This window comes from Leptospira vanthielii serovar Holland str. Waz Holland = ATCC 700522, assembly GCF_000332455.1.
GTDB classification, from domain to species: domain Bacteria; phylum Spirochaetota; class Leptospiria; order Leptospirales; family Leptospiraceae; genus Leptospira_A; species Leptospira_A vanthielii.
This window is the reverse complement of sequence record NZ_AOGY02000039.1, coordinates 1-115,343: the sequence shown is the minus strand read 5'-3', so window position 1 is coordinate 115,343 and position 115,343 is coordinate 1. Positions and strand designations below refer to the sequence as shown.

Below are 115,343 nucleotides of genomic sequence, written 5' to 3'. Positions count from 1 at the left end.
CAGGTTATTATCGGCATTAATCTTTCGGTATTGGTCTGTAATATCAATGACTGAATTGTCTGAGATTCTACTATTTGACGGGTTCATAGTCTCTTCTGGGTAATGGGTTTGGCGATCTTGCTTTTTGCGATTTGAAGAGAAGAATATTTTGTTCACAAATTCTCTGCTTTTGTCGTCTATCGAATATAGAATTATGGCTGTTATAAGCAGTAGAACAATAAGTATCATTTATTGATATAATATCTATCCAGTTGCTTTTTCGCGAACAAGTCAAATACCTCCGATTAATACTTAGAAGTAAAAACTGGGTGGGTTCAAACAGTTTTAATATTTTGTCTTATTTATTAAAGAAACGCATGTCAAAAGCTTTTCTCGGCCTAGTTTAACTCCATGATCAGATAAAGAATCTTACTCTAACTTAAAGTTATTGTAAAGAAAAATTCAATAAAAGTTTGCGTTTGTTGCCAAAATTTGCAAAGGAAGAGAGGTTAATTTAATTGGGTATCTTTTCAGCTAATTTTCGTTCGGTTAAAACTGTTAACAGGTGAAGGAATCATCTGTTAACATAATTTTCCCGATCAGCTGTTTTCCACTTTTTTTTGGAACTTGAGGATATTGTCCCTGATCTCTTCTTCTTTTTGGTGGAGTTCTTTTAAAAACTCAGTATCCAAAATCATTTCTGGTTTTTTGATGAATTTGCTTTCATCATAGTTATCAATTTCGTGTAACAGATCTTCAATGTTGGATTCTACTTTGACAAGACTTTGGATGGATTCCACGACCTTTTTGTTTACAAATAGAATTTCTTTGAAACGTAAGATGTAGTGTTGGAATCTGTTCTCGCGGATCATGGATTGGCGTTGCATTTCACGCACCACTTCTCGTTCTTTGAGAACTTCTTTTTTTTCTACCAAGATTTGGTTTTTAAAAATACGAATTAGATTTTCTGTTTCTAATTTATAATTTTCAAAACTACTGTTGTGGTTGTTTTGTAAGTCGTCTAGTTGTTTGCGAAAATCTTTTTCTCGTAAACGATCTTGTTCTTTGCGTAATTTGTCAGATGTTTGTAGCGCGTTTTTGACACGTGTTTCTATAACAGCATCTAACATGGCTTTGTGCAGTTTGTCCAATCGTAAGGTCACTGCCATTGCATATAGAATGCGTTTCATAAAAACTCCTTATTATTAATTTAGACGAATAATAAAGAGAGAAAGGTCATCATGGGGTTCTGCTTCGCCCACAAATTCACTTACTTTTTGTAAAATTGCTTGTCTGACTACTTCTGGTGGATCATTGATATGAGATAGAATCACAGACTCTAACCTTTCTTCCGAAAATAGTTCTTCTTTCAAATTCATGGCTTCTGTCACACCATCTGTGTATAAAACCAATAAGTCCCCAGGGAGGTAACTCACCGTATGTTCGGAAAATTCACAATTTCCAATTCCCATCGGTTGGCCTTTTCCAGAAAGGTGTTGGATTTTATGATGTTTTTTACGATAGATAATTTGCATATTATGACCTGCGGAAGAATAGGTTAATTCTTTTTTGGTCATATTGATCCGTACAAGCATAGCGGTGACAAACATAAGGAAACCTGATTTGTCTTGTAAGATTTTATTTGCATTGAAGAGAGCTTCGCTAGTAGAAGTGGTTTTCGAAACTTCTTGTTGTAGAACTGTTTTCGAAAATTCCATAAAAAGTGCCGCAGGAGTTCCTTTTCCAGAAACATCGGCAATGATCACAGAAACTTCATCTTTTCCATGAACTACCATATCATAGAAGTCTCCACCAATTTCCCGTGATGCTTGGTAGTAGGTATCAAACTCTAATAGTGAGTATTGTTTTGGAATGATGGGAAGTGAGTGTTTTTGAATCATAGCTGCCACTTGCATGTCGCGGTCTATGTTTTTTAAACGTTCACTTTGTATCTTAACTTGTAAGGCAGTATAAGCTTCCCCAACTTGGTTGGTCAGGGTTCGTAAAATGCGAATGTCCATTTCATCAAACCGAGTGCGAGATGTTTTGTCCGATACAACAAGGGAACCAAGCCATTCCTTGTTTTTTAGAATGGGGAAAATGATGAGACTGTGTTGGAAAAGCCCCTTGTGAGTGAGTTGGATTCCTTGGGGTGAGTTTGCTGAAATGATTTTGAATCCTTTGAACATCCAATCGGCTTTATCAGCATAGAGTAAAACTTCTACATCTTCATCATGGATTTGGTCTGAAAAACCTTTGGATTTGGATCTGGGAAGGCCCTTCTTTTCAATTTTTTCGAAGTTGAGACAAACCCGATCCACTTGTAAAACTTCGGATATGGTTTTGACCGCAAGGTCCATAAATTCGTCAGAACTTTGGATGTTAGCAAGAGCTTGGGAAATTTGAAATAGGCAATTGAGTTCGTTGGCACGTAAGTTCAAGTTGTCTATCAGAAGCCTGTTCTTTACAGCAATGGCTGCTAAATTAGATAGATACCTTAAAATTTTGATATCGGTATGATTGAAATCACGGTTATCCAAAGAGTTTACGGCTTCGAGTACACCTTGTACTTCACCTTGGACAATCATCGGAACACAAAGTAGGTTCCTTGTGACATACCCCACTTTTTGGTCAATGGCTTTGAATATCCTCGGATCGTTGGCCGCATCGTTGACAATTTCTGGTTTGAGAGTTTCTAAAACCATCCCGGCAATCCCTTTTCCCCTAGGAACTGTTAGGTGGGCAAGGGATTCTTCTTTTAGGCCACTAGTTGTGTTAAACACTAACTGATCATTTTCTTTGTCATATAACAGAAGGGAGGATCCTTCTGTTTGAAGGACATCGCGGGTGATACCCATGATTTCGCTGAGTAGTGTTTCCAAATCTTCGTGAGAATTGATTCGGCTTGTAATGTCTGAAATCAGACTTAATGTCAGTAGTTTAGTAGGCATCCGAATCTATCCTTGTTCGATCAAACTTCCAATCCCTTGGTTCGTCAATATTTCAATTAAGACGGAATGGGCAACTCTTCCGTCAATGATGTGGGCTCGTTTGACTCCAGAGTCAATCGCTCCCAAACAACACTCTACTTTAGGTATCATGCCACCAGAGATCTGTCCAGTTTTTATATATCCGTGAATGTCAGCTTTTTTTAGACCCGTTACTAATTGGCCGTCAATCAGGATACCTGGTGTGTCTGTGAGTAAAATGAGTTTGTCTGCATGGAGTGCTTGTGCAATCGCACCAGCCATTGTATCGGCATTGATATTGAGTGTTTGGCCTTCTTTAGACATAGCAACAGGAGAGATGATGGGAATAAAACCTTCACGTTGTAAGGTGAGCAAAATATTGGGATCCACTTCTGCAATTTCTCCCACAAGGCCCAAATCGATTTTTTGAACTTTACCGTCTTCCCCTTCGACTTCCATCAGATACTTTTCTGCAATCGCAAGCCCCCCATCTTTACCCGATAGACCAACCGGTTTTCCGCCTTTCTCTTGGATAAGAGAAACAATCTGTTTATTTACTTTTCCAGTAAGAACCATCTCCACCACTTCCATTGTGGGTTCATCTGTGACCCTATGGCCACGAATGAACTGCGTGTTTAGGTTGAGCGACTTGATAAGAGCGTTGATTTCGGGCCCACCACCGTGAACCACAACAGGATTGATCCCTAGGTATTTGAGGAGTACAATATCTTCAGCAAAAGATGCTTTTAATTCTTCTTCCACCATGGCAGCCCCGCCATACTTGATGACAATGGTTTTCCCCGAATAATTGATCAAATAGGGAAGAGCTTCCAAGATATGATTGATTTTTTCAGAATGGTGGTTCATAAAAGACCTCATTTATGATAATGAAATTTAAAGCCGCCGCAGTGCAAGTCACAAGTACAGCAAGAGTCTCAAATAACCTAACTAAGTGTAGGCAACTTGTGGAAGAGGCGGCAAGTGCCGGTGCCAAAGTCATAGGCCTACCCGAAAATTTTTCTTTTATGGGTTCGGAAGCAGAGAAAAAAAATCTCCTTGGCCAAATCGAAGAGGAGACCACTGCCTTTCTGAAAGAGACGGCAAAAGACTTAAGGATCTATCTTTTGGGTGGAGGGTTTCCCACTAAGGCCCCTACGGGGAAAGTATTCAACACTGCCGTTATTGTAAACCCCAGTGGCGAAGAAGTATTTCGTTATCACAAAGCCCATCTTTTTAATGCGGTGGTAGGGGATGGATTCAACTATAGCGAATCCAATTCCACAGAAAGTGGGGGAAAGGTTCCTGAGGTCATCCAAACAGAATATGGAAAGATCTCTTCAGCAATTTGTTATGACATTCGATTTCCGGAATTGTTTCGCGCTCTTTCTGAGAAGGGGGTGGAGTTATGTTTTTTGCCGGCAGCCTTTACTGTTCCCACGGGAGAAGCACATTGGCATGTGTTACTACGTGCTCGTGCGATTGAAAATTTTATGTATGTTTTAGCACCGGGCCAAACAGGAACTCATGACCCTCATGGGAATCGTAAAACCTTTGGTCATTCTCTTATCATTTCTCCTTGGGGAGAAATTTTGGATGAAATCGACAATGAAGAAGGATTTGTCATCGCAGATATCGATTTACAAAAGTTAAGCGATATTCGAAACCAACTTCCAAGCCTAAACCATCGTTTGTTCTAAGGTTTATCCCATTGGGTTCAGATTTTCTGAAGTCCCAATAGAAATTAGTTTAAAAAAACGATTTTTTGGTCGTAGAAGTTTTTTTCATCAGGATAAAGTCTTTCATTACTTTTTCTGCTGCTTTTTGTTTTTCCATGTGTACAAAGTGTCCACATTCAGAAAATAACACTGCCTTCACATGAGGAGTTGTTCTTTCTAATTCCATTACATCCTTTCCTGGAATGATAGGATCTTCTTCTCCACGCATGATGAGGGTCGGAACCCTATTCCCAAACACAATGGGCCTGATGTCGGTGCGATCTAACATCTCAAGGATCATAAGGATTTGCCTCGGGTTCAAACATTCAAATTGTGGGTTGTATTCTTTTAGGAACTGTTTGATGTCTTCTCTTGCATGAAATGCAGTGGAATCGTAAACACCATAGGAAAATCCAATTTGTAAGGCTTTGGGGAGGGACTTCCCAATTTTAAATCCAAAGTCAAAAAAACTACCTAAGTTGGCACGAAGTCCCACCACACCGATTTTTAAAATCCCAGGAACGGGACCGTGGACGTAAGGGGCAATGGAGATCACTTGTTTGATCCTTTGGGGGAATAGGGAAGCAATGGCAAGGACCGCCATCCCACCAGTGGAATGGCCAACGAGTGTGATGTCCTTTTCTCCCGCAGAAGCCCAAATCCCTTGCGCTTGTGTTTCTAAAAAATCTTGAAGGGTGAGTCCTTTTTTTTGATCAAAGATTTCTGCCGGATAATGACCTACTAAGTCGAGTTCAATCACATCTCCTAGTTCACGAAAAAAAGGAATGTTAAGACCCCAATACCCTGCCGCAGAACACCAACCACCGATGAGAACAATGGTCTCTTTGGATTTTGGATTTAACGATTTATGTTTAACGTAAGTGAGTCTGTGATTTTTCCAGTTATAAATTTGTCTCTCTGACATAAAATTCCTCTAATCTTCAATGATGCGGGGGAAAGACCCCAAAATTTTTGTTACCACTTCATAATTGATGGTACCCGTCCATGCCGCATGGTCATCCGCTGAGATGATTTCATTTCCTGACTTCCCGATAATGACTACATCATCACCAATAGATGCATCTGGGATATGTGTGATATCAATCATTGTCATATTCATACAAATCCGACCCAAAATTTTTGCACGTTCGCCGCGAACTAACATATACCCATGGTTGGAAAGTTTCCGGTCCAATCCCTCATAGTATCCGACGGGAACAACTGCCAATTTCGTATCGTGAGTGGTTTTATATGTGGACCCGTAACCAATAAAACTTCCTTGGTTTAGGTTTTGGATGTGTTGGATTTGTGTTTTCCATGTAAGTGCTGGTTTTAACATCCCCACATCTTTTTTCATAAGAGAGAGAGAAAGTTTAGTTTCTAAACTCGGCCAAAGTCCATAAAGAGAAATGCCCACACGAACCAAATCCATCCTTGCCTCCGAAAATAACATCGCAGAGGCAGAAGAAGCACAGTGACAAACTAGGTCGATAAACCCGTGTTTGGCGAATGTGTCGATGGTATCTTGGAACCTACTAAGTTGTAACATCGAATAACTATGTTCTGTAAAATCTTCCGTACTTGCAAAGTGGGTGGCAATCCCAGAGAGAGGGAGTTTTTTTTCAAAAATTTCTTTGGCAAGAACTTCGGCATTATTTGTTGGGATTCCAAGCCGAGACATTCCCGTATCCACTTTCAAATGGATTTTGGGAGTGGGGGAAAGTTTGCTTAAAATTTCGATTTCTTCCACGCGAGAAACCATGACCCAAAAGTTTCCATCAGCGAGAGATTCCTTTCTTTCTTTTAGGTTGGGAATGCTCCCCATAATGAGAACCGTTGCTTTAGAAAAAACCTTACGAATGGATAGGGCCTCTTCTAAAGAATTGACACCCAAATAATCCGCACCGGCATCAAGAGCGATGGAGGCGGTAGCAAGAAGTCCGTGCCCATAGGCATTGGATTTGATAATGGCTGTAAACTTGGTTTTGGGTCCAATCAGCTTGCGAAAAAGGGCGATATTGTGACTAAACGCCGACCGAGAGAGGTAAATCCGTGAAGAGAGCACGGTTCCATTTTTTTTTACTTTTCTCTTCTGTCGCTTCAGATATTTCTATTTTTGCATGTCTCTTAATCACTCCGAACTTCCTTCGTTTCCACCCTTTGCAAACTGGAAAGGGATCTCCCAGTACTTTCCTGTCCAGTCTGATTCCGTTTGGTTGAACTATTGCGGAACTACACCCGTCTCCACCTATGCCATTGAGATGATGAACCTCTACTTTCAGGAATATGCCAGGTACGGAATTTTTGCTCCCAGTTTTGCCGAACCTGTGATCAAAGCCGCCATCCGAGGATATATCGCAGAAATATTGGTTTGCGACCCTTCTGAGATTGGGATTGTACATAACACGAGTGAGGGGATCAATCTTTATTCGCACAGCATCCAGATTCCTAAAGGAAAACGGATTTTAGTTTTGGAAAACGAATACCCAAGTAATGTGTATCCTTGGGAACATTGGAAAGAAAAAGGGGTGGGACTTGAATTTATTCCTGTAGGAAAAACTCCCGAAGACTTTCTTCTCAATCTAAAACGGGAATTAGAAAAAGGGGATGTGTTTATCCTTAGCCTATCGCCTGTTCATTGGTGTACGGGTGTAGTTTTTGATATGGAAGCCGTTTCTAAACTTTGTGAAACCCATCACACCAAACTTGTGATTGATGGAAGCCAAGCCGTAGGGCATATTGCACTCGATTTTGGAAAGATTAAAGTGGCATTTTGTGCCTTTGCCGCCTGGAAGTGGTTACTTGGTCCCTTAGGGCTTGGGGTTGTGTATTTATCTAAAGAAGAATCCAAAGGGTTTCAACTTATTTTTAAAGGCCAATCCAGTGTGGTCAACGATTCTAGTTATTTTCCTTATCGAAATGAATGGAAACCTGCCGCCGACCAATTTGAACAAAGTACAATCAACTTCAATGATTGGATTTATTTTTATGCATCACTCAAAATGTTGTCTACTCTCGGATTTTCACGAGTGAGAGAACGAATTTATGAAATCGCAGATCTTTTTAAACAAACACTCCATGACCTTGGATTTACTTTGGAATCGGATGCTTTTCCCACCGTCACAACAGGAATCCTTGCCATCACGGGCCATAAAGATCCTTCCAAATTCCAGCCAGAACGCATCCAATCTTTTTTAAAACAAAAAGGAATCACCACGGCTGTTCGTTTGGGTCGGTTACGGATGGCACCCCACATTGCCATCGAAGAAGAACATGTGGCCCGAGTGAAAGACGCCTTAAACGAATACTTGAATCAAAGTTAGGTGAAAAGTAAATCCATCAAATATGTTTATCAAAATTTCTAAACAGATAGTGAATGCGTTTCCTCTGGTTCTAATACTTATCGCAATCATTGGATTTTTATATCCAGAAAAGATCATTTGGTTCAAAGGCCCTTGGATTACCTATAGTCTTGGTGCCATTATGCTTGGGATGGGACTTACACTGGAGGCAGAAGATTTCCTTCGGATCTTGAAACAACCAAAACCCATTCTTATTGGAACGGTTTTGCAATACACCATTATGCCAATGTTAGGTTACTCGCTTGGGTATTTGTTCCAACTGCCGGAAGCTTATGCCGTGGGACTCATCCTTGTTTCTTGTTGCCCTGGTGGTACGGCATCCAATGTCATTGCCTTTTTATCCAAAGCAGATGTTCCTCTAAGTGTCACTTTAACTTCTGTCTCTACGATCCTTGGAATCCTTATGACACCTTTTCTTGTGGGCCTTCTCATTGGAAGTCGATTGGAGATTGACCGTTTGGGTCTTGTGATCACTACCTTTCAGGTGATTTTAGTCCCTGTGGCTCTGGGTTTATTTTTAAAGTCGCTATTCCCCAAACTTACAAAAGAGATACAAGATTTCTTTCCTGTTCTCTCGGTTTTACTCATTGCGATGATTGTGGCTTCGATTATTGCCAGTGGAAAGGAAACCATCCTAAAGTCGGACTTTCGCATCTTTTTTGCAGTGATTCTTTTGCACCTGGGAGGGTTTGGACTAGGGGGGATCTTCAGCCTGTATCTTACCAAAAACCCAAAAACGGCAAAAACCATTTCGATTGAGGTAGGGATGCAAAATTCCGGGCTCGGAGCGGTTCTCGCGAGGACTCATTTTCTGGATCCGAGCACCGCCATTCCTAGTGCTTTATCGAGTTTGACACATTCGCTCTTAGGAAGTTTATTTGCGACCTATTTCAGAAAGGAACCGAAAAAACCCGCTATTGTCGATTGACTATATATGGGGTCGGTACGTCATGGCATAAATTATGAGAGAAATCATAAAACTAACCTGTGTCCCATGTGCGATACCTGGGCGGTCAAATTACTTCCAGACTAAAAATAAGAAGACTAAGTCGGAAAAACTTGTGACGAAAAAATATTGCAAATTTTGCAAATCACATACTGATCACAAGGAATCCAAAGTCTAAGGGATAAGATGCCTAAACCAGCTGCAAAATCTTCAGAAAAGGGAGTCGACAAAAAGTTTATCGAAGAGGTGCGTGAGCTCCTCCAAGAGAAAAAAGAGTCGCTTCTCATCAAACTCAATCAATGGGAAGACACCAGTTCTCTTTCTGGATTGAAGGAGATGGGGGATATTGCGGATATCGCATCCGAACTCAATTCAGAAGCTTTGTCTTCTGTTTTGACTGAAAACGAAATTGAAACTCTACGTGAGATCGAACTTGCGTTAGAAAAGATTGAAAACGGAACCTATGGGATCTGCGAAGGAACTAAGAAAAAAATTCCAATCGCAAGGCTCAAGGCGCTTCCGTGGACAAGATTTACTGTAGAATTTGCAGAACAAATGGCGAAGAGCCGAAATCGTGCTGGTTACCGCATGGATTCTTTGTCTGCCTATCCTGCGACCGGAATGGATGTGGATTCTCTAGATTAAGAGAATCCTTTATTCTTTTTCTCTAACCCACCCCGAATTCTCCCGATTCTTTTAAATTTACAATTGATTCACTACGCCACGCTCTAAACTCTTTCTATCGTGAGTTTTTTAGGCCGCCTACGTTCGTTACCTATTTCAGATATCCTTTTCTTTTTCTTTTGTACTTTCTCTGTTTGGAACCTCCATCGGTATGTGGAGCCAGTACCGGCTCAATCCTTCTATCCATCCTTTTTTCTGCAATTTGCCTTTGGATTTTTTCCGCAAATCTATCAGAGGAAGTGGGGAAGGATATTCACAGCCCTTGGGGTTTTTACTTTCCTTCGGCTTCCCTATTTGTCTGGACAGCCTATGGTGGGTTCTTACCAGCTCGTAGGATTGTTTTTTGGCGCCATCCTTGGGATTTGGAGCCGGGAGGTCATCCTAGTCCTTCTAGGCAGGAATGAAACCTCTCTTCCCAAACAATCGGAACAAATTCTAACCGATTGGATGATCCGTAACCCCACGGGAAAATCCATCCAACCCATTTGGTATTCTACATATTTTGGTTTTGTTCTTTTTCTTTTTATTTTGACCGTGCTTTGTTTTTTCCAATACCAAGGACTTGGGTTGGTTACAGGACTTGGGATCCAAGAGTATTTGTATTTTCCCTCTCTTTCTTCCAGAGAAGCTATGGGTCTTTCTTGTAAGATCCTTGTTCCTACTTCCTTCGTAATTCTATATTTATTTTCCGAAGAAAGGTCTATGCCTACACCGTCTAAGGATAGTTTGTCGGAGCAGATTCGGTTCGGAATTTTTTTAGGACTTGGAATCAATTTACTGGTAATGACGATCCAATCCCTTTGGAGTTTGGATTTTTTTTCCGAAGGGACTTTAGAAAGTGTAAGGGCGGGTCGTAGTACGGGCCTTCTACAAGACTCAGGTTCTGCTTCTTGGATTTTACCCGTTCTTTCGTTATTATGGATTACTAAACTCATAACCAACTGGCGTAAATCCAAAGAAAGATTCAGTTTGGTTCTTGCAATTTTTTCTTTTCTTTTTGTGACTTGGCTTGGACTCAAACAAGGAAAAGCCTTTTGGGTGGTGTGGACCATTTCCAATGCCATTGGTATCATTCATATAACAACTGATTTGTGGATCATATCGATCACGAAAAAAAGAATCACAAGGGTTGTATTGTATTTACTCATTCCAGTCCTTGGGTTTCTCACTTTATATGGACTAAGTTTTTTACAAAAGGATTGGGGACTGGTTGAGTTATCCAGAAGAACCATGACCGCATTTCCCGTTTGGAAATCAGACCCATATTTAGCACTCAAACGAATGGATTTAGTTCGAGCAGAACTACTGACCATCTGTATGGAAGGAATCAAAAACAATCTTTGGCTAGGAAATGGAATTGGATCTTTTCCACTTGCTATGCTTGATCCTTTTCGTATTGGATCCAAAACATCTAGCGAACTGATTGACTTTCCACCTAACTCCTATCTTTGGTTGGTACATGACTTAGGGATTTTTGGTGCGGTTGTCTTTTTGTTTTATATCGGAGTGTTTTTGTGGGAGAGGGGGCTTTGGAAACAGGCATCATTACTCCTCATTCCACTTTTTTTTGGAGTTCAGTTTCAAAACTCGGATGGGGCTTTTCTTTGTTTTTATCTAATCCTTCTCGGAGAAAAGGGGACTGGATACTCACAGTCTTTTGATAAATTCAGGAAGACAATTTGGTTTTCCCCCTTACTCCTGATCCTTTCTGTGGGTTTACCTTTGAACTATGCACTCTTTTATTCGCAAAGGTTTTGGGATTTTGGAATTGGATCGGAGTATCGCAAAACCCAATTAAAAGAATACCAAACGGCAGTTACTCTTCCCCCAAGACCACCTAACTATGAATATGAATTTCACGGGAAAGTTTGGGAATGGAAACTTTCGGAATTTGGTTCTGCGAGGTCAGGTCGAATCTTTTTAGAAACCACAAATAAAAGCCCAGTGGTAGAATTACTATTTTTGAATTCTGATCGAACGACCATAAAACAAGAGTTATTTTCTGAAGTCGGGCAAGGTTATGTTTGGTCTGGAGAATGTCCAAAGGGGGCAACCTATATTCGACTGAAGTCTAGATCCAAATTAGAATTTCGATTGCCCAGGTCTGGGTTTGATGGAAACAACCGAATCCAGTTTTAAAGTTTTATACCAATCTTCGAATGTATAAATCCTTTGTAATTTTGGCGACGGTTTTACCGTCTTCGCCCAAAACTTCTGTTTCATAGGTTCGAATGGTTTTTTTCTCTTTTTTTAAGAGTTCTTTTAAATCTTCAAATTCACTATTTGGAATATGGAAGGTGGCAGTGACTGTACCTTCTCCGGGTTTGACAAAATCAATTTTTGCCCCTTTGTCCCAAACCATATAATCTTTTCCCAAATTCATCATCAGTAAAAACATAAAAAAAGGATCACACATAGAATAAAGGGATCCTCCAAAATGTGTCCCCACATAATTCGTGTTTGATAATATAAGTGGCATAGTCACTACCATCGTGTTTGGATCCACAAGTTTTGGCAGGATGTTGGCACCTTCATAGGGTTTGAACATACGAAAGGCTTGTTCGAATCCATAAGTTTGTTCTAAAAAGTGCCATAAGGGGTTAACTTTGTACTCAAGAAGAATATCTCTGTGTCTCATAAACACAAGAATTGAAAGTATAGAATGACCGGTCTACTATTTCTTGTGATTGAAAAGAGAGAAATCAAAAAAATCAAAATTCAGAGATACCTAAAATTTCATCCGTCTGGCTAGAAATTTCCCGTAATTGTCCTTTCATCTTAAAAGTGAGTTGTAAGATCCCTTGTTGCTCTTCACGAATTTCCTCACATTCCTTGTGGATTGATTCTGACAGACCTTTAATGTCTTCTAAATTTGTATGTATGGTTACAATTTCACCATACACTTCACCTGATGTATCCCTTACTCTTTCTGCAACATCATCCAGTGTTTTTGCTTTCGAAAGGATGGCCCCACCTCTTGATTTCAATTCTTGAATGGATTGAATCACTTCAGCAATGGTGCCGTGGACAATATGAATTTCATCCGCTATGAATTGAAAGGCGCTTCCAGATTCAATTCCCAATTTTTCCGCTTTCCCGTAATCATTCACGTTTTCTTTGAGTATCTTTGTGATTTGTCTAGCGTTGTTTGCAGTCATTGTAGATAATTTCCCAATTTCATCCGCTATGACAGTGAATCCCTTTCCTTCTGAACCAGAGTGAGTTGCTTCGATAGCAGCATTGATTGCGAGAAGGTTTGTTTCTTTTGAAACTCCATTGATTAAATCAATAAGTTTCAAAATGTTTCCTGAAGATTCACTAAACTTTTTAATGGTTTTATTTGTATCACCTACCTTAATTCGTCCGTCCTGACTTAAAAAAACTAAATTCTCCATAGTATCATTTCTACTTTGAATCTCTGCGATGACAATATTCACAATATCAAACATAATATCGATTTCTTCTGAAGTTTTCCCCACTGCCTCCATAAGTTTTACTTCTTCTGTTGCCAGTTGTGATACAATTTGATAAACGCGGTCAATGTCCAAACCCGCAATATGAATTTTTCCATTTAGATCTGCGATATGTTCACTGATTTCGTCCATTCGTTTGTTGAGGGAAGAACAGTGTTGTAATAAGGAATCTGAATATTCATGGATATCAATCCCTAATTCAGAGAGGAAAAGAACGGGATCAGCCGTTTGGGATTTTGACTCTATCCATAGTTTTAGGATTCTGCGTTTTTTATTGAGTAAAAAAAGGTAAAGGATTGTTAAGATTGCTGCTCCGAGAGCAATCAAGATAGGAAATGGAGTAGGGATTCTACCAATGAAGGATTGCAGAATGATAGTGATAGTCAATACAACTAGGATTGTTACTAAAAAGTTTTCTAAACGAATGAGTTGAGGATAAACCTCGTATTTTTCATTGAGTACTTCATACTTATTTCTATTATTTCCCATTGTGTTATCAAAAATCGCTTTTATATATATTTTTTTAGAGAAAAAACATTAATTCTCCATCTAAACTATTAGACTATGGAATATATAAAAAAAGAACTAGAAGAAAACTCTGAACTGGTCAAACTTTTGCGCAAGCAAGTGCGTGGTGTAGAAGATGTAACTGGTTTCGTTAAAGTGACAACGAACTTAATCGCACAAATAGAAACTTTGTATGCAGAAAAGGAACTATTGTTTGAAAAAACAAATACAAAATCTATGGAAGAAGTAATTTTTCTCCTTCAGGGAATGGAAGAACAATTAAACTCCCTATATTCAGAACATGAGACGTAAAAAAAAACAATTCGAATTGGAACGAAGCTTATGGACAAAGTAATAGACGCAAAATTTTCTAATAAATTGGGAACGTTAACACAGGCAGAGGCGGATGCAGCTGCCTTCGGAATCGTGAAGGTGGATGGAAATGGAAAAATCCTATTGTATAACAAATATGAATCAGAACTTTCAAATTTACCTAACGATACAGTGATTGGTAAAAATTTCTTCACTGAGGTTGCCATTTGTGCAAACAACAGAATTTTTTATGGAAAATTTAAAGAGGGTATGGTCACAAAAAACTTAGATACGGCTTTTAATTACGTATTCACATATAGAATGAAACCTACCAATGTTCTGATCCATTTGTATTATGATAAAACATCTGATACCAATTGGATATTTGTGAAATTGAGGTAGTGGAGTGTCATTTGAGTAAGTAAAGTTTTTCTCGAATATATTCTTCTATCCCAGAAAGACTTGCGAAGTAACTGGTTTGTTTGTCTTCCTCTGGAATTTTGTGTTCTATTTTCTTTTCTAATTTCAAAATCAAATCTATATATTGAATGGATTCCATCCCATAATCATATACTAAATGTTTATTTGGTTCTGGTTGTATCCCAAGGATAGATTCTAAAATTTCTAAAACACTTACATGATGAGAATGATTTGGTTTAGGCGTTTTTATATCTGACTTTTGATTTTGAATTGTTTGGTATTCATCATTACAAAGTTTGGTGATAGTGGGATAGTCTGGTTTTCCATTTGGTAATGTTGGCATGGTAACATTGGTTAAAATCACCCTTGGTACATGGCTATCTGGCAATTCCCGTCTCAAAATCTGTAAAATTTCCGATGCAGGTAAAGTTCCCGTAGAAAAAAGGCCGATGGATTGTCCAAATCCATCAAAGATGGGAACACATACAAATTCTCCTTTTAAGGAGAGTCCAAGGATTTCTGATTCAATCCGATCCAGAGAAACTCTTTTTCCATTATGTTTGATGATTCTGTCTTTTCTGCCAAAAAGATACCATCCAAACTCAGACCAATTCCCTAAATCTCCCGTAGAATAATAAGAATTAGGTGGTAATGTTTCTTTGGCCCAACCTTTTTCTCCCAATAGGAAGGACTGATGGGAAAGAAAAGGACTTTGGATTTGGAGTTCCGTTTCTTCTAATCCTTCTTCGGACCGAAATTTTGTTTCTAATCCTGGAAGAATTTGGAACCTGTTTTGTCTGAGTGGATCTCTATATCCAATCCCTCCAGTTTCTGTAGACCCATAGATTTCGAGAACAGAAATCCCCCCTCGGTCTCGCAGAACACGCGATAAAGGAACTGGAAATTTCATCCCTGAAACCACGGCAGATTCAGGAAGTGGTCTACTTTGTGTTAACGCCGATTGTAACTTAGGAGCCGAGGTGATCCAGAGTTTTCCATTGTCTGAAGATGAGTTGTACTCGATAGGAACACCCAATCGTTTGGGTAATAAAAATCCCCAGAGTAATCCATAAAGATGACAGAGGGGGACTTGCAGATGGACTTTTTCGGACTTTGTATAAAGTGATCGGATTTCAGGATTACTGACCCAATAGGAAATTTCCTGTTCTATCTCGTTCCATTCTTTCCATACTATTTTGGGAAGGCCGGTGGATCCAGAAGTGACAAGACAAAATGACTTGGGTGAAGTCATTGAGGGGAGAGGGAACGTAGTTAAATGTTTTTCGAGTTTGGTTCCTTTCCAAAGTGGATCCACGAGGATAGGATTTTGAGATTCTAAATCGGATTCAAAACTCCCTGAAAGAAAGTAATCGTTGTTTGCAAATCGGAGAATAGAGGCCATAAAACAAAAAATCCTCCCCCCAAAGAATGAAGGAAGGATTTCTTGTAAAGGTAGGTTTATATTTAAGCTGCTTGTTGTTTTTCCAAACGTTTTTTCATAAGGAACCCGAGGGCAGCTCCCACAACGATCAAACTTGCTGAAACTTCAAAAGCGTTTTTGCGAACAGCTTTAAGAAGGTAGGCAGAAAAACCATTGTCAGCGTAAAAATCACTCACTCGAACTACATAGGACGGACGGTTCGGCGCTGGAATTTGGTCTACATGTAAATACCAGTCCTTATGAGCCACACCATTCGAGTGCATCCAAGAATTAAAGAAGATGTAACCAGAAGTGGAAGGTTTACGAATGTCATCACCTTCTGTTGGGTGGTTAAAAACTCCTGGAACAATGATGGCCCAAGGGAAACCATTTTTGTCGATAAAGGAATCCTTTCCCTTACTGTCTTTATAGTAACCTGGACGATAAATTTGTCTGAACACACCATCAGTCTTTTGGTTGATGGCAAGGAAGTAGTTCAAATGTCCACCAACTAGGTTTTTGGTTTCATTCAAATCCACTGGCTCTTCAAATGTAATCGTAACTTGTGCAGTTACACCGCGAACAAAGTCATTGATCGTAAAATTAGATCCTGCTTTAGGAGCATTTTTGCTTCCGAAAAGTGTTTTGTCAGAACTTGGAAGGATTAACACTCCTCGTTTGAGTTGCGCTGCATTTAAAGTCCCGCCAGTGCAGTCCCCAACAACATTTGCAGTGTATTTCGATGCAGCAGCACAACCATTCCATGGATTTCCATTTCCGTCTACATAACTTACTTGTACTGTAGCATTTGTGGGAACATCCAAAGAAAGTCTGAGTTCATGATTATATCCTGCACCTTTGGCAACATGCGTATAAGTTCCACGAATCACCTTCACTTTGTTTGTTGGAGTTTTGTCCATCTCTGTGCTGAATATTGTCGAGTGGTCGTTTAAGTCTGCATCGCCTGCAGATGGATACATATCTTCGAAAGCAATCGTGTATCGACCAGAACGTGCTGTAGTTGCAAGACTTGGATCCTCTGGGAATTCATCATAAGCATTCGCAATCCCATCACAATCAGAATCAACTGCTTGCACACAACCGTTCACAGGTTGGAAATTGGTTGTGTCTACATTGACAACGGGAGCCACAACGACAGTTCCTTCCGATCCAGAACCAGTAGAGGGTTGTTGCACTGGAGCTGATCCTGTAATCTCTACCACTTCACCTGTAGTCGGATTCACACCGATGATACTCACTTCTACTGCGGTAACAGTTGGTGGAACACTAATCGGAATGGTAACGGATCCATTGGAATCGGTAGTTCCTGTTCCCACTACATTCGGTTCTCCTGTAGTTGTCGTTTCCGTAACGGTCACTGGTGCGTTGGCCACAGGTCCTGATTCGTTTTCTACAACGACAGTTACAGGAACAGTAATGTTTGTTTCAAAGTTAAAGTTGCCATCATTGGTTTGGTCTACCACTACAACTGTGGTTTCGTTATTGACTGTTGTCGGTGCTGGCGTTGAAGCAACCGGTGCTGTGGGTGCTGTCACTTCGGTTCCCGGTGTGGTAGATGTTTGGTCTCCACTTGAACCGCCAGTGGTTTCTGTTGGGGTCGTAATTTGGGTTGGATCTGTTGTTTCTAATCCAACAACTGTAAAAGTACCGTCACCGGTATTTGCGGCTGCCGCTTTGGTCTCCGTAGAAGAACCGTCACCGAGCCCCAAAAAAGGGAGAAGTAATAATCCCTTCTTTTTATTGGAACAGTCCAAAATTAAAAGCGGAATTGATAAAAGCACTAACCATCGTTTCATATTGAGATTTCCTACCTGCATAGGGAATTAAACGACAAAAAAGTAAAAAAATCAACGTTCATTTTACGGAATTTAGGGAAATCCATTGGATTCCTTGGGGGAAGTACGAAGAGAGCTGAAAAAAAGAATCAAAACTTAAACAAATCAGACATAAATCTGATTTGTTTCCCGCTAACTTTAGTTTGTTGCTACGTGAGCCACGGCATTCCCAAAAACAAAGTTTTGAAACCGAACCTCTCGATATCCCAACTCTTTTAAGATATTTGCCAATGTTTCTTGGTCAGGATAAACCTTAGAAGAATGAGGGAGATAATCAAACATCTCATTTTCCTTTCCATAGAGTAAATACCCGAATATAGGAACAATTTTGAAAAAATAAAAGTCAGCAAAGAATTTAAGAAATTTTGGCCGCACACGTCCTACATCCAAATTGACAAAAACCCCACCTTTCTTTAACACTCGTTTGATTTCTAATAGGCACTTTTTTAAGTCAGAAACATTACGAAGACCAAATCCCATAGTCACAATATCAAAACTACCATCCGAAAATTGGCTGAGATCCATCGCATCCCCGATGAGAAGTTGGACTCTCGGGTTTTTTGGGATTTTGTGGATGGCAAAGGACAACATCTTTTCGGAAAAATCTAGGCCTACAATTCGTTCCAGTTGCGGTTCCTTCCAGAGCCGAAAGGTTATGTCCCCCGTTCCACAACAAAGATCTAGAGCAGATTTGGCTTCTGGGACAGATTTTTTGGCCTCTCTCACCACCCAATCTTTCCAGACCCGATGCAGGAAAAAACTATTCCAATCGTTGAATCTGTCATAAGCTTTGGCGATTCCATCAAAATTGGTTCTTACATATTCGGGTTTCTTTTCTTGGGATGGCAGTTGGTATTGGTTCATAGAGGTCGATACATCCATGAATTGGACATTTTCAATTCCCGCAATTTTGATTTTTATTCTTCTTTTTTGTTTTTCGCTTACCTCGTTTTATTTTTTCTTTCGAATGATCTTGGGCCTAAGGAAATTGGAAAATCGGAATTTCCGTTCAGAGGTATTTCCCAAAGAACCAACGGAAGCAGAGTTGGAATTGTTTTTTTCCCCATTGGAAAGAACCATACGTTGGTTACCAACCATAGCTTCCCTTTCGATGCTTCTTGGACTTTTAGGTACTGTCATTGGAATTAACTCTGCTTTTGGTGCCATGGAAGCACAAGGGAAGGTCAGCTTAGAGGTACTCGCTGGTGGAATTAAAGATGCGTTGAATACGACAATTGTTGGCCTTCTGGTAGCAATTCCTTCTTTGTATTTTCACCGATTTGCTGAAAACAAAATTCGATACATTTCGGAACTTATGGTAAAGGATTTTTCTTAAACCCCATGAAACTCCGTAAATCAAATTCGGATTCATCAATTGATATCAGTAGTCTCATCGATGTATTGTTTATATTATTAATTTTTTTGATGTTAGCCGTTAGGTTTACAGAAACAACATCAACTTTGCAATTAGACCTACCCAAAACAAAAACGGATTCTATTGGGGAAGAATCTCCCAAGTTCAAAATTCAAATCAATCATTTAGGTTTAGTTTTTTTTGATGGGAAAGAAACATCCAAAGATTCACTAACACTCGCCATTCCAATGAATGAGGGTGGGAAATCTTCCATCGTTTTGGAGGTAGATAAGAGAGCCGTGTTTGAATCTTTTGTTTTTGTAACGGACTTATTAAAGTCGAAAGGATATCAAAAAGTAAACATCGTCACTCTAAAGGATTAGAGGACTGGACCAAATCGATTAGAAATTTATACTTTTTGTTTTTTACTTTTTGTTCTAAGATGTTTTTTCCTTTATCTTCTGTTTTGATTGTATTTAGGACACCGATGAGTTGACCAAAGTTTTGAATTCGAATCAATTGCAAAATTTCTCGTTTGAGTTCTGGGGCCGATGTGTTTAAAAAAGTTTGTACAAATTCCTCTTCAGATTCTTCCAGTTTTGTTGTCCCTCCAAGTTCCTTTGTATGTATGGGACCAATTTTTGATTTTTGAACCAACTCGCCTGGAATGATTTCTAATCTAGTTAAGGGAATTTCAAACCAGAACTCGGATCCTTCTCCAATGGTACTTTTTACATAGATCGAACCTCCTAAAAATTCAACTAACTGATGACAGATGGAAAGTCCGAGGCCAGTCCCTTCTTTGTAGGAACTGCCTTGTTCTGTTTGTTGGAATGCTTCAAAAATTGAATGCAACTGGTCATTCGGAATTCCAATTCCTGAATCTTTTACAATGAATTTTACTGTATCGAAAGAATGTTCCGGGGTACGTTGGATTTGAATTTCTAAACTGACAGAACCTTGGTTTGTAAATTTTAAAGCATTTCCAAGTAAATTAACAAGTATTTGGCGTATTTTTTGTAAATCTGCTTCGTAGTAACAGGATTCAATCACAGTTGGATTTAGAAGTTCGAAACTAATTGATTTTTCAGAAAACCGATAGGAAAACATGGAGAATAAAGTATCCCAAAGTTGAACGAGCGAAAATCGTTCTTTGGATTCTGTCATTTTCCCTGCTTCAATTTTCGATAGATCCAAAATATCATTAATCATTCCGAGTAAATGGACTCCATTTTCATAAAGAGAATTCACATAACCTTTTAAGTGGTTCGGAAGGTTTGGATCCTTTTCTAAAATTTGAGAAAACCCAATCACCGCATGAAGAGGGGTTCTTAGTTCATGTGTGATTTTTGAAAAGAAAACGGATTTAGAACGATTCGCTTTGATGGCGGCTTCCACGGCTTTTTGTAATCGTGTGTTTTGTAGTTGGATTTTTTGCGAATATTCGTTTAATTTATCTTCTGCTAGTTTGCGGTCGGTGATATCAAATACGGTCGATTTACTAATCACAAAATTTCCTTTTTTGTCGTAGGTGGCTGTTGAGTTTAGGCTTACAAAAAAAGTAGATTTATCTTTCCTGATAAATTCCAATTCTACACCAGTTAGGTCTTCATTTTCAGCGTTGAGTTGGTCAGGAAACATCATAAGACAAAAACCTTTGGTCCCGAGTTTGATGATCTTCTGATCTCGGATTAGAAACATATTGTGGTGCCCTGCCATTGAGTAGGAGAGTAGGTTTTCCTCCGCTTTATAGCGGATATAAATGGCACTAATAAAATGCGTACTAATCAGTGGTGTAAGAGTACTGTGGATCCAATATAAACTTTCACTTGGTGATAAAAAAGATTTATCCATGGTTTTGAAAGTAATGATAGCCATAAGAGAGACCATAGCTGCTGCAATTCCGTGTCCAGTCACGTCCCCAAATAAAATATCTAAATCTCCAGAAGGTAACAGATCGTAGGTGATAAGATCTCCTCCGACCAAGTCCATTGGTTTGTAGGAAGTGTAAATTTGATAAAGTGGAGAAGGTGGGAATTGGAATGTTACTAAATTTTCTTGGTTTGCCTTTGCTAGTTCCAAATCTTTTTGAATGGCTTGCAAAAGATCGATTCTTTCTTTTTCGAGAGTTTTGATTTTGATATGGGTTCGAATTCTTGCTAAAATTTCTGTTTCTTGGAAAGGTTTTGTAATGTAATCTACAGCCCCTGTTTCCAATCCTTTGACAATGTCACTGGTTTCATTCAGTGCCGATAAAAAAAGAATTGGGGTGTTTTTGGAACGATCCATAGTAAGTAATCGTTTGGCGACATCAAGTCCACTGATCCCAGGCAACAAAATGTCGAGTAGGATTAAGTCAAAATCGAGTGCTTCTGCTAGTTCTAAGGCATATTCGCCGTCATAGGCCACTGCGACTTCATATCCTTGGTTTAGCAAAATATGAGTGATAATTTCAATATTGGTTTCGTTATCGTCGACAACCAAAATCTTTGCAGCTTGTTTTGTGTGCACAATTCATGAAGGATTCGGTGCAAAAAACATTTGGCAAGAGATTTTTAATTTAGTTTGATTCTATAAGATAGAGAAATGAAAAAGATCATCCACATCGACATGGACGCGTTTTATGCATCAGTGGAACAAAGAGACTTCCCCGAGATGCGAGGGAAACCTGTTGTGGTTGGCGGATCTCCGCATTCTAGAGGAGTGGTTTGTGCTGCCAGTTATGAGGCGAGAAAATTTGGAGTTCGTTCTGCCATTCCTTGTTTTCAGGCTTATAAACTTTGTCCAGATGCGATCTTTACACCACCAAGGTTTGAAGTGTATAAAACAGTTTCTAAAGAAATTAGGTCCATCTTTTTGGAATACACCGATTTAGTGGAACCTTTATCCTTAGATGAAGCTTACTTAGATGTCACAATTAATAAATTAGAAATCCCTCTTGCCAGTACAATCGCAAGAGAAATTAGGAAAAAGATATTTGAGCGCACAGGTCTCACTTGTTCTGCGGGAGTGGCTCAAAATAAATTTTTAGCAAAAATGGCTTCTGAAAAAAATAAACCTAACGGATTATATGTGGTTCTCCCCGGGGAAGAAGAAAATTTTTTGGATGATTTACCATTATACAGCTTTCACGGGATTGGGAAAAAAACTTATGAAAGACTCTCTCTTTTGGGATTTACTAAGGGATCGGAACTAAGGAAAGCAGAGGAAACATTTTTAATTCAGGAATTTGGAAAGATGGGAGCTGTTTTTTATCGAATGGCAAGGGGAGTTGATGATAGGGATGTAATCCCTTTTCGTGATCCCAAATCCATCGGTGTGGAAACTACTTTTACCCATGATTCGGAAGACTTTTCGTATTTGATTCTCACTTTGGAGACCTTATCAAATGAATTAGAATTAAGGATGAGCCGTAAAAACAAACAAGGCAAAACGCTCACTTTGAAAACCAAATTCGAAGATTTCACTGTGAAACAAAAATCTATTTCTTCCGAATCTGTTTTCTACTTGGCAGACAACCTTTTCCAACAATCCTCGAATTTGTTGGCAACTGTCTGGAAGGAAAACACCGATCCAGTCAAAAAAATTCGACTTTTAGGAATTTCTGTTACCAACTTTATTTCAGATGCAATCAATCAGGACCAGCCTTCACTCTTCGGTTAAACTATGTTAGACAACGACAACGATTTAGAATCTCTCGGACCTTTACAAGTACTTCGAGTCCAAGGCGACCCGGATGCACCTACGGTAGTATTATTTCACGGTTATGGTGCTAGTGCATTTGATCTATATCCCATCCATGAAGTTTTAGTTACAGATCAAAAATTTAACTGGGTGTTTCCTCATGGCCACCTAAGTATCCCTCTTATGCCAGGGTATTCAGGTCGTGCATGGTTCCCGATTGATATGGCAGCGTTGGAAGAAGCCATTCGGAAAAATGATTTCAGAAATTTTGCCGACAAAGATCCCGAAGGAATGGATGTCGCTCGCCAAGCAGCATACTTAATGTTAGACGCCATTGGCGTTCCATGGAACCAGCTAATATTAGGTGGGTTTTCGCAAGGTGCGATGCTTGCCACAGACCTAACTCTTAGAAAAGAGGAAATCTCCAAGGGCCTTATGATCCTTTCAGGGGCACTGGTCAATGAATCACTTTGGAAAGAGTTAGCACCTAAAAAATCCAATCTACGGTTTTTCCAATCTCATGGTGAATTTGATCCTATCCTTGGTTATGCGAACGCAAAAAAACTGGAGAAGTTACTTCGGAACTCAGGCCTTCTTGGTGAATTCATCGCTTTTAACGGAGGCCATGAAATTCCGGCACCTGTCATCCAAGGGGTCAGTCGTTATTTGAATAGTTTGTCTTAAAAATTCTCGTTGGCAAACCAATTTGGATCAGTCTAAGTCAGTGGATGGTCATTATGAAACAGTTTCTCATTACCTTTCTTTGTTTTGGTTTATGGCAAGGGGTCTCTGCCCAAGGGTTTGATCACAAACATTTGGTTTGGGACTCACTTCTGAAAAAATATGTAAAGAATGGCCTTGTTTCTTATAAGGGAATCCAATCGGAAGAGGGTAACTTTCGCCAATATCTAGAATCTCTTTCCAAAGTTTCTGAGGTCCAGTACCAGGGATTCACAGAAAAAGAAAAACAAAGTTTTCTCATCAACGCCTACAATGCTTTTACCATTAAATTGATTTTGGATCACTATCCGGTGGAAAGTATCACTGAAATCGGCTCACCTTTTTCGAAAATCAACTTAGCTCGCGGGATTCCTTGGAAAAAGGAATTCTTTTCCCTGCTTGGAAAACCAAGGCATCTAGATTGGATTGAACATGAAAAGTTACGAAAGGACTTTAATGAACCAAGAATCCATTTTGCTATTGTTTGTGCATCCATCGGTTGTCCTCATATAGTTTCGGAAGCCTACACACCGAATGTTTTAGAGAAACAACTCCAAGCAGCCAAAATTGGTTTCTTAAAAAATCAGAAAAAAAATTCTTACGATAAAACAACGAACACTTTATACTTAAGTAAAATTTTTAATTGGTTCCAAACGGATTTCACAAAAAAAACAACCCTCATCCAATTTGTACAAGAAGGATTTGGAGACCCAATCAAACCGGATGCCAAAATTGTTTATAATGAATATAGTTGGGATTTAAACGAATTGAAATAGAATACAGGGGAACGGAAGGTAAGGTGGTTTTAAGGTGCCAATTCCAATTCGTAAGTAATCTTTGCTGTTTTTTCCAGTGTTTTGGCAACAGAACAATATTTTTCTAAACTGAGGTCAATCGCTCGTTTCACCTGTTCTTCTTTAAAGTCACCTTGTACTTTAAATTTCATATGAATGTTTTTAAAGAGATTGGCTTCTTCGACTTTTTCGCGATCCGCATCCACTTCCACAGAGTAATCTTTCACTTCGATTCTGTGTTTGTTTAGAATCATGAGAACATCAATACTACTGCAACCGGCAAGTCCCATAATCAAAAGTTCCATAGGCCTTGGTCCGGAATTTTTACCACCGATTTCAGGGGATGCGTCGATATGAATGGAGTTTCCGGATTCGTTCCGAGCTTCCAAAACGTAAGGGGATTCAATTCGATTCAGTTTGATGTTCATAAATTTTTAAATACAAAAGTACGAAGCGGGCCAAAGACCCGCTTTTAAATACTACTTATTTGGTTGTGGAGTGTAACGTAAATAAGGTTTGATGGTGCGAAATCCTTTTGGAAATTTTTTCTTTGCATCTTCATCAGAAACGGATGGAACGATGATTGTATCTTCTCCGTCTTTCCAGTTGGCAGGAGTTGCTACGCTAAACTGAGAAGTAAGTTGTAAAGAGTCAATCACACGTAAAAGTTCGTCAAAGTTTCTTCCCGTGGAGGCAGGGTAGGTGAGAGTTAATTTCACTTTTTTATCTGGCCCTACAACAAATACCGAACGAACTGTAGTTGTTTCACTAGCATTGGGGTGAATCATATCATAAAGATTTGATACTTTACGATCGGCATCGGCAATGATAGGATAGGTGACTATGGTTCCTTGTGTTTCGTTGATATCAGAGATCCAACCTTTGTGGCTGTCCACTGGGTCAACAGAAAGTGCGATCACTTTCACATTGCGTTTTTCGAACTCTGGTTTGATTTTTGCTACATATCCAAGTTCCGTTGTACAAACTGGTGTGTAGTCTTTCGGGTGAGAAAACAAAATCCCCCAACCTTGTCCTAAATATTCATGAAAGTCAATTTTGCCTTCAGAGGTTTCCGCTTGGAAATTGGGTGCTTCATCGCCTAAACGTAGTGCCATGATTTGTCTCCTATAAGATCAGTTGTTCCCAATTTAGAATCCTTGTCTAAAAATGCAAGATTTTGTTATACTTTATTGGATGAAATTTCCATTTTATTGAAATAATTCGCAGATTTCTTACTTTTTTGTCCTGGTAAAAGCTCCATCCCAATCCGGCTCCGGCGGAGTCTCGAGGTAGTACTGGCAACGTTCCCAAAGGAGTTTGCAGGCTTCGTCGCCGTTTGTAGTGAGGAGGGTGTAGAACTTTTTCCCCGCTTCCTCGAACTTACGGTTCAAATAAGAGAAAAGGGCATTTTCGTAGGCTTCGACAAATTTATGATCCGCTTCCGTTTCATCCCCTTTTTTGGCACGAACTTCAAAAAGGGTGACTGGTTTGGTTTTACCTTTCACGCGAACAATATCTAATTTCCGAGTGAAAAAATCCGCTTTGACTTCATCATGAACAAACTCAGAAACCAAAATACAAACACCGTAATCTTTTCCTGCTGCCTCAAGCCTGGCCGCAAGATTCACTGTATCTCCCATCATCGTATAAGAGGCTAGGGCGTCCGTTCCCATAAACCCAACCTTCGCATAACCCATGTTTAGTCCAATTCGGAACTTCATCGTATGGGCTTCTGGAATGTATTTATTGTTTGTTATCCATTCTTTTTTCAGAACTTCTAGTTTGTCCCGCATTTCGACACTGGCAGAAACTGCTTTGAGGCAATGGTTTTCTACATCGAGTGGTGCATTAAAAATTCCAACGATGGCATCCCCAATGTATTTATCCAAAACTCCATCGTGGTGTTTAAGAATGATGGTCATTGCCGATAAGTATTCGTTCAGTAGGTTTGCGAGTTCCTTTGAATTAAGTTTTTCAGAAATAGCACTAAAACCTGCAATATCAGAAAAGAAAGCAGTGATGATTTTTTCACTCCCTTGTTTTAGTTTTTCTAAATCTTTGAGAGCTTCGCCTACCACAACGGGATCTACCATACTTCCGAGAACACCTCGCATTTTTTCCCGTTCTTCTAATCCAGACACCATCTGGTTCAGTGCCACAGTTAGATTTCCAAATTCGTCATTTCCCCCATCATCAAAATGGACATGAAGATTTCCCTGGCCTACATCTTCTGCACTACTAATGATTTTTCTGATTTTTTGAACCACCACACCGGAGATAAATATAGCAAATAGGATCGCCACCAAACAGATCGTAATGGCTGTGAATACAATTTGGTTTCTGTTGTCTTTGATGGCTCGGATCCCATCGGTTCTATCCACAAGGGTTCGAATGAGTCCTGAAAAATTATCACGTAATACCAAGTTTGGAACATTTTCTGATTCCAAAAGATGGGTTCCATCCAACTTCCACATAATTTCTTCTGATTCACTTCGGGAGTGGCCAAAACTTCCATCAGGGAAAAGTTTTTTTAACTCTTTTGTGGGAGTTTCTTGTTCAGCAGTAACAATCCATTTTCGAATGGCCTTCCAGCGGTTCCTTTGGGTTTCTCTGGATTCCGGATCTTGGTAATACCGTTCGTATTCGGTGGGATCGGTTTTGAATTTCATTAAAATCCAATCTTCCAAGGCCACATCACGTAAACTTCTTAAGGATTCAATTTTTTCCCAATTTTCCTCTGGAATGGGGTAGTTTGTGGTCACCGCATCAAAAATCTGATCTCTCGCCTCAATGAGTTCCTTATAGGATTTATAAAAACTAGTAAAAAGTTTGTCCTTTGCTGGCGGAATCGGTGGTTTTGCATTTTTTAAATACTGGATGCGTTCTCTTAATTTGGGAATGAGTTCCGAAAGTTCGTTTGTGATTCGGTAGTCCTCTTTGATGACTTCCCGGTAGTCACCTAATTTTGATTGTACGCTCACCAAGTGGAAAGCTCGCTTAGTGGAGTTTTGGTGCCGAAAAAGTGGGGAATGTAATGCCTGAATTTCTCTGTCTTCCCATTCATAGACATATTGTTTTGCATCTTCGTCTAACGCAGAAATTACATCTGACAAACGTTGGAAAGACTCCACCAAACTTTCTTCCATTTGGTCAAACTGATCGATTTTTGCCAGTGGAGAGGTATTGTCTATGATTTGTGTATCAAAAGAAGCAAGTGAAGTTTCTCCTGGAATCATTGCTGAAAGAGGGAAGGTTTGGATTCGAAAGAGTTGGGTGTCTAGACCTAGTTCTTCGAGTTTGCGTTTTTTGGAATCAGCATAGAACTTTGCGATGAAGAGGTCTAGTTGTGATTTATGATTTCGTATTTCTTTTTTTAGATTTTTAAGATTGGTTTCCCAATTTAGTTTGGCTTCTGGGTCTTCCGGAGGTGTTTGTTTTTGGGTCTCTAAATACTTTTCTTCGTTGCGAACATAAGAAGAAGCAAGACCTTCCAAAGTGTTCCATTCCCTTTCACTAATATTTCTACCGGCTGCTTCCTTTAGTTGGTGGCGGATCTCTCGTTCCAAAACATCCACATCATCTTTGGTTAGATACACGGAAAAAAATGTATCTACCTTCTTGACTACCTTGGATGTTCCTAAAGATCCAAACAGATTGGTTTGAAATCCAAACACAGAAACCGTCTTTTTTTTGGTGACTACTTTGGCAGTGCGGTATTTTTTTAATTCTTCTCTTTGTCTTTCTATCCTTGATTTGAATTCTTCAATTCGGATTAAGTTTTGCGATATATTCTCAATCTCCATTACCAAACTAGCGATAAAATTTTTGGAGACGGCGGCTTGTTTTTCATAACTTTCCGAAAGGATGGCTGTTTGTTGGCGAACGGTAATGATGGAAAGTAAAAGAATTGTTAAGGCAATTAGGGTGCCTGTAAACCAAGCAAGTTTAGCTCTAATTCCTTCGGAAAGGATTTTCCAGACGGAGATGAACCCGGATTGGATCATTTTAAAGAATTCCATAGGCATAGATGAAACATGAGACTCTCAGTTTCCAAGGCAAGATATTTTGTATTTCATGTATTACTTTGTTAGGCGAAAAATGGGAAGAACCCAGTGTAAGTTTGTTCTTTCAATTTTGCTTGCTATTTTTCAATTCGTTCGTATTGTTTTTTTAACAAATGTCCATCAATCGATTTGATTTACTCGCCATCGGGGGCGGTCCTGCCGCACAAAAAGCTGCTATCCAAGCAAGCAAAATGGGAAAAAAAGCAGCCATCATAGAAAAAGACCCTTACCTGGGTGGTGGTTGTGTCCACTATGGAACCATCCCTTCGAAATCCTTACAAGAAACGAGTCGGTTCTATCGGAACTTAAAGTTGTCCAAACTTCACGGATTACAATCCCCACAAACAGCAACACTAACATTACAAGAACTTATGTTTCGTGCCTCTACTGTCATTGAAAAGGAAGAGGATGTCACCCGCGAACAAATGATCCAAAACCGTGTCACCACACTTACCGGTTGGGGGCAAATTGTGGACGCCAACCATGTAGAGGTCACAGACTCTGCGGGAAGAAAAAAAGTCTACGAAACTGAAAACATATTAATTGCAACCGGGAGTAGTCCTCGTAGGCCCACAAACGAAAACATCCCCTTTGAAGATGGATTGATTTACGATAGTGATGGACTCTTTGCGATGAAAAAGATGCCTACATCCTTGGCTGTGGTAGGTGCCGGAATCATTGGATCGGAATACGCAACGATCTTTGCACATATCGGAGTGCAAGTTCATCTATTCGATTCACAAAGTCGGATTCTTGGTTTTTTAGATGAGGATATTTCGAATGAAATGACTGGCATCATGCAACAATCAGGGATTTCGATCCACGTAGATTCTTCCATCACAAAATATCACAAACTACCGAACGACGAAGGGTTTGAACTCACAACTAACAGAGGTGAAGTGATTCGGGTCAATCAGGTGTTAATCTCTCGTGGGCGTTTAGGAAATGTAGACAATTTAGGTTTGGAATCTGTGGGTATAACACCCAATGACAGAAAACAAATTTTAGTAAACGAACACTATCAAACAAATATTTCGAATATTTACGCCTGTGGGGATGTCATCGGATTTCCTAGTTTGGCCTCTGTTTCCATGTACCAAGGAGCTTATGTCGCAAAACATATGTTTGGTCATTCATCTGCCCCTGTAGACGCCGAAGAGTTTCCTATCGGAATCTATACCTTACCAGAAATTGCAACCATTGGACCGACAGAAGAAGCATTAAAATCCCGTGGAGTCAATTATGGAGTGGGGATGGCTCGTTTTGATACCATCACCCGCGCCCAAATCAGTGGAGACCAAGTCGGACTTCTAAAAATTCTCTTTGATAAACAATCTCGGCGAGTTCTTGGAGTTCATATCATTTCGGACAAAGCAACGGAGCTCATTGCTCTTGGTCAATGTGTGGTCAATCTCAAGGCTCCCATTGAGTATTTCACCGAGCACATATTCAACTACCCGACCATGATCGGGGCCTATAAGAATGCTGCTAATGACGCCCTTTTACGTGAAAAATAATCTGGATTCCTTGAGAATCTGACCTGTCCCGGTTGTTTACTTTTACAGAGAGGAACGGGATTTTACTTGTCAGAGACTCGGTTTTACCAACACATACAAGATTGTGTCAGACAAAGCTGTCTCTATGAGTCAAATTTATGAAAGAAGCCATAAGCGTATTTATGACTTCCTTTACAAGTACACTCAAAACGCGGATACGGCAATGGATTTGATGCAAGACAGCTTTTTAAGTTTCCATAAGCACTACGGCGAAGCCGGTCTCTCAGAAGAGAAGTCTGTGATGGTTTTGTACACCATTGCCCGCAATTTATCTATCAATTATGCTAAAAAGTTTTCTACAACAAGAGAGATTGTCTCTGATGAGATCGAGTTTCATAGTCACAATCCAAAACTTGAAACCAGGGCAGAATACCAAGATTTAGAAGATAGGCTCTATTCCTTTTTAGGGGAGTTGTCGGAAGAAGAACGTTCTGCTTTGTTACTCAAGAATGTGGAAGGATTTCAGCTCGTGCAGATCGCTGAGGTTTTGGGAGTTTCGGTTTCTACCGCTTCTCGTCTGGTCATTCGGGCCACAGAGAAGGTGTTAGCCATTGCTAAGAGAGAAAATCTGGTACCGGATTAGTATAATGAACGAATTTGATAAGCAACATACAATCGCTAAATGGGAAGAACTCCTACGTAAACCCGCAAAGGTTACAGAGTCCAGAGAATTCCCTTCTTGGGAGGTTGTATCTAAACGAAACATCCAGTTCGAATACAATCCAAACCAAGTTTCTGGATCCAATGTTGTTTCTTTTTTCCGTAAACCTATGGGCCTTGCCCTTGTTGGTGGATCGGCTCTGTCGCTTGCTGCGGCTTTATTTTTTGTTTTTTTCTTAAACCCATCCCAGACAAAAAACTCCGAACTTACAATGGCTTCTTCGGCGAATAAAACGGCACAGACGGTTTCTCCATTGAAGGTTTTAGTTTCTTCTGTGAAAGGAAAGGTTTCAGTCCTACCGCAAGGGAGTTCTAACCCTGTCCCTCTGGTGAAAAAATACCAAGTGGCATCGGGGGATGTGATTATTACAGAGGGGTCTTCTCAAATCGATTTGGATTTTGAAACTGGTTCTTGGATGCGAATTACTCCTAATTCAGAAGTGGTTATGGACGTGATTGAAAAAACTAATGAGGCTCAATCACAAAAGTTCTCTGTAAAAAAAGGGAAGTTGTTTGCATCTGTCTCCAAACTTTCTAAGGACAGTCAGTTTGTTGTCCAGGCAGGTGAGCATCTTACGCAGGTTAGAGGGACTGTTTTCAGTGTTCAATTTGATGGAAAATCCGAAATGGTGGCAGTACATGAAGGTTCCGTTGCTGTTGATGATCTTATTTTAACTTCGAAACAACAAACGATTGTAAAACTAGGAGAACCAGTACCAGTAGCCGCTTCCCCTGTAAATCCTAAAGAAGATAAGGAACTCAAAGCATTCCAAACTCAAACCATTCTGGCGCGTGAGACTATGCTATATGAAGAACATGCTAGATTAGAACTTGTTCGATTGGAAGATGGAACGGAATACCGAGGAGTGATCCTTGGACAGTCGGAAACACATCTTCACTTCCAGGGATTGGAAGGTCTTATCGAAATCCCAATCCAGAAGATTCTAGAAACAGAAAAAATCCGTTAATCCCTATAAGTTTTTGACAATTTTGTCTTTTTCTGAGAGGCTCATCTCCAACACCCTAGGGGAATACCTTAAAGGAAGCCATGCCGCAAAATCACAAAAAAACCTTTCGTTTCCACTATCTCATCGATAAGGAATTCCAGTTAAAGTTTTTAGCTCATTATTCTCTTTTGTTTATATCTGGGGTTCTTGTAACTTTGGGTTTTTTATACTGGTTGAACCAAGCTAAGTATGATGGTGGTGCAGTATTTCGTCTTCGCCAAGATGCACAAACCGTGTATTGGAAAGTAGAAAATGAAGATGCGGCTCCGAATGAAGCGAAGGACAAATTTGTTCCGAGAGAAATCTACCTCCCAAACTATGACCACCAATTGAATATGTATACCATCCAATTTGATGCGGTGGTTACACTTTCCATCTTGTATTTACTTTTGATCACAGTATTTTCAGTCTTTAAATCTCATAAGATGGCGGGCCCTGTTTTTAGCATCAAACGCTCTTTGCAAAGGATGGCTTCGGGGGAACCCATTGAAACGATCCGAATTCGGAAAGGAGATGAGTTCCAAGAACTTGTGGAAGTGCTGAATGAAGTGATTCAAAAACGAGTGAGCGGGTATGAGGAGGTCAGATAGGTAACAAAAGAGACAACTCACATGGGTAACACCTACATTGTGTATCGGAGGACAATCCGATGCCTTGGAAGGAAACCAAAGTGATAGAAGAAAGAATCAAGTTCATAGCAGCTGTTAAAAGTGGTCAGTGGTGTTTTGCCGATCTTTGCCGAGACTTTAATATATCGAGAAAGACTGGCTATAAATATCTAAAGAATTATGAGTCGGAAGGTATCGACGGACTCAAAGATAAATCTAGAAAAAGAATCACTCAGTCCAATGAAACTCCTGAGAAAATCGTTCACCTAATTGTATCTTTACGTGAAGACCATCCATCTTGGGGTCCCAAAAAACTCCGTCCCATACTCAAAGCAAAGTTTCATCGCATGAAACAGATTCCAAGTGAAACTACAATTGGAAACATTCTTCGCAAAAAAGGCCTAGTCAAACCTAAGAAAAAAAGACCAAGAGTTCCACAGTCTCTATTCCTTTTTCCAATGTAGTCGCTCCCAATGATGTATGGTGTGTTGATTTTAAAGGCCATTTTACAGTAGGAAATGGCAATCGCTGCGATCCACTAACAATTACAGATGCATATAGTCGCTACCTTCTAGCATGTGAAACGTCACTGTATAATAAAACGAATGCAGAGCAAACAAAAGCGGTATTTGAAAGGGTTTTTAAAGAATATGGACTACCACAGGCAATCAAATCAGATAATGGATCACCTTTTGCAAGTAAGGCCATTGGCGGCTTAACTAGTCTTTCTATATGGTGGTTGAAATTAGGGATCCGACCGGAACGCATTGAACCAGGGAAACCATCTCAGAACGGTCGTCATGAGAGAATGCACAGAACACTCAAAGAAGAAACTGCATTACCCCAAGATCTAGTTTGGATGCACAACAGACCGCCTTTGATTCATTCCGTGAAGAATTTAATAAGGTAAGACCACATGAAGCTTTGGGTTTTCTGACACCTGCAAAAGTTTATAAATCTTCGAAAAGGACATTCCCAAAAAAGATTCTAGAGGTAGCTTATCCCACACATATTGTTACCGATAAAGTCCATGAAAGTGGTTTTGCGCAGTACGGGCCCCATCGAGTGTTCTTTGGGAATCCTTTCATTGGAGAGGTAGTTGGCTTTGAAGAGATATCTGATCGGCATTGTCGTCTTTACTTTGCGGATGCAATTCTTGGAATTTTGGATTTGTATACGAGTAAAGTGTTGAAATACCAGAGGCTATTGTATAGAATTGACTAGTAAAAGTGTAACCCATGTGAGTGATCTAAAGTGTTACCGATGTGCCTTTTCATACAGAGCGATAGTTCGAGAAAGTAGACATAACAAAACTATGTCGCATGGCCCCAAAATAGCCCCCGCCCTGAATTGGGTGGTGGCGGTGGGCTCGTGGGCTTTCCCGAAACCACGCCTAACATAAAACCACCGATCCCGCAACCGCGATCCCCAAATCTCAAACTTTTTATCGCAATTTGTTCATGTTTTGGATTTTGGTTCACCTGAGCTTATGATGCTCACTTCGAATACTTTTACTTTTGAAGCATTATTTTGATTTGGGATACTATCTATTATGAAGCAATATGCAACGCGACTTGCATCTTGATTTTTCTACTCGAAAGTGTAATTCGAGAATCAACTAAAATCTATTCCAAATATTCCAGAGTAAAAAAAGATTCCAAGCTATTTTCTTTTTTCCCAAACTTGTTCTGCAGCTCGTCTCATTTCTTCAACACGTTGTCTTTCTAAGAATGGATTCTTTATATCAGAATTTACTTCCCGTCTCCATTTCGGCAATGTATGAACGATACCTTTTTTCCGTCTTACTTTTACCTTCTCAATAGGATTTCGAATTGGGGCTGCTAGTTTAACGAATTCATTTTGCCAAGTGTTGATTTTGTTCTTTAGCTCGAATACATTTAGTATTTCAAATGCTTTCTTAAGTGAAGATTTGATGCCTTTTGAAATATCTTTTCTTTCTAATAATCTTCGAAAAGGGGACATCGGCTCATCATGCTTTCGAATGGATTTGGATCCTATCCTGTGTTTTTCTTTAAGAATCATAACGGGAAGAAAGAAGTTATTATAGATATTTAGATCCATGTAAAGGCATCTAACAATATCTGCATGTTCTTGTTTATCAAGTCTAAGATAACCTGTATTTCTTCTTACCACACTATAGTTTTTTTGTTCGATATGTGGGTTATCATTCTTTTTATAGGGTCTTCCTCGAGTGAATTCGATTCCGTTTTTTCTTGTAAATGAAAGAATTGTTTCATTTATAAATTCAGCGCCATTGTCGGAGTGAATGCCAAGCAAAGGAAAAGGTAAAGAATTTCGCAACTTGATCAGTGCCTTAAGCATTTGGAATTTTGTTTTGTCTTTTACCAAGATGCAAACTGTCCAACCTGTGCAGACATCCGTTGCCGAAAGTGTTGAATAAAAACCTCCGAAAGTATTGCCTCCGTTATGGGCGACTAAATCGATCTGAACAAAACCCGGAAGTGAATTTTTCCATTCGCCGAATGTTTTGATAGGAATTCTATCGATAAGGTATTTGGGTTGCTTGGTCGTAGAAGTTCCTTTCCGTCCGAGTTTCTTTCGTGCAGGTTTTAGAAGTCGATCTACAGTTGCTGAACTAATCGAAAGAAGGCTTTTTTTGTATTACTATCAATTCTGAAGACTTTGAACTGTTCTAGCTTTGCCAATGTATCAGGGATAGCTTTGACCAGGCGTTTTGCGCAGATTCGATCCAGAATTTCCCAAATCTTTTCCAGGTAAAATTTTACATTATCATCATAGACCGTTTTCCGTTTCTTTCTAGACCAAAGTTTGACAACATTGTCTTTCTTCTTTCGAAGTACTGTGCGTGCATAGGACCGATTGTATCCAGTGGCTTCGACAAACTGATCAAGAATCAGACTTTTTTCTTTTTTTGAAGCCCAAAGGTACTTCTCTTTGAACACTTGAACCATCATAGAACGTACCTTCAACGAATGCTTCATGGACATCACCTGTACACGAGTAAACGTTTCCTTTAATAGGATTTGGAGTAGATTTTAGATGATGCAATGACTTGTGTTTCGAGTAGATTATTACGTGATGCAACTTGTTACTTCCCATAATTGATCTTATGTCGCATTAGTGGCTCCAGTTTTTTGTATGGAAAGGCACATCGGTAACACATTAGATCACTCACATGGGTTACACTTTTACTGTTCCACACAAACCAGTTTCCAACTGTTGTTGGCACATCCGGCATTACCCACTGCTAGAAAAGTTCCTATGGTTTTATTAAGGTGATTCCCATTGGAAACATTGGCTATCAAGTCCTGAAATTTTAGCATTCAGAACGGCATAAGAATTAGAGACAAACATCTTACAATGGTCTCTGTTTGCACAGCTTGAGCTTGTATTTGCATTTAAAGCGACTAACATTGTCCCCATTAACATAGCATTGTTCTCTTTGCTCTTGGAGCAAGAAACTCCAGAAACCATGACGCTTAAAAAAAAGACGCGAAATGAAACCCAAAAACGGATTTTCTAAGTAAACTTTTCATTTTCATAACGTAAAAAAATTGAGACAAATTGTAAATACGCAAGATAATTTCAGGGAAAACCCAAGGAATCTTTAGAACATTCCTTCTTTGTATACAGAGATTTCCGCTACAATCGATAGATTTGGAAACTACAAAACTTAAAATTGATAACGATGCCAAAATGATCCTTATTTTGGCCCGCAGATCTTTTTCTTAATGTCTTCACGAAGAAAAGAATGGGAGGAGGATTGATAGTAAAATCAGGAACGCACTGTTTTAGACAGCACGGAGTTCAAATTGAAAATCAGTTTTTTCGTTTGGATTGGGGTGAATGGTTGTGTTTTTTTACTGAACTTGTGAGTTAACAAAACTAAGGCTTCGTATTGTACTTTTGAATCATTCCATTCCTTTCTATGTATTTAATTTTCTTAGAAGCTTTTGTTTTTTTCTCCAAGGTGGCAAGCCCTGGATCGTTTTTCAATACAAGAAGATAAGTTCTATCATGAATGATAAGAGAATCTAATTTGATGATACCAAATTCGTGAAATAAAGAGCGTAATTCTTCGATGGCCACACCCTCTTCTGCAGAAAAGATATATTCTCCTTCCTTGAACATAGGGCTTTGTTCTTGTAAAGGTCTCATATTCAATTTTTGCTTTGTTTCACCAAACAAGGTGCAGCCTGTGGTTAAGGCTGCGACCAAGATACTAAATCGAATGGTTTTATTGTAAAACAGCGGTGACACCCGTCACTTGTTTGAGGTGTTTGAGAGAGGCATTGGCATTGATGGCCTTCCCGTATTGAGTAGTTCCAGTTAATGCTGTCTCAGTGACTCCACCTTCAATCAGTTTTGTGATAACATCCGAATAAGTAAAACTTGGATTGTAGGAACGAATGAGTGCGGCAACACCTGCTGCATTCGGAGTAGCCATAGAAGTTCCATTCAAGTTAGTATAGGCCGTAGTTGAAGGAGCCCAAGCCGTTAGAAACACATCCCCGACTAACCCACCTTGGTAAGCACCAGAAGTATCAGTTACCAATCGGTACCCTACCGTACAATTGGTTCCAGCCCCTCCGATGCAATTTGTGAGGATTTTAGTATCAGCAGAATTACTGACAAAAGCAGTTCCGCCATTCCTACAAAGCTGCGATTGGTATTGATTTGGAAAGGCAATATTCCCGTCAAACATAGTGAGAGTTGTACCAGCTACCGGATTGCTCGCAGTGGCAGAATACTTAGCTTGGATATAATCATAACATGTAGTGGAATTTTGTCTTTCTCCAACACTAACTATAAAGTGGGAAAGAGACACATTGGTAGCCCCCGCTGGAATTGTAAAATTTTTATAAACAATACTTTCTGTATTTAACGCCATTGTCGTCATCGTATTTACAGAACTATCGAACAAAACATTTGCTAAAGTACAATCAGCCGATACAAGCATCTTGTAATTTGACAGAGTACAAGTGGAGGATGCCCAAGCAGTTCCTACTGTGGAATAAGTCCAATCTGAGTAACTGGTAGAATTTTCATTGTAGGATACTTCGGTTCCATAACCACTATAGATATTGGTTCCTGGGGCACCGAAGTCTGCTGCACGACTAGTGAGTGTTCCATTCGAATCATAATTTGAAAAATTTGCTAATGCATGCTTTTGGTCGAGTGCAGATATACAAATAACATTTGCATTAGTATTTTCACAAGGGTAAGCGGCTCCGTCAGTATTTAGATTTTTCCCATCGTTTCCTGCTGCAACCACTACCAAAACATCATTGGTGCGAGCAAATTCAATCGCTGAATCGATGGCAGAGCTAAAACTAGACCCACCTAAACTCATATTGATGACCTTGGCACCGTTACGAACGGCAAAATAAATTCCGTTGGCGATATTATCGTTTGTTCCTCCACCAAGTCCTAAAACGCGGACTGCCATAATCTTTGCAGACTGGCACACTCCTGATATTCCAATGTTGTTGTTCCCGACAGCTCCGATTGTCATTGCGACATGAGTTCCATGTCCTTCTTCATCACGAGGGTTATTATCACCACTTGCAAAATCGTAACCGTGATTAGGACAACCACCTCCAATTGCTACTCCGTTCTGGTTTACACATCCACCAGAACCATCCCACATATTGCCTACCAAATCCTGGTGTGTGTAAGTAACGCCTGTATCAAGTACAGCGACAATGGTATTATTGCAACTAGTAGTAACATCCCAAGCACCGAGGACATTCATATCTTTCCCTGAAGTTCCCGGATTACTAGAGTTAGCTGTATAACTAGGAGAAGCTACCGTCTGGCCAATATTACTAAGTCCCCAAAGTCTTGCAAACTCAGGATCATTTGGTGCAGATGCTTGTTTGTAATATAAATACCTAGGTTCTACAGATTCAACATTAGGATCTTTTTTAATCCTAGCTAAACCTTCTTCCATTGTTTCAGAACCAAATAACCTTGCTGTGGCAAAATGTCCTTTTAAGTTGAGAACACCTGTGTTAGAGGCCGCCAACTTAGAAGTTTGGTGTACCAACTCTGAGTCTGGAACTTGTTTTTTAAAAGTAATGACTACTTCTCCTGGGAGGTAGGGAAGTTTCTGTCCAGCTTTAGACTTAGCTCGAAGTGCATCCAAATCTAGTTTGGTTTGATCTAAGTTAAAAACGGGTTCGGAAATTAGAATGTTTGTCGCAACTAACATTGTTGCTACGATCAAAAGTTTCGAAATTGATTTTTTATTAAAATTCATGTGATTAATTCCTTTCCTATGTGCTCGGAACATTTACTGCAGAAGTTTGGGCGGAAGGACTCCCTCCGATGGTGTTGTATTTTCCGTAAGAATAAACTTTGAAATACCAATCCCCGAATGTTGGTACAGAGATTACTTTGGAAACAGGTGTCGTACCACCTGAATTGGGAACATCCGCACAAAAGATAGTTGTTCCATTGTGAACGGCTGTAAATCCAGAAGTCTTGCTATAACAAACTTTATAACCACCATCCGTATCATTGACAGCTTTTTCATTCGTTCCTGTCCAACTAACCAATACATCTGCACCTGTTTTTCCCGTTCCGGAAACGTTTAAGTCAGCACTAGATGCAGTCCCATTAGTTCCATTCGTTGTAGCAACTCTTACAACTGCTGCTCTGGCACCCGTTGTCGACGGTGCAAACTGAATGGTAAATGTTCCAGAAGCACCAGCAGCGAGAGTAGTACCACCACTAAAAGCGCTGATTGTGAAATCCCCTGTATGGCCACTTGGTTTGGAAAGAGTAATGCCAGTCATAGTTGCTGTTCCAGTATTGCTGATCGTTACTGTTTTTGTACTAGAAGTTAAAGTGGGCCAAACCACACCAAAGGTGGGAATGGATCCTCCCGAAGTAAAACTACTCGAATTATGTGAAATCGCAATCGTTGGTACAGGTTTTGGTGTAGCAGTGCCTGTAACGGTGAATAAAAAACTCAAACTACTATTATAAGCAACTGCTATATTCGATGATTTGGCTTCTGCGGTTCCTGTCGGTGAAAACTGTATTGTGAAAGTAGCTGTGTCATTTGCTGCAATGGAAGTTGGAAATCCAGCCAGGTTTAAAACAAATTGGCCAATCGGGGAAGCGGTAACAGCAGGTGGACCATCTAGGTTTGCAGTAGCACTCCCAGTATTTCGCACAGTAAATGTCACTGCATTACCAGAAGAGTCGATTTCTACTGACCCCATTCCATAACTGCCATTCGCTGCAATTTGTGTAGCACCCACAGAGACCGCCAAACGAGGAGCTGCCGCTCCACCCGTTCCCGTTAAATTCAACTGAAACGAACCTACAGCCGCATCACTCGACTGAATTTTGATCGTGGCTGTTTTTGCACCTTCTGTTGTGGGTTTAAAAGTCAAGGTAAAAGTAACCGATGCCCCTGCCGGCAAATTGGAGGAAGTTGGTTGTGTTACGGTAAACAAAGAGGCATCTGTTCCAGATAATGCCACAATGTTTGGTGAACCAGGAAGTGTGATCGCAGCAGTCCCTGTATTTTTGATTGTCACAGTTCCTGTTTTGCCATCGGCAGTATTGATTGGTTCAGCACCTAAATCAAGGGTGGATCCACTTTCTCGGCTAACTCCATTGTATTGAATTTCTAATTTGGGAGCCGGAACGTCGCCACCTCCTCCGCCAAGTCCTAAAAGAGCAAATGCCGCCCCGCCGCCGCCCCCACCACCGCCTGGACAACCAATTGTAAGATAGATTCTAAAGTTTAACGCAACACTTCCTTTATTTTTTCCGCGGGAGTTTTCCAGCCAAGCGTTTTTCTTGGACGCTCATTTAAAAGCTTTTGGACTCTTTTCAGTTCTTTTCTTGATATATCATTAAAGTCAGTTTTTTTAGGAAAGAAATCTCTTATTAGCATATTCGTATTTTCACAAGTCCCCCTTTCCCAAGGACTTCCCGGATGACAAAAATATACTTTCATTTGAGTATCTTTTGTAAATAGCTTATGGTTACTCATTTCTTTACCTTGATCATAAGTTATCGAAAGTCTAAGCTCTGTTGGCATTTTTTTTAGTTCCTTGGCAAAACTTTTTCTGACGGTCTCAGCATCTGTGCTTGTTAAAGGAACCAGTATAACATTTCTAGTAGTTCTCTCTACAATTGTACCAATTGCACTTTTGTGATTCTTTCCAATTATCAAATCACCTTCCCAATGTCCTGGAATTGATCTTTTTTCAACTGATTTTGGTCGTTCTTCAATGCTTATCATGTCTGGTATTTTACCTCTATTATCAGTATTTTTCGACTTTTTGTAGGGTTTCATCTTTCGGCGTAGATAGCTTTGCAATTCCTTATAGTTCGCCTCTCGGTAAAAGATAGATATAAGTATAAATAGTTTGATGGGAAACTGGTTCTGTAATTCCGCTTGGCAGATTTTCTTTTAAAGACATCTCTATTTGCTCTGGTGACCATTTAAGTTCTAATTTAGATTTTATAAATTTTCGTAAATTTGGATGTTTTTGCAACTTTATTTTACCAGAATTTCTGGAACTTTCATTCTTCTGTGAAATGATTTGAGCATTTGATACTGAATAATTAATGAAAGAATTTCTTGAATAACCTTTAGATAATTCTCTGGAAATGCTTGAAGGACTTCGATTCAGTATCTTAGCTATACTTCTAATACTTTCCTCTTTAAATCGCATCTCAGCAATTACTTCCCTTTCTTTCAAATTAATTCTTGTATAATGATTCATTTATTAACACCTTATTCATTAGATTATCGGTGTTGCGTTAAAAATTTGATTCTACCTAAATAAAGAGAGGAAGGCTAAGAATATTAGAAAATTCAGTTTTTGATTCATGGATAAACAACGCATATTTTTTTACCTATAATTTTCTAAGATGAATTTCTTTCAATCGTACCTTCTCTGTATTACGTAGGTAAAACCGCTGAAAATGTTTTGTTAGGGGTTTTAGAACGTTAATTCTGGTTTGTTCGATTTTTTTTATGTTTCTTAGAACCAAATAGGTGATAGGCTTACCTCTCTTCAAATTTAAATTCTATCCCTCATCCTCATAGAGAGGGTTTACTACACCATTTTTAGGGATTTCCTTACGATGACAAATGTCATCTTCTCACTCCAAATGCCTGTAAGACGAGAGAGAAGGGATGGTTTTGTCCAGAATTTCACTATGATCGAGGTCGTATTCCCAGTATTTGGTGAGGTAACTTTGCCAATCCTAAGGAACTATTTTCTGAAATACAAACTCCCCCTCCTTGTAATTCATCTGGGAATTTTGTCTTAGGTGTTAGAGGCCAAAAGAAAGATTATTTCAACTGAGCGAGTGGAAGCGGGTATATATGTAACGATCGTTTTGTGCTTTCCGGCGGGATCTTTTCTTTGATCAGACCAAAAAAACATACAATGTGGATTAAAATGAAAAAATAGAAGTAAAACTCAAACGGTAACTTTTGTGAAACTTCCTGATTGCATTTTCTTTAGAACCATGTTAAAGTTAAGTATGGTATACTACTTAATTCTCACAACCATTCCCGTAGCCATTGTTTCGGCTTTTTTTATCCATTGGTTTACACTACAGGAAGAACCAAACCCGCTGAAACGTTTAGAACATTCGCGTGGAATTTATTTGGGATTTTCCTTTCAAATTCTGCTTTTTGCTTGGTTATTATTCCAATTGGGCCATACAAGATTCTCTTATCCTTTGTATGCCATTGGATTTTCTTTTTTAGGGGATTGGTTTAATTTACAATTCCCTATTGCCAAAAAACAAATGAAAGATCCAGTCCTTGGGGGAATTTTTAGTTTTGCCATTGCACAAGTTTTCTTTTTGTTATCCTTTTGGAAGTTAACGAATTGGAACGAGTTGTATATCGGTGTTTTACCTTATGCGATCACGGGAGCTTTGTTAGTTCTTCCTGCCCTAATCTTTTTTTTCCGAGTGTATAACCCACAAAGGTCCAAATGGGTAATGGCTTCGGCCTTTGTATATGGACTCATTCTCTGCTTTTTTGTTTCTTTATGTTTCAACGCCTATCTCGCTTTTGGTGGAGTTTGGATTTATTTAGCCATTGGAGCCGGATTTTTTCTACTCTCTGATGCCGTGATGGGAGAAACTACGATCAATGGAACAAGGCACCCCAAATGGGAATTTCAAGTTCCTTGGGTCACTTACCTAATCGCACAAAGTTTTTTACTCGTAGGTTTCTTTTTAGTGTCTCATACAAGGAATTTGGTTTAGTTTAATCCTAAGAATTTCTATCGACTAGTATCGGTGAATCATTGTTTGGTGAGACAAGTTTAGACTGCTCCCAGGCAATGATCATTCGTTTTCGATTGGGATCCCACCGATACCCACCAAACAGGCCTGAGGTTTGGATCACACGATGGCAAGGAATGAGGTAAGCAATGGGATTTTTTCCTATGGCAGTCCCCACTGCTCTTTGTGCCGATGTTTGTCCAATGGATTCGGCAATATCTCCATAAGTACAAAGTTTCCCTAGTGGGATTTTTAATAATGACTTCCATACTTTCATTTGGAATTCCGTTCCATAAACATACAAAGGAATCGGTGTTTTTGGAATTACAAATCTTTGGAAGTAATCTTTTAACTTTTCGTGTTCTAAAGATTCTCCTTCCTTCCATACAGCATTCGGAAATTCATTTTTAATTTCTAAAATTTCTTTCTCAGAAGAATCTACAAACTGCAGCGACTGGATTCCACGCTCAGAAGATACAAGTAAAATCTTTCCAAAAGGAGAGGGAAATACTTCGTATTGCAGAATAAGCCCCTCTCCTCCCCGTTTGTATTCTCCTGGGGTCATCGCTTCTAACTTCACAAAAAGATCATGCAATCGCCCTGTACCAGACAACCCTAAAGAGTATGTTGTATCCAAAAGAGTTGATTCTTTTAACAATCGTTTGGCGTGAGTGATTGTGACAAACTGTAAAAATTCTTTGGGGGAAACTCCTGCCCAGGTCCGAAATACCTTTTGGAAATGGAAGGGACTGAGAGAAACCCGTTCTGCCAACTGGTCCAAATTGGGTTGGTCTTCAAAATGCTCCAATACATATTCGATAGAGTCTTTTATGATTTCGTAGTGTTTGTGATTTGCATCCACAGGGAGATCCTACTGGATTTTATGTTTACTGAAAACCCGATTCTTGCGATTTCTAGAAAATTAAATACAAATTGTTTGATTTTTTTTCCTAAACCCCCACCCTCTTCTATAAGAAGAAAAAGTGTCACATCCTTTGGATCCATTCCCAATACTTACCGCCTTACAATCCATAGTCGATTCCATCCAAACCAGTCCAGTTACCATTTTGGATTCACCCCCAGGAACGGGAAAAACAACGGCCCTCCCAACAGAACTCTTAAAAAAGGGCGTTTCTTTTGGGAAAAAAATCTGTATTTTAGAACCGAGACGAATTGCGGCCAAAAACGCTGCCAAACGAATTAGCCAAACTCTACTTGAAGAAGTGGGAGAAACAGTAGGATACCGAGTCCGGTTCGATACCAAAGTAGGCAAAAACACTCAAATTGAATTTGTTACCGATGGAATTTTAACAAAAATTTTACTCGCTGATCCTGAACTTAAAGATTATGGTCTGATTGTCTTTGATGAATTTCACGAAAGACGAATGGATTCAGATTTGTGTTTTGCTTTGGCACGGAGAACCCAAGAAGTTTTTCGCAATGATCTGAAACTACTCATCATGTCCGCAACCCTAGAGGGACAAAATTTTGAATCCATTGGAATTCATTCCAAACCCATCCGAGTCAGTGCAGAAACACATCCCTTGGAAATTTTCCACATGGGAGATTCCAATAAAAATACAAACCAAAGATTACTCGACCTTATCCCTAAGGCCGTTGAACAAACAGAAGGTGATATCCTTGTTTTTTTATCTGGGAAAAAAGAAATCCGCGACTTAAGAAATGGATTAGAATCCATCCCGCAAATCAAATCGAATGCAGTGGTTATGGGTTTATTTGGGGATATGGATTTGGCAGACCAAGAAAGAATTTTTTTACCTTCCCCACAAGGCAAAAAGAAAATCATTCTTTCGACTAACATTGCAGAATCTTCTGTTACCATCCCTGGAGTCCGTGTTGTTTTTGATTCAGGTTACCAAAAACAAGCTCTCTTCGATTCTGAGTCCGGAGTTTCACATTTAATCAAAACACGAATCAGTTTGAGTAGCGCCAAACAACGTGCCGGGCGGGCTGCACGGGAAGGAAAAGGTTTGGTGTACCGCCTTTGGTCAAAGGAAGAAGAAACATCATTTTTGGATCGAACAAAACCAGAAATTCTCGAAGGGGATATTGATCGATTGGTTTTGGAAGTGAAGTCTTGGGGAGAAGAAATCCAACAATTACCATTTTTAGACCCACCAAATAAAGGTTCGGTGATACGAAGCATCCAACGTTTGCAACTGCTCGGATGTTTGGACGACAAAACGAATCTTACCAATCTCGGGAAAGAGTGTCTGCGGTATCCCCTCCCCATCCGATTGGGAAAAATTTTATCCATCCTACCGAAAGATAAAGAAAATCTTATCGCCGACATTGTTTCGTTAGTGGGGAAAGAAAATTCTGGAACAGAAGCAAAAACCTTCCCCGAAGAAATTTTTCCCTCACAATTTTCTTATGAGTTGCGTGCCGTTTATGAGCAAATTTTGCGTATTTACAGGGAAAAAACGGATTTTTCGACGATTCTTGCAGGGAAAGATCGTCTCTTTTATCTAACATCTGGTTTCCCGGATCGGATTGCAAAAGCAAAGATTCTCAATGGGAAAGATTTTAAACTTTCGAACGGGAAATTAGGAATTCTCAATACAACTTCCATCCAAATTCCAGAATTTATAATCGTATTCGATACCTTTTCCTTCGGCCAAGATCTTTATATTACCCATTTCCTTCCCATTGATGAAGGATTCATTGAGAAATATTTTTCGCAGATCATTACAAAAAAGGTTGTTTCCGAAAAAAGAACCAACCAACGCGGGGAATCATTTCTTATTGTTAAAGAAGAATTGAGTTTAGGAGATTTGATTTTAGATTCCAAAGAAACTAAATCACCCAACCCGACTGTACTCAGTTTGGCGCTCGAGGAATACTTAGCCAAATCTCCTTGGGAAGAAGAATGGAAAAAGGATTCAGATCTAAAAAGTTTTTACAACCGAGTGAAGTTTTTAGAACGTCATGGAGTTTTAGATACAAATACAGATCTGAATCATTTGAAACAAAATTCGAAAGAATGGTTATTTCCTTTTATCAATCTAGATTCTGGAAAACTATCGTTAGACAAACTCCCCTTTTTCGAAGCATTCAAAGCTTATGTAGGTTATGAGAAAATGAATCTAATTGATTCCCAGGCACCCGTATCCATCCAAGTTCCTTCTGGTTCACGGATTCACTTAACTTATGATGGCGTAGAACCCGAGTTACATGTCAAATTACAAGAGTTATTTGGTCTAAAATTTCTACCAAAACTAGCCAATGGGAAGGCGAGTATTCTAATCCACCTACTTTCTCCCGCACGAAGGCCTGTGCAAATTACAAAGGATTTAGAAAGTTTTTGGAACCATGGATATCATGAGGTAAAAAAAGAATTAAAGGGAAGATATCCGAGGCATCCTTGGCCCGATAAACCCTGGGAAGCAGTCCCTACAAAACATTTGAATTACACCAAACGTTCGTAAGTGGAGACCCATCCTTTTTTATTCACAAAAAATTTAATCTTACAATTGGGACAGAGGTAATCGCCCGCAAGTTTCCATCGAAGGAGAGTTTGGCATTCGGGGCAATGGACAGTTTTTTCTTCTGATTGCGGAGTGAGTTCGTTTGCGGGAGTTTCACTTACAATTTGCGATTCTAAAAAATGAATACAATCCGATTCCGCCTGATAAAAAGAAAGAAGTTGCGAATTTTCCTCGGATACGGAAATTCTAAGGCCAAACCCTGCCACTTTTGAGCCTGTTTCTTGACAACGCTCAGAAATCTTTCTGATAAACTCCCAGCCGACTTCCGTAACTTCTTCGACTTCTGAAAAATCAAGGCAAAAAAGAGAGGGGGAATGAGTTTCCTCCTTCAGTTTTAAATAGAGTTCGGAGCCAATTTCCGCAGAAAATGTTCCCGCTAAGCGGAAAAGAAGTGATTTCAAACAGGTTTTTCCTCTTTTCTATTCTTCGGAAGAGATTCTGTATTTACAAGGAATTTTGTTCCAAATACCCTTATTTATCAGATATGAAATCGATTCCGAGACGATATTGGGTTTTTCCTGTAGACATACTCTTTATGTTCTTGTCGTATTTTCTCGCACACCTTGTGCGATTTGAGAATATACGATTTTTAGATAGTTACCCAGACTTTTGGGTCTGTGCCACTATTGTAGTTTTATCACGGAGTTTGGTTTTTTTATTTTCTGGGATTTACAGATCCCTCTGGTCGTATGCTTCCTTACACGATCTGTTATCAATCATCAAAGCAACCGTCCTTTCGTCTCTTGTCTCAACTCTTGCCCTTCTTTTTTATAATCGTTTTTACCAACTCTCTCGGATGGTGCCAATTTTAGATACTCTCATCTTACTTGGTTTTTTATGTTTACGCAGTTTGAGTTGGAGGATGTTAAGAGAACAAATTTTTAGTTCCGAAAAATCCAAACGGGGAACTCCCGTAATCCTTGTAGGTGCAGGAAAACTTGGGAGTTCTTTCCTAACAGAAATTAGGCGAAACGTTGATTTAGACTACCAACCGATAGGTTTTTTGGACGACAATCTATCTAAAAAAGGTGGATACATCCAAGGTGTACCCATCCTTGGATCAACAGATGACATTGGTAAAATTTTAGTTCAATATGGTGTCAAAAAAGTGATCATGACCGTCCCCCAACCTGATGGACGTGTGGTGAGTAAACTCAAAAAAGAATGTGAAGGAGCTGGGGTGGATTTTAAAATCCTTCCTACTTTTGGCGAGTATCTGTCTGCAAAACCAAATATCACACAACTTCGTGAAGTACAAGTAGAAGACCTTTTGGGCAGGCCTACTGTTGACTTAGAAATTGAATCCATTCGGTCTTATTTAGAGAAACGAGTGATCCTTGTTACAGGAGCTGGTGGTTCTATTGGTTCAGAAATCTGTCGACAAGTGGCACTTTTTAAACCAAGTGTTCTTGTCATACTCGATGCCGCAGAAACCCCGTTATACGAAATTGATTATGAACTCAGAAAAAGTTTTGCAGATCTGAACATTGACATTCGTCCTGTGATTGCTGATGTAAAAAACCTATCCCGAATTTCTGCAATTTTTGAAGAACATCGCCCCTCTGTTGTTTTCCATTCCGCTGCTTACAAACATGTTCCTATGATGGAGATCAATCCTTCAGAGGCTGTTTTAAACAACGTGATGGGAACAAAGAATGTAGCAGACGTTTGCCGGCTCATTGGGGTGGATCGTTTTGTATTAATATCCACTGACAAAGCAGTGAATCCCGTAAATGTAATGGGAGCATCAAAACGTGCCGCAGAAATTTACTTACAACATATTTCGCAAAACTCTAGGACAAAGTTCATTACTGTTCGATTTGGGAATGTGTTAGGTTCCAATGGAAGTGTGATCCCACGTTTCCGTGAACAAATCAAACGAGGGGGACCTGTGACTGTGACTCATCCTGACGTCATTCGGTATTTTATGACCATCCCCGAGGCCACACAACTAGTGTTACAAGCTGGAAGTATGGGCGAACACGGTGAAATTTTTCTTTTGGATATGGGAGAGCCGGTCAAAATCCTTTCTCTTGCAGAGGAGATGATTCGTCTTTCTGGATACACTCCGCACAAAGACATAACCATTGAGTTTTCGGGTCTTCGTCCCGGAGAAAAGTTATACGAAGAACTTCTCTTAAACCAAGAAGGGATTAAAAAAACGCATCATCCGAAAATTCGAATTGCGGCTCCTTTGGAAAACTACAATCTACTCCTCTTCCAGAATAAATTGAACCGGCTGTTCTCTCTTGCCAAGGCCAATAAAAATAGAGAAATCTTCGGGGCTTTCAAAGATATTATCCCAGAGTATAAAATCCACGACGAGTATATCGAGTGGGAAACATCACATGGTAAAAGGAATTTATGAGCGAAAAACTCACGCAGGAAGAAATCACAACATTACGTGAGTTTAAAAGAGATTTATTTAATCTTTATTGGGAACGATTTGGTGTATTCTATATTCACGTAATGCCACATCCAAAACTAGAAATTGGGAAACGTGGGTTACTCAATGCAGAAAAAGAATCTGGCATTGTACTCGTGTTTGGTGACAAAGCAGTCAAAGTATTGGATAGTAAACCTGATTATTTATTTGCAGAACTTCAGTTTGGTTCCGCGTGGGAACCTACTATGATCCCTTGGGATGCCGTATTTCGTATTTACGATAAGTTTCAAAACTCGGCGACTCAACTTCGTTTTCTACAAGTAGAAGTGGCTCCCAATGCAGAAGAAGTGAGTTCCAAACCCAAGGTGACTAAACCGGAAATAACAGGAGATGGAAACGTGATTCGAGTTGATTTTGGAGGGAAACGAAACGAATGAATTTTTTTACCATCACTCGAGGAGATCTCGATGGTTTTTTTGGCCTCATGGTAGACAACCTCATCCAACTTTTGGTTCTTTCTGCTCTTTGTATAGGGGTTTGCGGTTTCCCACTCCTCTTCGTTACTTCCGTTGTTTTACCTGGGGCAGCCGTGTCCTTACTTGTAGGGAATGTATTTTATGCATGGCAAGCTTGGAAACTAGGGCAAAAAACTCATCGAACAGATGTTACAGCTATTCCTTATGGAATCAATACGGTTTCTCTTTTTGCCTTTGTATTTTTTGTTATGTTCCCCACCTACCAAGCCACAGGTGACTATGTAGCGGCATGGAAAGCAGGACTTCTCGTATCTTTTGTGTCCGGATGTATTGAGGTAATCGGTTCTTTTGTTGCCGCAAAAATCCGCAAATACACACCCAGAGCTGCTTTACTTTCTGCTTTAGCAGGAATTGCCATCACCTTTATTTCTATGGATTTTTTACTTCGCACTTTTGAAAGACCAATCATCGCTTTTATTCCGCTAGGTGTCATTCTATTGCAGTATTTTGGGAAGGTTCGTTTTCCTTTTGGAATTCCTGGTGGGTTACTTTCTGTTATTTTTGGAATATTATTATCTTATTTGTCTTCCTTTTGGGGAGATCCCATTTACAAACCAGGAGCCATCGAAAGTGGGTTAGAAACATTGGGGATTTATTTTCCAAAACTTTCCCTAAGTCCCCTCCTCGATACATTAACCTACGCCAATATAAAAGCCTACTTTTCGGTAATCCTTCCCATGGGAATTTTTAACGTGATTGGTTCTCTCCAAAACATTGAATCGGCAGAAGCATCGGGCGATAGTTTTGATACCAAAACTTCCTTACTTGTTAATGGCCTTGGCACTCTCGCAGGTACTGTTTTTGGTTCACCCTTTCCAACGACAATCTACATCGGACATCCAGGTTGGAAGGCACTCGGAGCTAAACATAGTTATTCGGTGCTTTCGGGAATTTTTATGACTCTCGTGAGTTTATTTGGACTTATGGGCCTTATCCAAGCTTTAATTCCAGTGGAAGCGGGAATGGCAATCGTTCTTTGGATTGGAATTGTGATTACAAGCCAAGCCTTCCAAGCCATCCCCAAACACCATTCTCCTGCGGTTGTGGTCGGACTTTTGCCTGCTTTTGCAGGTTGGGCAGTCCTTATCATCCAAAATGTTTTTATTTTCTTAGATGGGAAATTACAATCCACTTTGCAAGAGTTAGGTGTAAAGCAGATCGTCCATTTTTCCTTATCAGACATCCCACCTCATTTAAGTTTTCTTCCTTATGCTCTGAGTGGAGTGCTCGCTTTGTCTCAAGGGTTTCTTATCACTTCGATGGTTTGGTCGGCGATGGTAGTTTTTATTTTAGAAAGAGAATGGAATAAAGCTGCCCTTTGGGCATTTATTGCAGCGGTCCTTTCTGCGATTGGTTGGATTCATGCTTACGAATTACAAGGAAATGCAATACTCAATCGGTTCACGGAACTTGCCAGTTGGGATTTCCCTATTGCTTATTTTTCCCTGACAGCCTTGTTTCTATTGATACAGTTTCTCAATAGTTCAAAAGAAAATCCCGACAAATTAGGACATTAATTTTGCTTGTAATCCTCGCTCTAACAAGTACATTTCTAGTCTAATGAATAGGTTCCACTAAGAACCTTAAGGAGAATAATTTCCTATGACTTGGATCAAACGAATCGGTTTTTTCCTGTTAACCAATATTTTGATTATGACTACCATCTCTATCGTGACCACATTACTTGGTTCGATGGGATTTAGTATCCGTGCCTATGGTTTGGATTTAACGCAACTCATTGTATTCTGTTTAATGTGGGGTATGGCGGGATCTTTCATTTCCCTATTACTTTCTAAGATGATGGCGAAGTGGACGATGGGTGTCAAAGTCATCGATCCGAAACAAGCTTCAGCTCCAGAAATGGATGTCTATCGCCGCGTACAATCACTCGCACAAAGAGCGCACCTTCCTATGCCGGAAGTAGGCATTTACGAATCTCCCGAAGTGAACGCATTTGCAACCGGACCAAGTAAGTCTAGTGCGCTTGTGGCTGTATCTACGGGACTGCTCAACCGTATGAATGCACAAGAATTGGAAGGAGTACTCGCTCACGAATTGTCACACGTTGCCAATGGCGACATGGTCACACTCACGCTCATTCAAGGTGTTGTGAACTCTTTTGCCATGTTCTTCTCTCGTATCATTGCCTACATCGCATCGAATGCGGTAAAAGAAGAAATGGCACATATCGTAAGAATTGTTGTCACAATTGCTCTAGACATTGCATTCTCGATTCTTGGATCGATTGCTGTGGCTTACTTCTCACGCAAACGTGAGTTTCGTGCTGATGCCGGTGGTGCCAAACTTGCGGGTAGAGAGTCTATGATTTCTGCATTGGAATCACTTCGACAAATGGTAGAGATGCCAGAAGATCCGAGAGGAGAGGCCTTGGCTTCTCTTAAAATATCTTCCAACAAAGGGGGATTTCTTTCCCTATTTGCGACTCACCCTGCATTAGAAGAAAGGATTCTTGCGCTCAAACAAATGAGATAGGATTTCCAACTACTAAAGATTGGGAAAAAAAGGTCGGCGTTGTGCCGGCCTTTTTTTATTGCAAAGGCCTAGTCTTCTTTGGTTTCATCCTAATATGTCCATTGTTAAATCTAAGATTCGTACCATTCCCGATTACCCAAAACCAGGGATTCTCTTTCGCGATATTACTTCCCTTCTCATTGATCCAGAAGGATTCCAACTGACAATTGGAATGTTTGTAGAACGATACCAAAATGCTAAATTGAATAAAATTGCTGCCATCGACGCCAGAGGATTCATTCCCGGTGCAGCTCTCGCTTTCCAATTGGGTGTAGGCTTTGTTCCCATCCGCAAAAAAGGAAAACTACCAGGGGAAACCATTTCTGAATCTTATGCATTGGAGTACGGTGTGGATCACGTGGAAATCCATACAGATGCCATAAGTCCCGGCGAAAGAGTTTTGATTATGGACGATTTGATTGCGACTGGCGGAACTTTGGAAGCATCAATTAAGTTGGTGCAAAGCCTAAAAGGTGTAGTTCACGAATGTTCCACAATCATCAACTTACCAGATTTAGGTGGAGCAAAACGAATCAAAGATACTTATGGAATTGATGTATTTTCTATTTGCGAATTTGAAGGACATTAAAATAAAAGTATAGTTTTTACCGAAAAACAAAGAGTTTTGGTTAGGTTACGGATTTCCAGTCATTACTCTTTGTTTTGTCCACGCGTATACTCACCTCGTTTCCGAGAAAATTCCACCGAACCACAAATAATTTTTTCAAAATATGAATCCCACGCCCACTTGTAACTAATTTCCGATCCGATTCAATCGGACTTGGAACGAGCCTTGGATTAAAACCTTTTCCACTATCAATTACATAAACATCAATGTATTTACGAGATTCAAACACGTGTACGGTGATGATGTCGTCTTCCCTTTTGCCTCCATGTTCTAAGGCATTGTCCAAAGTTTCATCCACAAGAATCTGAAACCAAAAACTATCCATAATTTTACGCCAGTTTCTTGAATCATAAAGACTCCAAAGTTTTTCTTTGATGAGTCGTGAGTGAGATCTTGTTGCAAGAACTTGGTCTTCAAAAATCTTAGTGGACCTCTCGAAGATAACTGAAAATGGATGAGTTAAATAATTTTCTGTGAAGGAATAGTGGAATAAAAACACAATAAAACAAGAGAGAAATAGTAGATTCAAAAAGAGAAAAAAGTGTAGGAAATATTTGGTTGTTAAGGGTATTACATTTGGGAAAAAACAAAGAGATCCAAAAAATATACAAGTAACAAAGGAAGTGAAATAAATATATTCCATAAATTTCTGGATGGCAGGAAAGTTATATCTAAGTTTTGCTATGATGAGGTATGCAAAAGCTAAAAAAGCTAACACGTAATAAGTGTTATAGTAGTATTTCAATAGAATTAAACTAGTATTTGGATATACTTCGTTCAGTAGTCCCAAATCCACAAATAACAACATAATCCCCATTCCTAAAACAAAGGAACAAATGACAACGAGCCTTGGAAAATTTCGAAAGAAGGTTGGGAATTGTAATCCAAAGTATAGGAGAATAAAAGATAAAAAAACTAAATAGGTAGCTATAGTGTGGGGTTGGCTTAGGATTTTATTTTCTAAGAACAAACTGTTGGAAAGTATTGTCAAATCTCCGATACAGAAAAAAGCCGCAAGGATAGAAAAACTTGTTTTCATTCTTGTACGCGGATTCTTTCTAAATGAAACAATGCCGGCAATCAATGAAAAAAAGGCGGTAACTCCGAATATGATGGATTCAAACAAACTCATGCAAAAACAAAAAAAAATTCTCTCCTCCCCATCTCACTTTGCGAGTACTATTTTATTTTTTACGAGTTTATTCCTAAGCCCTCTTCACCCCGAAGATTTCCGACAATCCATTGACGAAATTAAGAAATCTGTAGTCCAAATCCGTGTGTTTTCGCAAGCAAAAGACCCCTTCTCTCCCTGGATCTCTTCTGGAATTTCCGCCTCTACAGGTTCGGGATTTTTGATCTCAAAAAACCGTATCCTCACCAATGCCCATGTTGTGTCCAACGCCAAGTTCATGGAGACACAAAGGAACAACCAAACCGAATGGTATGAATTGAAGGTTTTGTTTATTGCGCATGATTGTGATTTGGCGCTTTTAGAAGTTTCAGATCCAGATTTTTATAATGATAGCAACTATTTAGAACTCGGGAATTTGCCGGAACTTGCGAGCCCAGTTGATATTGTTGGGTATCCCATTGGCGGGAGTAAAATCTCTGTTAGCCGAGGAATTGTTTCCCGAATTGAACAGTCAACCTATGCCCATTCGCAAATTGATAGTCATTTAGTAGTTCAAGTCGATGCCGCCATCAATCCAGGAAACTCTGGAGGGCCCGCACTCCAAAATGGGAAGGTGGTTGGTGTTGCTTTCCAAGCTTCTACAAAAGGGGAAAATATTGGTTACATCATTCCCACAGCGGTGATTCAACATTTTCTAAAGGATATTGAAGATGGAATTTATCATGGTTACGTCGAGTTAGGTATTCAAACACAACCCTCTTTTTCTGAATCCCACAGGCAATTTTATGGAATTCCCAATCAGGAAGAAGGGGTCTTTGTCACGAAGGTATTGAAAGCAGGTTCCGCTGATGGTTATCTGAAACCAGGGGATTATTTAACAGCCATTGATGGACGTAACATTGGTAGGAATGGAAATCTACTCGAATCCAATTCCATAGACTTTTTGGAAGTTGTGGACAATAAATTTGCAGGAGAAGAGATCCGGTTTGATCTCATCCGAGATAAGAAAAAAATAAACGTAAAATTTCCTGCTAAAAAAATGCCTCAAATGGAAAACCAAAGAGCAAGGTATGGAATCAATTACGACTATCTTGTGTTTGGTGGTTTGGTGTTTCAAACCGTTAACCGAGATTTACTCGAAGCCTGGAGTAAAAACGGGCAAACACAAGGTGGGAGTTTACTCGTTTATCGGTTCTATGACGCTACAACTCTTTCCGATGCCAATTCCGAAGATGTAGTTTTGTATCGTAAATTACCCCACCCTATCAACTCCAATTCTGATTTTTATTTGAATATGGTAGTAGAATCTTTGAATGGAATAAAGGTAAAAAATTTAAGCCACTTAAAAGAACTCATACAATCCTCCAAAGAAAAGACCATACAAATCCAATTTTATGGAATCCAATTGCCTATGGTTTTGGACCGAGAAGAGTCAGAACGTGCTGACCTTGAAATCAAAAAAACCTACCATCTAACAGGAAATTAATATTATGTTGTTTTTGAATCATAAAAATAGATCCACCTTTGTTCTTCTTTTATTTCTAACAGGACCTCTATTTGGAAAATCCAATCCCGTAGCAATGACGGATGCCTCCATCCTCCAAGTAAAGGTAACCGTTCAGTATCCTCACTTCATCCAACCTTGGAGATTTAAAACACCTGAGATTCGCCAATCGACAGGGATTTATATTGGAGATAATAGAATTTTAATACCAGCCCAAGCTGTTTATTTTTACACAAGTATTGAAATCAAAAAACCAGATGCCCTCAAGGTATACACTGCAGAATTAGAACGATTAGACCCAGACTTAGGACTCGCTATTTTAAAATTCAATGATCCTAGTGCTTCTAAAGATTTAAAAACAGTCTCTTTTCCGAACGACGTTTTTTTACCCGGTACAGGTCTTGTTATGGAAAGCAAAGACCAAAGGAATTTAGAAGAAAAAAAAATCAGAATGATTCGTTTGGATATGGATTCCTATTCTAGCGGTTATATGGAACTCCCCTATATTGAAATTCAATCCGAAGAAAAATTAGATGGAGTCGGAGAATTGATTGTGGATGCCACTGCAAGAATCCCCCAAGGCATTTTATATCAATTCAAAGAAAACAATTCAGGGAGAGTCATTCCTTCTTTTTCTATCAAACACTTTATAGAAGGAAAAAATTTCCCATTTAAAGGATTCCGTTTCAAACCATTGATAGACACTGCTACAAGAAACCACTATGGACTAAGAAAAGATGATTTAGGAGTACTCGTGGCTGAGATTTATCCGGGTTCTTCTGCCGATGGAGTTTTACAATTAGAGGACGTACTACTCGAAGTTTCCAATTTCAAAATAGATCCAAAAGGTTACTTCGATCACCCTAAATTTGGGAAACTTAATGTTTCGTATTTGTTTCATAATACCAATGATGCAGATTCTCATTTCGGAAAAAAAATCAAACTGAAAGTTTTTCGAAATAAAAAACCTGTGACTCTTGAACTAGACTTAAAACCATTACCGGAGTCTGCCATCCGCATCCCTCATGGAAATTCCAGATTTCAAACTCCCAAGTATTTAATGTTAGCGGGAATGATTTTCCAAGAACTATCTGAACAGTATTTAACGGAACATGGAAACCAGTGGCGGAATCGAGTTAGTAAAGAACTTCTTTATCTAAACGACTTTTATCGTATCAAACGGAATCCTAATGAAGGGAAAGTGGTTTTTTTATCACAGGTTTTACCACTCTCGGGAAATAAAGCTTATCATACAGCCCACCAAATGATTTTAAAAACAATGAATGGAGCACAAATTCAATCTTTAGACCAATTACAAAATCTGGTCAAAGAGTCTGATTCAGCATACATTCGTTTTGTGACAACGGACGGATTCGAAATGATTTTCAAAAAAGAAGAGATCCAAAAATTAAATACAGAAGCAAAACAAAGTTTCCAAATTCAAAAGGATTCTAATTTTTAGAATCCAATTAATCCCACTTGGTAACTCAATTGTTTAGAAATGAGTAGAACCTTTACAAGAAACAGAACGAGAATAAAGAGTGTAAACAATATATACTCTTGTTTTCGAATGTTTTTGTCTTCGTTTAGTAATAACAATAGAACTGGAATGGATAAAGTAAACATTCGGGATACGTTTTCATAAACAGACCAAAAATGGTAATACCCCGCAGTTCCTACCATAAACATAATCAGTAAAAAAGAGATTCGAAATTCCCAACCTTTCTTCATTTTGCCAGTGAATGGCAAAAACAATCCAAGAAAAAATAAAATGACAAGTGGGAATCTTGAGAATAAACGAGCCAAGTCTTTCCAATTCGTACCACTACCGAGTAACCTCCAAATGGACTCCATATAAGAAATAAGGCCCTCGAATGGTAAAATAAAGTCTGTTAGTCGACCAGGTCTCCAATTAGGGAAACGATATGCCAAATACAGATGCCAACAAACAGGGATAATAAGGACTGAACCAACAACGATGATTCGTTTCCAATCCTTACGGAAAAGTGCTGCAAGGCCTAAGGGAAATAACAAAAACAAAGCAGGTTCTTTAGTTAAGATGGCTAAACTGGAAAGGATTATAAAAGGAAAGTAGTTTTTCTTTACGTAGTAATAATAGGCTATGATGAGAATCGAAACCATCACAGTATCGCTTACAAGTACAAAATAACTTCCCAAAGCAAAAGGACTTAAGAGATATAAAATGACGTAGGGTTTTGTTTCTTCATTTAGTAAATTACGCAAATAGAAATAGGAAAGAAGAGTTAGGCCAATATTCCAGAAATACATTCCAAATATGGCAGCTGTTTTTCCCAAAAAACCAAATAATGCAATTAACAGAGGATAACCGATTCTTGGAGCTCGGTAAGATTCATCAAATCCTTTTGGCCAATTGAGATTAAATTCAGAAAGGGGTCTCGAAAAGTAATAAAAAATTTGGCCATCATAACCTGCACCCAAATCTCCTGCCTCTCCTTTGAACAAAATGGCTTTTTCAGGTGTTTCTGTTTGGTTTTGTATAGCGAATTCATAACCAAAATTCACCATAGAACTGGGATTCCATTCATACTTTTTCCAATACCCTAAAGTAGAAACACCCCAAATCAGAAAAAAAGATAAAACGGTAAGCCACTGTTTTGAATTAAAGAATAAAAAAATTGGAAGTAAACGTTTTTGTATCATCATTGTAACTCCAGGATTACGGATTTGATTTTGAAATTATCGTCTCTAAAGATGCAGAGAAAATAGAATTATAATAATAAGCACCTTCGTAAGTTAGATGATGAGGATCAAAAAAGTATCGAACATCGCTTACAGCTTCCGTATGATCGATAAAAGTTTGGCCTCGTGCCTCCAAGTGAGATTTTAAGTGTGAGACCCAATCCTTTCTCCATTGTGATTTTTTATAAAAATCAAATTCAATAGGATTCTCAGGACTTAAAACTAAAACAAAAGGGATTTTATGTTGGTAAAAATAGTCAGAGATAGTAAGGATACGATTGAATTCTAACCAAGGTTCGAAGGTGATGGAATTCACATTTTTTTTGGCTTCTCGAACAAAATGCAATCTCCAAAGTTCATTTCTTGTTCCTGCATCTCTGATCATTCGTTCAAAGTAATCTGCCTTAAAATCCGGAACAGTCATTGTCACCAAACGAGTGTCATCCCAATAACTACCGCGAGAGTAAGACCTGTTTTCCAAAGTTGTATTTCTACAGAAAAAATGAGACAAACGAATACCAACAGACTCATCCTTACCATAACGAATCAGATTTACTTCTTTTGCCGAAGCTAATTCGGACAATACTTGGATTTGGACCACCGACCAGTCCATTGAATTCTGACCCAAAGAACTCCAATCCAAATCGTTCCAACCTGAATGCAAAAATGTTCTTTCTGATTCTTGAATTAGTTTTTGATTTGAGAAAGAATTTAAATTTGTAAAAAAACGAAACCTTAATTTTGTGTTTGGTTTCTGGAAAAAAATAGATTCCTTGGATTTTTTTTCAGTACAGACAATAGTTGCCGTTTCCTTTGTCCATCCCTTAGACCAAATCCCTTCTTTTGGTATCTCTCCTTGGTAAAGGTGGTATTTTCTCCCACTTCGAAAATGGTTATCTATATAAACTTCGATAGGATCCCAAAAAAAAACTCGAAACCGACTCACATAAAATAATGATTTAGTTGCGAGTTTGGAAATTGTTTTTCTAGGTAACTCGGTCCAATGGTCTTCTAAATATGCTCTTGGATAGATCGTTTTTGCAGGATACCGTTCCCCAAATTCTTTTACCCATTTGTCTTCGTTGAATTGGAATTTCCCAAAATTAGGTTTTTGGTATTCCCATTGCAAATCAGCAAAGTTATGTATATAAACAACTAAGTTTGGATGCGCATTCAAAAGATTTTCTTTATAATAATAAAGATCTGTTGGTGCCATGGCAACATGGGAAAAAAATGAATACTTTGTTTTAGAATCTTTTTTGTGATTGAGTTCGTCTGGTAAAACCGAATACAAAGCAACGGAACTTCCAGTTATAATGCTTCTATGTTTGTCTTTTGAAGATTGTAATTCTTTTGTCTTATGAATAAAGTTATACCAAGGAGAGGAATCCCATTCCGTTTCATTCGGAAACATAAAAAATAGTTCAAAAAAAAGAAGCCGATCTAAAACAAAAATTCCACCTAATAAACTACAGGTGACAACAAAAACCTTCCATTTCAAGCTGAAACGGGATTTGTTTATGGGTATTGTGGGATCAGTTTCCATTTTCGTAACAAAAGTTTTTTGGCAAATTGAATGGCCAGTTTCAACACCTTACGATTGAAGCTACTATTCGAAAAAATATAACGTATGGGTAACTCTTTAATGGAGCCCTCGCCCTTTGCTACAATCGAAAGGGCTTCCATGTGAAAATCAAAGGCAACTGATTCCAAAGGATAGGCTGCAATTTTTTGAAACATAGGTTTCGAATACCGTCTGTACCCACTGGTGCAGTCTCGTAAATTTGCCCCAAAAAGATTGAACACTCCTTTTGAGAGACAATAGTTCATCACCTTGGCGGCAAACCAGGAAATGAACTTACGATAGATCGGGACATTCACTGTAGATGTTCTGGAACCAATAACCAAGTCACAATTTGGAAAAGATTGAAATTCTTTTAGATAACCTGCGTCATGTGACAAACCTGCATCCATTGTGATGACCCAGTCATATCCTTTCTCCACAGCATACTTCATTCCATCTTGGATTCCTTTTGGAATATGAGTGTTTTTTTCATGCCGAATGATATGAAGTCGTTCCCCAAATTCTTTTTGTAGATTGGCCAGTATGGTCGGTGTGGCATCTTTACTGGCATCATCTGTTACAGAAACATCTGCATACACAATGGCCCCTCGAACCACTTCTTCAATGGTTGAGGCTTCATTATAAGCAGGAATGACGACCAGTGTTTTGTTTGACATTCTACTTCCCTGCGATATTGAATACGTCTTTGTTCGCTTCAATCCATTTGAGAAGTCGGGTTACACCCTCTTTCGGTAGGATTTTTGGATTGAATCCGAATTTTTTTGCTTCTTTGATATCACAGATAAAATAACGCATGTCACCCGGTCTTTCTACTTCAAAAAGAATTTCTTGTTTTTTGCCAAGAATTTCACCAATCAGATGGATACATTCTAAAAGAGAAATTTTATGAGGACTCGCACCACCAATGTTGTACACACCAGGGATTGGATTCTTAAAAAATTCTAAATAGGATTTGGCACCATCTTCAGCGTGTAAGATGTCTCTTGTCTGTTTTCCAGTGCCAAATATACGGAGAGGGAGACCAAACACAGAACGAATAGCAAAGTTTGCCACCCAACCATGATCTTCACCACCAAACTGACGTTCTCCGTAGATTCCAGTAAATCGGAAACTAGCTGCTTTTACACCATACATATCTGTATAAGAACGTACATAGTGTTCAGCACTCATTTTGGAAGCATGTAGTGGGGAAATTTGGCCTACCATAGTTGGCTGTTCTACAGAAATTTCTACGGGTTGTCTTTCATAAGAAGTTTTACCTTCTGTCAAACTATCGTTGATGGAGTTTCCATAAACATGAATCGAAGATGTGTTCACAACAGGAATTTTATGTTTACGAGCCGCTTCCATCACATTAAAAGTTCCGATGACGTTCGTCGAAAAATCCAATTCCGGATCTTCCCAGGAAATAGTCATCGCAGGTTGTGCTGCCGTATGAACGATATAATCACAATCAGCGGAACGATCCATTAAATGTTCTAAGTTGCGAATGTCACCTTTCACCATAGTGACACCAATTGATTTCAAATAATTCCAGTTATAATCACGAGTTGCATCCGAACCATATCCAGTCCGTTTTAATTCATATTTGGTCATGTTATCAAAACTAACAACATCCCAACCTTCTTTACGAAATAATTCACAAACATGGGATCCTAAAAATCCGCATCCGCCTGTTACCAATACTTTATTCGCCATCGCGATCTTCTCCTAGGTAAAACTTTTTAGATAAAATCAATTTCATTATATGGAATGAATCTGAAATCATATCACGTAACCGGTATTCCACTTGTCCTACCGGCTTAAAATAAGAAACCGGAATTTCAATACAACGCATATGAGACCTAACGATATCAATCATAAGTTCTACAATAAACTTACGATCTTCCACAACCAATTGTGGTTTTACTCGTTCATAAGACTCTCGCCAAACAGAAAAAAACTGACAATCCACATCGGTGAATCGTGGTTCTTGTCCCCACCAAAATACCTCAACCAATTTTCCCATTAGTAAATTTACTAAACGATAAAGTGGTTTGAGGTTCGATCCTTGTTCGATCATCTGTCTTGTGGTGCGAGTACCAATCACCATATCAGAATCTTTCATGTATTCGAGTAACTTAGGGAAGTCTTTGGACCTAAAAGATCCATCAGGGGAAACCACAACAATGATATCACCTGTTGCGTATTCAATACCCCTTCTCACTTGTTCTCCCAGTCTTGTGGAATCTCCATCACCAGGGAAAGTGTAAGTTTTTACCTTTTCTTTTTTACTGAGGGCCAAAGTTTCATCGGTAGATTCATTATCGATGACTATGATTTCGTTAAATTTATCTTTAAAGTCCACAATCACATCTGTGATGGATCTTTCGTTATTGTTAGTTGGGATCACCAAACTTGTTTTAAACTTATGAAATAAATCATTTCTTACTTCATAAACCGCATGATAATAATCCTGCATCGAGTTAATGTTGAAATATTCACAACTAAGCATAGTTGCATACACTCCACCCTTGGACTCTTTTGCCATCTTATCGATAACGTCTGTTATCTCTATAACGCCTGACTTTGTAGAAACGGGGGTTTTTTTAAAAAACTCAAAATACTCTGGTGTAAAAAAATAACTTCCCAATCCTAAAAGTTCATTGGGTGGGTTTTCTGGTTTTTCAACTAAATTTAGTATTTTATCATTTTCTAATACAACGGAATAATTTTTCCGAATCCTTGAAAGTAAGGACGTTTTTACAATCCCAATGGAAGCCGCCATTTGAGGATGTTTTTTAAAAACCTTTAAAAAAATATCATGATCTGTTCGGTAATAAAATTCATCACCGAGAATGGTGAGAAAAGGTTCGTGGATGGTTTTTTCCAGGCTTGCTACATCGGAAGCCAAACCTTTCTCTGTCCAATCCACAGGTTCAATCACCACTTTAGGGATAACCAAACGAATATGATCAATCTCTGCGATGATTTGTTCTTTGAGATGACCGACCAAAACATAGACCTTTTCAATCCCAAAGGTCTTTACCATAAGTTCCACATTGCGGTGGAGGATGGACTTTCCTTCGATGACGAAGAGAGGTTTTGGAATGAAACTGGTTCGGGGATATGCTCGGGTTCCTTTTCCGGCAGCCGCAATGACCCCAATTCTGATCTTTTTCAATGTAAAAGGAAAGTCCCTGAAACGAACCCGTGGGTCAATTAGAAAAGGTTCGTTTCCATCGGTAGAATTGTAGGCCTTCCTGGGTTTGGTATCCTTGGAATGGTTCCCACCTGCGCTTAGAAGGATTCCAGGCCCATTCAGGGTTCCTTGCTCCCAGTCCATTCAAATGAAAGCCCCAAATGCCTTCTGTAGTCATCTGGGGTGCTTCAAACCGTACCGCGACCGGATTTCCTACAACCTGTTCCAAAACGTAAGGCAAAACAACTTCTTTCCGAGTTCCCAGTAAGGATTCCGAAATGACAAACAAACCCGATTCCTGAATTCCCAATCGAAACTGTAAATGGTCACAATCAAATCTACGGAGAAGTGCCATTTTTTTACCCCAAGTATCTGTGGCACGGATTTGACAAGCTTCTGGAGTGAGAAGGAAGTTTTGGCCTTCTTTTGTAATTTTTCCTATAAATAAGACTTCTTCCCAACCACGGGAATTTTGGAAACGGAGTTCTTGGGCGTTATAAAAAGACTTTCCCTTTTCCGTAAAAATTTCTATCCCTAATATTAGGTATCCATTCTCCGTTGGTAACTGCTCTGAAAAATAAAGTCCATCCAACGACTTTGTTTGGATTGGAATCGTCCAAAAGAATATCAGGGCCACAAGACCCGCTGTTAGGAATTTATGCATTTAAAACGACTGATCCTTATTCCTATCATCTTCATAACATCATTCACGTCGTATTGCAATCCGCTAAATTCCCAAAAAGAAAAAAATGACGATCTTATCCTTCTCCTCGGATTGTACTCATTACTCGGTGGTAGTTGTATGAATGGGCCCGATCTTTGGGCTAGAGATTTAGTCTCACAAAGTAGTGTCTGTGTTCCCGTGGATTTAGTCAGTTCTGGAACCAATGTTGAAGTGTATAAAGAAAGATCTTTATCCGTTAACTACGACTTAGTAAAGTTTGCTCGCGATTTTGATACAACCACTTATCCCAAACTCATAGCAACATTTGGTACACCTAGTGATGTTGATGCCGATGGTAAGGTAAAAATCCTCGTGATGGACATTAGGGATGGAGCAACGGCAAACAGTGCTTATGTGGCTGGATACTACGACCCCATTAATTTTTTTCCCGACAATTTTTTGTCCCGCGTTCGATCCAATTATGCAGAAGTTTTGTATATGGATGGAAAAGAACTGATAGCAGCACTTACTCGCGATCCAAATGCGTTTGCTTCCACCGCAGCTCACGAATTCCAACACTTACTTCGATTCCCAAGAATGCGTGCCGTAAATCATAACGATGAAATTTGGATCAATGAAGGAACAAGTGAAGTCGCAAGCGACATTGCAGGGTATGGACCACAAAACAGCCGTATGGATTGTTATTCGGGTGTGACCGACTCTCGTTGTTTAGATGGCATTAACGGAGTATCCCTTCTCGACTGGGACAATAGCAGTTCCGATATCTTAAAACAATATTCATTTGCTTATGTATTTATGCGTTACTTGTATGATAGTTCCGGAACTACAGAAGCAGAAAAACAAAACTTTTTTAAGACTACTGTGATTGGTTCAGGTGGAACTCGGGCAAATACAACAGGAAATCTAATTAGTTTATTTCGATCCGCTCCAAATTTTAATTCCACCCTACTTGGCTCTCAAAATTCAGAGGTATTCTTTCGAATGTATGCCCTACTTGTAACACAAAGTTTTGGACTTACGAACAATCTGTCTTCCGTAGAATACGTAAATGCCGATGGTGCCGCAGCCACTCCAGTCGATTTATCTTCTGCTTCTGGAAATTATCTTTTGGCAAATAGCCCTTCTCTCTTAAGGATCATTGCAAATCCAGTTTTACCGACAGTCAGTCGCTCATCAATCAAACAAGGCTCTACAAACTTTTACAATACAGCAACTCCAACCGTTCCAGGGAGCACGAGAAAGAATTATGGACGAGTGGCGGCTGGAAGTACAAAGGGGGTCTTCTTTTGGGCAGATTCTCCTGCGGGACTCAATGTTAGTGTTAAGTATGTACAGACAAACGAAGAAGGAACCACACCTACAATTCCCAAAAAACCTCGGTCCCTCAAATCAGTAATCGAAGAAACTCCAACAACTGGACCAACACCCATTTGTGGGATTGAGTTTACAAATGATTCGGCTCGTACTTTCGAAAGTATTCCAATAGAATAGATCGCATCAAACTACGATAACAATCCTTTGCTACGTGACCACCATCGGCGAACGCATTGCACGTGTAAGACGGGTCTTTTTTTAATTTTAAAAGTGGGAAATTATACTTACCCGTAAGTTCATCAATTTCTTTCTCCCAAGATTTCACCAAAACTTCTTTTTCCATCAAAGTTTCAAAGTCTGGCGAGGAAAGAGGCCATACTACAATCGTTTTTATTTTTTCTGTATGCAAACGGTTCAAAATTTTTTCGTAAAAACCAAACTGCATCTGACTACGAACATAAGATGCGAATAACCAATCCAAAGTTCTGTGGCTTGTCATTTGTAAGGAATTGGAATCCTTTTCCATATAATTATCTACAGGAGACAATCCATTTCCATTGTGAGATAAAATATAATCATAAGTATCCTTATGCATGACAAAGGCATTCTCTAAAAACGGGTTTTTGTAGTTCCTCCACATTTGGTCGATATAAGGTTTATAAGTTCCTACAGCGAAAAGTTTACGGCCAAGAAAAAAAGAAACATGATCCTTCCCAAACAAACTAAAATTAGAAATTACATAAGATAGATCAAAACTATAGGTAAGGTTAGAACTTTTGAATACCGAATTTTGGTTAAATTGGTTAGGATCGGTTTCCATAATCACCAAATCTGGTTTGATGCCCGCATCCAATACCTTTGTCAATTGAAAGTCGTAATAGGCAGGAGTAGTCACAGCAGAAGAAAGATTATAAATCTCCCAATCGGGATAAAAAGAAACTAATTCATCATGATCAAAATAGAGAAGGCGCGAGGATCCCAAAATTAACATGATTTTTTTTGTTTTGGGAGAATGGACTCCTGGTTTTTCAGAGACCAACTTTTTTAGAAAATCTGATTTTGCCTTATAGTTAACCGCCGTTAAATCGATTTTGGTAATTGTCTGGATATAGGGGATTCGAAATATAGAATCGACTAAAAACAAAAATAATAAAAGGATTACCGGGTAAAAAAGAAACCGTGCCTTGAGCATATCTGAAAGGAGAAAGGAAATGGATTTAATTGTAAAGCGAATTGAGGTGGCTCCCCCGAGGTTTCGTTCGAGGGAGTCAAAAGTTTAAGCGACTTGGGTGCGAGCGAGTTTGCGTTTCTTTTTTAGACTTACAAACCAATCATCCGAAGTTCGGACATGGCTTACTAATTTTTTTACGTATTCCCGGTTTTCCGGGTTCAAAATCTCACGAGCTTCTTGAATGATTTCTTCCACAGTCTTCACATGAAAGGTAAAATAACTAGTAAAGAGTTCATAGTACTCTCTGTCCGTATTCTCCCAGTCCTTTGACTGAATGTCACTGTAAAACTCAGATAACTGTGGTATGTCGATCTCAGGTGTCGCATCAAAATGATTGTTCATCATTGCGATACGGTCTGTTATATCAGTTAATTTCTGGAAATACGTTTCCAATTCGGGATATTCCATCTTCCAACCCTCCTTAACAACCCTTACTTTTACCAGGATTTTAGAAAGGCCCTAGAGATCAAGTCTTTTTAAAAAATTTTGTGATATCTGGATTTTGTTTTAGAAAGTCTTTTAAGTGAATCGCCTGTCCATCCCATGCTTCTTTTGCCCCATCAATCCACACATCGGAACCATCCCCATCAGGAAATCCTCCATTAACAATGGTTAGTTTTGACTGGTTTGGTCCCATAGATTCGAATAATAATTGCAAATAAATTGTACCAGTGGGATCTGCAGGATGGTCTTTCCACTCCATAACCAACTCTTTTAATGGTTCGATTTTTTTATAGATCCCATGAGTGGTAAAATCACCTTCGAGTCCCAATTTCCAGGTCCATGAAAAATCACCACCAACCTTTGGTCTTCCTTTCACCTCATCCGCCAACCAATGGACTAACACTTCATAGACGGTAACACCCGACCACAATTTTTCTATTGGTTCATCAAAGGTAAATACAGACTTCGTTTCTCTCATAGACAGAGTAGTAAAGATTTGGGTTTTCTTTGGCAAGATGTTTTTTGGATAGGAAACTACCAGTCAGACTTCCAAACCGGTAGTTTCCGACTGATCCAATTTAGATATTTAGATTGTTTGGCCTAACATATACAGACTGGATGACACTGATATTTCTCATCTGGAAAGCAGCCGCACAATAAGCTAAATAGTATCTCCACTTTCTAATAAAAGTTTCACTGTAACCTTGGTTTTTTACCTCTGACAGATTTTCTTCAAATGCCTTTAACCAAACCCGTAAAGTCTTCGCATAACTAAAGCCCATATCTTCTAAATGAAAAAGATACATATCTCCTGTCCGATTGATGGCTTGGTTCATCCGCCCAACGGAAGGCAAAAGAGAACCAGGGAAAATATGTTTCTGAATGAAATCAATTCCATTTTTAAAGGATGTAAATCTTGAATCAGGACAAGTGATGACTTGGAAAGCCATAATTCCCTCTCTTGTCAGAAGGTTTTGGCATTTCTGAAAGAAGGTTTCATAATATGCATCCCCTACTGCCTCTAACATCTCTACAGAAACAATCTTAGTAAACTGTCCCTCAATTTGGCGATAGTCTTGAATCCGAATTTCTATTTTGTCAGAAAGTCCTTCTTTCTGAATCCTTTCCTTAGCATAAACATATTGTTCTTCGGAAAGAGTGACTGTAGTGACTCGACATCCATACTTTTTTGCCGCATGGATCGATAAAAACCCCCAACCACTTCCAATTTCCAAAAGATGGTCGGCTGGATTCAGTTTTAACTTTTGGCAAAGTTTATCTACCTTCTTAGTTTGAGCCTCTTCTAGTGTCTCTTCCAAAGATTCAAAATAAGCAGAACTATAAGTCATCGTTGGATCTAAAAACAATTTATAAAACTTGTTCCCTAAATCATAATGTTCTACGATATTTTTTTTACTCCCTGTTAAGGTGTTCTTTCGCAGAAAATGTAGGAATTTGTTACCTAAATTAAACAAATCCAAGTGAAATAGTTTTTTCTTCGCACCCGAAAGGTTAGGACTATCATCCACATTGAATATAAACCATGAAATCACATTTTCGATGGAGTCGGTGTCCCAATCTCCCGTTAAATAAGATTCTGAAAATCCAATGTCACCGTATAACACTGATTTCTTGAAAAAAACTGGATTTTTTACATGAACAAGTGCTGAATGAAATTTTGAATCTACTGAAGAATTGGGATCTCCAATAATCACTTGTTCTCCATCAGGGAGGATCATTCGAAGGGATCCTCTCTTCATGGAACTCATTGCTTTAAAAAATATTTTCCTATAAATAGGGAATTGTTCAACGGTAGACTTGTTCTTTAATTCGGTAAAAAGTTCTGAATCAATCGTGTCTTGTAAGAGGGACTGGTTCTGTAATTTTTCCAAGGGTAACTCCTGTTTGTTTCTCTAAGTTTTGGTTTTTCTGAATGTACGGAATTTTTTTGATCCATAACTTGAAAGCTTGCCAATGAATCAATGTTATTATTTTGACGGTGACGAATGGAAATTGGGCAAAAAGTTTTAATAAGTATTTTGAATGAAATGGAATTTTTTTTCCAAGAAAGGAAGTAGTAAGTATTCGTTTCCCATTTTCAAAAGAGTCGACACCAATCTGTAATTGTTCTTTTGGTACATTCAATCGAAACTCAAATTCGGAATCTATCGGAATGAAAGGAGAGACATAAAAATTCTTTTGTTCTCGGATGTACACCTCAGGATTTGCAATCGTACCTTTGGCCTGTTTAAAATAACCAACATAAGGTTTGATCTCTCCAAAGGTATTCCCCACTTCTGCAATCGAAACAAGTGGTTCACCAGAACTGTCATAACAAAAGTAAAAGCTTACCGGGTTGAACACATATCCGAGTACCCGCAGGTTGGTTAATAGAAATATCTTTCCAATGTTTGAGACCCCCGATGCTGTAAGAAAGGCCTTTATGTTTTCATAAACGTTCTCTTTTCCAAACTGGATATGGTCTTTGTCATAAAAGGAAAAAAGGTTCCAGCGGTTTCTAGAAAACCAAACGCTTTTGTGGGACAACTGGTCTATTTCCGATAAATCCAAATAAAAATTAAAAATCCTATATTGAAATTTGTTAGGTGTGGGTGCGGTTCGCATGTGGAACACATCCGCTTCATACATACAAGAGTTTAAGTCCATGGATCCCTTTTTAGAATGCTCCGAGAGGCATTTACGGCAGATAAAAATCCATCTTCATGGAACCCATACCGAAAGTAAGCCCCAGCGTAGTAGATTGGCCCTGATTCGTTTAACTCGGGCAGACGATTTTGACCAAGAGATGCTTCTACAGAAAATAGTGGGTGTTCATAATCAATTTTTTTAATGATTTTGTCTTTTGCCACCCTACCTGGATCATTGATTGTCACAAAATAATTTCTTTTTTTGGAAACATTTTGCAATCGGTTCATCCAATAGATAGTATATGGTTCCTGTTTTCCACTAGTCCCTTCGACAATTTTGTAATTCCAACTCGACCAACAGGATGGGATTTTTGGCATATCGCTGGCATCGGTATGAAGTGTTGCTGTATTATTTTGGTAACGGTAGAGAGGGAGTAACTCACTCTCTAATTTTGTCGGATTTCCTAACAATTTCGCAGAAATATGGCCGTGAGTCGCAAGTAAAACTTTATCAAAGATCTCTTTTTTTCCTTCACCAAACACAAGTTCCACCTTGCCATCAGCTGCCCGGTTCACTTGTTTCACTGGAGTGTTCAGACGAAAACGATCCTTAATGGGAGCGATGATTCGTTTGCTATACTCATGCGATCCTCCGTCCACCGTATACCATTGGTGTTGGGTATTCAGTCCCAAAAATCCATGGTTGTAAAAAAAACGGATGAGTGACTTTGCAGGAAATTCTAACATCAAATCGGGAGGAGTGGACCAAACGGCAGAACTCATGGGGATCAGATAAAAATTCAGGATGTCTTTCCCAAACCCAAAAGCCTCCATATACTTACCCAAATTCCAAGTATCATATTTCGGATCTTCCAAAATCTTCGGTGCTGATTTGTTAAACCGGTCGATCTCCAGTAACATCTTCAAATACCTAGGCCGAAAAAGATTTTTTTTCTGTGCGAAAAGCCCTGAAAGCCCCGATCCACAAAACTCTAATTTGGTGGGATCATGTTGAACGCTAAAAGACATGTCCGACTTTTTTTGTTGGAACATCTAAAGTTTGGAAAAGTCTAAGTAAATTGGGATAGGTGACATGATTGAATACAATAAACCCAGTATCAATCGGAATGGAAACTCCATCCTCTTCTACCATAACTGTATTGGTATGACCGCCGATATAATCGGCACTGTCAAAAATCGTTAAATCAAAATCATTTTTTAAAAAGTAGGCGGAACCGAGACCTGCGATTCCTGTACCAACAATGGCTAATCGTTCTTTCACTTGTTTCCCTGTTGGTGATTAGACCGTCAGAGAAAGAGTTGGTTCATTTGTAAGTGGACTTCCTCTGCTTTCTTTTGTGCGACTTGTCCGTAGTTTTCTTCTAAAGAACTAAGTGTAATCCCTCTTGAAGAATTGATGAGTGATCGTTTTCCCGATGCCTGAATGATGGATTCTAAATCTCCACCTTGGGCACCAAACCCAGGGATAAGAAAATACATTTCTGGATGGCGTGTTCGTAAAGCTTTGATTTCTGAAGGATGGGTTCCTCCTACAACAAGCCCCACTTGATCGGGATATTCTTCCCCGAGCCTTGCCATCTGGTCACTCACCTCTTCATAGAGAAAGATATCCTTTCCTACCAATTTTTGTTTTTGAAAGTCAGTAGAAGAAGGATTGGAAGTAAGACCGAGGACAAAAATGTATCCACCTAAATCTAAATAAGGAACCAAACTATCTCGGCCCATGTATGGACTTACTGTCAGAGCATCTACACCCAAAGTTTGGAAAAAATACTTCGCATACTCTTTGGAGGTATTGGCAAGGTCCCCGCGTTTTGCATCCATCACAATGGGTACGTCCGGCGAAACTTCTTTCATTAAACGCACCATATATTCCAAAGCAAAATATCCTTCTGCTCCCAATCGTTCAAAAAAAGCAACGTTTGGTTTCCAAGCGGCCGCATAAGTATGTGTGTATCGAATGATAGTTTCTGTAAAATGAACCAGTGGCGCTTTGGAATCCAAACTCACCTTGGGTAATTTTTCTAATTCGGGATCAAGACCAATGCAGAGTAAAGACTTAAGTGAGTCTCTACGTGAATTGAATTTCTGGATGAACTGGGATTTATGAATCACTTGGGTTCCTTAATTTGGATCTTTTGTTTTCTCTTTTCTATTTCCAGGTCAATGTCTCGTTTTTTATAACGACCGTAAATATGGCCTGGTATTACAGTAACAGCGGTAATGGGATTGGTCACTACATCTCCTATGGCGCCGCCCACATAAGTAGAATAAGCTGGAGTGAGTAACTCGTAGGAAGATTCTAATTGTTCTCTGTCATTTTTTTCGGCAAAATAATTCAAAGCATCATCAGAGGCCCTTGCTTCATGGTAAAGTGCTCCCACCACAGGAATCGCATAAACAGCTGCATAGAGAGTTCGTTTTTCTCTTTGGGCAAAATCTTTAGCATGGCCCCCTTCATGGATGACCACCGGAGGTAAGTCCGAATAAACATTGATTGTATTTGTAAAAGAATTATAATGATCCCCGCCAATTGTTCCTGCAAACAAACGACCTGGAAGGAAAGTGTATGCCAGTAAAGAAATGGATCCAAAAAAATACCGAACCACAGGATTGATATTTTTATTTTTCGGAAGTCGTTTCCACTCGGAAAGTGGAGCATATTGGTTGAAACGAACCTTTACATCACGCAGGTTATTTTCTTTGATATAACGAATCAAATAGTCTTTGGTTTCTTTTGAAATATGGTGGTTGTCTGCTTTTAGATTCCAAAGCACTAACTTGGAAGGAAGAGAAAAAATCCAATTCCCCGTTTGGTCCAAAATCCAAACCGGTTCCCCTTCTTCAAATTGTGGATCCTCTTCTGTAAACTCTGGACTCGGTAGATAAGGATTCCCATAATTGTATGGTTTCTCTAAAGAATAACAATTGGTGAGACTAAAACCAATCCAGAGTAGAATCAGAAAAACTTGGGATTTCATAAACTTTCAAGAATTTCCTTTAACTTCGGATCTACTGGTTCTTGTTTGGTGGGAGTTTGTTTAGGTTTCACAGGAATCGGTTCTTGTAATTCTTCTACCGACGAACTCCCGCTATATCCCGACACAGACTCCATCTTTGAAAAAAATTCTGATAAAGAATTTCTACCCAATTGGTTCAACTGGTCTTCCCGGTTCCCCCGAAATCCATTGTATGGCACATACCAAATTAATGGCACTAGTGTTAGTATACTCCCTGTTAAATAACAATTGGTCACCCGGGAATCGATTTCATCATAATAAGAAAAAACTTCTTCTCCACCACCTGCAATTTGGATCCGTGCTTTCAAACGTACAAAAGTTAAATTTTTAGAACATCTGTCTAGAGAAACCAACTGAAATTCATCGACAAAAATCTTTCCTCCTCTATCGAGTAACAAGGGATAACGGTTTCCTCGCATAGAAAGTTCTTTGCGTATCAAATAAGACAAAGGGCCATATTCATTAGGAAGGCCCTCAGGACCCGAAAAATACCCGTCGTAAATGGCCATTTTCATTCGGTTTTCGTCTTTGACTTGAATCTGGATATGATCCATTTTTTTGACAAATTCAAAAGCTGTTTCCTTTGGAAAAGGCCTGTACACTCGAAGAGAAATCCCACAGCCCATTCCTAAAAATGAGCCGAGTAAAAGTGATATCGTATAAAAATTAATTTTAAAAAACATAAGTATACCCAATGTATAAATTCGAAATCGAGTAACTCCGGGAAGGACGTTTGTCACGACCATCCGCTTCATAAAATGCAGAACTTAAATAATAATCCCTTACTCCAGATTGAAAAGACTCTTGATTTAATGCACGAATTTCCGGCGCATAAGATTCGTTAGCCCGCCAAATATATTGAATCACTTGGAACCCTAAATGGAATTTATGGTGTTCTAACGGCTGCCAGTTGAATTGTCCGAGTATATCTAAACCCACAATCGTTGTTTGTAATGGTTTTCCTGAAAATAAGGAATAGGCCTCATCACCTGCGACGATTCCTTCTCCAAATCTTGTGGCACCACCATTCTGTGTTAAGATATCCCTTCTGTAATTGAGACTACCGAGAGGCGTTAAAAACATATCTCCCCCCAATTCATAGGAGAACCCATTCCCTAATTTATGATAAAACTTAAATCCAGCACTAGGAGCAAGATACCGCATAGAATCTCGCATAATACCAGTTTGTCCCAGGGTTTGTGATGAAAAAACTGAATTGGTGTGAAAGGAGCCCGTTCGGATACCAAAATCCCAACTATACGTAATCGCACGAGAGTACTCTTCATAAATTTTCACAACCAACTTATGTTCAGCGCTGTACAATCGGTCAGAGTGATAAGCTGATTGTGGTACTCCAACAAATCCTATAGAAAGATAATCGTTTGTTGTTTGAAATTGAAAATATATATATTCCAAACCCCATTTTGCCGAATTGTGTTTGTATGCCACCCTCGGCGAAAAAGATCGCGAAGTTTCGTAAGGATTTTTTATATCATAGGCAAAAGGAAGGCTTCGGATGTTTTGGTAACCGATCGGCGAACGAGGGTAATACGGTGACCCTGCCTGAAAGGTAATGCGTCCATCGTTTAATGCAGAATCATTCCCTGTAGAAAACATCCCAAATTGGTCAAAATTCCGAAATCCAATCTCCCAAGTCCCTTGGTGAAATTCCAAAGAACCCTTATTGGTTGCCGGGATATTTTTTGTGGGTGAAACAAATTCAGTTTGAGGATTTCGATCTCGAAACTGATCGGCCCGAATCCGTTTTATCTTAGAGCGAAGTTCTTCCGCTTTTTTGGGATACCCACGTTCCTCATAGGATTCCGCCTCTAATTCCAACTTTGCCGCTTTTGTTTCCTGGGCCCAAAGAACATTCGGCCCAACAAAAAAAGAAACCAGAAGCAAAAAAAAGAAAACGGAAATCCATTTCACAAAGATTTATCCTTTTCGTTTGATATAAGCTTTTGCAAATTCAGGAAGTACAAAAGCCGCTTTGTGAATTTCTGGACTATAGTATTTGAGTCCTTTGGGAACACGTTTCGGATCAGGTGTTACTGAATACGGATCAATCGCATTGGACAAAAAAGTAAACCCAATGATTCCGGAAGGGTACGTCGGAATCGTAGTGTAATAATATCCATACTCAGGAAAAATTTTGGGAATAAAATCAAATAGTGAAGAGATCACATCTCCATGATACCAAAAAGATTCCGCTTGAGTCGCAATGATCCCTGTTGGTTTTAGGGCACTTGCCATATCACGAAAGAATGGTTCCTTAAAGAGTACTTCTGCAGGTCCCACAGGATCACTCGAATCCACGAGTATGACATCAAAACGGCCTTTGTTGTCCCTAGCAAATTTAGCCCCATCATCATAATAATGAATGACCTTGGGATCTTTCATGGCATCCGCACATTCAGGAAAATATTTATAACTAATATCTACGACAGCTTTGTCAATCTCGCATAACACAACTTCTTTGACAGAAGGGTGTTTTAATACTTCGCGAACAGTTCCCCCGTCTCCTCCACCAATCACAAGAACGGATTCTGGGTTGGGATGGCTCATCATGGGGATATGAGCAATCATTTCATGATAAGAATGTTCATCCTTATTCGTAACCATTGTTACACCATCGAGTGTAAACATTCTACCAAAGGATTGTGTTTCAAAAATATCGATTTTTTGGAACGGAGATTGTAGGCTTTCGATTGTTTTTGTTACCCGGTAACTCACAGCACGGCCTTTTTCTAATTCCAATTTTTCGGTATACCAAATCTCCATTGATTTCTCCTAAGGTTTCTCTCTTTAAACCAGATTTGATATAGGAAGAAGAAGGTGTAGTTTTTTTTGAAAATTTGGGTTTACTAAAGATTAAAAATTCAACTTGGCGGGAACCAGACCCTTAGGTTCCATTGTCCAGTATGCAGAAATATTCTCGTGTTTTTTACCTCGTTGGTTTTTTATCCATGCCACTCTTTATTTTACTACTGGTATATGGTTATATCAAACTCAACGAGATGGTGAGTGAAGAAATCCATTGGGGCCATAACAAATCCTTTGCTTTTGGACAGGCTTCCCGTGAAGGAAAACTAATCCTACTTTCTGTGACCAAATCTAGGTGTGAGATGTTGCAAGGACTTGAATGTGGGGAAGGGAAACCAGACCTCGGCACCTATGTCCTTCTTAACTATACCCCAAGAGAACAAGAATTCCAAACCCTCATTTTGGATGATCGGTTTGTTTCTTTAAAAACCGACCCACTCCCCCAATACTTCCTCCTAAATTCTGCCGGAGAAATTCGTCATATCTCGAAACAACTGCCTAGTGTGGAAGAGATGCAAAAACTCCCGAAAAAAGAATGATCTTTTTCAAATCCTGACTAAAAATCTCTTGCAACTTCGTGTTGGCTCCTATACCCTATGGGGTATAGGACAATGGAGGATTTATGTTAGGACTAACCGTTCACAGAAAAAAGAGTTTTGAAGATACCATCACCGACACAACCGAAGCACTAAAAAAAGAAGGATTCGGCGTTCTTACCACAATCGACGTTAAACACACCCTCAAAGAAAAAATCGGAGTTGATTTCAAACGTTACACCATCCTCGGAGCATGTAACCCTAGTTTTGCGCACAAAGCTCTCCAAACAACCGATGAAATTGGACTATTACTTCCTTGCAACGTAGTTGTCACAGAAGAAAAAAATGGGGAAACGAAAGTTTCTATCTTTGATCCCATGACCATGACAAAACTAGTACAAAATCCCGAACTTGAAAAAATTGCCAAAGAAGTACAAGAAAAACTAATTCAGGTCATCCACCACTTACATGAATGATTTAGAATTTTGAAAATTTCTGGGCGCCTCGCCAATGGATATTTATATCCGCATTCTATCCATTAGGCGATCCCGCTTTACGCTCCAATCTTTCTGGATGAGTCCCAGTTTAGTGATTCGTTCTCCAACCAGAAAGGATTTTCGCTGCAATCGGTGGCGCATGGGAGACTTTGTATTAACGACCATCTCCCTCGATTTTACAATTGCTGTTTCTCTTTACTTACAAAAGGCTGGTGGATTGTTTTTGGAACCTTTCACACGAGTATAACAAACCGTTGATCCTTGTGTGGTCATTCCGAAAAGATTCAGAGGGCCACCCACCGGATACTGCGCTGTTGATGCAGGACCTTCCGCCCAATCAATGTTATAATTTCCTTCACTTTGTTTGATGAGTAGTCCCTTCACAACAGAACCAGTATTTTTGTAACATGATTTAATATCCCGATTGTTGCTAATGATAAGCCAAGCAGAGGCATTGGAACTTGGGTCTTTGACACAATTGTTCGTTAATACCCAATTCCCCTCTAATATCGTCCGGGAATCATCAACCGTTGTTTTTTCTCCTGACTGGCAGTGGAAGGCAAAGACAGAAACTGCCAAAGCGATGATTAAACTAATTTTTTTCAAAATTTGCTCCTTTGCAGAAATTGATTACTTCTACAAAGGGAGATTAGAGACTAAAATTTTTGAAGGAAGTCAAACTTTTTTCTCACCAGTCTGTCACAACTCCCTCACTTCTGGGTATCCTATTCAGAGGAAAAAAACCTCAAAAATGGAGAGTTTATTATGTTAGAAAGTTTAAAAACCCAAGGCCAAGATTTACTTACCCTGGAAAGTTTACCCCCATCAACGGCAATCGAAATTGCTATCGTAGAATGTGCAAAGGAAGACTCGGAGACATACCACGAAATGCGAAAAAAAATGTTACCGCTTCTGCAAACCCAAAAAGGATTTCTTGCATGGCGAGCCTTTCAGTCAAAGACAAGAGAAGGAATCATGTTAGATCTTTTGTATTGGGAAAACGTAGAGGATTGCCATAAAGCAGGAGAAATATTACAAAATTCAGAAACGGGAAAACAATTTTTCACCTTGATGAAACAAACCTTAATCTTTGAAATGTTTGAACGACAAACACTCTAATGAAGACAAATTTACCTGAGGAAATCCAACGAATTGAAAGGGCACGGACGGGAGACCGTCGTGCTTTAGAATCCCTACTCTCTGAGGTCCAAACTTGGATCTACAATGTCATTCGTCGTATCCTATTAAACCCTCAAGAATCAGAAGATGTTACTCAAGAAGTACTTTTAAAAATTGCCACCAATCTTGCCGCTTATGATCCAATGCGCGCTAGTTTCAGAACTTGGGCCTACCGTATTGCAGTCAATCACGCATTAAATGGAAAACGCGGTCATTTAGAGGAAATTACAACAGGGTTTTCTGGTTATGCAAAAGAATTAGAGAAAATGCCTGACATAGAAATTCCAACAAACGAACTGTCAAACCCAGAAAATTTAATTTTGGTAGAAGAAGCAAAAGCATCCTGCACACTCGGAATGCTTCTTTGTTTGGATAGAGAACAACGAATCAGTTTGATCCTTGCCGATTTGATGGGACTGAGCGATCATGATAGTTCGGAACTACTTGGAATTTCCAATGAAGCTTTTCGCAAAAGGTTGAGTCGAGCTCGTAAAGATCTCTACACTTTTATGGATGATAAGTGTGGACTTATGAACGAAAAAAATCCCTGTCGTTGTTCCAAAAAAATGAAAAGTTTTCAAAACAATGGTTGGATTGATCCAAACCTTCCCCGATTTTCTATGCCTCATGTGCGGAGATTAAAGGAACAAGTAGGTGAAATACAATGTGAGTACGAAGACTATCGTAGGTTAGACTACCAACAAATATTTCGGGATCATCCTTATTTTGAAACTCCTCCCAAAATTTTGGAAGAGTTACTTACAAAATACAGTCCTGCAGTTTGAAACAGAATTGGATTGGGGCTTAAAAAAACTTTTCCCCAATCCCTTTCGAAAAACCACACATTCCAAACTAGACTTCAGCAATAAAGTATCGCTCAAAATCTATCCCGAACCCACCTCTCCTCTTTTCTCACTTTCCGCTTTTTTTCGAAATACCTCGAGGACCGCACAAAACAAAATCACGGCGCCACCTAACCAAAGCCTCTCGGGTGGTATCTCACCTAAAAAATACCAGGCCGCCAAACTTCCGTATATCGGACTTAAGGTAGACAAAGTGCCGGCGGTGGTCACAGACAAATTCGATAAACTGCGAATCCAAATTGTATGCGCAAGTGAAGTAAACACCCCGGCCAATACCACTTGAAACAAAAGGTATTTAGGTTCAGCAAACATAACAAAAAGTCCATCCGCAAAGGGGAGTAAAACCAGGGCAGTTGCAATCAACTGGGTGAAAAGGATTTGGGCACTGGGATAGTGAACATGCATTTCTTTAGTGAGTAAATTGCGAATCGCATAGAGAACTGCTGAGACCACACCCCAAACCACTCCTTGGAACATTTGGTTGTCCCAAGAAAGATCGGGCACAATGAGAAAAAGTCCGAATAAGGAAAAACATGCCAGAAAAAAAGAAAAAGGATCTGGGCGTTTACCACCAAACAATGGCTCCATGATTGCAGAAAACACAGGATAGGTGAAAAGAGATAACATTCCAACAGCCACTGTGGACACTTGGATGGAGTGAAAGTAAGTCACCCAATGCAGAGCAAATAAAATCCCAATTCCGAATACAAACAAAAAGTCTTTAAAACTTCGGTAGGAAACCGACTTACCACGAAGCCAGAAAAAAAGACCGAGCAGAATGACTGAAAATAATGCTCTACCAGAGATGATTGTAACTGCGGGAAAGGGAAGGAGTTTGGCAAACAAAGTGACGTTCCCCATAATGAGGATCGTCAAATTGAGTTCCAATACAGATCGTAAAAAGCTAGGGGAAGAAGACTTCACTTCTTACTTAGGATTCGACCCCCAGAAATTTGGCGATGGATTTTCTGTCTTTTTCCAAACTATGTTTGTGAATTTCTTCAATGGCTTTTTCCACAATCGGAGAAACGAATAGAAGACTAGAAACCACATCCACATCATAAGAACGTTTGGAATTATCTCCATCTGCTTCGTATTTACTTTTCCCTTTGATCACAAACACATTGTCTTTTCCTGGAGGAGAGATTTTGAATTCGTGAGTATTGGTAGTAATGTCAAAAGTGGACTCTTCCAAAAGGGAAAGGTCGTTGAGTGCCGCAGAAAGGACAGCAGGCATCGAACCTTCCAAACTCACCTTTCGTTTTTGGCGTATGATATTTCCATCTTTCGTTTCTTCCAATAGAGTTACATTTTTTAAATCAGGGAACTGATCTAAGTGTTTGTATCTCTCTTCTCTGGCATGAAGGAGTTTATCGAGAGAAACGGGAAATGTATGAGTTACTTGGTATTTCACTATTTTTTCTTACCTTTTTTCTTAGCGGGTTTTGATTTTGGTTTCGCTACTGTTTTTTTTACGGCTTTTTTTGGTGCCTTTTTTATAGCTTTCTTCGCTGACTTCTTGTTCGCTGGTTTGGCTGGTTTAGAAGTTTTTTTCGCAGATGGTTTTGTTTTTGCCGTTTTTGGTTTTGCTGCCGGTTTAGAAACTTTTGGTTTTGGAGCCGCTTTAGTAGGACGGTTGACCTCTTCCATCAAGGCTTCATCTTCCCAATAAAAAACTTGGTCTGCAGGTGTAGACTGTTCCATTGCCATCGCTTGTGCTTCTAACAATGAATTATTGGACTCATTAAAGTTGGCCAATTTTTGGAATAACAAATTGATTTTTGGATCTTGGAATTTGTTTCGGATGGTGGCATAAAAATTACGCGCATCTTCCCCTTCTCGGATGGCAAGCTCTATTGCTTTTCTTTCGTCAGCTTTCACTTCCTCATTTTTGTTTCGATCTAACCGATCCATTACCTTTTGGATGGTTGAAGAATGAAACTTCTCAATTTCCGAAAGTTGTTTTAAGTTAGGAAGTTCTTTTCCTTCAGCACTTTTATAGATGTCTTTGATGAATTTAATATGCTCATCACCATCTAACGCAAGTTGGCTGAAAAGCTCTCTAATTTGGCCTTCCGGTAAACTTTCGGAAAGTTTTAGATAAAAATTGAAACATTGAACTTCGTGTTCAATTGCGGCCGCAACTGCCTCAATAAAGGATGTTTTTTTTAGCGATTTCATAATCCCATTCCCCGGTTTTTAAAAACCATAGATACGATACTCGTGAGTTTTCAGTGAATCAAGTATTTTTCACGGATTGAAAATCCAACTCTTCTGCCTTTGTAGCAGAGTAGATGAGCACTTGAGCAATATAATAAGTTACCATAATTCCCATGGATGCAGTGAATCTGTCCATTTCTGGTTTTAGAAACATAGAATAAGCAATAATAGAATCGGATAGAATGAATACCAATGCCCCAAGTAATCCTAAGTAAAAAGGTTTGGACACAGAATTTCTTGCAGCAGCGCGCCAACCCATCAGACAAATTGCAGAGATGTATACACCAACTGGAATCAGAAGCGATCCAAGTTTTGGAACCAATACAAGAAAAAAGGAAGATCCAAAGAGCAAAAAAGGAATCGCAAGTAGAGGTTTGATTTTTGAGTCCAACGTGAACGCATACGAGTAAATCAATTGTGCAATGAGAAAGGAACCAAGTCCAAAAACAAAGTATCCTTGTTTTGGTAAGGCTAAAAAGCTATCTCCAAAAAGAGAAAACACAAGGCCTACTGCAATCAATTTTCCTCGTTTTTCCAATTTCGGAAAGTAGCGAAAGAGGGCTACAATGAGAATCAGAATGGGAATGATTTTCGAAGGGAGATAGAGGGCATCCTCTTTTGTGATCGTAGCGATCGCAAAAAGATGCACAACAGAATAGAGAACAAACAAAACAATTTCTTTAGCCATATTTCTTACTTTACAGGGATATCATTCTCGAGATTTCATCAGATGGAAAGCCCGAGTGATCAGCCTATGAAACAAACACGACCCTTGTCCATCCTTTTCTTAATTTGTCTCTTATGGACCCAGACTTTGTCCGCAAGAGAAGTGCCCTCCGGTGGCGAAATGTTGATCGATTTGATTTTGGCACGACCCATGGGACTCGCCGGAACGCTAGTTGGAACCGCCGCCTTTATCGTTGCCTCCCCCTTCACACTGATGTCGGGTACTTTCTTGCAGTCTGGTAGACGCCTTGTGGTTTACCCTGCAAAATTTACCTTCACACGCGGGTTAGGCGACTTCCCAGGTTATATGGAAGATTACCAAATCGTAGAGGAATAAATTGAACGAATTTCTATTTTCAGACTTTCCTGAAGTTTCGACCGAGGATTGGAAGAACCAAATCCTGAAAGATTTAAAAGGTAACCCTTGGGACAAAGTCACTTGGGAAACAGAAGAAGGTTTCAAAATCGAACCCTTCTATCGCAAAGAAGATACGAAAGACCTTCCCAGAGTTTATAAACGTAACCCTGGTTGGAATGTGACGGAAACGATTACCTCCGAATCGGAACTGAGTGATCTCTCCAAAAAAGGTGCCGATGCCGCAATCCTTATCTCTCATGAAGAAAAAGGAAATCAGTTTGGACTAAAAATAAGCTCTGCTTCTGACCTTGAAAAATTGGCTGGCCTTACGGGAAACCTTCCTTTAGTGATTTCTCTTGCCACAAGAACGGCTACCTTTTCTGACTCTTTAAAAAAACTCACTTCTTCGCATAACACAGTACTTGGTGATTTTGATCCTTATGGAACCGCCCTTTTGTGTGGGGAACTAGGAACAGAAGAAACAAACATTGGGAAAAACTTCGCTTCACTTTCGGGAACCAAAGGATTTGCCGGTGTGGGAATCCACAGTTATTATCTGCGAGATGCAGGAGCTTCCATCGGACAGGAGTTGGCCTACTCTCTTTCTTGGGGAGTGGACTATTTAAATCGTCACATAGATACAGGCGTTTCTATTGAAGATGCTGCTTCCAACATTTGGTTTTGGATGGGGATTGGTTCTGACTACTTCACAGAAATCGCAAAGTTCCGCGCCATGCGAATCCTCTGGACAGAAATTTTAAATGCTTACAAACCAGGACTTGGGGAATCGGTTCCTGCACTCATTTTGGCAAGAACATCCAGTTTCCAATTCACGGCCTATGATCCTTATGTAAACATGTTACGAGGAACAACAGCTGCTATGTCTGCTGTTATGGGTGGAGCCGATTTTGTTTCGGTATTACCATTTGATTCCGAATACACCACACAACAAGAGTTAGGCAAACGAATTGCAAGAAACTCACAACTCCTCCTTCGTTATGAATCCTTTCTCGATAAAGTGGAAGACCCGGCTGCCGGTTCGTATTATTTAGAAGTCCTTACCAAAAAACTGGCAGAAACAGCTTGGGCCAAATTCCAAACCCTAGAAACAGAAGGTGGATTTGGAGAGGCCTTAAAAAAAGGTACTATCCAAAAAGAAATCTCTACTCGTGCCGATAAAAAAAGAAATGCATTGGCTACTAAAAAAGAAATTTTACTCGGAACAAACCAATACCCTCTTCCCTCAGAAAGACATCCGGAACTCGGAATCTCATTAAAAGAAGTAGAGAAACGGGGAAACTTTTCCAACAAGTCAACATACACTCGTTTGGTTCCCATTCGCCTTTCGTATGAATTTGACAAATGGAGAAATATCACTGATGCCCATGTGAGTTCTGGTAAAAAATTACCGAAGATATTTTTACTCACCATAGGTGACTTAACCATGCGTAAGGCAAGAGCTGGTTTTAGTTCTAACTTTCTTGGTTGCCTTGGGTATGAAATCATCGATTCTCTTGGATTTCCTTCGGTCAAAGAAGGTGTGTCCAAGGCAAAGGAATTGGGAGCAGACATTGTCGTCTTATGTTCGTCTGACGAAGAGTATGCGAACTATCTTCCCGAATTTGCGTCCGAGATGAAAACCCAATTGCCAAACTCTTGGAAGTTACTTGCCGGTTATCCGAAAGATCTCATCACACAAGCAGAAACTCTCGGGATCGATGACTTCATCCATATGAAACGAAACATCGTGGAATTTATGGAAAAAGCCCAAACCAAATGGATCGGGAAATAAAATGAACAAACCTAATTTTGCAAAACTCCCTCTTTCTTTCGGTTCAGAGAAACCTGACCCCAAAGCCATTTCCCTTTGGCAAACAGCAGAAGGAATCTCCATCCAGTCTCGTTATGCGAAGGCTGATTTGGAAGGAATGGAACACCTAAACTATGCGGCAGGGATTCCCCCTTACTTACGTGGGCCCTATTCCACAATGTATGTGAACAAACCCTGGACGGTGCGCCAGTATGCAGGATTTTCCACTGCCGAAGAATCCAATGCCTTTTATCGTAGAAACTTAGCTGCGGGCCAGAAAGGACTTTCTGTTGCCTTTGACCTTGCCACCCACCGCGGGTACGACTCAGACCACGAACGAGTGGTGGGAGACGTGGGAAAGGCCGGGGTGGCGATTGATTCGGTTTTGGATATGAAGATCCTTTTTGACCAAATCCCACTCGACCAAATGTCAGTTTCCATGACTATGAATGGGGCCGTCATTCCTGTCCTTGCCTTTTATATTGTTGCCGCAGAAGAACAAGGTGTCTCCAAAGACAAACTTTCCGGCACCATCCAAAATGATATTTTGAAAGAGTTTATGGTGCGTAATACTTACATTTACCCACCCAAACATTCCATGAAAATCATCGCAGATATCTTTGGTTATACTTCCAAATATATGCCCAAGTTTAACTCGATTTCCATCTCTGGGTATCATATGCAAGAAGCCGGTGCGACTGCCGACTTAGAACTTGCCTATACACTTGCAGATGGTTGGGAATACATCAAAACAGGGATTGCTTCTGGACTTACTGTAGATGAATTTGCTCCAAGACTATCTTTTTTTTGGGCGATTGGGATGAACCATTTTATGGAAATTGCCAAAATGCGGGCGGGCCGCCTCCTTTGGGCAAAAATTGTGAACCAATTCCAACCAAAGTCTAACAAATCTTTGGCGCTACGAACCCACTGTCAAACTTCAGGTTGGTCCCTCACAGAACAAGATCCATTCAACAACGTAGGAAGGACTTGTATTGAAGCTATGGCCGCAGCCCTAGGTCACACTCAGTCCTTACATACAAATGCACTGGATGAAGCGATTGCGCTTCCAACCGACTTCTCGGCAAGGATTGCAAGAAATACACAAATTTATCTCCAAGAAGAAACCAATATCAACCGAGTGATTGATCCTTGGGGTGGTTCCTTTTATGTAGAAAAACTCACAAACGACCTAGTTCACAAGGCTTGGAACCTAATTCTCGAAGTACAAAAGTTAGGTGGTATGGCAGAAGCCATTGAGACGGGAATTCCTAAGATGCGTATTGAAGAAGCATCCGCAAGAAAACAGGCCCGGATCGACTCTGGAAAAGATGTGATTGTGGGAGTGAACCGGTTCCGTTTGGAAAAGGAAGCTCCGATTGATATTTTAGACATTGATAATACTGCTGTTCGCATTGCTCAAATCAAACGTTTGGAACAAATGAAAAAAGATCGCGATAGTACTGCAGTAGAAGCAGCGTTAAACGCCATCACCAAATGTGCTGAAACCGGGGATGGAAATCTTTTGGAACTGGCAGTGGATGCGGCAAAAAAACGTGCTTCTCTCGGTGAGATTTCTTATGCCATGGAAAAAGTATTTGGGAGGTACAAAGCAGTGATTCGTTCCATCTCAGGAGTGTATTCCTCCGAAATTTCCGAAGACAAAGGGTATCTGGAAGCAAGAGATCTTGCCGATGAATTTGCACAACTAGAAGGCCGTCGCCCGCGGATCATGGTAGCCAAGATGGGCCAAGACGGACATGACCGTGGTGCCAAAGTGATCTCTACTAGTTTTGCCGATATGGGCTTTGACGTTGATATCGGGCCTTTATTCCAAACTCCCGCAGAGGTCGCTAAACAAGTTGTGGAAAACGACTGCCATATCTTAGGAGTGTCTTCTCTTGCTGCCGGCCACAAAACTTTAGTTCCCCAAGTGATTGAGGAATTAAAGAAACTCGGGGCCGAGGATGTGCTTGTGGTCGTCGGTGGAGTGATTCCAGCCCAAGACTATGACTTCCTTTATAAGTCTGGGGCCACAGCGATTTTTGGACCAGGAACTGTGATTTCAGAAGCAGCCAAACAGATTCTGAATCTCCTCCTCGGCGAAAGAAGAGCAGCTTAAGGTTTTAAAAAAGGACCTCCATCCACCAAACACCGATTTGTCTATACGGGCAGTCGGTGTTTTTTAAATTTCCGCAGGCAGATAAAAACCATTATGGAAACACCAAACGAGGACATGGGCAAAAAGAAAACGAAAGAACCGGATCCAATTCCAAAGTCGGCTCTTTCGGTAAACCCCGGTGTCGCCGATGCCCCAGCCATTTCTCCCTACATTCGTGACCAAAGAAAAACTCTCACTCGTAAAGAAACCACAGCAAAAGAATTAGCCGATGGAGTTCTATCGGGAAACCGAACCCATCTTGCCAAAGCCATCACTCTCGTAGAAAGCAACTTGGAATCTCATAACGACAAAGCGCAAGCCATCTTAGAACTTGTGATGCCTAAGGTTGGCAATTCGATTCGAATTGGAATTACAGGAGTTCCCGGTGTTGGGAAATCCACTTTCATCGAAAGTTTTGGAAGTTATCTCCTCGAACAAAATCATAAACTCGCAGTACTTGCCATTGATCCGAGTAGCCAAAGGACCAAAGGTTCTATTTTGGGGGACAAAACAAGGATGGAGGTTCTATCCAAATCTGCCAATGCCTTCATTCGTCCCTCACCTAGCAGTGGTTCTCTCGGAGGGGTTGCCCGTAAAACCCGAGAATCTATGTATCTCTGTGAAGCCGCAGGGTTTGATACCATCATCATTGAAACAGTCGGTGTCGGACAATCGGAAACCCAAGTCCACTCCATGGTGGATTTTTTCTTGTTACTGATGCTTGCAGGTGCCGGAGATGAACTCCAAGGAATCAAACGGGGAATTATGGAGATGGCGGACCTCATCGCCATCAACAAAGCAGACGGGCCAAACGAACCTTATGCGATGCGTGCCCGGGTGGAATATGAATCTGCCCTCCATCTTTTTCCTGCTCCCGAATCCAAATGGACACCGAGAGCCACCACTTGCAGTGCGATCGGTGGGAAAGGCATTGATGAAATTTGGAAACTGATTTTGGATTATGTTTCCACAACAAAAACAAACGGTTATTATGCGAAAAACAGGGAAAACCAAACCCGATTGTGGTTTGAAGAAACCCTAAAAGAAGTAGTTCTCGAACAATTTTTTGCTAGGCCTGGCAAAAAAGAATCCATCAAAGACTCTGAAAAAAAACTAATGTCCGGCAAGTCGACTCTCTTAAAAGAAATCAAATATTTGGTGGATTGATTAAAGGTTTATCAAAAGAAAATCTTAAGACCTGCTTGGTACTCATTCCAATCTAATTCTTTTGAATGGATTTGTCTGTATTTGAATTCGAATGAAAGGTTTTCTAGGAGCGTCCAGTTGATTTGGGATACAAATTCAGGGAAGTTTCCTCGTTCTCCTGCAAAATAAGACCTGTAGTCTCCTGAAAAAAGTAAACCTACCGTTTCATAGACACGGATAAGAAGCCCTGTGCTACTCACTCCTCCCAAACGATACCCGCTACCCCAAACAGGCGATTGGTCTACTCTCAGGTCCAAAAAAGAAAACATAACAAACTGATGGCGGAAAAATGGATAAAAAGGTTCCCATGTTACTCCATATCCCCCACTCGCATAACCATAATATTCCGAAATTGGTTTATGATAATTTTTTTCTGTATGTAGAGACTTCATACCTAAATCCAAACGCCAAGAAGGTTTCCAAATTTTCTGCCCTATTGGATTTAAGGATGTCATTTCCAGAACATGAAACTCTTGAATCAATGTTTGTTTTGTATCTTCATAATACCGGGCGTTCATTCTTAAAAAAGAAATTTGGTTGTATGGAGAATATCCAAGGTATGAATCTGTAAAATCTCGGAGTACTGGCCTATATTGAATTTCACTGTAATTCCCATTTGTAGAGTTTCCATACGCCATTGCGACCTGAGATGGTCCATGACTGAGCAGCGGGTTTGACAATTTGTCAATTTGGAAATAATCTGGTAACGAATTTAAAACCTGGATGTCCCCGCGGTTTTGTTCCGCTTGTGCATATAACTCTTGGTCCTTAATTTCCATCTTTCCATAAGCTTTAATTTTATGAATTACAAGATGATCGATATAAATATCAAAAAGTAAAGTTCTCCGGATCGGATCTAATTCAGATGTCGAATCCATCTTCCCTTCTAACATTTGGTCTAATATCTTTTTTTCAGAGGAAGTCAAATAACCATATTTGTGTCTATACCTCTCAATAATTGAAGGTCTAAACTGAATCTGCGCAATTAATCCATTCTGTTTGGAAAGAACCTTTAAACTTTCTGTTGGAAGTAACATCAAAGAAATTTGCTCTGTTAGTTGAAGTGTTGGTCTTGCGACTTCAAGGAGAGTCAAAATTCGAAAGGAACAGTTTTCATCTAAAAAATAATAATCAAAATGGTTTTGTGACATTTCCCATAGATGGCGAGTCAATTGATTCACTTCTTCTTGGTTTAAGTTGAGTTTGAATTCCCAAAGATTTCGATTTTCAAATTCATTGTATTCATGGATTTTATATATATATTTTTGAATTTCAAATGATCCATGAAACCCACCGCCCAAACCATAAATCACAAACGAAATTGGATCAATATTTCCTGGAATTGTTGCTGCATAATTTAAAATTAAATCTTCGGCAACAACTCCATTTGATTTTTCCTCATTAAATTTGAGCATGGTATGTCCAAATAAAGAAGCTGGGTGTTCAGGATGAAAAGAAGCAAAAATAACCGAAACAGATTTCGCTCGCATTTGGTTCTTAAACTCTGGCCACTTCGGACAATGTTCTTCCCAAGTTGGATCTATTGGGAACCCAAAACGTTTTCGAATCCAATGAAACCTTGCAGGGAATTTACATTCCATTTGGTTTAATTCTTCCTTCGGTTTTTGAAAGAAAGCCAAATGAGCTCTCAGTTCAGAACTAGGATTAGTTAGACCATCCGGGGATAAAAAGAAGGAAGGTCCGTCAGCTAGACTTTTATACTTTTTATTCCATTTTGACGATTGGTAGTGAAGTAATACATGCCAGTCTCTTTCCAAAGAAGCGACTACAATGGTATCTTCATCGGGAAAATTTTGCTCAGAAAATAGGGGCGAAACGGAGAGACAAAAAAGAAAAAAAACAGTAAAGAGAAAATGAAAAGATTGGTTCAATGAAAGAGGAGAGAAGTTGGACTGACCAACATAAGCTGAATCAGTCCAACAAAAAACTTACTTAACGCCAGTTGCTTGGCAAGCTTCAGTTGTAGAAATACGGCTTGTAGAGAACAATCCGTGAGTCGCAGGACCTTTTGCATCAACAACTTGAGTTACACCTTCTTTGTTTAGGTCATCTAAACAAGCAGTAACAGGAGCACCCCACATTGTAAAAATTGCTGGGTTCATTTGGGTAGCAGTTACCACTTCTTTTCCGCCAACTTTAGTTTTGTCGATGCTGTAACAGTTTGCGATAAAAGCCGCAACAACTGCCATGAGTAAAATTTTCTTCATAAATTCTCCTATGAAAGTGTAACCAAAGCTATACTGGCAATCTATCAGAGCAATATTTTTTTGAGGAACAGATATTACAGAATGGCTAATTTGTTGGATGTTTTGTAGCCATTTCTACTACTCCTTGATTTTTTCGCAGGGAAAGTCTCTGTCCGTCCATTCAAAAAAAATACCACCGCGTTTTTGACACGATGGCATCTGCTTTGAGCAATAGAATGTTTAATGGAAATCATACACTAATGGCCAATCTAAAAGTATAAGGATCGGCATCCAAACCCAGATGGTAACAGAAAGTATGTAAGTTGTCTATCTACCAAATGGTATAAAAAATGCTGCCTACTACAAAGCCCTGTTCAGAAAAAACACGAGCACAAAGTAGACCCCAAACCACAGAACCAGTCTTAGTTTTATGAAAAAAGCCGAGATCCGATCTACACACTCTAGTCCCGTTTGTTTGTATTTTGGTAATTCGATGGTTTTAAGATACCTGATTCCCGGCCTTTTGTCCATTTACCAGATGGTATAAATTGTCGAGGTACTTTCGAACATCCTTCTAAATTCACCAAATTTTACATGCCTGTTTCTGAGATAAGATCCCTCTCATTTATCCTTCAGTGGAACTGCGGTACTAAAAACTTCTTCAAAATAGGCATCATACATATCTTTTGAAATGATATGAGAATAGATATAAGCCCAACCAAAAAAAGTAAGATGGTGCCACACATGGCCACGTGAAAAAGTTGTGTATTGAATTTCTTTCCCAACGCCATTTTTATCATAATACACTATTTCGGTAGTCGGTTGGATCGGATTGTAACCGGGAATTATCGCAATAGTGGCCACAGAAACGAACATACTCCAATGCATAGAAGGATCCTCACCAATTGTGATCACCATCACATTCGGTTTAAATTCATTTCTAAAATGATCCCATTCAACAATAGACTGGAAGGATCGAATCTCATAATTGGATACCATTTTTGGTAGGTGTTTCATTAATGCAGAATATGCTTTGCTACCATACACGGACGAAGAAGACCCTTCTCCATACTTTGAATACAAACTTTCAGGATATAAACCTGTGATACTTGATTTACATTCGACTGGACTGTCCGTACATAAGGCCCCTTTACGAACGATCACCAATTGAACTTTTTCTTTTATGAATGGTTTGGTATTTTTATGAACACCGTCTGGCAGTGGATTTTTGTCTACAAACAAAAGCATATTGGATGCACAATTAACAACAGAGAAAACAATAATAAGACAATGTAAAAGTTTCATTTATTTTCCTTTTTAATTTTTAAATAATCTTTGATAATTACTATTAGTAGCAAATGCCATTTCTTTTGCTGAAATATTGGGGCGAGGATGGTAAGTAAATCCATTTCTTAAGTAAACTGTTCTTTGGTCTTCTGGAACCTCTTTCGTTTTTAAATTTGGATTTGCGCCTAACAAAAGCAATTTTTCAATTTCTTCATACGAAGCATAAAGGACAGCATAATGGATTGGTGCCCAACCATATTTATCTGGGGAATTGACATTGATTTTGTTTGTTTTTATAAGGGCCGTAAGGCAAGCGAATTGGTATAAGTTATTTTTCAGGATTTGTTGCGTAATATAATTACGACGATGGTTATCCAATGTATTAGCGTTATAAATTCCAGAAAGTGTTTCCACAACCATTTGATAATTCGCATAATTAGCGTGCCGGATTCTTTCCTCTTCATTCTTGAAATTATCAAATTTGATGGCTCCACCTGATGTGTTTGGTTGACAATTGTCTCCTCCGCCGGTCATAAAGACTGCATATTCGAATAGATTGAATTCGCCAGGTGGTGGTGTAGGAGGTTTCGATTTTGCTAATAATTTTTTGAGAAAGTCGGAGCGATAGATATGAATGATTTGATGGTACATTCGATTATCAATTGATTTTTGCGGAATGGAATTGAAAATCTGATTTGCAATTTCTGTTTGTTTGATTTTGAGAAATCCTACAAAAGCGGAAGCTAAGTTTTCAGAGTCATCCAATACCCTTTTGTCCCGAACCAAAATTTTCGCAATTTCTATACTGTTCGTTTGGTATTCTTTAAATTTCTTTTGCAAATCGGTAGCAGTATTATTAGGTGTGACATTCCCACTTTGTACAAATTGTCCATACGCCTTTGTCGTTTCTACAATTGCATTCAATGCATTGCCTTTCTGTTCATAATTATGATAAGGTGGCTCCGACCGCATCCATTGGTATTCAGCCCTTGCTGCCGGATTTGCTCCTTTGGACAAAAGTAGTTTCACCATATCAACATCACCTAACGTAGCCGCGATATAGATTGTGGGAATTAAGCGGTTTGGCCCCCATTTACCAGAACCCCTTCCATTGGGATCAGCTCCTTTAGAGATCAAATACTCTGTCATCTTCTGATTGCCGGCAAGTACAGCCCTAACAATGGGTGTATAATAAAATACTTTATACTCATTGATGTCTGCACCTTTATCCAATTCATCTTGGATTTTTGCTGTGTCATTGGCATCAATTGCTTTTATAATGGGTGTGGCACAATTGGTTAGTGCCTGCAGAAAAAACAAAAAAATTAGTAAGTTTCTTACGTTTTGTAATTTATATAGAAAAAGGAACATCGAACCAGAATAACAGATAATTTTTTTAGTTCAATATCCCAAGTGGTATATATAGAACTAAAAGATTCCGAATTGGCGGGCTTTTTTTAGCATTTGGACTCTTGTATTCACTTGGAGTTTTTTATAAATTGCTTTGATTTGTTGGCGAACCGTCCCCACAGTAGTTCCAAATAACGAGGCAATTTGTTGGGGGTTGTCCCCTTCTACGATGAGTTCTAAAATTTGTCTCTCTCTCGGTGTTAAAACTTCCACCCCAACGCCGAGTGGATCCAAAGTGGTTTGGGGTTTGCGAAAAGATAACAAAACTTTTGCTGCTATCGACGGAGAAATCACACTTCCTCCATCGAGTAAGGTTTGGATGGTATCGTGTAAGGAATCCAGTTCGGATTTCCAAATATAACCCGAAGCACCATTGCGAAGAGCCGAAAAGATTGCATCATCGGTTTGTAAGGAAGAAATCACAAGGCTCTTTCTAGATTCAACAGTATGGTAGGTTTTTAATACATCGATTCCACTCATGCCGGGAAGTCCAATGTCCAAAATAAGAAGATCCCATTCCTTCAGTCCGTCGGCCCAAAACTCTTCCGCAGAATTCCAAGTGGTTAAGTTTAAATTCGGATTTTCTTTTAATACTCCACAGAGGGACGCCAAAAAATCCAAATTATCTTCGATGATTCCGATGGAAATGGATTTCATAAATCGAAGAGTCCAATAGGAAGTTTCATTTTGATTTGATAAGGCGATTCTAGGATGGTGATTTCCCCGTTCAAAGTTTTAATTCTTTGCTGTAATCCTCGTTCGCCGATGCCGGATTCAACGAAATCTTCTTTAAAGGTTGTGAGCTTAGAACCTTCTTGTCCCTCTAAAACTTTTTGTATTTCAGATATAAATTGGAATAACAAATGTTCATTCGTTCGTTCTATTAGCCAAGAGGAAGTTCCAGTCCCATGACGTAAGTCATTGGTTGTGATTTCTTTAAAGATTTGAATGATATGATGAGCAACTTCTGGGTCAGGAACTTTTATAATCGTATCTTCCTCAATAGAATTCCATTCCAACTCAATATTTCGACCCACAAGTTTGTATCTTTTTTTGATTAGCAATTTGAGTCCGTCTAACAACGATTCCTGAAATAAATCCCTTTGGTCTTCTTCTTGTACTTGTGTTCTTAAAGATTGTAAAGCTGACTCTGAAAGTTGTTTTAGTTTTTTCAGTTGGATCTCTGTTATCCCGGAAGGAGTTTTTTCCATACTTTGGCTAAGTAGGACTAAGTCTGTAAGTTGGGAACCAAGACTATCGTGAATATCTTGAAAAAAAGTCCTTCGTTTTTCTTCGAGTAACATACCTCGGTAAGCGGCAATGTACCGAGTGCGAAACCACCAATGATTCAGAAAAAAAGCAATTAGAAATAAAGGAAATATCGTAGATGTCTCTCTCCAAGTTTCTTCTGGGATTACAGATTCGTTAGCCAGATAAACTCGTCCGAAATAAATCAAAAGTACGAGTGACCATTCCAGAATGTACTGCCATACAAGTCCGGGGTAAAAGAAAGAAGAGGTAGCCATGAGTGCTGTAATGGTTAGCCAATTCCTTGGATCAAAATAAGGAATGGTAGGATCATGAAATCCGGTTTCCATTTCCACAAGAACCAAAAGAAAAAAAGTCAAACGAACAAGGATGGGTGCAATCCGAAAGATCCGCCGATAGAAAAATGAAGTACAAACGAGTAGAATGCTCAGCACCAATTCGATGCCAGATAAAATACAATTGGTTGGATCGGGAGCATTCCATTCCATATACACACTTTGAATATAAGCAAGGCAATAAGCAAAGCCGAGGAAGTATAGTTTACTGATAATTTCGGAATAAACGGCAAGAAGCGAAATAGGATCGAGAGGGTTCCCTCGAAAAAAAACAAACAGCCGATGAAACACGGGCATGTTCTACCTAAAGACCAATCAATTTTTCAAGATAGGTGAACATGGAATTCTAAATTTCTAATCGGCTAATGTGTTCTAACAAAAGTTTTAGATCATCGTCGAACATCTGGTTAAATTCAAGGCCCACTTCATAAAAAGCCCCCTCTCCAAATTCTTCCAAACGTACAACCTTGGCTTTCGGGTACAAAACGTACTTAACATCGGGGAATCTTAATTCTAATTCCAACCTTGTTCCAAGAGACATGGGTTCTTTGGTTCGGAACAACAATCCACCTTCAGAAATGTCTTGGGATTCCCCTTCCCCTTTGTCTTTGGGTAAAAACTGGGCCGAGCCGGCACCCGATTGGATCACTCGGTATGTGAGATGGACTTTTTCGGAGATTCGTTTGTAGATTCGGCGTTCGCTGGACATGTAAGCAAGGGAACGCCGAATTCAAAGTTTGGGCAAGTTTAAATTTATGCCAGAGAATCCATAAGTTTTGAGCTTAGTCCTCTAAATCCTCTGGTCGGATTTCAAAATCAGGACGGAAGGCTCCTTCGATTTTTTCACGCAACCGATCAATGTACCCAAACACAGCAGGCACCACAATGAGAGTGATGAGAGTCGAAAGGACAAGTCCCCCGATGATAGCAATTCCCATGGCAGTTCTTGATTTAGATGCTTCTCCAATTCCCAGAGCAATCGGTAGAGTTCCCGCAATCATCGCAAGGGATGTCATAAGGATGGGGCGAAGTCGTTTGGAACCCGCATCAAAGATGGCTTCATCTCTAGTCATTCCATGTTCTTTCATGGCAAGGATAGCGTGATCCACAAGGAGGATGGAGTTTTTGGCCACAAGTCCCATAAGGAGAATGAGTCCAATCATACTAAATAGATTCAGCATCTCACCCGTCAGAGCCAAAGCAAAAAAAGCACCCGAAATGGCTGGTGGGATCGCAAAAAGGATGGTGATCGGTGTGATAAAAGACTCATAAAGAGAAGCTAACACAAGATAGATGAATATAAGTGCCATACCAAAAGCGAGGATTATGTTTTGTAACAGTTCCTTAAAGTCTTCCGATTGGCCCACAAAGGAATAAGTGATTCCCGGAGGTGGAGGGAGTTTTTCTTTTAATATCTTTGCTGCTGATTCAGATGCAGAAGCAATGGCTCCTCCTGGAGCTAGATTTGCGTTGATTGGAACCACACGGGATCTGTCTTCTCGGATGATTCTTGCAGGAGAACTACTTTCTTTTCCTTCCGCAATGGCACTGAGAGGGATAAGGCGGTTCTGGATGTTTGGCACTCGGGTTTCATAGAAGGACTTACGAAGGTTTCGTTGTTCTTCTTTCAGCCTTAGGCGGACGTCATATTCAATTCCGTTTTCCAAATACTTCGCCACTTCTCCACCTTCAATGTGGTAACGAAGCTCAGCCCCCATCACACCAGCAACGACACCCACCGTTTGCATTTTGGCACGGTTTGGAACCACTTGGAATTCTGGTTTTCCGGTTCGGTAGGTTGTGTCCACATCGGTTAGGTCAGGAACTTTGCGCAGTTCTTCCATCACTTTGAAAGAATAGGTTTCTAAGTCTTTTAGGTTTTCCCCTTTTAGATTTAAGTTGAATGGGTATTGCACCCCACCACCTATCGCCGAATAGTCGTTCACTTTGGGTCTTGCTTGCGGGTAGGCTTTTAGAAATTCGCGGATTTGGTCTTTCACATCTCCTGTGGTTCGTTTGCGATATTCGGCAGGAAGAAGTGCCACACCAATCGTTGCAATATTAGATTCCCCATCACTATTTCCAACAACCGTAGCAAGAAGTTCTAATTCAGGAATAGTTTTGATAATTTCATTTTGAATTTGTTCTACTGTTTCGGATGTTCCTTGTAAGGAAGTTCCAGGAGCCATTTCCACGTTCACCATAAATTCCCCTTGGTCGTTGGCCGGCAGAAAGGTTTTTTTCACAAACGCCAGCGAGAAGATACTGGTAATCAAAGTAAGAAAAGTAAGTAAAATGACTGCCCATGGTTTTTTTAGGGCAAACTTCATGATGATTCCGTACATTCTGTCCAGAAAATCTTGAAATTTATCAAAGTTACGAAGTACAAAATTTTTCTTTTTATGGATGTCTGTTTTTCCTGCAAAATAAGCAGATAACATGGGTGCGACAGTCAGACCATCAAAAAGCGAAATGATCATGGCAAAGACAACCGTCAGTCCAAATTGTTTAAAAAACTGGCCTACAATCCCTGAAAGAAATCCAATCGGAAGAAATACAGCAATGACTGTTAGGGAAGTCCCGATAACGGCAAGTGTCACCTCTTCTGTTCCTTTCCTTGCCGCAACAATGACGGATTCCCCTTCTTCTAATTTACGGAAAATATTTTCCCGAACCACAATGGCGTCATCCACAAGAAGTCCAACCGCAAGGGACAGAGCAAGGAGAGTCATTACGTTCATGGTAAAACCCATGGCATACATAATGATAAAGGCACCTAACATAGAGTTGGGGAGGGCCATACCAGTAATGAGAGTGGAACGAACGTTCCCGAGAAAGAGATACACAACAATAACTGCAAGTAAGATCCCAAGAATGATGGCTATGGTTACATCTTCAATATTTGCACGAATCCATTTGGATCCATCTCGAATCAAAATAACTTTCGGTGCCCCTTTGAGGTCTTTGATTTGAGCATTGATGGTATCAATTTTGCCAAGGATTCCATCGGCAACTTCTACAGTGTTGGCTCCTGATTGTTTGTATACATCCAAGAAAAGGGCTTTTTTTTGGATCCTTTCTTTTTTAGGAGCATCGTATTTAAATAATAATTTCCCAATGAGGGAAGGTTCCTCGTGTTCTTCTGCACTGATCGGCGCATACAACATACCCAGCGTTTGGCGGTCCTGAAGGGTGTCCTTAACTTGGCCCAAATCTTTTACAAGAACCCCTCGCCCAAACTCTCCACCAAAAGATACGACCGTGTTTTCTATTTGAGATAAGGATTCATATTTGGCAACCGTTCGAAAGGAGGTTTCTTTATCGCCACCTTCTACTTTTCCGGCAGGAATGTTCACACCAGAATTTTTGATTTGGTTTCCAATGGAGATGGCGGGAACTTGGAAGGCATTGATTTTGTTTCGATCAAGCTCTATATGAATTTCTCTACGAGATCCACCGATGATTTTGACAGCACCTACGTTGTTTACTTGTTCGAGTTTGGTTTTGATTTTCTCTTTTGCCAAATCATAGAGTTCCCCCTCCGGTAGATCAGCAAAAAGTGAGATCCGCATGATGGGTTGGTCAGAAGGATCAAACCTTTGCACTAGTGGTTCTTTTGCCGAATCGGGGAAGAGAGGTTTCACACGAGCTGTTTTATCCCGAACCTGTTGTTCGGCGTATTTGATGTCTGTGGTTAGGTTGAACTCGGCAAACACCATAGAGATTCCCTCTTGGTTTCTAGATGTGATTCGTTTGAGACCAGAAATGGAACTGAGTTCTTCTTCCAATGGTTTGGAAATCGAAGTTTCAATCTCTTCTGGACCGGCACCAGGATATACAGTCGAAACCACAACGAAGGGAATATTGATGTCGGGAAAAAGATCAACTCCAATTCGTTTTAGGGAAATAAAACCAGTAATCACCATGATGATCACTAGTGAGGATATGAAAATAGGTCGTTTGATGGAAAAGGAAGCAATACTCATAAATCTTTTTCTCTATTTGAGCAATTTATATTCTTGAAGACAAGCAATACCGGAACTCTCTCTATAAGTAGACAGTAACGTTGACTTACTATTCAAGATTTTTGTTCGGTTTTCAAATTTTTCTTCGACAAAACTATCAGGACAAACATCACTTAATAAAAGAACAGAATCAAAATCTGTCCATTCTTTCCATCGGTATTTGTGGTCATTTCGTACCATCCCTGTTTTATAAGTCTTCAACTTCATTGCAAGATCAAAATCGGAAGCAAGCACACGACCACGAGAACCATATTTTTCCTCAAAATGAAAAGCATTGATAAGAACATATTTTTTGTCAGGTGATATTTGTTCGGCGATCTCTCTTGCTGGTTGAAAATCACTCGCATTCATTCCCCGGTAACAAAACATTTTCGTTTTATAAAATTCTCCAGACAAAATGCCTTGAGAATATATAGAATTGGAAAATACAAAAAGAGAGGTGAGTAAAAATACCGAAACTGAAGCCAATCTTTCCATTTTGTTATCAGCGAGTTCGTACAAACGCAATATCCAAAGAAAGCCAACAAGTCCAATGGCAGGGATAAATTGCAAAACATGCCTTGGTTGTTTGTTCCCGGTAGTAAGTTCCAAAATGAGAAGTTCTAAAAATAGAATGAGAGTTCCTGCAAGGAGGGGATCCTTTAATTTTGTTTGGAATTTGGTTCCCGATCGAAAAAGAAAATACAACAAAGACAAAACAGAAAAAAGAATGAGAGTGCGAAATCCCCAGATAAAGTCGAACACTCCTGGTGTGGAAGGATCAAGACCTGGTTCTGTCCAAAGTGTTAAGAAAAAACTGCGAGTGTATGCATTCACAATCATCTGAGCATCGATGAGTGCATTCACGCGGTCCGGGTTCATAAATAACCATAAAAATGAAGGGAAAATGGCATAAACCCAAAGGACCACTGCCGTTTTTGGAAATACTTTTTGAATTGTATCCCGTTTGCGAAAAAAATAAACAGAAAGATCCACAAACAAAACAAAGGTGATCCCAAACATAAATTGTTTGAATCCTTTTTGGTTTAAATTGATTTTTGTAACCACTCGAAGTATGGGCAAAGAAAAAACCATTAACACAACAAAGACTAGGTAGATGAGTCGAATGCCTTTGGCATAATTTTTTAATAGATAGAGTAAAACATCTTTGTATGTGGCCGGAGATCTTAAGAGTTCATAAGCAAAACATGCCATAAAGAATAAAATCCCATACGGGTATTTAGTAAAATAAAATCCGAATAGAGAAAAGAAAACAAGCCACTTGGTCCCAGAATCAATTTCCGATTCCCGATTATCCACATCATACAACCGATAAATGGCATAGATAGAAAACAAAAGAAAGAACATAGACTGGGTTTCTAACATCGAAGAAAGAGAATACGCAGGTACTTCTCCCGTCTGGATGGTGAGAATAAAAATAAGGCCTGAAATGATTCCTGACCAAAGGAGAGACTTTGTTATGCGATAAGATATATAAACCAAAGCCGGATAAACCAAAACCAAAAACAAAAGCCCTAAAAAAGAATCACGATAGGTTTCATAAGCATCGATTGGCAAATAGAGCGTAACAAACGTTAACAGGGAACGGAGAGGGGGCCAAGTGGGACTTTCCAAAAAAGGCAAAATTCCTCGAACCCAATTTCCATTGCGGAAGTCGACATACTGGTCAAGTACCTGGTTCAGTCGAATATTCTCATCCCAAGACAAAAAATCTTTGTTGGGACAGAGACTAAGAAATGTCTCCCATGATTTTGTAGCATAGAATACTACCAACGAAACACCTAAAATGATGAAAATGAGCCCCAAAAAACTGGGAAGAATGTCTTTTGCCTTCATACCAATCCTTGGAATCATTCTTTCTTTGGGGTCGGCTTGGAATCAACCGAAGTTCTTTTTCCGTAATTTTTCTCTTTGATTGTTGTCCAAGGTAAAGAATTCTGTCCGTTAGAAGGTTCCAAAATGCAAGATTTCGTAGACCTTGGGGAAAAAATCATTTTCCTCGTTATGTTATTCGCAAGTATTCTCGCGATTGCCGTATTTATTGAAAGGTTAATTGTTTATAAACGTAATTTTAACAAAGAATCAGAGTCTCTTCTGGATTCTCTCACTCTCCTTGTTCGTCACAGAGACCTAAAAGGTACAGAAAAACTATTGGAAACCCATCCCATGGAGAATTCCTACACTCGGTTCATGCATTTTGTTTTGGAACGAGAAAAGGAAAACCACAAAGGCCTAGAGGAACTGATGGAAGGGAAAATTCTAAAAGAACGTTTGGGTCTGGAAGAAAGACTTCCAATTCTCAACACCCTCGGCAATAACACTCCCTTCATCGGATTACTTGGAACGGTTCTTGGGGTTATCAAAGCTTTTTATGGACTGGGGACACTTGGTAACTCGGGAGCAGAAGTGGTGATGCGTAGTATTTCCACTGCCCTACTCGCCACAGCGGCAGGACTTGCGGTTGCGATTCCGGTGGTGATGGCAAACAATTACTTCACTCGTAAAATGAAACTCATCATTGGTCACTTGGAAATCCTTTCCAAAGAAATCCATGCCAGTTTCATCACTAGCGGAAAACATAACCAATCTTCTAGCTCGACTCCGAATATCCATCATTAGTAAGTAATATCATGAAGTCATTTACCTTGTATCTGCAATATAAACTGAGGCGGTTCGGACTTTTCCGTGCTAGTCTATTTGCCTCAGTAGGATTGCATGTATTTTGCTATTTGATTTATTTTATACTGACCCTTCCTAGTAATGCTGCCTTTCAAGAAACATCGATGGAAGATATGGATGTTTCGTTTGAAGAGATTCCTCCAGAACTGATCGGTGGGACGTCAAGTCCCGCTCCAGTAGAAAAACAAGAATGGGTGGAAGGATCAAACAAAGATGCGGAAGAAAAACCAGACAATTCAGATTTGAATCCAAACCAACTTTCGGGAAATGGAACTGACAAAGATGGGTATTTATTTTCTTTCAATGGAGATCGTCCTCCGACTCCTATCATTGATTTTGATTTGAAAGCCTATTTTCCTGAAGCTGCCAAAGCCGCCAATATCAGCCAACGAACAGTCGTTGTGATGGTGCAAGTGGACGAACATGGAGTCCTCCAAGGTGCGAAAATTGTTTCGGGTAGAGCAGGATACGGGTTTGATGAAGCCGCCATTCGGATCATCCAAAGAGCTCGGTTTTCTCCTGGATACGATAAAGGAAAACCAACACGAATGGCACATCGACTTCCTATCAGTTTTGATTTAGAAGAGGATTAAAATGTTACGGAACACCAAACATCGAATTGCGATTGGAACCATTTTTATTGCAGTTGCCCTTATTACTTTTGGATTCCAGCCCAAACCCATTACTGGAAAAACAGAATCAAAATCCTCAGCAAAAAAACCTGGTCTTATCCCCGATCCCTTCGAACTCTACCAAACCATTCCAGCCTTCCACTCCGAAATGACAAGTTCCGACCTACCCGGAAGTTATGACCTCAGTGCAGAATTTCCGCTTCCAGGAGACCAAGGAATTTACAAAGATAATGTTGGTTATTCGGTTGGATATGGACTCATTTCTTATTTAGAAGCCAAAAAAAAAGGAATCCGTAATCTTTCTTCTATAGGTCCCTCTTCTGCTAATGGGCAAAAAATATTATACTCACCTAACTTTATTTACAATCAACTAAATAGTGGGAAAGACCAAGCTATCTCTCTTCTGGATGGCCTAGTCCTCGCAGAAAGTAGAGGTTCCGTTACTTTGGAAATTATGAACGAATCTTCTTCCAGTTTCCGAACTAAACCAAAAGCAAATATTGTCGAATTGGGTAGGAAAGCCAGACTGAGAAGGATTTATAGAATTGAACCTCATGATCTAACTACCGTCAAACTAGCATTAGCCGAAAAAAGACCAGTCCTCATCGGATATTTGGTTTATGAAAACTTTAGGGACCCAAAACCAGACTCCATCTTTGAAATAGGAACTGGGGAGGTTTTAGGGGCACAGTCTCTTGTGGTTTTAGGTTATAACGACAAAAAGAAAGCATTCAAAGTATGGAATTCTTGGGGAACCACTTGGGGTGACCATGGGTATTTATGGATTTCTTATGAAACCTTTCCCAAATACACTAAGTCTGCTTATGTTGCCGATTCGGAAATTGAAAACGAACTCCTAACACAGAATAAACTAAACGATGCATTAGAATCTTTAGAGTATGGGGAACATAATCTATTTCCTCCTAAAGAAGTTTTTGCCTCTCGAGGTGATTTTTCTGATCGAATTCGGATCAGTTGGTCTAGAGAAAAAAGGGCCATAGGTTATGAAGTTTACCGGAAACGCAAAATAGATTCAAAATACCAACTCGTGGGACTTTCCAAACAAGCGTTCTTTGAAGACTTTGGAATCCAAAAAAGTACTGCCTACAATTATCGTGTTGCAAGTCTGGATGAAAATTTTTTGTCCAAACCTTCTCTTGATTCAAACGATGGTTATGCGGTAGACCCTACTAAACCCGCAGGAATCTTACCTGTGACCAACCTCCAAGCGTCCGTGGTAGCTACCAATGATCGAATTCTATTAGAGTGGGACCCGCAACCTATCTCCACAACCTTCGCCGTTTACAAATGGAATCCAGTAGCACGGATCTATCGGTTCCTGGGCAAAACGGAAAAAACAACGTATATTGATCTAAAAGCCAGCCGCAACGGGGACAGCGAAATTTACCAAGTGATCCCAGAAAGAAACCAGTTGATTGGTGAATCTAGTAGTTATGTTTCGGCTCACTTGGATCCTTCCGAAGTTTTGAAACCCAGGCCAAAAAATTTAACCGCATCGAAAGGATTGTATGCAGATGCGACCATTCTGCAATGGGAAGGTTCTCCGAGTGCCGTAGCTTATCACATATTCCGCAAAACAAACGGACAATGGAAAAAAATCGCAAAGACTATGGAGCTCCAATTCAAAGATAATGACAACTATGAAAAGGAATCCTTCTATGCAGTGGCTTCGGAATTTGAAGGAGAATTGTTTAGCCTTCCTTCAGAGCCAGATATTGGATTTCCATCTCTTGTGGCGGGAAGATCCATGGGATTAAAACCTCCTGAGTTGACTGTCTCCGAGAACAGGAAAACCGGTGAATTTTTATTTAGCTGGAATGTGGTTCCCAAAGTAACATCGTATAAAGTCTATATGCGTAAAAAAAATGATCCTGATTGGAGTCTTGTAAAAGAAACATCCGAATCGAATTTCAAATTACAAAACTTAACAAAAAACCAATTCTATTTTTTTGCCATCCAATCCATATCCAAAGGAGTCGGGGAAAGTTTATTTTCAAAACCTGTCACGTCAGTGATTTCTGATACAGTCCTTGATGTAAAAAAAGTAAAAACTTTTGGTGAGTCCGCCATTCAAAAGTTTATTGGTCCATGGACTGCGATGTATTGGGACGGAAAAAATAAGGTAAAACCCGTTCGTTTGACCATTGAAGCAGAAGATGTGGAAGGAAACATCATTATGAAATGGAATGAAAATCAAATCTTCCGTGGCAAAAATATTGTTGATTCTGACTTACTCGAAGAAAAAGGGAAATGGAAAATTAAACTTTCACCTAACTATGAATCATTGTCAGGTGAGTTTGAAGACAAAGGACTCGTTCCCGAAAAAAGTCAACTTTCCTTTATCAGAGAATAAACATAAACGAAAGATTAAGGAAGCGGTTGGTTACGATTTAGCGTCTCTTCTGCTTTAAACTTCTCAAGGAATGCATCAGGAATTTTCCAAGGTCTGTTCTTCTCAAAATCAAAAAAGAGGGCCGAAAAAATAGCTTCGCAAACAAGGGCCCCATCCGAGATCCGAAACATATTCTGAATTACCTTCCCCTTAATTTTTGACATCTCACGAAATCCTGTTTCAATTCTCACTGCGTCTGGATGGTGGAGGGGTTTGTGGTAAGACAACTCTGCTTTTAGCATCACTGGACCCACTTTTTTTTCGCGCATTTCCTGAATGGAAAATCCTTCATTTTCAAGGGCTTGGATCCTTGCTTCATCAAAATAGGATTGGTAGACTCCATTGTTGACATGTCCGTTGGCATCCAGATGGCTCCAAAGGACGGCGATTTCGGTGGTGTGGGGCATGGGGGGCTCCTGGGGTGGTTAGGGATAGTTTCCGCAGACCGTTCTGTCTGTAAATGAAAAAACAGACAGAACGGTCTGCAAGGATTGACAAATCCCCCACCTCCCCCATACTCAAATCCCATGAAAGGCTCCCCCAGATACCGCATCCTTGAAATCGCCAAAAAAAGATTCTACCAACAAGGCTACTACCACACAGGAATCAACCAACTCATCCGAGAATCCGGAACGGCAAAAGCCTCCTTCTATGACCACTTCCCATCCAAACGAGATTTGGGGATCCGGGTCATTCAGGCTTATGGGACTGATGTCCTGATTTGGTTTCGCCAAATACTCAGGGAATCCAATACACCTGATGATTTTATCTCCGAAATGTCCAAAGCAGTTGGAATCCAAATCAATGAAGATGGCTCTTATTATCAGGGTTGTCCTATTGCTATCTTTTCATGCCAATTTCCTGTCGGCGAACAGCCGTTCAGTGACGAATTCAAATCTATTGTATTCCGATGGGAGTCTCTATTTGCAATGTATATTGGAAGATGGCAAGCAAACGGTCTATTGGAAGAATCCATTGGTCCAATGGAGCTCGCACGTGACCTAATCAATATCTATGAAGGGGCACTCATCAACTGGAGGATTTCGTTGAACGAAGTTTATTTGAAACGTATGTTCGCCCAAATGAGCCAAAGATTGAAGTTAGGAACTAAAAAATAGTTCCACTTTCACAATTTTTGCGGCAAGTTTTTTCTAATCCGATACAACTCCCAACGAGAGCCGCCATATCTGGAGCGCTATAGTCTGCACTACTCGTTGCTATTCTATAAAACGAATCGTTTCGTAAAAAACAAGCACCTTCAATCGTAGAACATTTGTTACGTTCATAGCAAGCCGAACGGAATGAAAGTGGTGAGCCACAATGCACAAAAAATATTAAAAAAAAGAAAGAGCAAATCTGTTTCATAAAGAGATGGTTTCGTTTTCAAATTCCTTTCTACCAAGCGAAGAGATTGTTTTTAATTCACCCGATAGATTTTGGATTTTTACTTTTCCTTTAATGGTGATGGGAACATCAAATAGGACTTCACCAGTAACTACTAACTCTTCACAATAAAGAAGAGATGGATACTGTTGAAATAGGCTGTCAAACTGATGTATTTTTTTATAATACTTTTCATCAAGTTGGACTAAAATCTCACCGAGTCCTGCAGATTTTCTTTCTTTTGTCATGGTGAGAGAAAAGTCAGAATTGAGTATATAGGCATCAGAGCGACGAATCAAATAATCTTCTGTTTTTTTAACAGGGGCAAATCGATCCCTGGGAATGATGATTCCTTTGAATTTAGAGAAATTTCCAACCGCACTTCCCATGGCAGTTTCTAGTTGAATTACTTGTTTACCATCCACTTGTTTGGGATTGACGATGAGAGATAAAGAAAAATTCCCTTGGTTGAATCTTTCTTTTAAAGCACGAAGATTGATCCAAAGGTTGTTTGTTGAGAATGTTCTGAATTTCCCAAGACCACTAAATTCATTTTCATGTTCTTTCGGAACTTGCGCTGTTTCCAACAACTCATATTTGATAAACTTACCACCCACCGTTTTTCTATAGATCGCTCCACCTTTTTTATCGGCCAGAGTTTTTGGAGTCATCTCCATTGCGAAATGAATGTCTTCTTTTAATAAGTAACTTACAATATGCGGATCAACGGTGGCACCTAAATTGTCTCCATTGGAAAGGAAGGCGATTTCAAAACCTTTGGAAAGTAATTCATCCAAAATCCCCTCTTGCACCATAGTAAAATAAATATCACCGTGACCCGGTGGGCACCAATTTTCTTTTTCATTTTTGTTTTGGATGGGGGCAAAAGTTTCTGCATCCAAACGTGGAACCTTGTTTTGTAAAAAACTAGTTCGCAACGTTTGTTTGAATCCATTTTTCTCTAATTCCATTTGTGATTCTTTTTGTGTATTATAAGAATCCATAAAAAGGAGAGGGACATCAATCCCATACTCGGAACGAATGAATTCAATTTGTTTCGCCATTACGGCAAGAAAAGACATGGAACTTTTGATAGGGATGAGAGACTTTGCTTTGTCGAGTCCCATACTCGTTCCAAGTCCCCCATTCAACTTGATTACCACCAATTTGGATAGTAGGCTTAGGTCTGTAGGGTAAGACGAATGAATGGATTCTAAAGAAATTTCATCGGTTTTGGGATTCAAATCTCCTACCTCTTCCCAGTTGACCATCCCTGTTTCGCCGTTTCGTACAGCATCTACCTTAGTAATAAAATCGGCAATGAATGCATCCGATAGGCCGGCGGCTTTCATGGTTTCTGTGATCAATTGATCCGATTTTTGTTTCTCCATATCATTTCCCTTCGTGTGGTTCCCCAAGTTCAATCCGGTGAGGTTCTTCCATTACACCCGGATTCCATAAAAAAAATACGAGGATACTGCGGCCGTCATCTTTGGGAACTGCAACGGTTTCTTTCCTTTCGTATTTTGGCATAAAAACTTCGAAATTGTACATCCAATACTTTCCCTTTTTACGGGTCACTTGCCGGATTCCTTGTTTCAAAGGATCCTTTTTTGTGAGTTTTCCATAAGGAAGGGGGTACTTTGTTTCCCAAATTTGGGGTAAAAGCTTCGCTGCTTCTTCATAATTTCCCGGATCGGACCAAAGGACCGCAGGAAAAAACCCTAAAAGGAATATAAGAAAGAAACTATGACGCATACGATTCTAAAAGGCAATCCTATGTAAGTACGGTTATCGGTCAATTCAGGAATTCTTCTGGCGCTGGAATTGATTTTCATAGACAAGAATTGAGTCTGACAGAATCATTTAATTCATGTTTCGATTCATAGAATATCTGGAACGTTTTTGGGCGTTATTGTCGTTTTATCTTCCCAGCCATTTGTTTGTGGAGAATAACAAGGATAAAAACATATTGATCGTTCCTGGGTTTCTCGCCGGACGTTCCTACTATTCTAGACTCAAATCCAACTTGGACAACTTGGGATTCAAAGTAGGAATCCTTTCTACTCTCCGTGACCCATTATCATTGGAAGAAGCCGTTCAGTATCTTGCCAGTCAGATTCTCACGGCACCTAACGAAGTGACTTTGATTGCTCATAACACCGGAGGGCTTCTCGTTTTAATTTTACCTGATGAAGCCAGACGAAAAGTCAAACGGCTCATCACTCTCGGTACTCCTTTCCATGGTTCAGACCGGTTTACCAATACAAGACAATCCTATTGGGGTTTTGAATCCGATTGGGTAAAAACAAATTATAAAAATGCGTTATCTTTTCCCCTCTTCCAACCTCTCTCTGCTATCGAAGACTTTTCTTTTCCGCCACAAGAAAGTACGGAGTTTGGCCAAGGTCGTGACTTATGGTTTGATATTCCTGGAAATTATAACTTAGTACGTAGGAATGAAAACATCCGTACACTCAGAGAATTTTTGGGTACTCCGAAAGATAGTATTGTTATCATTTCTCCGCCCAAAGCAAATCCTGAATTTGCAGTCCCTAAAAAGATTGAAGTGGATTTTTCGAAGTATGAACCATCGGTTTATAAAAAGAACCAAAATCAATTAGCAGTAAAGAAGAAGTCCGCTGTTAAAAAAGCCAAACCTTCAAAAAAATCAAAAGCTGCGGCAAAACCAGTAGCGAAGCCGAAAGCAAAGAAAAAGACTAAAAAACGTTAGGTTTTATATTCTAGAAATTTCGATATACAACTGTCCGCCAAACGACGGACAGTTGCAAGTTTTATCTATCCGATCGGTTAGACTTTCTTTAATTCTTTCACGCAAGTTAGACAGCTGTCTCGACATTCTTTACAAACAGTGTGGTGGTTGGCATGTTTATCACATTCCTTCGCACAAGCTTCACAAACTTCAATACATAAGTTTGCTAACTTCTTTGTGTAAGTAGAAGACTGGCTCGCTAGTTTTACAAAAGAATCACATAAACTAATAACTTCTCTTGTACTTGTGGCACAAGCAGCCAACGATTTCTCTCCTTTTCCAAGTTCTGTGAGGCAATGGCTGAGACAAACCTCAGCGGAAAGTTGGCAGTGCATAGCCGCCATCATTGCTTTGGAATACTTTGATTTTCCAGTTGTTTGCATGGACATCGTAGAATGGTCATGGTCTTCTGCGGAAACTGTAGATAAAATTCCCGAAACGGCAACTGCCATTCCTGCTTTTTGTAATAATTCTTTGCGATTCATATCGTATAACCTCTGTTAAAATAATATCCAATAAAGTGTACAATCCATTCACCTAAACTTAGGTGTGGCAGTTTCAAATTAGGAGTCGAACTGTCTGCGTGGGGAAGTAGGGAGTAGGATAACGAAGTTGGGATAACAATCCTAGTTTGGACTTACGATGGAGTAACTTAGGTTCGAGATCTGTAAACGCATCCCAAACAACAAGTTTGACCTGTTTCCAAATGGGGAAATCAGCAGCCGTGGAAGATTGGAGTTCCTCATGTGTGATGGGACATTCACAAGAATCCGCTGCATTTCCTTTAGATTCAGCCGATTGGTGGCAAGGCGGAATGGAAGCTCGTTCTACAAACTTTTCCGCCGAAGTACAAAACCCGAAAACCGAGGATTTACATCCCAGATAAGCAAGGAAAATTAGAATGAATCCAATTGCAAATTTTCGTTTCATGCTCTGCTCTTCATCCTTTAGACGAAACCAATCATATATCCCTAAAATAAATTCTTCAAGCCTTTTCCGGCAACAATAAAGGTTCCAATCGTAGATCCAAATTGGGGAAGGAAAAAAACGAGAAAGATATGGAGGACACGGTTCTTCCAAAAACCAACAAAGGTTTCTGAATCTTCGGCAATGTGTTCGAAGTCTTCTACAAGGGGTTTACGCAAATACGATTCGGAAAGCGCACTCACCCAACCCGCCTTAAAGATGGGAACAAAAGTTCCGATGGGAGCCGTAATAAAAGCAAGAAGGATAGAAATCGGATGAGCTAGTGCAATCAGAGCACCGAGGGCTGCAAGTCCACCTTTGATATAAATCAGTTTCGAAAACAGATCCATACCAGCTTCCCCACCTTGGCTCCAAGTAGTATACCCGATGAGTCCAGCAAAGAATACAGGATATAGAATGATACTAATATTATCCCACCACTTACGTTTGGGAACCTCATCTAACATGGACAAGTCGTTTGTTGTGTGAAGATTCCTTTCGATTCCGGCCAAATGCCCCGCACCCACAACAGCAAGAAGTTTTTTAACTGACTTACCTTCTGTTGTTTGGCGAATTTTTTCTGCCAAATACACATCTCTTTCATCAATGATGACATGTTTAACTGATTCATATTTTTTTGGGATCTGAGAGAATAGATCTTTGAGAATATCATCCGATTTCATCTCTTCAATTTTATCGTCTGATACATCTTCTCGAACCAAAAGGGAAGCAAGAAGAGCACTGAAAAGATACATTTTAGAGAAAACACCTACATTCCCCCAAGACCTTTTGAGTGTGGTTTGGATTTCTCGGTCTACTGCCACCACAGGTTTTTTTAAGGTTCGGCCCATAGTGATCGCTTTACGCATTTCATCACCCGGTTTGATGTCTTTATTGCCGATTTTTTTCTGAAAGGAAGAAAGGATGAGGCTGGATAAGAGTAACCACATCTTGCGTTCTTTAAATACTTTGAATATATCTAATTTTTTTAAATAGTCGGGATCTTCCACCGACTTCATTCGAGACTCACATAACTCGACACAAATGACATCGGGTTTTAATGTTCGGATCATTTTTTCGACTTCGTCTACACTTTGTTTGGAAACATGTGCTGTTCCTAGAATGTGGACTTCCGTTTTTCCGATGGTTTGGAAGAGATAAGGTTCTGTAGTTTTGAAACCTTTTTTGGTAGATTTTCTTGTGGGAGTTGATTTTTTGATTGAACGCATAAGGAAAGGTTACTATCTATAATACCTAAGTAACGGTTCCACTCTCTAGAAACAAGTAGAATGTCTATTAAATCCAAAATCATCAATGTGGGAATTGCCGATATCAAGCTCGGAAAAGATACGGATGTGCTCCGAACCACATTGGGTTCGTGCATAGGAATCGTTCTGTATGATCCAGAACAGAAAGTGGGGGCCATTTCCCATATCATGCTTGCCAAAGATCCGACAGGAAAGGATGCCACAAAGTTTCCTCACAAATACGGAGAAACTGCCCTGCCCATCCTCATCGAAATGATGAAACAGCAAGGGTCCACCATTGGCCATTACTCTTGTCGAATGTTCGGTGGAGCCTCCATGTTTAAGGGGATCAATTCCCAATTTTTACAAAACATTGGGGAACAGAATATCGCCATTGTCAAAAAATTTATGGAAGAGAATAAAATCCCTGTCATTGTGGAAGATGTAGCTGGGAACGAAGGAAGAACTATCAGTCTTTACTGTGACGACGGGCGTGTGCTGTTAAAAAAAGCTGGTATGGAAAAATACCTTTATAAGGTGCGTTAGGCGAATATGCTAAAATCGAAGGTTGATGAAATATTACAAGACGTAAATAAACTACCTGCCATTTCGTCGGTTGTTTCAAAGGTATTGGAAAAACTCCAAAAACCCGATGTAAATATTGCTGATCTTGCACAGGAAATTTCGAAAGACCCAGCGATCACTGCAAACGTAATTAAACTTTCCAATTCTGCTTATTACCGGGCCTCCAAACCCATCCGCACTGTCCAAGAGGCTCTTATGACTCTTGGAATCAAAACGGTAAAAGAAATTGTCCTACTTACTGCTGCCAAAGGAATCCTTTCGCAAGACCTAAATAGTTACCAATTGGAAGCAGCCCAACTTTGGACTTCTTCGCTACTGGTGGCAGAACTTTCGAGTAAAATTGTCCAACACAAAAAACTCAAAATAGATAAAGACCTAGCTTTCACTTCTGGCCTTCTCTGTAGTGTGGGTAAAATTGTACTCGCACAGTTTTTTAGCCCGGTGATGATGCAAATCAAAGCGGACCTAAAAGACAACCAAGAGCCCTTCCCTATGTTAGAAAAAAAGTATTTCGGATACACACATATGGAAGTGTCTGAGAATCTTTTGAAACGTTGGAACTTCCCACAGGAATTGACTGATGTTGTCGCCAACTACCTCACACCTGAAAATTCCAAAAACAACCCAGTTCTCACTTCTGTTGTACATATTGCGAGTATTCTCATAGTCGTTTCTGGAATTGGAATCGATATTGGTGGTGAGTCCGTTCCGATTTCTCCTTTTGCACTCAGCCAAACAGGCGTTACAGAAGCAGATATCGAAACCTATTTTGTTCACATTCCAGATTTACAAGCCGGCCTTGCTGATTTGTTAAACGTATAGTATTTTAGTATTAGCCTCAGGTTTTGAGTCAAATTTTATGAATATTATTTTTATTGGAGCAAGAGGTGCTGGAAAATCCAAAGTCTCTCGTTCCCTTTCCAAAAAAACCGAATTTCCAGTTGTTTCTACTGATTCCATTGCTGTTTATGAAGCCGGCGGAATTCCCATCCCAAAGTTCGTGGAAAAATCTGGTTGGAAGGCTTTCCGAGAATTAGAATATTCTATTTTGCAAAAATTGCAAAATGCGGATGGTATCATCTTGGATTGTGGTGGTGGCATCCTATTTGATTTAGACGAGGCCGGTAATGAAGTTCCAAGCAAAAGAAAATTGGACCTACTCCGTAGTATAGGAAGGATCGTTTATTTGGAACGTGGCCTTGAGGAGCTCATTGAAAAAGTAAAGGGAGACTCCACAAGACCCGACCTTTCTAAAGAAACTTCTTACCGAGCTATTTTAGAAAAAAGATTACCCGTCTACCAGGAAGCTGCTCATTTCAAACTAAATCTATCTAAACTTTCCAAAGAAGAAGCCGCCGAACACATCTTAGGTTGGTTAGGATTCAAATCCAAATAATAGAACCAAAACTAGAATCGTTCGTTTAAGTAAACCCTTCGATTTTCGACTTTTTCGAATCGGTTTTGGATCTGCTGTAACAACTTTTGAAAATCCATTTTTCCCCATCTCGAACCGCCTCAAAACTAACAAGAAAGCAACCAAACTTACCCGAAAAAGGTTGCTCGGATTTAAGCGATTTTCCTATGGAAGTTGCAGTTCGCTTGTTTCTTGTACTCCAAGATTTTTTAGATCGAATTCAATCTGGCCTGTCCTGAAGGCAAAATAGATAAATAATAAACATATCGTACTTTTTATGGGCATTTTCTGGTGTTTGGTTTTGCCTAAAAATAAATCATTTTGCTGAAAACAAAATAATTGGACAGTACATCCAAATGTAAAAACAAGGTACAGTAATTGCTTTAGAGTAGGGTACGTATGTCGAAATCTAACCAACCACCCATCCTTCCGCCACTCGGCCCACAGGCCCAAGGTATGTATGATCCTGCCATGGACAAAGATTCCTGTGGTGTTGGTTTTATCGCAAATTTTAAAGGCAAACGTTCCCGCGACATCGTCGACAAAGGGATCCGCCTGATGTGTAACCTCGAACACCGAGGGGCCGAAGGGGCCGATCCAAAAACCGGAGACGGTGCCGGGATCATGATCAACATTCCCGATGCATTTTTTAGAAAAAATCTTCCCTTCACTCTACCGAAAGAGGGCGATTATGCCGTGGGATTTCTTTTCCTACCGCAAAACACAGAAGTAAGAACCGCTGTCGAAAACGTGATCGAAAAAATCATCGTTGATGAAGGGGAAGAATTCCTTGGGTTCCGAGATGTCCCAATTAACAAAGAATATGCGGGGGTAGTGGCTTCTAAAACCATCCCGGTATTCAAACAAGTATTCATTGGTAAAAAATCCAAAAAACTCAAAACCTCTGACGACTTCGAAAGAAAACTATTTCTCATTCGTCGTCTCATCGACAGACGAATCCGTTCCGAAATGAAACTGGATCGTTCTCAGTACTACGTTCCTAGTTTTTCGTCACGTACGATTGTATACAAAGGGATGTTACTTGGGGACCAAGTTAAAAAATTCTATGAAGATTTAAAATCTCCAGATTTGACTTCTGCTTTTTGTTTAACACATACACGATTCTCGACTAACACCTTCCCTACTTGGGATTTGGCTCACCCTTACCGCCAAATCGCCCATAACGGAGAAATCAACACACTTCGTGGGAATATGAACTGGATGGCAGCTCGCCAGATGGTCATGCAATCTCCTCTCTACGGGGATGAACTTCGTCGTATGCTTCCGATTGTTATGGAAGGTCAATCAGATACCGCAACTTTTGATACAGTATTAGAACTACTTGTGATGGGTGGAAGGTCATTAGCGCACTCTATCATGATGATGATTCCAGAAGCTTGGTCTAAAAACAAAGCCATGGATGCCGACAGACGCGCGTTCTACGAATACCATGCCACATTTATGGAACCTTGGGATGGACCTGCTGCGATTGCCTTTACTGATGGCCGCATCATTGGTGCTACACTTGATAGAAATGGACTCCGCCCTGCTAGATTTATAGTCACAAAAGATGATGAAGTAATCATGTCTTCGGAAGCAGGAGTACTGAACCTCCCGCCAGAAGAAGTTTTAGTCCAAGACCGTCTTCGTCCAGGACGTATGCTCCTTATCGATATGGAAAAAGGCCAAATCCTTGACGATGAAGAAATCAAAAAACAAATTGCAACTCAAAAACCATACCGCAAATGGGTAGAAGACAATATGATTCGTTTGGGATCTTTGCCTGATCCTGAGAACGTAAAACAGCCGCAACACGAAACCATTTTGGAACGCCAAAGAGCATTTGGTTATACTCACGAAGATGTATTCACCATCATCAAACCAATGGGAGTTTCTGGAGAAGAACCCATTGGCTCTATGGGTGTGGATTCTTCTCTCGCTGTGCTCAGTGAAAAACCACAACCCCTATTCCGCTACTTCAAACAAAACTTTGCCCAAGTCACAAACCCTCCCATCGATCCAATCCGTGAAGAGTTGGTGATGGAACTGACCACTTACATTGGACCTGAAGGAAACCTACTCTCCGAAGAACCCGAACACGCACACCGTTTGGAGTTGGAACATCCCATTCTCACGAACGAAGATTTTGAAAAAATCAAACAAATCAGTGAAGGTCATTTTAAAGCCAAAACCTTTGCCATCCTTTTTGATCCATCCAAAAAACATGATATGAGAAACTCACTGGATCGTGTTTGTGCCGATGCTGCCAAAGCGGTTCGTGAACAAGGGGTGAACCTTATCATCTTAACCGATCATGGTGTGGGTGAGAAAAAAGCAGCCATCCCATCGCTATTAGCCGTTGCGGGACTTCACCACTATTTGATCCGTGAAGGTCTAAGGACAAAGGCAGGGATTGTATTAGAATCTGGGGAACCAAGAGAAGTGGCCCACTTTGCATTGTTATGTGGTTATGGTGCCAATGCCATCAATCCATATCTTGCCTTTGAAACCATTGCTGATTTATCACAACAAGGTTTACTTCCAGAAGTTCCCAATTACAAGGATGCGAAAAAGAAATACATCAAATCCATTGGGAAAGGACTTTTCAAAGTATTCTCCAAAATGGGGATCTCCACATTACAGTCGTACTGTGGTGCCCAAATTTTTGAAGCAGTAGGACTTGATTCAGAACTTGTCAACACTTACTTTGCAGGAACCCAATCAAGGATCGAAGGACTTTCTTTGGAGATGTTGGAAGAAGAAACCGTTCGCCGCCACAAAGCAGCTTATGATCCTACATTCTTCCCTAATAACTTGGAGCCAGGTGGAGTTCACTACTACCGTAAAAATGGGGATAGCCATCTTTATACTCCAATCACAGTTCATAAACTCCAGAAAGCAACCCAAGACAACGACTACAAAACTTTCAAAGAGTTTTCAAGCCTAATCGATAACCAAAACGAAAAGGCAATCACTCTGAGAAGTTTATTTCATCTCGACTTCGAAGGATCCAAAGGAATCCCAATTGAAGAAGTGGAATCTGTGAAATCCATTCTCAAACGTTTCCAAACGGGAGCGATGAGCCATGGATCCATTTCTTGGGAAGCCCATACGACACTCGCGATTGCCATGAACCGCATTGGAGCTAAATCCAACACGGGAGAGGGCGGCGAGGATCCAGTCAGGTTCAAAACTCTTCCCAATGGGGATAGCATGCGTTCGGCGATCAAACAAGTCGCTTCTGCTCGTTTTGGTGTGACTATGGAATACTTAACCAATGCCGATGATATCCAAATCAAAATGGCACAGGGCGCAAAACCAGGAGAAGGTGGACAACTTCCAGGACACAAGGTCGATAAATACATTGGATGGCTTCGTTATTCCACACCAGGTGTGACTCTCATCTCCCCTCCTCCTCACCATGACATTTATTCAATTGAAGATTTAAAACAGCTGATCTTTGATTTAAAAAACTCCAACCCAAGAGCACGAGTTTCTGTGAAACTCGTTTCTGAATCTGGAGTAGGAACAGTGGCTGCTGGTGTGGCCAAAGCCCACGCAGACCATATCCTTATCGCAGGACATGAAGGCGGAACCGGGGCAAGCCCCATCTCTTCCATCCACCATGCAGGAACTCCTTGGGAACTTGGACTTTCGGAAACCCACCAAACACTCGTTGCCAATGGACTTCGTGACCGTGTGTATCTGGCTGTGGATGGAAAACTCCTCACAGGAAAAGACGTAGTTGTAGGAGCTCTCCTCGGTGCGGAAGAGTTTGGATTCTCTACTTCCGCACTTGTCTCTGTAGGTTGTATCATGATGCGTAAATGCCACTTGAATACTTGTCCTGTAGGTGTTGCGACTCAAGACGAATTCTTAAGAAGTAAATTTACCGGCAAACCAGAACATGTTGTGAACTTTATGACCTTTGTGGCGGAAGAAGTTCGTGAGATTATGGCAAAACTTGGATTTAGAACTTTTGAAGAAATGATCGGTCAAGTAGAGAAAATCAAATTCAAACGACCTCACCACCATTGGAAAGCGCGGGGTCTTGACTTTAGTAAAGTGCTCCATAGACCAACTCCTGTGTTCCCTACAGGACTCTATCGTGCCAAAGAACAAAACCATCACTTGGATGAACAAATTGATAACGAACTCATTCGTAAGTCACTGGCTGCCATTGACCACAAACAACCGGTGAAAATCAAAACATCCATTGTGAACCTAAACCGTTCTGTGGGAACCATGCTAAGCCACGAAGTCACTAAAAAATATGGAGTGGATGGTTTGTCGGAAGACACAATCGATATCGAATTTACCGGAACCGCAGGACAGTCGTTTGGTGCATTTGTGACGAAAGGAATGACACTTCGCCTCATCGGGGAAGGAAATGACTATGTAGGGAAAGGCCTTTGTGGTGGAAAACTCATCTTCCAAACCCCAAAAAATGCTCCTTACAAAGCAGAAGAAAACATCGTCATCGGTAACACTTGTTTTATTGGTGCCACCAGTGGGAATGCCTATGTCAACGGGATTGCAGGAGAAAGATTCTGCGTTCGTAACTCTGGTGCTCATGTCATCGTCGAAGGAACGGGAGATCACGGTTGTGAATATATGACCGGTGGTCGGGTCGTTATCCTCGGAGATATTGGAAGAAACTTTGCTGCCGGTATGTCTGGTGGGATAGCTTACCTTTGGGATCCAAAGAAAAACAAAGAAGCTCTCATCAACAAAGAAATGGTCGACTTAGATCCGTTAGCGGATGCATCCGAAATTGCTGAAGTAAAAAAGATGGTCGAAGATCATAAAACTTATACTGGCTCCAAAAGAGCAGAAGAAGTTCTTAACAATTGGGATACAGTAGTCAAAGAAATGATCAAAGTGGCGT

The 115,343-nt window shown here is 39.8% G+C and carries 102 protein-coding genes and 4 pseudogenes (1 of these 106 running past the window's edge); 45 read left to right on the top strand and 61 right to left on the bottom strand.

The window, feature by feature from the left end; all coding sequences use genetic code 11:
• The 4 genes from LEP1GSC199_RS08930 to argB form a co-directional block, all read right to left on the bottom strand.
• On the bottom strand, positions 1 to 156 hold the 5' end (the start) of the coding sequence (locus LEP1GSC199_RS08930) for a tellurite resistance TerB C-terminal domain-containing protein (RefSeq protein ID WP_157356614.1). It extends 1,419 nt beyond the left edge of the window; 156 of the gene's 1,575 nt are visible here — the first part of the coding sequence; its start codon is at positions 154 to 156; its stop codon lies off the left edge, out of view.
• A 422-nt stretch (positions 157 to 578) separates the two neighbouring features.
• A complete protein-coding gene (locus tag LEP1GSC199_RS08925; protein WP_002980598.1) occupies positions 579 to 1,169 on the bottom strand; it encodes a hypothetical protein in 591 nt (196 codons plus the stop codon).
• Between the two features lie 15 nt (positions 1,170 to 1,184).
• Positions 1,185 to 2,930, bottom strand: a complete 1,746-nt coding sequence (locus LEP1GSC199_RS08920; protein ID WP_002980849.1) for a SpoIIE family protein phosphatase — start codon at positions 2,928 to 2,930, stop codon at positions 1,185 to 1,187.
• Between the two features lie 6 nt (positions 2,931 to 2,936).
• Positions 2,937 to 3,815, bottom strand: coding sequence for an acetylglutamate kinase (gene argB / locus LEP1GSC199_RS08915; RefSeq protein WP_002980647.1), 879 nt, complete (start codon positions 3,813 to 3,815; stop codon positions 2,937 to 2,939).
• 20 nt (positions 3,816 to 3,835) lie between these two features.
• Between argB and LEP1GSC199_RS08910 the strand changes: the two genes are divergently transcribed.
• Positions 3,836 to 4,645, top strand: coding sequence for a carbon-nitrogen hydrolase family protein (locus LEP1GSC199_RS08910; RefSeq protein ID WP_002980686.1), 810 nt, complete (start codon positions 3,836 to 3,838; stop codon positions 4,643 to 4,645).
• Between the two features lie 49 nt (positions 4,646 to 4,694).
• Here the strand turns inward: LEP1GSC199_RS08910 and LEP1GSC199_RS08905 are convergent, their stop codons facing one another.
• Both LEP1GSC199_RS08905 and alr read right to left on the bottom strand, forming a co-directional pair.
• Complete coding sequence (locus tag LEP1GSC199_RS08905) at positions 4,695 to 5,588, bottom strand: alpha/beta fold hydrolase (RefSeq protein ID WP_002980815.1); 894 nt, start codon at positions 5,586 to 5,588, stop codon at positions 4,695 to 4,697.
• Between the two features lie 9 nt (positions 5,589 to 5,597).
• A complete protein-coding gene (gene alr, locus LEP1GSC199_RS08900; protein WP_002980703.1) occupies positions 5,598 to 6,728 on the bottom strand; it encodes an alanine racemase in 1,131 nt (376 codons plus the stop codon).
• A 55-nt stretch (positions 6,729 to 6,783) separates the two neighbouring features.
• On the opposite strand from alr, the gene LEP1GSC199_RS08895 reads away from it, so the two are divergent.
• The 5 genes from LEP1GSC199_RS08895 to LEP1GSC199_RS08880 all read left to right on the top strand — a co-directional run bounded on the left by LEP1GSC199_RS08895 (position 6,784) and on the right by LEP1GSC199_RS08880 (position 11,794).
• Positions 6,784 to 7,986 (top strand): aminotransferase class V-fold PLP-dependent enzyme, encoded by a 1,203-nt coding sequence (locus LEP1GSC199_RS08895; protein WP_002980843.1) that lies wholly within the window; start codon positions 6,784 to 6,786, stop codon positions 7,984 to 7,986.
• Between the two features lie 22 nt (positions 7,987 to 8,008).
• The gene (locus LEP1GSC199_RS08890; RefSeq protein WP_002980721.1) at positions 8,009 to 8,953 is read left to right on the top strand and encodes a bile acid:sodium symporter family protein; all 945 of its coding nucleotides are present in this window, start codon (positions 8,009 to 8,011) and stop codon (positions 8,951 to 8,953) included.
• A 34-nt stretch (positions 8,954 to 8,987) separates the two neighbouring features.
• Positions 8,988 to 9,149, top strand: coding sequence for a 50S ribosomal protein L33 (rpmG, locus tag LEP1GSC199_RS20850; protein ID WP_081431684.1), 162 nt, complete (start codon positions 8,988 to 8,990; stop codon positions 9,147 to 9,149).
• A gap of 8 nt (positions 9,150 to 9,157) precedes the next feature.
• Complete coding sequence (locus LEP1GSC199_RS08885) at positions 9,158 to 9,616, top strand: TraR/DksA family transcriptional regulator (RefSeq protein WP_002980616.1); 459 nt, start codon at positions 9,158 to 9,160, stop codon at positions 9,614 to 9,616.
• A gap of 192 nt (positions 9,617 to 9,808) precedes the next feature.
• The gene (locus LEP1GSC199_RS08880) at positions 9,809 to 11,794 is read left to right on the top strand and encodes a hypothetical protein (RefSeq protein ID WP_039926434.1); all 1,986 of its coding nucleotides are present in this window, start codon (positions 9,809 to 9,811) and stop codon (positions 11,792 to 11,794) included.
• 4 nt (positions 11,795 to 11,798) lie between these two features.
• Here the strand turns inward: LEP1GSC199_RS08880 and LEP1GSC199_RS08875 are convergent, their stop codons facing one another.
• Positions 11,799 to 12,293 carry a DUF4442 domain-containing protein gene (locus tag LEP1GSC199_RS08875; RefSeq protein WP_039926450.1) on the bottom strand — a complete coding sequence of 165 codons (495 nt, stop codon included), beginning with the start codon at positions 12,291 to 12,293 and terminating at the stop codon, positions 11,799 to 11,801.
• 73 nt (positions 12,294 to 12,366) lie between these two features.
• Positions 12,367 to 13,617, bottom strand: coding sequence for a methyl-accepting chemotaxis protein (locus LEP1GSC199_RS08870; protein WP_002980607.1), 1,251 nt, complete (start codon positions 13,615 to 13,617; stop codon positions 12,367 to 12,369).
• Positions 13,618 to 13,692: 75 nt separating this feature from the next.
• Here LEP1GSC199_RS08870 and LEP1GSC199_RS08865 point away from each other — a divergent pair, with 75 nt between their 5' ends.
• Both LEP1GSC199_RS08865 and LEP1GSC199_RS08860 read left to right on the top strand, forming a co-directional pair.
• On the top strand, positions 13,693 to 13,947 hold the full coding sequence (locus LEP1GSC199_RS08865; protein WP_002980767.1) for a hypothetical protein: 255 nt from the start codon (positions 13,693 to 13,695) through the stop codon (positions 13,945 to 13,947).
• A gap of 30 nt (positions 13,948 to 13,977) precedes the next feature.
• Positions 13,978 to 14,349, top strand: coding sequence for a PAS domain-containing protein (locus LEP1GSC199_RS08860; RefSeq protein ID WP_002980601.1), 372 nt, complete (start codon positions 13,978 to 13,980; stop codon positions 14,347 to 14,349).
• A 7-nt stretch (positions 14,350 to 14,356) separates the two neighbouring features.
• Here the strand turns inward: LEP1GSC199_RS08860 and LEP1GSC199_RS08855 are convergent, their stop codons facing one another.
• From LEP1GSC199_RS08855 to LEP1GSC199_RS08845, 3 genes are all read right to left on the bottom strand, one after another.
• Complete coding sequence (locus LEP1GSC199_RS08855) at positions 14,357 to 15,769, bottom strand: non-ribosomal peptide synthetase (protein WP_002980736.1); 1,413 nt, start codon at positions 15,767 to 15,769, stop codon at positions 14,357 to 14,359.
• 62 nt (positions 15,770 to 15,831) lie between these two features.
• A complete protein-coding gene (locus LEP1GSC199_RS08850; RefSeq protein WP_002980838.1) occupies positions 15,832 to 17,604 on the bottom strand; it encodes an LruC domain-containing protein in 1,773 nt (590 codons plus the stop codon).
• Positions 17,605 to 17,781: 177 nt separating this feature from the next.
• Positions 17,782 to 18,507, bottom strand: coding sequence for a ubiquinone/menaquinone biosynthesis methyltransferase (locus tag LEP1GSC199_RS08845; protein ID WP_002980755.1), 726 nt, complete (start codon positions 18,505 to 18,507; stop codon positions 17,782 to 17,784).
• A 124-nt stretch (positions 18,508 to 18,631) separates the two neighbouring features.
• Here LEP1GSC199_RS08845 and LEP1GSC199_RS08840 point away from each other — a divergent pair, with 124 nt between their 5' ends.
• Both LEP1GSC199_RS08840 and LEP1GSC199_RS08835 read left to right on the top strand, forming a co-directional pair.
• Positions 18,632 to 18,979, top strand: a complete 348-nt coding sequence (locus tag LEP1GSC199_RS08840; RefSeq protein ID WP_232420738.1) for a MotA/TolQ/ExbB proton channel family protein — start codon at positions 18,632 to 18,634, stop codon at positions 18,977 to 18,979.
• A 5-nt stretch (positions 18,980 to 18,984) separates the two neighbouring features.
• Complete coding sequence (locus LEP1GSC199_RS08835) at positions 18,985 to 19,380, top strand: ExbD/TolR family protein (protein WP_002980709.1); 396 nt, start codon at positions 18,985 to 18,987, stop codon at positions 19,378 to 19,380.
• Here the strand turns inward: LEP1GSC199_RS08835 and LEP1GSC199_RS21770 are convergent.
• Positions 19,364 to 21,508 carry a response regulator gene (locus LEP1GSC199_RS21770; RefSeq protein WP_002980808.1) on the bottom strand — a complete coding sequence of 715 codons (2,145 nt, stop codon included), beginning with the start codon at positions 21,506 to 21,508 and terminating at the stop codon, positions 19,364 to 19,366. The genes LEP1GSC199_RS08835 and LEP1GSC199_RS21770 overlap by 17 nt on opposite strands.
• A 75-nt stretch (positions 21,509 to 21,583) precedes the next feature.
• Between LEP1GSC199_RS21770 and dinB the strand changes: the two genes are divergently transcribed.
• The 3 genes from dinB to LEP1GSC199_RS08810 are packed head-to-tail and all read left to right on the top strand — an operon-like array spanning position 21,584 to position 24,177.
• Complete coding sequence (gene dinB, locus LEP1GSC199_RS08820) at positions 21,584 to 22,660, top strand: DNA polymerase IV (protein ID WP_002980822.1); 1,077 nt, start codon at positions 21,584 to 21,586, stop codon at positions 22,658 to 22,660.
• 3 nt (positions 22,661 to 22,663) lie between these two features.
• The gene (locus LEP1GSC199_RS08815; RefSeq protein ID WP_002980666.1) at positions 22,664 to 23,365 is read left to right on the top strand and encodes an alpha/beta hydrolase; all 702 of its coding nucleotides are present in this window, start codon (positions 22,664 to 22,666) and stop codon (positions 23,363 to 23,365) included.
• 53 nt (positions 23,366 to 23,418) lie between these two features.
• On the top strand, positions 23,419 to 24,177 hold the full coding sequence (locus tag LEP1GSC199_RS08810) for a DUF547 domain-containing protein (RefSeq protein ID WP_002980654.1): 759 nt from the start codon (positions 23,419 to 23,421) through the stop codon (positions 24,175 to 24,177).
• Positions 24,178 to 24,206: 29 nt separating this feature from the next.
• On the opposite strand, the gene LEP1GSC199_RS08805 is transcribed toward LEP1GSC199_RS08810, so the two are convergent.
• The 3 genes from LEP1GSC199_RS08805 to LEP1GSC199_RS08795 form a co-directional block, all read right to left on the bottom strand.
• Positions 24,207 to 24,623, bottom strand: coding sequence for an OsmC family protein (locus LEP1GSC199_RS08805; RefSeq protein ID WP_002980625.1), 417 nt, complete (start codon positions 24,621 to 24,623; stop codon positions 24,207 to 24,209).
• Between the two features lie 51 nt (positions 24,624 to 24,674).
• The gene (locus LEP1GSC199_RS08800) at positions 24,675 to 25,310 is read right to left on the bottom strand and encodes a peroxiredoxin (RefSeq protein WP_002980675.1); all 636 of its coding nucleotides are present in this window, start codon (positions 25,308 to 25,310) and stop codon (positions 24,675 to 24,677) included.
• Between the two features lie 117 nt (positions 25,311 to 25,427).
• Entirely contained in the window at positions 25,428 to 28,199 is a 2,772-nt protein-coding gene (locus tag LEP1GSC199_RS08795; RefSeq protein ID WP_002980636.1) for an adenylate/guanylate cyclase domain-containing protein, read from the bottom strand.
• A 173-nt stretch (positions 28,200 to 28,372) separates the two neighbouring features.
• Between LEP1GSC199_RS08795 and sthA the strand changes: the two genes are divergently transcribed.
• The 5 genes and pseudogenes from sthA to LEP1GSC199_RS21290 all read left to right on the top strand — a co-directional run bounded on the left by sthA (position 28,373) and on the right by LEP1GSC199_RS21290 (position 33,314).
• Entirely contained in the window at positions 28,373 to 29,776 is a 1,404-nt protein-coding gene (gene sthA, locus LEP1GSC199_RS08790) for a Si-specific NAD(P)(+) transhydrogenase (protein WP_002980765.1), read from the top strand.
• Positions 29,777 to 29,900: 124 nt separating this feature from the next.
• Positions 29,901 to 30,398, top strand: coding sequence for an RNA polymerase sigma factor (locus LEP1GSC199_RS08785; RefSeq protein ID WP_083901938.1), 498 nt, complete (start codon positions 29,901 to 29,903; stop codon positions 30,396 to 30,398).
• A 4-nt stretch (positions 30,399 to 30,402) separates the two neighbouring features.
• Complete coding sequence (locus LEP1GSC199_RS08780) at positions 30,403 to 31,443, top strand: FecR domain-containing protein (protein ID WP_002980827.1); 1,041 nt, start codon at positions 30,403 to 30,405, stop codon at positions 31,441 to 31,443.
• An 80-nt stretch (positions 31,444 to 31,523) separates the two neighbouring features.
• A complete protein-coding gene (locus tag LEP1GSC199_RS08775; RefSeq protein ID WP_002980764.1) occupies positions 31,524 to 32,072 on the top strand; it encodes a hypothetical protein in 549 nt (182 codons plus the stop codon).
• A gap of 59 nt (positions 32,073 to 32,131) precedes the next feature.
• Positions 32,132 to 33,314, top strand: a pseudogene (locus LEP1GSC199_RS21290) (integrase core domain-containing protein).
• A 438-nt stretch (positions 33,315 to 33,752) separates the two neighbouring features.
• Here LEP1GSC199_RS21290 and LEP1GSC199_RS08760 read toward each other — a convergent pair.
• The 5 genes and pseudogenes from LEP1GSC199_RS08760 to LEP1GSC199_RS21285 all read right to left on the bottom strand — a co-directional run bounded on the left by LEP1GSC199_RS08760 (position 33,753) and on the right by LEP1GSC199_RS21285 (position 40,846).
• Positions 33,753 to 35,080 (bottom strand): annotated as a pseudogene (locus LEP1GSC199_RS08760) (integrase catalytic domain-containing protein).
• A gap of 898 nt (positions 35,081 to 35,978) precedes the next feature.
• Complete coding sequence (locus tag LEP1GSC199_RS08755) at positions 35,979 to 36,224, bottom strand: hypothetical protein (RefSeq protein ID WP_002980725.1); 246 nt, start codon at positions 36,222 to 36,224, stop codon at positions 35,979 to 35,981.
• Positions 36,225 to 36,330: 106 nt separating this feature from the next.
• On the bottom strand, positions 36,331 to 38,355 hold the full coding sequence (locus tag LEP1GSC199_RS22085) for a S8 family serine peptidase (RefSeq protein WP_002980805.1): 2,025 nt from the start codon (positions 38,353 to 38,355) through the stop codon (positions 36,331 to 36,333).
• Positions 38,356 to 38,371: 16 nt separating this feature from the next.
• Complete coding sequence (locus LEP1GSC199_RS08745) at positions 38,372 to 39,835, bottom strand: choice-of-anchor D domain-containing protein (protein WP_232420740.1); 1,464 nt, start codon at positions 39,833 to 39,835, stop codon at positions 38,372 to 38,374.
• 20 nt (positions 39,836 to 39,855) lie between these two features.
• A pseudogene (locus tag LEP1GSC199_RS21285) lies at positions 39,856 to 40,846 on the bottom strand (IS30 family transposase).
• Positions 40,847 to 41,600: 754 nt separating this feature from the next.
• Here LEP1GSC199_RS21285 and LEP1GSC199_RS08735 point away from each other — a divergent pair.
• Positions 41,601 to 42,353: a lysoplasmalogenase family protein gene (locus tag LEP1GSC199_RS08735; protein WP_039926432.1), complete on the top strand. Its 753-nt coding sequence runs from the start codon at positions 41,601 to 41,603 to the stop codon at positions 42,351 to 42,353.
• A gap of 7 nt (positions 42,354 to 42,360) precedes the next feature.
• Here the strand turns inward: LEP1GSC199_RS08735 and LEP1GSC199_RS08730 are convergent, their stop codons facing one another.
• On the bottom strand, positions 42,361 to 43,233 hold the full coding sequence (locus LEP1GSC199_RS08730; protein ID WP_002980762.1) for a methylated-DNA--[protein]-cysteine S-methyltransferase: 873 nt from the start codon (positions 43,231 to 43,233) through the stop codon (positions 42,361 to 42,363).
• Between the two features lie 121 nt (positions 43,234 to 43,354).
• Between LEP1GSC199_RS08730 and hrpB the strand changes: the two genes are divergently transcribed.
• Positions 43,355 to 45,820, top strand: coding sequence for an ATP-dependent helicase HrpB (gene hrpB, locus LEP1GSC199_RS08725; protein WP_039926430.1), 2,466 nt, complete (start codon positions 43,355 to 43,357; stop codon positions 45,818 to 45,820).
• Here the strand turns inward: hrpB and LEP1GSC199_RS08720 are convergent.
• On the bottom strand, positions 45,802 to 46,281 hold the full coding sequence (locus LEP1GSC199_RS08720) for a hypothetical protein (protein ID WP_002980738.1): 480 nt from the start codon (positions 46,279 to 46,281) through the stop codon (positions 45,802 to 45,804). The two genes, hrpB and LEP1GSC199_RS08720, sit on opposite strands and share 19 nt — an antisense overlap.
• Positions 46,282 to 46,364: 83 nt before the next feature.
• Between LEP1GSC199_RS08720 and LEP1GSC199_RS08715 the strand changes: the two genes are divergently transcribed.
• The 5 genes from LEP1GSC199_RS08715 to LEP1GSC199_RS08695 all read left to right on the top strand — a co-directional run bounded on the left by LEP1GSC199_RS08715 (position 46,365) and on the right by LEP1GSC199_RS08695 (position 51,923).
• A complete protein-coding gene (locus tag LEP1GSC199_RS08715; RefSeq protein WP_198288770.1) occupies positions 46,365 to 48,248 on the top strand; it encodes a polysaccharide biosynthesis protein in 1,884 nt (627 codons plus the stop codon).
• Positions 48,245 to 48,703 carry a ClpXP protease specificity-enhancing factor SspB gene (locus tag LEP1GSC199_RS08710; RefSeq protein WP_002980620.1) on the top strand — a complete coding sequence of 153 codons (459 nt, stop codon included), beginning with the start codon at positions 48,245 to 48,247 and terminating at the stop codon, positions 48,701 to 48,703. The genes LEP1GSC199_RS08715 and LEP1GSC199_RS08710 overlap by 4 nt, the downstream gene beginning before the upstream one ends.
• On the top strand, positions 48,700 to 50,319 hold the full coding sequence (locus LEP1GSC199_RS08705; RefSeq protein ID WP_002980802.1) for a hypothetical protein: 1,620 nt from the start codon (positions 48,700 to 48,702) through the stop codon (positions 50,317 to 50,319). The genes LEP1GSC199_RS08710 and LEP1GSC199_RS08705 overlap by 4 nt, the downstream gene beginning before the upstream one ends.
• 85 nt (positions 50,320 to 50,404) lie before the next feature.
• Positions 50,405 to 51,295: a protease HtpX gene (htpX, locus tag LEP1GSC199_RS08700; protein ID WP_002980611.1), complete on the top strand. Its 891-nt coding sequence runs from the start codon at positions 50,405 to 50,407 to the stop codon at positions 51,293 to 51,295.
• A gap of 94 nt (positions 51,296 to 51,389) precedes the next feature.
• Positions 51,390 to 51,923: an adenine phosphoribosyltransferase gene (locus LEP1GSC199_RS08695; RefSeq protein WP_002980766.1), complete on the top strand. Its 534-nt coding sequence runs from the start codon at positions 51,390 to 51,392 to the stop codon at positions 51,921 to 51,923.
• Positions 51,924 to 51,963: 40 nt separating this feature from the next.
• Here LEP1GSC199_RS08695 and LEP1GSC199_RS08690 read toward each other — a convergent pair whose 3' ends face one another.
• On the bottom strand, positions 51,964 to 53,001 hold the full coding sequence (locus LEP1GSC199_RS08690; protein ID WP_002980804.1) for an ATP-binding protein: 1,038 nt from the start codon (positions 52,999 to 53,001) through the stop codon (positions 51,964 to 51,966).
• A gap of 31 nt (positions 53,002 to 53,032) precedes the next feature.
• On the opposite strand from LEP1GSC199_RS08690, the gene LEP1GSC199_RS08685 reads away from it, so the two are divergent.
• Positions 53,033 to 54,580: a S1C family serine protease gene (locus tag LEP1GSC199_RS08685; protein ID WP_002980682.1), complete on the top strand. Its 1,548-nt coding sequence runs from the start codon at positions 53,033 to 53,035 to the stop codon at positions 54,578 to 54,580.
• A gap of 4 nt (positions 54,581 to 54,584) precedes the next feature.
• On the top strand, positions 54,585 to 56,060 hold the full coding sequence (locus tag LEP1GSC199_RS08680; RefSeq protein ID WP_002980637.1) for a PDZ domain-containing protein: 1,476 nt from the start codon (positions 54,585 to 54,587) through the stop codon (positions 56,058 to 56,060).
• Here the strand turns inward: LEP1GSC199_RS08680 and LEP1GSC199_RS08675 are convergent.
• The 6 genes from LEP1GSC199_RS08675 to LEP1GSC199_RS08650 are packed head-to-tail and all read right to left on the bottom strand — an operon-like array spanning position 56,057 to position 62,749.
• A complete protein-coding gene (locus LEP1GSC199_RS08675; protein WP_039926441.1) occupies positions 56,057 to 57,280 on the bottom strand; it encodes an AZOBR_p60025 family cell surface glycopolymer formation protein in 1,224 nt (407 codons plus the stop codon). The genes LEP1GSC199_RS08680 and LEP1GSC199_RS08675 overlap by 4 nt on opposite strands.
• A gap of 16 nt (positions 57,281 to 57,296) precedes the next feature.
• The gene (locus LEP1GSC199_RS08670; protein ID WP_232420736.1) at positions 57,297 to 58,865 is read right to left on the bottom strand and encodes a hypothetical protein; all 1,569 of its coding nucleotides are present in this window, start codon (positions 58,863 to 58,865) and stop codon (positions 57,297 to 57,299) included.
• Positions 58,838 to 59,560 (bottom strand): glycosyltransferase family 2 protein, encoded by a 723-nt coding sequence (locus tag LEP1GSC199_RS08665; protein WP_002980811.1) that lies wholly within the window; start codon positions 59,558 to 59,560, stop codon positions 58,838 to 58,840. The genes LEP1GSC199_RS08670 and LEP1GSC199_RS08665 overlap by 28 nt, the downstream gene beginning before the upstream one ends.
• Position 59,561: 1 nt before the next feature.
• Positions 59,562 to 60,602 carry an NAD-dependent epimerase/dehydratase family protein gene (locus LEP1GSC199_RS08660; RefSeq protein ID WP_002980664.1) on the bottom strand — a complete coding sequence of 347 codons (1,041 nt, stop codon included), beginning with the start codon at positions 60,600 to 60,602 and terminating at the stop codon, positions 59,562 to 59,564.
• Complete coding sequence (locus tag LEP1GSC199_RS08655; RefSeq protein ID WP_002980730.1) at positions 60,592 to 62,067, bottom strand: nucleotidyltransferase family protein; 1,476 nt, start codon at positions 62,065 to 62,067, stop codon at positions 60,592 to 60,594. The genes LEP1GSC199_RS08660 and LEP1GSC199_RS08655 overlap by 11 nt, the downstream gene beginning before the upstream one ends.
• Before the next feature lie 34 nt (positions 62,068 to 62,101).
• On the bottom strand, positions 62,102 to 62,749 hold the full coding sequence (locus LEP1GSC199_RS08650) for a hypothetical protein (protein ID WP_002980612.1): 648 nt from the start codon (positions 62,747 to 62,749) through the stop codon (positions 62,102 to 62,104).
• Positions 62,750 to 62,887: 138 nt separating this feature from the next.
• Here LEP1GSC199_RS08650 and LEP1GSC199_RS08645 point away from each other — a divergent pair, with 138 nt between their 5' ends.
• Entirely contained in the window at positions 62,888 to 64,261 is a 1,374-nt protein-coding gene (locus LEP1GSC199_RS08645; RefSeq protein ID WP_002980604.1) for a hypothetical protein, read from the top strand.
• Here the strand turns inward: LEP1GSC199_RS08645 and LEP1GSC199_RS08640 are convergent.
• From LEP1GSC199_RS08640 to speE, 11 genes and pseudogenes are all read right to left on the bottom strand, one after another.
• Positions 64,215 to 65,228: a DUF1574 domain-containing protein gene (locus LEP1GSC199_RS08640; protein ID WP_232420735.1), complete on the bottom strand. Its 1,014-nt coding sequence runs from the start codon at positions 65,226 to 65,228 to the stop codon at positions 64,215 to 64,217. The genes LEP1GSC199_RS08645 and LEP1GSC199_RS08640 overlap by 47 nt on opposite strands.
• Before the next feature lie 132 nt (positions 65,229 to 65,360).
• Positions 65,361 to 65,723: a hypothetical protein gene (locus LEP1GSC199_RS08635; RefSeq protein ID WP_002980830.1), complete on the bottom strand. Its 363-nt coding sequence runs from the start codon at positions 65,721 to 65,723 to the stop codon at positions 65,361 to 65,363.
• Positions 65,724 to 65,781: 58 nt separating this feature from the next.
• Positions 65,782 to 66,237 (bottom strand): SRPBCC family protein, encoded by a 456-nt coding sequence (locus LEP1GSC199_RS08630; RefSeq protein ID WP_002980622.1) that lies wholly within the window; start codon positions 66,235 to 66,237, stop codon positions 65,782 to 65,784.
• Between the two features lie 100 nt (positions 66,238 to 66,337).
• Entirely contained in the window at positions 66,338 to 67,651 is a 1,314-nt protein-coding gene (locus tag LEP1GSC199_RS08625; RefSeq protein ID WP_002980649.1) for an SAM-dependent methyltransferase, read from the bottom strand.
• A complete protein-coding gene (locus tag LEP1GSC199_RS08620; RefSeq protein ID WP_039926439.1) occupies positions 67,608 to 68,408 on the bottom strand; it encodes a DUF1365 domain-containing protein in 801 nt (266 codons plus the stop codon). The genes LEP1GSC199_RS08625 and LEP1GSC199_RS08620 overlap by 44 nt, the downstream gene beginning before the upstream one ends.
• Positions 68,409 to 68,416: 8 nt before the next feature.
• A pseudogene (locus tag LEP1GSC199_RS08615) lies at positions 68,417 to 69,689 on the bottom strand (NAD(P)/FAD-dependent oxidoreductase).
• A 26-nt stretch (positions 69,690 to 69,715) separates the two neighbouring features.
• Positions 69,716 to 70,543, bottom strand: coding sequence for an orotidine-5'-phosphate decarboxylase (gene pyrF, locus LEP1GSC199_RS08610; RefSeq protein WP_002980618.1), 828 nt, complete (start codon positions 70,541 to 70,543; stop codon positions 69,716 to 69,718).
• Positions 70,540 to 71,409, bottom strand: a complete 870-nt coding sequence (locus LEP1GSC199_RS08605; protein WP_002980786.1) for a hypothetical protein — start codon at positions 71,407 to 71,409, stop codon at positions 70,540 to 70,542. The genes pyrF and LEP1GSC199_RS08605 overlap by 4 nt, the downstream gene beginning before the upstream one ends.
• Complete coding sequence (locus LEP1GSC199_RS08600) at positions 71,406 to 72,131, bottom strand: hypothetical protein (RefSeq protein WP_002980589.1); 726 nt, start codon at positions 72,129 to 72,131, stop codon at positions 71,406 to 71,408. The genes LEP1GSC199_RS08605 and LEP1GSC199_RS08600 overlap by 4 nt, the downstream gene beginning before the upstream one ends.
• On the bottom strand, positions 72,121 to 73,380 hold the full coding sequence (locus tag LEP1GSC199_RS08595) for a hypothetical protein (protein WP_002980788.1): 1,260 nt from the start codon (positions 73,378 to 73,380) through the stop codon (positions 72,121 to 72,123). Before LEP1GSC199_RS08595 ends, LEP1GSC199_RS08600 begins: the two co-directional genes overlap by 11 nt.
• 6 nt (positions 73,381 to 73,386) lie before the next feature.
• The gene (gene speE / locus LEP1GSC199_RS08590; RefSeq protein WP_002975754.1) at positions 73,387 to 74,232 is read right to left on the bottom strand and encodes a polyamine aminopropyltransferase; all 846 of its coding nucleotides are present in this window, start codon (positions 74,230 to 74,232) and stop codon (positions 73,387 to 73,389) included.
• Between the two features lie 140 nt (positions 74,233 to 74,372).
• On the opposite strand from speE, the gene LEP1GSC199_RS08585 reads away from it, so the two are divergent.
• Complete coding sequence (locus tag LEP1GSC199_RS08585; RefSeq protein ID WP_002980652.1) at positions 74,373 to 74,813, top strand: hypothetical protein; 441 nt, start codon at positions 74,373 to 74,375, stop codon at positions 74,811 to 74,813.
• Between the two features lie 83 nt (positions 74,814 to 74,896).
• A complete protein-coding gene (locus LEP1GSC199_RS08580) occupies positions 74,897 to 75,286 on the top strand; it encodes a DUF302 domain-containing protein (RefSeq protein WP_002980680.1) in 390 nt (129 codons plus the stop codon).
• 216 nt (positions 75,287 to 75,502) lie between these two features.
• Here the strand turns inward: LEP1GSC199_RS08580 and LEP1GSC199_RS08575 are convergent, their stop codons facing one another.
• A complete protein-coding gene (locus tag LEP1GSC199_RS08575; protein WP_002980798.1) occupies positions 75,503 to 75,913 on the bottom strand; it encodes a hypothetical protein in 411 nt (136 codons plus the stop codon).
• A gap of 159 nt (positions 75,914 to 76,072) precedes the next feature.
• Between LEP1GSC199_RS08575 and LEP1GSC199_RS08565 the strand changes: the two genes are divergently transcribed.
• Together LEP1GSC199_RS08565 and LEP1GSC199_RS08560 are read left to right on the top strand one after the other, a co-directional pair.
• Positions 76,073 to 76,426 (top strand): antibiotic biosynthesis monooxygenase family protein, encoded by a 354-nt coding sequence (locus LEP1GSC199_RS08565; protein ID WP_002980593.1) that lies wholly within the window; start codon positions 76,073 to 76,075, stop codon positions 76,424 to 76,426.
• Positions 76,426 to 77,271, top strand: coding sequence for an RNA polymerase sigma factor (locus LEP1GSC199_RS08560; RefSeq protein ID WP_002980718.1), 846 nt, complete (start codon positions 76,426 to 76,428; stop codon positions 77,269 to 77,271). The genes LEP1GSC199_RS08565 and LEP1GSC199_RS08560 overlap by 1 nt, the downstream gene beginning before the upstream one ends.
• A 99-nt stretch (positions 77,272 to 77,370) precedes the next feature.
• Here the strand turns inward: LEP1GSC199_RS08560 and LEP1GSC199_RS08555 are convergent, their stop codons facing one another.
• From LEP1GSC199_RS08555 to LEP1GSC199_RS08540, 4 genes are read right to left on the bottom strand one after another with little or no spacing between them, the layout of a single operon-like run.
• Positions 77,371 to 78,225, bottom strand: a complete 855-nt coding sequence (locus LEP1GSC199_RS08555) for a DMT family transporter (protein WP_232420732.1) — start codon at positions 78,223 to 78,225, stop codon at positions 77,371 to 77,373.
• Between the two features lie 55 nt (positions 78,226 to 78,280).
• Positions 78,281 to 78,763 carry a DUF2505 family protein gene (locus LEP1GSC199_RS08550; RefSeq protein WP_002980781.1) on the bottom strand — a complete coding sequence of 161 codons (483 nt, stop codon included), beginning with the start codon at positions 78,761 to 78,763 and terminating at the stop codon, positions 78,281 to 78,283.
• On the bottom strand, positions 78,763 to 79,530 hold the full coding sequence (locus LEP1GSC199_RS08545) for a ferritin-like domain-containing protein (protein WP_002980630.1): 768 nt from the start codon (positions 79,528 to 79,530) through the stop codon (positions 78,763 to 78,765). Before LEP1GSC199_RS08545 ends, LEP1GSC199_RS08550 begins: the two co-directional genes overlap by 1 nt.
• Positions 79,531 to 79,588: 58 nt before the next feature.
• On the bottom strand, positions 79,589 to 80,257 hold the full coding sequence (locus tag LEP1GSC199_RS08540) for a lysoplasmalogenase (RefSeq protein ID WP_002980824.1): 669 nt from the start codon (positions 80,255 to 80,257) through the stop codon (positions 79,589 to 79,591).
• 66 nt (positions 80,258 to 80,323) lie between these two features.
• Here LEP1GSC199_RS08540 and LEP1GSC199_RS08535 point away from each other — a divergent pair, with 66 nt between their 5' ends.
• From LEP1GSC199_RS08535 to meaB, 4 genes are all read left to right on the top strand, one after another.
• Entirely contained in the window at positions 80,324 to 80,632 is a 309-nt protein-coding gene (locus LEP1GSC199_RS08535; protein WP_083901935.1) for a hypothetical protein, read from the top strand.
• A gap of 1 nt (position 80,633) precedes the next feature.
• Positions 80,634 to 82,445: a methylmalonyl-CoA mutase family protein gene (locus tag LEP1GSC199_RS08530; protein ID WP_002980759.1), complete on the top strand. Its 1,812-nt coding sequence runs from the start codon at positions 80,634 to 80,636 to the stop codon at positions 82,443 to 82,445.
• 1 nt (position 82,446) lies between these two features.
• Complete coding sequence (gene scpA, locus LEP1GSC199_RS08525) at positions 82,447 to 84,585, top strand: methylmalonyl-CoA mutase (protein ID WP_002980591.1); 2,139 nt, start codon at positions 82,447 to 82,449, stop codon at positions 84,583 to 84,585.
• A gap of 93 nt (positions 84,586 to 84,678) precedes the next feature.
• Positions 84,679 to 85,791, top strand: a complete 1,113-nt coding sequence (meaB, locus tag LEP1GSC199_RS08520; protein WP_002980677.1) for a methylmalonyl Co-A mutase-associated GTPase MeaB — start codon at positions 84,679 to 84,681, stop codon at positions 85,789 to 85,791.
• An 11-nt stretch (positions 85,792 to 85,802) separates the two neighbouring features.
• Here meaB and LEP1GSC199_RS08515 read toward each other — a convergent pair whose 3' ends face one another.
• From LEP1GSC199_RS08515 to LEP1GSC199_RS08475, 9 genes are all read right to left on the bottom strand, one after another.
• Positions 85,803 to 87,722 (bottom strand): Lnb N-terminal periplasmic domain-containing protein, encoded by a 1,920-nt coding sequence (locus LEP1GSC199_RS08515; protein WP_002980614.1) that lies wholly within the window; start codon positions 87,720 to 87,722, stop codon positions 85,803 to 85,805.
• 57 nt (positions 87,723 to 87,779) lie between these two features.
• Positions 87,780 to 88,058, bottom strand: coding sequence for a hypothetical protein (locus LEP1GSC199_RS08510; protein WP_002980658.1), 279 nt, complete (start codon positions 88,056 to 88,058; stop codon positions 87,780 to 87,782).
• A 600-nt stretch (positions 88,059 to 88,658) separates the two neighbouring features.
• Positions 88,659 to 89,342, bottom strand: a complete 684-nt coding sequence (locus LEP1GSC199_RS08505) for a hypothetical protein (protein ID WP_002980859.1) — start codon at positions 89,340 to 89,342, stop codon at positions 88,659 to 88,661.
• Positions 89,343 to 89,354: 12 nt separating this feature from the next.
• Positions 89,355 to 90,644, bottom strand: a complete 1,290-nt coding sequence (locus tag LEP1GSC199_RS08500; protein WP_232420730.1) for an ankyrin repeat domain-containing protein — start codon at positions 90,642 to 90,644, stop codon at positions 89,355 to 89,357.
• A gap of 108 nt (positions 90,645 to 90,752) precedes the next feature.
• Positions 90,753 to 91,391, bottom strand: coding sequence for a response regulator transcription factor (locus tag LEP1GSC199_RS08495; RefSeq protein ID WP_002980785.1), 639 nt, complete (start codon positions 91,389 to 91,391; stop codon positions 90,753 to 90,755).
• Positions 91,388 to 92,635 carry a sensor histidine kinase gene (locus LEP1GSC199_RS08490; protein WP_002980745.1) on the bottom strand — a complete coding sequence of 416 codons (1,248 nt, stop codon included), beginning with the start codon at positions 92,633 to 92,635 and terminating at the stop codon, positions 91,388 to 91,390. Before LEP1GSC199_RS08490 ends, LEP1GSC199_RS08495 begins: the two co-directional genes overlap by 4 nt.
• A 49-nt stretch (positions 92,636 to 92,684) precedes the next feature.
• A complete protein-coding gene (locus LEP1GSC199_RS08485; RefSeq protein WP_002980800.1) occupies positions 92,685 to 93,047 on the bottom strand; it encodes a PilZ domain-containing protein in 363 nt (120 codons plus the stop codon).
• Positions 93,048 to 93,120: 73 nt separating this feature from the next.
• The gene (locus LEP1GSC199_RS08480; RefSeq protein ID WP_002980708.1) at positions 93,121 to 96,324 is read right to left on the bottom strand and encodes an efflux RND transporter permease subunit; all 3,204 of its coding nucleotides are present in this window, start codon (positions 96,322 to 96,324) and stop codon (positions 93,121 to 93,123) included.
• 12 nt (positions 96,325 to 96,336) lie between these two features.
• Positions 96,337 to 98,217: a hypothetical protein gene (locus LEP1GSC199_RS08475; protein ID WP_039926425.1), complete on the bottom strand. Its 1,881-nt coding sequence runs from the start codon at positions 98,215 to 98,217 to the stop codon at positions 96,337 to 96,339.
• A 105-nt stretch (positions 98,218 to 98,322) separates the two neighbouring features.
• Between LEP1GSC199_RS08475 and LEP1GSC199_RS08470 the strand changes: the two genes are divergently transcribed.
• From LEP1GSC199_RS08470 to LEP1GSC199_RS08460, 3 genes are read left to right on the top strand one after another with little or no spacing between them, the layout of a single operon-like run.
• Positions 98,323 to 98,982: a MotA/TolQ/ExbB proton channel family protein gene (locus LEP1GSC199_RS08470; RefSeq protein ID WP_015682892.1), complete on the top strand. Its 660-nt coding sequence runs from the start codon at positions 98,323 to 98,325 to the stop codon at positions 98,980 to 98,982.
• Positions 98,983 to 98,993: 11 nt separating this feature from the next.
• The gene (locus LEP1GSC199_RS08465) at positions 98,994 to 99,635 is read left to right on the top strand and encodes an energy transducer TonB (protein ID WP_039926423.1); all 642 of its coding nucleotides are present in this window, start codon (positions 98,994 to 98,996) and stop codon (positions 99,633 to 99,635) included.
• Position 99,636: 1 nt separating this feature from the next.
• On the top strand, positions 99,637 to 102,048 hold the full coding sequence (locus LEP1GSC199_RS08460; protein ID WP_002980656.1) for a fibronectin type III domain-containing protein: 2,412 nt from the start codon (positions 99,637 to 99,639) through the stop codon (positions 102,046 to 102,048).
• 14 nt (positions 102,049 to 102,062) lie between these two features.
• On the opposite strand, the gene LEP1GSC199_RS08455 is transcribed toward LEP1GSC199_RS08460, so the two are convergent.
• Positions 102,063 to 102,494, bottom strand: coding sequence for an acyl-CoA thioesterase (locus tag LEP1GSC199_RS08455; protein ID WP_002980832.1), 432 nt, complete (start codon positions 102,492 to 102,494; stop codon positions 102,063 to 102,065).
• A gap of 120 nt (positions 102,495 to 102,614) precedes the next feature.
• On the opposite strand from LEP1GSC199_RS08455, the gene LEP1GSC199_RS08450 reads away from it, so the two are divergent.
• Positions 102,615 to 103,205 carry a TetR/AcrR family transcriptional regulator gene (locus LEP1GSC199_RS08450; protein ID WP_002980789.1) on the top strand — a complete coding sequence of 197 codons (591 nt, stop codon included), beginning with the start codon at positions 102,615 to 102,617 and terminating at the stop codon, positions 103,203 to 103,205.
• Here the strand turns inward: LEP1GSC199_RS08450 and LEP1GSC199_RS22290 are convergent.
• Genes LEP1GSC199_RS22290 through LEP1GSC199_RS08435 form a run of 3 tightly spaced genes read right to left on the bottom strand, consistent with a single transcriptional unit; the run spans position 103,195 to position 105,228 of the window.
• Positions 103,195 to 103,452, bottom strand: a complete 258-nt coding sequence (locus LEP1GSC199_RS22290) for an LA_0364 family Cys-rich lipoprotein (RefSeq protein WP_039926422.1) — start codon at positions 103,450 to 103,452, stop codon at positions 103,195 to 103,197. The genes LEP1GSC199_RS08450 and LEP1GSC199_RS22290 overlap by 11 nt on opposite strands.
• Positions 103,449 to 104,861: a UTP--glucose-1-phosphate uridylyltransferase gene (locus LEP1GSC199_RS08440; protein ID WP_002980842.1), complete on the bottom strand. Its 1,413-nt coding sequence runs from the start codon at positions 104,859 to 104,861 to the stop codon at positions 103,449 to 103,451. The genes LEP1GSC199_RS22290 and LEP1GSC199_RS08440 overlap by 4 nt, the downstream gene beginning before the upstream one ends.
• Before the next feature lies 1 nt (position 104,862).
• Positions 104,863 to 105,228 (bottom strand): hypothetical protein, encoded by a 366-nt coding sequence (locus tag LEP1GSC199_RS08435; protein ID WP_002980700.1) that lies wholly within the window; start codon positions 105,226 to 105,228, stop codon positions 104,863 to 104,865.
• A gap of 115 nt (positions 105,229 to 105,343) precedes the next feature.
• Between LEP1GSC199_RS08435 and LEP1GSC199_RS08430 the strand changes: the two genes are divergently transcribed.
• A complete protein-coding gene (locus LEP1GSC199_RS08430) occupies positions 105,344 to 106,204 on the top strand; it encodes an esterase/lipase family protein (RefSeq protein WP_039926420.1) in 861 nt (286 codons plus the stop codon).
• Between the two features lie 77 nt (positions 106,205 to 106,281).
• Here LEP1GSC199_RS08430 and LEP1GSC199_RS08425 read toward each other — a convergent pair whose 3' ends face one another.
• The 3 genes from LEP1GSC199_RS08425 to LEP1GSC199_RS08415 all read right to left on the bottom strand — a co-directional run bounded on the left by LEP1GSC199_RS08425 (position 106,282) and on the right by LEP1GSC199_RS08415 (position 108,438).
• On the bottom strand, positions 106,282 to 106,728 hold the full coding sequence (locus LEP1GSC199_RS08425; protein WP_002980668.1) for a four-helix bundle copper-binding protein: 447 nt from the start codon (positions 106,726 to 106,728) through the stop codon (positions 106,282 to 106,284).
• Positions 106,729 to 106,801: 73 nt separating this feature from the next.
• Positions 106,802 to 107,173, bottom strand: coding sequence for a hypothetical protein (locus LEP1GSC199_RS08420; RefSeq protein WP_002980684.1), 372 nt, complete (start codon positions 107,171 to 107,173; stop codon positions 106,802 to 106,804).
• A gap of 41 nt (positions 107,174 to 107,214) precedes the next feature.
• Positions 107,215 to 108,438 (bottom strand): TraB/GumN family protein, encoded by a 1,224-nt coding sequence (locus tag LEP1GSC199_RS08415; RefSeq protein ID WP_002980688.1) that lies wholly within the window; start codon positions 108,436 to 108,438, stop codon positions 107,215 to 107,217.
• 60 nt (positions 108,439 to 108,498) lie between these two features.
• On the opposite strand from LEP1GSC199_RS08415, the gene LEP1GSC199_RS08410 reads away from it, so the two are divergent.
• The 4 genes from LEP1GSC199_RS08410 to gltB form a co-directional block, all read left to right on the top strand.
• The gene (locus LEP1GSC199_RS08410) at positions 108,499 to 109,002 is read left to right on the top strand and encodes a chemotaxis protein CheD (protein ID WP_002980846.1); all 504 of its coding nucleotides are present in this window, start codon (positions 108,499 to 108,501) and stop codon (positions 109,000 to 109,002) included.
• 6 nt (positions 109,003 to 109,008) lie between these two features.
• Positions 109,009 to 109,863, top strand: a complete 855-nt coding sequence (locus tag LEP1GSC199_RS08405) for an HDOD domain-containing protein (RefSeq protein ID WP_002980640.1) — start codon at positions 109,009 to 109,011, stop codon at positions 109,861 to 109,863.
• Positions 109,864 to 109,900: 37 nt separating this feature from the next.
• The gene (locus LEP1GSC199_RS08400; protein WP_002980749.1) at positions 109,901 to 110,437 is read left to right on the top strand and encodes a shikimate kinase; all 537 of its coding nucleotides are present in this window, start codon (positions 109,901 to 109,903) and stop codon (positions 110,435 to 110,437) included.
• A 417-nt stretch (positions 110,438 to 110,854) separates the two neighbouring features.
• A partial coding sequence (gltB, locus tag LEP1GSC199_RS08395) for a glutamate synthase large subunit (RefSeq protein ID WP_002980596.1) occupies positions 110,855 to 115,343 on the top strand: 4,489 nt, incomplete at its 3' end.

What these genes read in the sequence shown, in the direction of transcription:
- LEP1GSC199_RS08510 (WP_002980658.1), bottom strand. Translation starts at nt 88,058, where the DNA reads ATGAAGAAAATTTTACTCATGGCAGTTGTTGCGGCTTTTATCGCAAAC.
- LEP1GSC199_RS08405 (WP_002980640.1), top strand. Translation starts at nt 109,009, where the DNA reads ATGCTAAAATCGAAGGTTGATGAAATATTACAAGACGTAAATAAACTA.
- LEP1GSC199_RS08865 (WP_002980767.1), top strand. Translation starts at nt 13,693, where the DNA reads ATGGAATATATAAAAAAAGAACTAGAAGAAAACTCTGAACTGGTCAAA.
- LEP1GSC199_RS08850 (WP_002980838.1), bottom strand. Translation starts at nt 17,604, where the DNA reads ATGAAACGATGGTTAGTGCTTTTATCAATTCCGCTTTTAATTTTGGAC.
- LEP1GSC199_RS08465 (WP_039926423.1), top strand. Translation starts at nt 98,994, where the DNA reads ATGAAGTCATTTACCTTGTATCTGCAATATAAACTGAGGCGGTTCGGA.
- LEP1GSC199_RS08485 (WP_002980800.1), bottom strand. Translation starts at nt 93,047, where the DNA reads ATGTCCAGCGAACGCCGAATCTACAAACGAATCTCCGAAAAAGTCCAT.
- LEP1GSC199_RS08920 (WP_002980849.1), bottom strand. Translation starts at nt 2,930, where the DNA reads ATGCCTACTAAACTACTGACATTAAGTCTGATTTCAGACATTACAAGC.
- LEP1GSC199_RS08665 (WP_002980811.1), bottom strand. Translation starts at nt 59,560, where the DNA reads ATGTCAAACAAAACACTGGTCGTCATTCCTGCTTATAATGAAGCCTCA.
- LEP1GSC199_RS08895 (WP_002980843.1), top strand. Translation starts at nt 6,784, where the DNA reads ATGTCTCTTAATCACTCCGAACTTCCTTCGTTTCCACCCTTTGCAAAC.
- LEP1GSC199_RS08845 (WP_002980755.1), bottom strand. Translation starts at nt 18,507, where the DNA reads ATGAACCAATACCAACTGCCATCCCAAGAAAAGAAACCCGAATATGTA.
- LEP1GSC199_RS08815 (WP_002980666.1), top strand. Translation starts at nt 22,664, where the DNA reads ATGTTAGACAACGACAACGATTTAGAATCTCTCGGACCTTTACAAGTA.
- LEP1GSC199_RS08650 (WP_002980612.1), bottom strand. Translation starts at nt 62,749, where the DNA reads ATGCATAAATTCCTAACAGCGGGTCTTGTGGCCCTGATATTCTTTTGG.
- htpX (WP_002980611.1), top strand. Translation starts at nt 50,405, where the DNA reads ATGACTTGGATCAAACGAATCGGTTTTTTCCTGTTAACCAATATTTTG.
- LEP1GSC199_RS08785 (WP_083901938.1), top strand. Translation starts at nt 29,901, where the DNA reads ATGAGTCAAATTTATGAAAGAAGCCATAAGCGTATTTATGACTTCCTT.
- LEP1GSC199_RS08800 (WP_002980675.1), bottom strand. Translation starts at nt 25,310, where the DNA reads ATGGCACTACGTTTAGGCGATGAAGCACCCAATTTCCAAGCGGAAACC.
- LEP1GSC199_RS08685 (WP_002980682.1), top strand. Translation starts at nt 53,033, where the DNA reads ATGCCGGCAATCAATGAAAAAAAGGCGGTAACTCCGAATATGATGGAT.
- LEP1GSC199_RS08870 (WP_002980607.1), bottom strand. Translation starts at nt 13,617, where the DNA reads ATGGGAAATAATAGAAATAAGTATGAAGTACTCAATGAAAAATACGAG.
- meaB (WP_002980677.1), top strand. Translation starts at nt 84,679, where the DNA reads ATGGAAACACCAAACGAGGACATGGGCAAAAAGAAAACGAAAGAACCG.
- LEP1GSC199_RS08855 (WP_002980736.1), bottom strand. Translation starts at nt 15,769, where the DNA reads ATGGCCTCTATTCTCCGATTTGCAAACAACGATTACTTTCTTTCAGGG.
- LEP1GSC199_RS08460 (WP_002980656.1), top strand. Translation starts at nt 99,637, where the DNA reads ATGTTACGGAACACCAAACATCGAATTGCGATTGGAACCATTTTTATT.
- LEP1GSC199_RS08620 (WP_039926439.1), bottom strand. Translation starts at nt 68,408, where the DNA reads ATGTATGAAGCGGATGTGTTCCACATGCGAACCGCACCCACACCTAAC.
- LEP1GSC199_RS22085 (WP_002980805.1), bottom strand. Translation starts at nt 38,355, where the DNA reads ATGAATTTTAATAAAAAATCAATTTCGAAACTTTTGATCGTAGCAACA.
- LEP1GSC199_RS08605 (WP_002980786.1), bottom strand. Translation starts at nt 71,409, where the DNA reads ATGAAATCCCAAGTTTTTCTGATTCTACTCTGGATTGGTTTTAGTCTC.
- LEP1GSC199_RS08585 (WP_002980652.1), top strand. Translation starts at nt 74,373, where the DNA reads ATGCAGAAATATTCTCGTGTTTTTTACCTCGTTGGTTTTTTATCCATG.
- dinB (WP_002980822.1), top strand. Translation starts at nt 21,584, where the DNA reads ATGAAAAAGATCATCCACATCGACATGGACGCGTTTTATGCATCAGTG.
- LEP1GSC199_RS08705 (WP_002980802.1), top strand. Translation starts at nt 48,700, where the DNA reads ATGAATTTTTTTACCATCACTCGAGGAGATCTCGATGGTTTTTTTGGC.
- scpA (WP_002980591.1), top strand. Translation starts at nt 82,447, where the DNA reads ATGAACAAACCTAATTTTGCAAAACTCCCTCTTTCTTTCGGTTCAGAG.
- LEP1GSC199_RS08885 (WP_002980616.1), top strand. Translation starts at nt 9,158, where the DNA reads ATGCCTAAACCAGCTGCAAAATCTTCAGAAAAGGGAGTCGACAAAAAG.
- LEP1GSC199_RS08400 (WP_002980749.1), top strand. Translation starts at nt 109,901, where the DNA reads ATGAATATTATTTTTATTGGAGCAAGAGGTGCTGGAAAATCCAAAGTC.
- LEP1GSC199_RS08675 (WP_039926441.1), bottom strand. Translation starts at nt 57,280, where the DNA reads ATGATACAAAAACGTTTACTTCCAATTTTTTTATTCTTTAATTCAAAA.
- LEP1GSC199_RS08905 (WP_002980815.1), bottom strand. Translation starts at nt 5,588, where the DNA reads ATGTCAGAGAGACAAATTTATAACTGGAAAAATCACAGACTCACTTAC.
- LEP1GSC199_RS08420 (WP_002980684.1), bottom strand. Translation starts at nt 107,173, where the DNA reads ATGAAACGAAAATTTGCAATTGGATTCATTCTAATTTTCCTTGCTTAT.
- LEP1GSC199_RS08565 (WP_002980593.1), top strand. Translation starts at nt 76,073, where the DNA reads ATGTTAGAAAGTTTAAAAACCCAAGGCCAAGATTTACTTACCCTGGAA.
- rpmG (WP_081431684.1), top strand. Translation starts at nt 8,988, where the DNA reads ATGAGAGAAATCATAAAACTAACCTGTGTCCCATGTGCGATACCTGGG.
- LEP1GSC199_RS08560 (WP_002980718.1), top strand. Translation starts at nt 76,426, where the DNA reads ATGAAGACAAATTTACCTGAGGAAATCCAACGAATTGAAAGGGCACGG.
- speE (WP_002975754.1), bottom strand. Translation starts at nt 74,232, where the DNA reads ATGGAGATTTGGTATACCGAAAAATTGGAATTAGAAAAAGGCCGTGCT.
- LEP1GSC199_RS08925 (WP_002980598.1), bottom strand. Translation starts at nt 1,169, where the DNA reads ATGAAACGCATTCTATATGCAATGGCAGTGACCTTACGATTGGACAAA.
- sthA (WP_002980765.1), top strand. Translation starts at nt 28,373, where the DNA reads ATGTCCATCAATCGATTTGATTTACTCGCCATCGGGGGCGGTCCTGCC.
- LEP1GSC199_RS08780 (WP_002980827.1), top strand. Translation starts at nt 30,403, where the DNA reads ATGAACGAATTTGATAAGCAACATACAATCGCTAAATGGGAAGAACTC.
- LEP1GSC199_RS08505 (WP_002980859.1), bottom strand. Translation starts at nt 89,342, where the DNA reads ATGAAACTTTTACATTGTCTTATTATTGTTTTCTCTGTTGTTAATTGT.
- LEP1GSC199_RS08580 (WP_002980680.1), top strand. Translation starts at nt 74,897, where the DNA reads ATGTTAGGACTAACCGTTCACAGAAAAAAGAGTTTTGAAGATACCATC.
- LEP1GSC199_RS22290 (WP_039926422.1), bottom strand. Translation starts at nt 103,452, where the DNA reads ATGAAACAGATTTGCTCTTTCTTTTTTTTAATATTTTTTGTGCATTGT.
- LEP1GSC199_RS08755 (WP_002980725.1), bottom strand. Translation starts at nt 36,224, where the DNA reads ATGTTCAAGGAAGGAGAATATATCTTTTCTGCAGAAGAGGGTGTGGCC.
- LEP1GSC199_RS08645 (WP_002980604.1), top strand. Translation starts at nt 62,888, where the DNA reads ATGAATGGGCCCGATCTTTGGGCTAGAGATTTAGTCTCACAAAGTAGT.
- LEP1GSC199_RS08715 (WP_198288770.1), top strand. Translation starts at nt 46,365, where the DNA reads ATGAAATCGATTCCGAGACGATATTGGGTTTTTCCTGTAGACATACTC.
- LEP1GSC199_RS08425 (WP_002980668.1), bottom strand. Translation starts at nt 106,728, where the DNA reads ATGAATCGCAAAGAATTATTACAAAAAGCAGGAATGGCAGTTGCCGTT.
- LEP1GSC199_RS08860 (WP_002980601.1), top strand. Translation starts at nt 13,978, where the DNA reads ATGGACAAAGTAATAGACGCAAAATTTTCTAATAAATTGGGAACGTTA.
- LEP1GSC199_RS08410 (WP_002980846.1), top strand. Translation starts at nt 108,499, where the DNA reads ATGTCTATTAAATCCAAAATCATCAATGTGGGAATTGCCGATATCAAG.
- LEP1GSC199_RS08545 (WP_002980630.1), bottom strand. Translation starts at nt 79,530, where the DNA reads ATGAAATCGCTAAAAAAAACATCCTTTATTGAGGCAGTTGCGGCCGCA.
- LEP1GSC199_RS08690 (WP_002980804.1), bottom strand. Translation starts at nt 53,001, where the DNA reads ATGAAAACAAGTTTTTCTATCCTTGCGGCTTTTTTCTGTATCGGAGAT.
- LEP1GSC199_RS08805 (WP_002980625.1), bottom strand. Translation starts at nt 24,623, where the DNA reads ATGAACATCAAACTGAATCGAATTGAATCCCCTTACGTTTTGGAAGCT.
- LEP1GSC199_RS08695 (WP_002980766.1), top strand. Translation starts at nt 51,390, where the DNA reads ATGTCCATTGTTAAATCTAAGATTCGTACCATTCCCGATTACCCAAAA.
- LEP1GSC199_RS08835 (WP_002980709.1), top strand. Translation starts at nt 18,985, where the DNA reads ATGAAACTCCGTAAATCAAATTCGGATTCATCAATTGATATCAGTAGT.
- LEP1GSC199_RS08470 (WP_015682892.1), top strand. Translation starts at nt 98,323, where the DNA reads ATGCAAGATTTCGTAGACCTTGGGGAAAAAATCATTTTCCTCGTTATG.
- LEP1GSC199_RS08670 (WP_232420736.1), bottom strand. Translation starts at nt 58,865, where the DNA reads ATGGAAACTGATCCCACAATACCCATAAACAAATCCCGTTTCAGCTTG.
- LEP1GSC199_RS08495 (WP_002980785.1), bottom strand. Translation starts at nt 91,391, where the DNA reads ATGAAATCCATTTCCATCGGAATCATCGAAGATAATTTGGATTTTTTG.
- LEP1GSC199_RS08455 (WP_002980832.1), bottom strand. Translation starts at nt 102,494, where the DNA reads ATGCCCCACACCACCGAAATCGCCGTCCTTTGGAGCCATCTGGATGCC.
- LEP1GSC199_RS08490 (WP_002980745.1), bottom strand. Translation starts at nt 92,635, where the DNA reads ATGCCCGTGTTTCATCGGCTGTTTGTTTTTTTTCGAGGGAACCCTCTC.
- LEP1GSC199_RS08535 (WP_083901935.1), top strand. Translation starts at nt 80,324, where the DNA reads ATGAAACAAACACGACCCTTGTCCATCCTTTTCTTAATTTGTCTCTTA.
- LEP1GSC199_RS08680 (WP_002980637.1), top strand. Translation starts at nt 54,585, where the DNA reads ATGTTGTTTTTGAATCATAAAAATAGATCCACCTTTGTTCTTCTTTTA.
- LEP1GSC199_RS08440 (WP_002980842.1), bottom strand. Translation starts at nt 104,861, where the DNA reads ATGGAGAAACAAAAATCGGATCAATTGATCACAGAAACCATGAAAGCC.
- LEP1GSC199_RS08430 (WP_039926420.1), top strand. Translation starts at nt 105,344, where the DNA reads ATGTTTCGATTCATAGAATATCTGGAACGTTTTTGGGCGTTATTGTCG.
- LEP1GSC199_RS08795 (WP_002980636.1), bottom strand. Translation starts at nt 28,199, where the DNA reads ATGATCCAATCCGGGTTCATCTCCGTCTGGAAAATCCTTTCCGAAGGA.
- LEP1GSC199_RS08735 (WP_039926432.1), top strand. Translation starts at nt 41,601, where the DNA reads ATGTTAAAGTTAAGTATGGTATACTACTTAATTCTCACAACCATTCCC.
- LEP1GSC199_RS08540 (WP_002980824.1), bottom strand. Translation starts at nt 80,257, where the DNA reads ATGGCTAAAGAAATTGTTTTGTTTGTTCTCTATTCTGTTGTGCATCTT.
- LEP1GSC199_RS08630 (WP_002980622.1), bottom strand. Translation starts at nt 66,237, where the DNA reads ATGAGAGAAACGAAGTCTGTATTTACCTTTGATGAACCAATAGAAAAA.
- LEP1GSC199_RS08810 (WP_002980654.1), top strand. Translation starts at nt 23,419, where the DNA reads ATGAAACAGTTTCTCATTACCTTTCTTTGTTTTGGTTTATGGCAAGGG.
- LEP1GSC199_RS08890 (WP_002980721.1), top strand. Translation starts at nt 8,009, where the DNA reads ATGTTTATCAAAATTTCTAAACAGATAGTGAATGCGTTTCCTCTGGTT.
- LEP1GSC199_RS08710 (WP_002980620.1), top strand. Translation starts at nt 48,245, where the DNA reads ATGAGCGAAAAACTCACGCAGGAAGAAATCACAACATTACGTGAGTTT.
- LEP1GSC199_RS08875 (WP_039926450.1), bottom strand. Translation starts at nt 12,293, where the DNA reads ATGAGACACAGAGATATTCTTCTTGAGTACAAAGTTAACCCCTTATGG.
- LEP1GSC199_RS08775 (WP_002980764.1), top strand. Translation starts at nt 31,524, where the DNA reads ATGCCGCAAAATCACAAAAAAACCTTTCGTTTCCACTATCTCATCGAT.
- LEP1GSC199_RS08415 (WP_002980688.1), bottom strand. Translation starts at nt 108,438, where the DNA reads ATGCGTTCAATCAAAAAATCAACTCCCACAAGAAAATCTACCAAAAAA.
- LEP1GSC199_RS08600 (WP_002980589.1), bottom strand. Translation starts at nt 72,131, where the DNA reads ATGTTTTTTAAAATTAATTTTTATACGATATCACTTTTACTCGGCTCA.
- LEP1GSC199_RS08910 (WP_002980686.1), top strand. Translation starts at nt 3,836, where the DNA reads ATGAAATTTAAAGCCGCCGCAGTGCAAGTCACAAGTACAGCAAGAGTC.
- LEP1GSC199_RS08450 (WP_002980789.1), top strand. Translation starts at nt 102,615, where the DNA reads ATGAAAGGCTCCCCCAGATACCGCATCCTTGAAATCGCCAAAAAAAGA.
- LEP1GSC199_RS08435 (WP_002980700.1), bottom strand. Translation starts at nt 105,228, where the DNA reads ATGCGTCATAGTTTCTTTCTTATATTCCTTTTAGGGTTTTTTCCTGCG.
- argB (WP_002980647.1), bottom strand. Translation starts at nt 3,815, where the DNA reads ATGAACCACCATTCTGAAAAAATCAATCATATCTTGGAAGCTCTTCCC.
- LEP1GSC199_RS08475 (WP_039926425.1), bottom strand. Translation starts at nt 98,217, where the DNA reads ATGATTCCAAGGATTGGTATGAAGGCAAAAGACATTCTTCCCAGTTTT.
- LEP1GSC199_RS08660 (WP_002980664.1), bottom strand. Translation starts at nt 60,602, where the DNA reads ATGGCGAATAAAGTATTGGTAACAGGCGGATGCGGATTTTTAGGATCC.
- LEP1GSC199_RS08635 (WP_002980830.1), bottom strand. Translation starts at nt 65,723, where the DNA reads ATGGAATATCCCGAATTGGAAACGTATTTCCAGAAATTAACTGATATA.
- LEP1GSC199_RS08480 (WP_002980708.1), bottom strand. Translation starts at nt 96,324, where the DNA reads ATGAGTATTGCTTCCTTTTCCATCAAACGACCTATTTTCATATCCTCA.